Below are 114,451 nucleotides of genomic sequence, written 5' to 3' on the forward strand. Positions count from 1 at the left end.
TTTCAAGGTTTTGCGGCGGTCATGGCCCAGGGGAGACGCCCGGTCCCATTCCGAACCCGGAAGCTAAGACCTGGCACGGCGATGGTACTGCACCCGACAGGGTGTGGGAGAGTAGCACACCACCGCAATTTACTCTTATCAGGGAGGGAAACCCAACGGTTTCCCTCCTTTTTTATTTGTCTACGACTCTTTTTCTCGCATGGTTTTACACTGAAGATCATGACACGAGATATGAAGATCATTGATCTACTGATCGGCGGATACGGAGCGTTGCAGGGGTCGAACGGCAAAGGCATCGAACTCTGCACCTTGCATGCCAACGACGGCACACCTAACGACGGCACACTGCATCATAAGCGTCTGCTGTCCGATGTTCCGTCGCCCTCGTGGCTGGAATGGGACTGCAACTCCACAACCGACACCGTGTACGCGGTATTGGAAAACAGTCGCGGACTGGCGGCTCTCCACATCGACGGCGATCATGAAACCCGCCGCCTGACACCGATCTCACACGAAGACGTTCCCGGTGACGGTCCTACTCACGTGGCGGTAGCGGTGGACGACAACGGTCGGAAGCATGCCATCACTGCGAACTATGTCAGCGGATCAATCAGCGTATTTCCGATCAACGAGGATGGAACACTGGGCAGCGTATCCCAGACATTGCAAGGGAATCCTGAGGAAGGACACGGCCCGCTGCGGGCGCAGGAAGGACCGCACGCGCATTGGATCCTGCCGTTGCCGGATGGGCGATTACTTTCCACGGATCTTGGCGCCGATCGTATCTATATTCATCATTGGAACGATGGCGTACTGACGCGTACGGGCATGGTGCGACTGGATCCCGGCACCGGTCCGCGAGACATGCATCTGCTGCCGGCGGACGATGGCTCATGGCGCGTGTCCGTCGTCGACGAATGGGGATGCACGGTTACGTTGATGCAGCCCGGCGATGACTGCAATGGCGATCCCAATAGCGATGCCGACGACTTCCGTATTCTGCAGACGGTCGATCTTGCGGCCGCTCCCGCCGATCAGGCGGCATCGCTCGCGTTCATTCCCAAATCCGAATACGCGGAGCGGTCGGCATCTGCGGACAAGGACGGCACAGACAGTGCGGATTACGCCGGCATGGCCTACGTGGGATTGCGCGGATCTGATCGGATCGTTTCGCTGCGTTGGGACGGACGGACACTGACTCGCGTGGACAGCGTGTCCAGCGGCGGCGGGCGTCCTCGTCATCTGTGCGCGGTCGGACAGTATCTGATTGCCGCGAATGAGACTGAGAATCATTTGACGCTGTTCCGCGTGGGGGAGCGCGGAGTGTTGACTGCTGTTGATGATCTACCGATTGGGTCACCTACGGCGGTGCTGCCGCTGGAGTAGGTCTGGTCCGTGTGCTGAGTATGGTGTGGAGAGGCAATTTTGGATGAGTGACATGAGGATATGTGCGCATGGGGCAGGACACGAATCAGCGGAAGGGCTCCGACGGTAACGAGCGGCAGACGGATCCGACGACGTCTGCACAGGCAGCGAATACGACAGCAACGTCGAACACGACGACTGATATGACAGCACCAAAAGGAACGGATTGGAAACGCATCGGGTGGCTGGCTGCGGCAGTGATCGTGCTAGGCGCGGTGATCGGCGCGGGTGCGGGACTGCTGACTCTACTGCTGTACGGCGTGGAGCACGTGATGCTCGGCTACATCGAAGGCTCGTCCATGCCGGGCCCGTTCACCGTGCCGGGGTGGCGCCGCGCGGTATCCGTGACGGTCGGCCTGTCGCTCGCCGCCGTGGCCTGGTATCTGCTGCGCACCAAGACCACCAAGGTGCCGTCGGTCAAGAAGGCGGTGAACGGCGAACGCATGCCATGGTGGCAGACCGTGGTGCACGTCGTATTGCAGATCTTCATCGTCGGCTCGGGTGCGTCGATCGGCCGTGAGGTGGCGCCGCGTGAACTCGGCGCCATGCTCGCCCAACGGTTCTGCGATATCTTCCACCTGGACGGACTGGATCGTCGCATGGTCGTCGCCGTTGCGGCGGGCGCCGGTCTGGGTGGCGTCTATGACGCGCCGCTTGCCGGCATGTTCTTCGCCGTGGAGATCCTGCTCGCGGACATCACGATCGAGAAAGTCGCGTTCGGTCTGGGCACGTCGGCGGTGGCGGCGTTCGTTGCCACACTGATCAAGGGGCATCACACGTTCTATGACATCACGGCGATGCAGCCGGGGGAGACGCCCACGCTGATGCTGTTCGCACTGCTGTGCGGCGCGGTGTGCGGCGTGGCTGGCGCATTGTTTCGTCGTGGATCGCAGTGGGCCGAATCGCATAAGCCGTCCGGCAAGGCGCTGCTGTGGCAGATGCCGTTGGCCGGCGTGCTCACCGGCGTGGTCGCGCTGGTCGTGCCGCAGGTGATGGGTAATGGTCGTGCGGCCGCACAGCTGGGATTCAGCACGTTCGTCGGCAACGATTCGGGCGCAGTGCTGTCGGCAACGTCGGCCGGTGCCTCGCCGTGGAATCTGATTGGATCCGGCCTGATTGGTGGCGTTTTATCCGGTACCGACATGGGGGCGGGCGCTGATCTGCATCAGTATTTCTGGCCGATGCTGGGGCTGCTGGCAATATCGTTCGCGGTCAAGGCGGTCGTCACGCTGCTGACCATCCGTTCGGGCGCGTCCGGTGGCGTGCTGCAGCCGGGAATCGCGTTGGGGGCCACGTTGGGCGCGATGCTGTCGTTGCCGTGGTTGCTGGTCTGTCCGATCGACTCGGCCACGGCGTGCGCGCTGATCGGTGCGGCGGCGCTGCTGTCCGCGTCGCAGCAGGCGCCGCTCATGGCCATGTGTCTGGTCATGGAACTCACGGAGGCGCCGATCACGTTCTTCGTGCCGGTGGGTATGGCCGTCGCGGTATCAGCGTTCGTCTCCCACTGGCTGGTCGAACGGTGGAAGCGCACGCCGAAGCGGCAGCGGTAATCAACGGTCGGCACCTTGACGGAGTCGTTGATCTAGTAGCCGCTGTCGATGTACACCCAACCGTGGTCGGCGTCCGGCGAGGAGGGATCGTAGACGTAGGTGTCCATCCAGCCGGTGTACGGGTCGGAGCCGAGACTGCCGTCGCTACTTCCATAGGGGCACTGGAAATCGGTGCGGAATATGACCACGCGGTCCATGCCGTACTTATCGATGGCCGCTGATATGGAGGAACTCGAACCAGGGTTGTCGATCGTCATCTGATGCTCGGAGCGCAGATAATCGTCCGACCATGCCTCGTCGTAGGAGATTCGGGAGATCTCGCAACCCTTCCAGGAGGTCCATTTGCGGTCCAGCATCACGCCGATCGCGTCGTCGATCTGCCGATGCGTGAACTTGCTGCCGGTTGTGATCTCGTACTGCGTATGGCTGACGTCGACCGAACGGTTCGGCAGGTAGATCCAGAAATACGCCATCACGGCGAATCCGATCGCGCACAACGCCGCGACCGTGCCCTTCCAATGCCGTGCGATCCACGAACTGTCCGGCCGATCGCCGGGATCGCTGCGCCTGAAACGAGTGCCTGTCATACGTCGTAGTATATTCGCCCGAAATGAGCACCCGGATCAGACCGTCTTCGTCGGATCCTTTTGGAGGGTGAGGAAGATGAGGGCGACGACGAGGAGGATGGCGATGGAGAGGACGCCGAGCGACGCGTTGCCGGTAAGAGTCGTGGTGGTGGCGACCAGGAACGTGCCGAGGATCGAGGCGGTCTTGCCGAAGATGTCGTACAGGCCGTAGTACTCGTTGGCGTGCTCTTTGGGGATGATCTTGCCGTAGTACGAGCGGCTCAGCGCCTGAATGCCGCCCTGGAACATGCCGACCAGAATCGCGAGGATCCAGAATTCAACGGCCGACTTCAGGAAGAACGTGGCGAAGAACACGATGCACATGTACGCGACGACGGCCGCAACGATCATCGGCTTGCATCCGAAGCGTCCGGCCATGCGACCGTAGAGAATCGCGCACGGGAACGCGACGAACTGCGTGACCAGCAGCGCGACCACTAGCTGCGTCGAATCGATGCCCAACTGCGTGCCGTACGACGTGCTCATCGAGATCACCGTGTTCACCGCGTCGATGTAGAAGAAGAACGCGACCATGAACATCCACAGCGGTTTGTTGCGCACGAGCTTGTGCAACGTGGACGACAGTTCGGTGAACGTGCCGCGCACCGCCTCCCGCGTGTGCTCGCGCGTGGCACGGTAGTGCACCTGACGGTAGCTGGTCAGCAGCGGGATCGTGAACGCCGCCCACCAGACGGCGGTGATCACGAACGACGCGCGCGTGCACGCCACGGTCGACCAGCCGAACAGCGCCGGGCCGCCGAAGATCAACGCGATGCAGAAGATGAACGGAACCGTGGAGCCGATGTATCCCCAGCCGTAACCGTGGGACGACACCTTATCCATGCGAATGTTCGACGTCGTGTCGATCAGCATGGAATCGTAGAACGTGAGCGAGCCGTTCAGTCCGATCGTGGCGAGTACGTACACGATCAGGAACGGCAGCCAGGTGAGCGGCAACGCCATCGCCGTGCACATCACCACGCCCGTGCCGAAGAATCCGAGGAAGAACTTGATCTTCATACCCTGTACGTCGGCGATCGAACCGAGCAGCGGCATGAGCAGCGCGATCACCAGCGACGCGATCGTCTGCGCGTATCCCCACGCCGACACGATGTTGCCGTCGGCAGGCATGAGCGACTTCGCGTAGATCGGGATCACCGCGGTGCTCAGCAGCACGAACGCGGAATTGCCCACATCGTAGACGATCCACTTCTTCTCGCGGGCGGTGAGTATGCCGTTCGCGCTCGGTTTGGTGCCGGTCATGGGTGTCCTCCTGATCTTTCGCGCCCACGCAGGGCATGCGGCGGAAGCGGCATGCTGCGCGACAACCATCCTTCATGGTAAGGGGCGTTTGCAGGGGTGAGACACCGACGAACATGAACTCACGGTGAATTGATGGGCGATTCGAGGTACGGGTGTTACGGTGAAGGGAAAGACATCGTGGTTCATGGTCGTAGGGAAGGGGTGGCGATGAGCGACCCGCAGCATTCTCAATATTCTCAGCAGCCTCCGCAACGGTATTCTTCGCAGCCTTCGCAGTATCCGTCGCAGCAGACGTCGGGAAGATACCCGTATCAGTCCGGGTACGCGTCCGGTGGGTATGCGGCTAATCCTGTCGCCGGGTATGCGCCTCCTGCCGGACAGTCGTATCCTGCCGGAGGCTATGCGCCCGTCGGGCAGTCGTATCCGTCATACCCCGGAGGCGGCCGGCTCGCACCGCGCGGCGCCGTGCACTATCCCGAAGTGAATCTGCGTACGGCACGCAAGACGTTCTCCCGCATGGGATGGACGCTGCTGGTATGGATGCTGGGCACGGAGCTCGCGGCGATACTGCTGCGGTTCGTGGGCAACATCCTGGTGCAGGAGATCGATCCCGCCGCGCGCACCCTCGACAAGTTCCCTTGGCTGTCGTTGATGCTGTCGAACATCGCGCAATACGCCGTCGCGCTGCCGTTGTGTCTGATCGTCGTGTTCACGATCCCCAAATATCCGCCACAGCCGCGCAGGCCCGATCCGGGTGCACGATTCGGCGCGCGGGACTGGCTGACGATCCTGGTCATGGGTTTCCCGGTCATGTTCGTCGGCAGCATACTCGGATCGAGCCTGTCCAATCTGCTGTCAGACGGCAAGTTCGACAATCTCCTGAACTCCGTGACATCCGGCACCACCCCTCTTGACCATGTGGTGGAGGGCATCACGTTCGTGGTGTTCGCCCCGCTCGCCGAGGAGTTCATATTCCGCCGCTGCCTCATCGACCGCATGCGCGTCTACGGCGAAAAACTCGCCGTGTTCTCGTCGGCGCTGCTGTTCGGACTCATGCACGCCAACCTGTACCAGTTCTTCTACGCGTTCGGCTGGGGACTGCTCTGGGGATACGTGTACGTGCGCACCGGCAAACTGCGGTACACGATCGCACTGCACGCCACGGTCAACTTTATAGGCGGCGTTGTGGCACCGGCCGTCACCGACGTCGACGACAAAGCCATGAGCGATCTGATGTCCGGCGACGTGCAGCGCATCACCGCGGCATTCGGACGATCCGGCCCGCAGCTGATCGGATACATGCTCTACACGACGCTGATACTGGTACTGGTCATCGTCGGCGTGGTGCTCCTCGTCAATGTCATCCGTCGCAGACGCGCGTACTTCCAGCAGTCGCCGAAGGAACTGGTACCGCGCAACCGCGTCCGCGTGGCGCTCGCCAATCCAGGCATCATCGTGTTTGGCATACTGACGGTGCTGACGACGTTCGTCACGCCGCTGATGATGCGGTTCTCATGACCGGTGAACATGGTCGGCGAACGCGGTCCGTACACAATATCCACGGCATGATACCCGTGATATTTGCAATATCTCGTATTTCGCTGTAATATCGTGAAGTTGTGTGTTCAGGCCGGGTTGCTTCCCGACGGGGACACGGGAAAGACTTGAACAAGCAGTAAGTTAGAGGAGTCAAACATGGCAGCTCGTTGTGCAGTCTGCGGCAAGGGCCCGCAGGTCGGTTACACCGTTTCTCACTCGCATATCCGTAACAAGCGTCGCTTCCTGCCGAACCTGCAGTCGGTTCGCACCACCGTCGAGGGCGAGAACGTTCGCCTGCGCGTGTGCACCTCCTGCCTGAAGGCCGGCAAGGTCCAGCGCGCCGCCTGATTGCGGTACGCATCAAACGTATAAGGCTCCGGATATTCCGGAGCCTTTTTTGTTTGCACATGGCCCTCGTCGATACGGCTGGGTACAAATGGGGCGTATGACTATCGCTTTGGACTCCGCAGTATCGTCGCTGATGACGAACAGGCGGCGCGTCGGAGCGTTGAAATCACTGGGCGTGACCACCGTCCGCGACGCGCTCACCTACTATCCGTTCCGCGTGACCGACCCCGTGCCCGTCACGCCGATCCGCCGCATTACCGTCGGTGTGAAGGCCGCGTTCGTGGCCACCGTTCGACAGACCCGAGTGGTGCCGATGAACGGACGATCCGGCGGACGTGTCGAATCCATACTCGACGACGCCGCATTCTCCTACGACTACGGCAGCGCGCCGGGCACGGTACGACTGACGTTTTTCTCGCATAATCGCGGCTACGGCGACTGGATGGCGTCGCGGCTGAGTCCCGGCTCGGTGATCGTGGTTTCCGGAGACCCGAGCGTGTTCAACGACAATTTGCAGTTCACCCATCCCGACGTGGTCGTGGTGCGCACGCCGGACGGACTGCCCGCCGAAATCGATTCCGTGGAGGCGGCGCTAGGCAAAGTATCGCGCCCGCAGCCGGTGTATCACGCCAGTTCGCGTATATCCACTGACCATATTCATGAGTCGATTCTTGGATTCATGCGAATGCTGGCATCGGGAGGTGTGCCCGAGACGCCGGACGACCATGCCGACGCAGGCAAGGCCGGTGGACCCAAACCGGCCGGTGTGGAGGAATCGGCGCCGCCGATCGTGCCGGCCATGCTGGCCCACGCCATACCAGACGTTCTGCCCGAAACCGTGCGCGAACGCAACCGACTGATGTACCGGGCCGAAGCGTTCTGCGCCATTCACAACCCCGACTCCGTCAAACAGTTCCACGACGGCATCCGCACGCTGCGATTCGAGGAGGCGTTCGTCTCGCAGACCGCACTGCTCAAGGCGCGTCGGCAGAGCGACGGCATCGAGGCATACGCCTGCGAGGAGCCGCATGATCCCAACGAATCGTTCAAACAGCGGTTCATCGCATCGCTGCCGTTCTCGCTGACCGGTGGACAGCAGCAGGTGATCGACGACATTGCCGCCGACATGGCCAGACCGTCACCGATGCAACGACTGCTGCAGGGCGAGGTCGGCTCCGGCAAGACCGTGGTGGCCGTGGCCGCCATGCTGCAGGCCGTGGACGCCGGACATCAGGCCGTGCTGGTCGCACCCACGCAGGTGCTGGCCGAACAGCATTACGAGAGCATCGGCCGCATGGTGGGCAAGCAGGGCGTGCCCGTGCTGCTGCTCACCGGCGGCATGAAACTCGCGCAACGCCGACGCGTGCTGGCTCATGCCGCGAGCGGCGACCCGTGCATCGTGGTGGCCACGCACGCCGCGTTCTCCAAGAACTTCCAGGCGCCGAATCTGGCGCTCGCCGTGATCGACGAACAGCACCGGTTTGGTGTGGAACAGCGCGAGACGCTGCGACGCAAGTCGGAGAAGGCGCCGCATCTGCTGGTCATGACGGCCACGCCGATCCCACGCACCGCCGCCATGACTTGGTTCGGCGATCTTGACATCTCATGGCTGACGGAACTGCCCGGTGGTCGCAAGCCGATCCGTACGATCGTCGTTCCCGAGGCGGACGGCCGGACCATGGGACGTATGTTCGCGCATATTCGTGCGCGCGTGGATGCGGGGGAGCGGGCGTATATCGTCTGCCCGCGCATCGACGAGGACACCGATGACGAGACCGATGACGGCGGTGCGTCGATGAGGTCGGGTGGTCGGTCCGGCAAATCTGGCGACGTCAAGGGTAAGGGTGCGCGTGGCAGGCGTGGTTCCGGACGTGGTTCGCGTGACGAGGAGTACGCCACGTATATCGAGGATCCGTTTGAGGAGCTTGCCGACGACGAGGATGCCGTGGAGAAGCCGCCGCTGCACTCGGTCGAGGAGATCTCCCGGCGTCTGGCCGCCCTGCCGCAGTTTGCGGGCATTCGCATCGCCACGCTCACCGGTCGCGATGACGACGAGACTAAGCGTGAGGTGATGGAGGGGTTCTCGTCCGGCGAGACGCCGGTGCTGGTGGCGACCACGGTGATCGAGGTCGGCGTGGACGTGCCGCAGGCCAGCTGCATCGTGATCTTTGACGCCGACCGTTTCGGCTTGTCTCAGCTGCATCAGCTGCGTGGTCGTGTGGGCCGTGGCGGTACGCACAGCTGGGCGTTCCTGATCTCGCGCGCCGAACCGGATTCGATCGCCGCGCAGCGTCTTGAGGTAATTCGCACGTCCACCGATGGCGCCGACATCGCGCAGGCCGATCTGGAGCTGCGAGGCGCTGGCGATGTGCTCGGCGACGCGCAGTCGGGCGGCCGGTCGTCGCTGAAGCTGCTGCGCGTGGTCAAGGACGCGGACATGATCGGCGAGGCGCGTGAACAGGCGCGCGAACTGCTGACGGCCGACCCGACGCTTGCCGGAGCCACCGAACTCGCCGGCGCTGTGCTCGACTTCACCCGCGGCAACGAGCAGTTCATCACCAGCACGTGATCGCCGGGCTGCGCGGTACGGCCGTGCATAATGGTTGGTATGCGTATTATTGCTGGACGATTCAAGGGTTTTGAAATCACCGCGCCGAAGACCGGCACCCGCCCCACCACCGACCGTGCCAAGGAGGCGATCTTCTCGCATCTCACGGCGATTGGCGTACTCGACGACGCGCGCGTGCTCGACCTGTTCGCCGGCACCGGCGCGCTCGGCATCGAGGCGCTGTCCCGTGGCGCGAAATCATTGGTCGCGGTGGAGTCGGCCGGTCCTGCGTCGGCGATGCTGGGCAAGTCGTTCGGCCGGCTGAAGCAGTCGCGCGCGTGGGAGTCCGACATATCGGCGCGCGTGATCAAGGCGAAGGCCGAGAAGTTCGCCGCCGGTGCGGCTGGCGGGCCGTTCGATCTCGTGTTCATCGACCCGCCGTACGCGTTCGACACCGATGACTGCAATGCGCTGCTGCGTGATCTGACCGCGAACGGCATGGTCGATCCGCAAGGCGTGATCATGCTGGAGCGTTCCGCGCGATCCGACGATCCCACGGCTCCGGAGGGTTGGGAAATCACGCAGGAGCGCACGTACGGCGAGACCGCCGTGTTCTATTTCGAGACCGTGATCGAGGAATCCGTCGACAACATGGAGTGAGTGGCTAGCGGCGGGGGTGGGGGCCGGAGACGTTCCAGCCCAGGGCCATGAGGGTTTTGCGGTCGGCTTTGCTCATCGCCTTGCAGTCGAGCTCTTCCACCAGATCGGGGCGAATGCGCGTGGTGCGTTCCATGGCCTCGTCGCGACGGTAGCGGTCCACCTTGCCGTGATCTCCGCTGGTGAGCACGGGATCCACGGCGATGCCGCGCCACGTTGCCGGCTTGGTGAACTGGCGATGCTCGAGCAGCGGATCGCCGGTGTACGACTCCTCGACGATCGATTCGGGGTTGCCCATGAATCCGGGCACGAGCCGCACGATTGCCTCGATCATGGCGGACACGGCCACTTCGCCGCCGTTGAGCACGTAGTCGCCGATCGAATATTCGCGTACCTCCACGCCCTGTCGCGCATAGTATTCCGGCACGCGCGCATCGATGCCCTCATAGCGACCGCATCCGAACACCAGGTGATCGGCGCGTGACAGTTCGGTTGCGTCGGCCTGCGTGAACAGTGGTGCCGACGGGTTGGGGAAGATCAGGATCGGCTTGGGGGAGTCGGTCGTTGCCTCGGTTGACGCGGAATCCGCAATAGTGGAGTCATCGGTGGAAGCGGCGGAGTCGGCGTCAACATCACCGGAATCGTTGGAATCATCGACGCTTTCGGTATCGTCGGCACTGTCGTTGGCATTGTCGTCCGTGCCGATCAGACGGAAATCGCGCGACTGCACGGGCTGACCGTCGTCGTCGAACGACACGGGAACCAGACCCATGACGTCGTCGAGGCACTGCGCCCACACCTCGGGCTTCATCACCATGCCGGCGCCGCCGCCGACCGGGGTGTCGTCCACGGAATGATGCACGTCATGCGTCCAATCACGCAGATTATGGGCGGTCACGCTGAGCAGCCCCTTGTCCTGGGCCTTGCCGAGCAGACTGAGCTTCAGCACGTCGAAGTACTCGGGAAACACGGAAACGATGTCGATACGCATAATAGGCAAGCCTACCGTCTGCGCCCGAACTCCCATTCCTTCCCGCCTGGCACCCCTCTTCTCCGCCTTCTTGAAGAGAGAAGGCGGCCGTGCCCATCTCTCTTCCCCTTCCCCTTGAGGGGAAGGTGGCACGCGAAGCGTGACGGATGAGGTGACCGCGACGCAGTCGCGCACAACAGAACAAAACCCCACGCATCACGAATCGTCGTCCCGTGCCCATAAAACGTCGTGTTTTCGCCTTCCCAAAGCCTCGAATAGGGGCTATATTATCTTTCGTAAGCAACTTTAAAAAGTAAAAAACAAAAGTTGCGAACGCGGCGAGAAAGCACCCGGACGTCGGGCGGCCGACGAACCGGAACATAACAGCAAACCGATTACACGATCAACAACAACGGGAAACCTTCCCACAGAACAAAGGAGTTGCCATGGAAGGAATGATGAAGGCGGCCTACCTGCCCGGAAACAGCACGGTCGATCTGCGCGAGATCCCGATCCCGAAGCCCGGCTACGGCCAGGTGCTCGTCAAGATGAAGGCGTCCACCATCTGCGGCAGCGACATCCGTGCCATCTACCGCGAGCATACCGGCAAGGGTCCGGAGGGCTACCAGAACAAGGTCGCCGGTCACGAGCCGTGCGGTCAGGTCGTCGAGGAAGGCCCGGGTGTGCGCCGTTTCAAGGCCGGTTCCCGCGTGATCGTCTACCACATCTCCGGCTGCGGACTGTGCCACGACTGCCGCATGGGCTACCAGATTTCCTGCTCCTCCCCGCTGCGTGCCGCGTACGGCTGGCAGCGCGACGGCGGCATGGAGGAATACGTGGTGTGCGATGAGAAGGACCTCATCGAGCTGCCCGACGAACTGACCTACACCGACGGCGCTCAGGTCGCCTGCGGATTCGGCACCGTCTACGAAGGCATCGAGAAGATCGGCATCTCCGGCAACGATGCGGTGCTGGTCACCGGCCTCGGCCCGGTGGGTCTTGCCACCCTGATGCTGGCTCGCAAGCTCGGCGCGAACAAGCTCATCGGCGTGGAGAACAACCCCTACCGTCTCGAGCTCGCCCGCAAGATGGGCCTCGCGGACGTGGTCCTTGACTCCAACGAGAACACCGTCGACGAGATCCTCGACCTGACCGGCGGCCACGGCGTTGAGCGCGCCATCGACACCTCCGGCGCGGACCCGGCCCGCCAGATCGCCATTCGCGCCACCCGCGCCTGGGGACGCATCGCGCTCGTCGGCGAAGGCGGCACCGTGCACTTCAACCCGAGCCCGGATCTGCTGCACGGCCAGAAGACCATCTACGGCAGCTGGGTGACCAGCCTCGCCCGCATGGAGACCCTGGTCGAGGAACTGGTCCGCTGGAACCTGCACCCGGAGGATCTCGTCACCGACCGCTTCTCCATCGACGACGTGTCCAAGGCATACGAGCTGATGGACAAGGGCGAGTGCGGCAAGGTCGCCATCTGCTTCGACGAGGAACTCAAGTAGTCACCCGTCGCAAGGAAATCAGCCATGATTCTGCATAACGTACTCACCGAACCGGAGGCATTCGCGCCCTACGGACGTGTGCTGCCCGACGACTACGACTTCAGCCAGCTGATCGGCGTGCTCAACGAGAACACCGACGCGCCGGCCGACGGCGTGGTCTACGTGCCCAGCTTCGACAAACTCGAAGGCCTGCCCGTGTTCCTGGACCTGCGTGACCGCATCTTCGGCGGACTGACGATCCAGGCCGGCTACTGCAACGGAACCAACACCACGCTCAATGCGCTGGAATGCCACCGCGGCATCGAGGTGCTGGTGGCCGCCGACGACATCGTGCTCATGCTTGGCAAGAAGCAGAACATCGAGATGAACGACGGCGACTACACGCTCGACACCTCCACGATCGAAGCGTTCCTCGTGCCGGCGGGCACGGCCGTGCTCTACTACGAGACGACCATGCACTACGCGCCGGCCACCACCAGAGGATCGTTCCGCACGGCGATCGTCCTGGTGGGGGGCACCAACACCGACAAGCCGCTCATCCACCCCGGCAACGAGGAGGACCGCATCCTCTGGGCGCGCAACAAGTGGCTGCTCGCGCATCCGGACTCCCCGGAGGCGGCCGAAGGCGCTTACGTGGGGCTTAAGGGCAAGAACCTCGACCTCAACGAGGATCTGACCATCCCCGCGTGATCCCCGCGTGAGTGGTCGATCGATCGGTGGGTGATGGTGATGGCGTGGCTGGGTGGGGTGAATGCCGGGCTGAGTGGTGTCTGATCCCTCCCTCTGTCGTGGCTTCGCCCCGACATCTCCCTCCCTCGGAGGGAGAACGCGATAAGGACGGGTCGTGGCTGACTCTCACTGTTCCTCCCCTGGAGGGAGAACGTTCCTTTGGGTGTGCTCCCTCCTTGGGAGGGAGCTGTCCGGCAACGCCGGACTGAGGGAGGGGCCGCCCTCGTGCTTCGCGATCCCGCACCTCGCAACCGCCCCACATTCCGTCATCAATCATCATTCCGCCCCCCTCGCAATCTCTCCTGAAGCATCTCCTTTCCTCACGGCTGCGGGCGACAGCGCTCGCAGCCGTCTTTCCGTATCTCGTGCTCGACGGCGAGCCGGTGCGGTCCCTGTTCTTCGACGCAAAGAGGCATCATGACAGCACAGCCCACATCCGTATCCGTTCCCACATCCCCGACGAACCCGCCCGATCCGACCGCGACCGTCGAATCGGTCACCCCCACGTCGGCCGCGGCGTCGGCGCAATCGCAGGCGCAAACCCAATCCAAATCCAACACCCGCAACTTCGTCTTCTATCTGCTCGGTCTGATCGGCCACGACGTCTTCTACTTCGGCTTCTCCCTCTACCTCATCAAATTCATCACCGGACCGCTCTTCGCCAGCGGCAGCAAATCATACGACGACCATATGGTCGCACTGATCTCCGGCATCATCATCGTGGTGCGCATCGTGGAACTCGTCCTCGACCCGTTCCTCGGCACGCTGATCGACAACACACGCACGCCGATCGGCAAATTCAAGCCGTGGATCATCTCCGGCGGTCTGGTCGGATCGATCAGCTTCGTCATGCTGTTCACCACGTTCGGCGGTGCGAACATCAATAATCCCGTGCTCTACGTGGTGCTGTTCACCGTATTCTTCCTGCTCATGGACTGCTCGTACTCGCTGTACGACATCTCCATGTGGTCCATGATCCCCGCGCTTTCCGACACCGCCGAAGGCCGCGGAACCGCCACCGCGGTGGGCCGACTGGGCGCCGGCGTGGGCCAGATGATCGTCACCGCCATGGTCATCCCGTCCGTGCTGCTCGGCGAAGGCTGGTTCGGCAGCGAGCGCCACGGTTGGCTGTTCTTCGCCGTGCTCGTGTTCCTGTTCGTCGCCTCGTCGGTGCTGCTCACCAGCTTCGGCATCAAGGAGGTGGAGTCGCCGCTGCGCGCCCACGCGGAGAAGACCAAGTTCAAGGACGTGTTCCGCATCATCTTCCATAACGACCAGCTGGCCTGGCTGTCGGTGGCGAGCCTGTGCTACTACTTCGCGCTCGCGCTCACCGCAGCGCTGATGACCTACTACTTCCAGTACATCTACGGTGATGCGGCCAGCTATTCGATGATCTTCGGTCCGGCCACGCTGTCGGCCGTGGTGTCGATCGCGTTCTATCCGTGGCTGATCAGCAAGTTTGAACGCAAGCCGATCCTGTTCGGTGCGCTTGGCGTGATGCTCGTCTCGTTCGTCGTGTTCTTCCTGGCGCCTACGAGCGTGGTGGTGATCGTGGTCGCGTCGGTTCTGTTCCTCTTCCCGCAGCCGATCATCTGGGCGTCGCTGACCCTGGCCCTCACCGACACGATCGAATACGGGCAGTGGAAGACGGGGGAGCGGCACGAAAGCCTGACCCTGGCGCTGCGTCCGATGCTCGACAAGTTCTCTGGTGCGCTGTCGAACGGCATTGTCGGTCTGGTGGCCGTGGCGTGCGGTATGACCGGCGCCGCCACGTTCGCCGACATCACGCCCGGCGGCCGGTTCCTGTTCAAGGCGATCATGTGCGGCGTGCCGGTGGTGCTGGTGCTGCTCAGCATGCTGGTCTACCACTGCAAGTTCACACTGACCATGGCCCGGCACGAGCAGATCGTCAAGGAACTTACCGAGGGCCTGTCTCAGGACGAGGGGCAGTTGGACGGGTCATCGCGCTCCGATACTGCGCAGGTGTGATCTGCCTGACCGCACGGAACCGTCGGGTGAGCACATCCGCGCTGGCATAGCCGCAGCGCTGCGCCACGCGGGTCACGCTCATGGTGGTGCCGGCGAGCAGTCGTTCGGCCTGACGTATGCGCAGCGTGTCGATGTACTGCTTCACCGTCATGCCGGTGCACACGTGGAAGCGACGTGACAGGTGGCTACGGTCCACGTTGATTCGACGGGCCACCTCACCCACATCGATCCGCGACGCGTAGTTGCAGTCGATGAATCTGATTGCGCGACGCACGATGTGATCGACGGGACGATCGTCGGGCAGGTCGGCCTCGGCGGAGCGCGGCGTCTGCTCGGCGATGACGGTGATGCGTTCGACGAGCGAGGCGTCCACATGGGCGTCGAGGATGATTCCCTCGCCGTGTTCGCCGACGATCGTGAGACGGACGGTACGGGCAGCGTGGTCTGTCTGGGTGGAAGTCGTGTTCATGGTGGTGGTCATGGTCATGTCGTCCTCCTTGACGTTTTGTAATAAACTTTTAAAAGTAGTTTAGAAAAGAATATCACAAATCATCTGCAAAAGTGCCGGAACGTGGCAAAACCACTGTGCCGCTTCCGTACAATGAGAAATCAGCGAGTGACAAGGAGCGTTCGGCGATGAGCATGGCGATGAACAATCAGACGACATCAACACGACCGGCATCGCGAATACGAACGATGCCGTCACAAACCGGCCCGATGACGGCGTCGGCGTCGGCCGTGGCATCGACTGCCGCGGCATCGAAATCCGAGACCACCAAACTCGCCAAACGTCAGATGATCCTCGACTACCTCTACACGCACAAGAAGGGATCCCGACAGGACATCGCCTTGGCCGTGCCATGCAGTCTGCCCATCATCGCGCAGAATCTCGCCGTGCTCGAGGACGAAGGCCTGATCCAGCGCACCGGATTCCTCACCTCAACCGGCGGCCGCAAGCCGCAGAACTACGCGTTCATTCCCGAAGCCCGCATCGCAGTAGGCGTATCCGTGTTCTCCGACGGCATGGACCTGTGCGCGGCCGACCTCGACGGGCGACGACTCGCCTTCACCCACGTTCGACTTGCCTACGAAAACAGCGCGCGATTCTACGACGCCGCGTGCAACAAGATCGAGGACTTCATCAACGCGCTCGCCGGCAGGGAACGCGAGGCGCTTGCCGAACAGGCGCAGACCGACGGCGGCGACGTTGCCGCAGTGCCGTTCGATGCGCATCGTGTGCTCGGCGTCGCGTTCTCCGTACAGGGTCGCGTCTCGCCGGATGGCGAGCAGATCACGTTCGGTGGCATTCTAGGCAATACCGGTCTGTCCGTCGCGCCGTTCGCCGCACGGCTGCCCTATCCGTGCCAGTTCATCCACGATTCGTATTCGGCGGCCAGCACTGAGGTCTGGTTTGATCCCACGGTCAGCGACGCCTACTGCCTGTATCTCAACGAGCATGTGGGCAGTGCGGTGATCGTCGACGGGCGGGTTCGCCAGGGCACCGACCTGCGCAGCGGCAACTGCGAACATATGCGGCTCGTGCCCGGCGGGCGCGCCTGCTACTGCGGTCAGCGTGGATGCGTGGACGCGTACTGTTCGCGCGAGGCGTTGCTGGGGGAGAGTGGTACCGATCTTGACGAGTTCTTCGATCGTCTGCATGCCGGTGACGAGACGTGCGTGAGACTGTTCAACGACTATCTGGATGCGTTGGCGCAGACGATCACCAACATGCGTATGGTGTTCAGCGTAGACGTGATTCTCGGCGGCGAGATCGCCAGACGATTCTCGGAGGCGGACATGCGCAGGCTCGCCGAGCGGGTGCGGGCGCTCGACCCGTTCCCCGAAAGCACCGTGCAGCTGCGCAAGAGCGTGGACGAGGCCGAGCAGAGTACGCTCGGCGCTGCACTGCACTACATTCGCCGTTTCGTAGACGCCAACACCGGGCGATGATATCTGTGGCTCCCCTCCGTGGGAGGGGAGCTGGCCGCCGCAGGCGGACTGAGGGGAGGACTTGTGAGGGGATTAGCCTGACAGCTCCCCTCAGAGAGGGGAGCCTGGATACTAGCGGTCCTGGAGGAGGCCGTTGGGGGGAGTGAGGACGAGGTAGCCCTCCTCCAAATCCACCTCAGGCACGATCTCCTCGACGAAGGGGACCAGTGATTCAGCACCGCTGGGCTCGGTGATCTGCAGCAGATCCTGCGCGGGACCGTCGATCACATCGGTCACCTTGCCGGCCACCACATACGATCCAGCGGTGTCGGCATCGGCAGAGCTATCATCCGACTCGTAGATACGGGCCTCAAGACCAATAAGGTCCTCCATGTAGAACCCCCCATCCTCATCATCGTCGGAATACACGGGTTCCACATACAGATCGGTGCCGTTCAGCGCCTCCGACGCGTTACGGTCGGCAACGCCCTTGAACAACACGATCCAACGTTCCTTGAATTTGCGTGACTTCGCGACCGTGAACTCACGGCCATCGCGGGTCAGCAGCACGGAACCGGGGGCGAAACGCTCCTCCGGTTCGTCGGTGAAGACACGGACGTTCACTTCGCCCTTCAGTCCCTGAGCGCGTCCGATACGGCAGACCCTCAGCAGCTCGCGCTGCTGAGGGTCCTCGTTATGCTGTTCAGCCATCGCTCAGCGGACATCCATGATGTCGACACGAACCTTGTGATCGGACAGCGCCTGCACCACGGTGCGAATGGCGTTGGCGGTGCGACCGCCACGTCCGATGACGCGTCCGATGTCCTCCGGGTTCACCCGCACGCGAAGCAGTTCGCCGCGGTTGTTCTCGTGGGACTTCACGGAAACGTCGTCCGGGAAATCAACGATGTTCTTAATCAGGTGTTCGACGGCTTCGGCAAGCATGATTACTCAGCCTTCTCCTCGGCGGCTTCCTCAGCCGGGGCTTCCGCTTCTTCAGCGGCCTTGGCGGCTTCGGCCTCAGCCTTGGCCTTGGCCTCAGCTTCGGCCTTGGCGGCCTTCAGCTTCTGGGCCTCATCGGCGGCAGCGGCCACGCGGGCTTCGGCATCCGGGCCTTCCTCGGCCACCTTCAGCGTGCCCTCGGCACCCGGCAGACCCTTGAACTTCTGCCAGTCGCCGGTGATGTTCAGCAGCTTGAAGACGGCTTCGGTCGGCTGGGCGCCAACGCCGAGCCAGTACTGAGCGCGATCAGACTTGATCTGGATGAGCGAGGGCTGCTTGTTGGGATCGTAGATACCGATCTCTTCAATGGTCTTGCCATCACGGGCCTTGCGGGAATCCATGATCACAATACGGTAGAAGGCGTAGTGCTTCTTGCCCAGGCGCTTCAGACGAATCTTGGTTGCCAAAATGGCTCTCCTTATGTATTAGGGGTGTGCATCTTTGGTTTCGTGTGGGGCACGGAAACCGCGATCCACGTGTTCCTCATAAGAGACGGAGTTAGAGGGCGCCACCTCTTACGAATAACCTGAATATTTTAACCACAGCGCCCCGACATCTTCCGGCGTGTCGCGGCGTGCGGCTGAGGTTCGGTGTGCTATGCCACCTCGAGTTCCACGACAAGGGCCTTGTGGTCGGTTTTCGGCACGGTATAGGCGTGCGCGGATCGTGCACGAATGCCCTGCGTGTGCAGCACGTGGTCGATCTCGATGAGTGACGGGAACGTGGGCCAGCTGGCTGGGAACGTCGTGTTGAATCCGGCGTGCAGTTCGAACGACGAATCCGCCAGTCCCGATCCCTGACGCAGCGCATCGCGGAAACTTGGATGATAGATGCTCGAGTTCATATCGCCCATCACCACGGCCGCGTGATGCGGCACGGGACCGCGGTCCGGCTCGGAGAAGTCAGGCAGTTCGATGACGGCGGTCTCCGTGACATCGGGCGCCGGCTCGGCGTTCGACGAATCCTCGTCGGAGTCATCCCTCACGCCGCGCGTGATGATGTCGGCAAGCTCGGGCGGAAGACCGGCCAGCAGGTCGGCGTTGGGCGTTACGTCATTGCCGTTATCGGCAACGTTATCGCCGGTGCCAGCCATGTCGTCGTCGGCGCAGCAGTTGAACCCCTCCTCGTTACGGCTGTCGGCACGCAACGCGAACTGGCCGAGCGCACGCACGCCGTCGCTCCAATCCTTACCGCTGCGCGGCGGCGACTTGGGATGCACGGAACTGAACTCCACACACTGGTCGCCGATGCGAACGGTGGCCACCGGGGCGGCCGCGGCGCTGATGTTCACCGACGAATCGCCGAAGATCGCCGGCTTGAGCCGCATGAACAGGGCGTTCGACCCCGCGTTGTCGTCGTCGCGCACCGCACCGAGCACACGATACGGCAGTTCATCGCCGATATGCGAGATGTCGAGACGCTTGATGAACGCGGTGTTGACCTCCTGCACGGCGAGGATGTCGATGTTCTCCTGCTTGACCAGATGCATGATCGTGCCGGTGTCCGCACGGCCGTAGCGCGTATTGAGCGTCATCACGCGGATCGTGTGATGATCGTCGGCGGTGGCGGTTGATGTTACGTCAGCCGAATCGGTCGAGGACGCATCAGTATCCACAGGCTGTGGAAGAACGGAAGAAGTCTGGGGATAATCATCAGCCGACTTCGTGGAATCGTCCGACGATTCGGTTTCGGCGGCGAACGAACTGTCGGCATACTCGCCGTCTACCGGCAGAGTCTGTACCGGCACGCCGAGAATCGGAGCCAGCGCACTCGGAATCGGCATGACATAGCCGATCTGCCAGGCCGCCTGAACGAGCAGCAGCACAACGGTTACGCCGAACTGCGGCCAATTGCCAGTGAAACCGGTCGCCGGCAACAGCAGCACGAGCGGCACCACGAGCAGCGGAATCAAGGCGATCACCTCGGGCAGAGGGCGATACTGGTCCCAACCGGCGGGCAGGTATTTCAACGCCATCCAACACGTGATCAACACGATGATGACCCAAAAAAGCACGAGGCGTCTCCTTGCTGTAGTCGTTGCCATGATTGCTGTTTTCACCGTTCGTGGCTACCTGTTTTTGTCCGCCTTGCGATTATACGAACCGGTTTTGGAGGATTTGCGCATACGGGAGATACGGCATGAGGTTCCCGACCATGTCTTTACGAATCGTTCGAATGGAAAACCTCCGTAGGACATAAAAAATGCTTCCCCTTGAGGGGAAGCTGTCACGCGAACGCGTGACTGATGAGGTGATGTGCGAGCGGATCGTATGGATGATTGGAATCGTCTTCGACGATCAATTCTGCGCAGTCATTCCGACTGCGATTCACCTCATCAGTCAGCCTTGCGGCTGACAGCTTCCCCTCAAGGGGAAACCTGAGGGGCTGAGGGAGTTGGAGATCAGCGACCGAAGAGGCCTCCGATGCCGCCGCCGAGGTTCGGCGGGAGCTCGGGCTGGCCGTTGCCGCCGAGCGCGTTCTGCAGGCCCGCCGGAAGCGCCGGATTCTGCGGCTGCTTCTGGAACGCGGAGCCGCCGCTCTTGCCTGAACCGGAGCCCTTGCCGCTCAGGCGCTCGCGCAATGCCTTCTCCTCGGCCTCGCGCTTCATCGGGTTTCCGGACTTGCCGCCCTTCTTCTTGCCTTTCTTGCCCTTGCGCGCGCTCTTGCCGCCGGGGCCGCCGAAGCCACCCATGCCCGGCACGCCGCGCGAACCGTTGCTCATGCGCTTCATCATCTTGGACGCCTGCTCGAAGCGCTGCAGCAGCGCGTTCACCGCGGACACGGTATTGCCCGAACCGTAGGCGATACGCGCACGACGCGAACCATCGATGATCTTCGGATTGCGACGCTCCTCCGGAGTCATCGAACGGATAATGGCCTCGGTGCGGTCCACCTCCTTCTCATCGAACGCCTCAAGCTCCTTGCGATGCTGGGCCATGCCCGGAATCATGCCGAGCAGGTTCTTCATCGGGCCGAGCTGGCGCACCTGCTGCAGCTGCTCCAGGAAGTCGTCGAGGCCGAAGCTGCCGTCGGAGATCTTCTCGGCGGCCTTGCGGGCCTCCTCCTCGTCGAACTGCTTCTGCGCCTGCTCGATCAGGGTGAGGATATCGCCCATGTCGAGGATTCGCGAGGCCATACGATCGGGGTGGAACACCTCGAAGTCCTTCAGACCCTCGCCGTTGGACGCGAACAGGATCGGCTTGCCGGTCACGCTCGCCACGGACAGTGCGGCGCCGCCACGGGCGTCGCCATCGAGCTTGGAAAGCACCACGCCGGTGAAGTCCACGCCCTCGTCGAACGCCTTGGCCGTCTGCACCGCATCCTGACCGATCATCGCATCGATCACGAACAGGATCTCGTTCGGGTTCACGGCGTCACGGATGTCGCGCGCCTGCTTCATCAGCGCCTCATCCACGCCCAGACGACCGGCGGTATCGATGATTACCGTGTCATACAGCTTGGTCTTGGCCAGCTCGATCGAATCCTTGGCCACCTTCACCGGATCACCGGTGGTCAGGCCGGGAACGGTCACATCGTCGCCGCCATCGGACTGCACGCCCTTCTCCGGCGCGTACACGGGCACGCCCGCGCGCTCGCCCACCACCTGCAGCTGGGTCACGGCGTTCGGACGCTGAAGATCGGCCGCTACCAGCAGCGGCGTATGACCGGCGTCCTTGAGCCAGTAGCCGAGCTTGCCAGCGAGCGTGGTCTTACCGGCACCCTGCAGACCGGCGAGCATGATGATCGTCGGCGGGTTCTTGGCAAAGTTCAGCGGACGATCAACGCCGGCGCCCAGGATCTGCGTGAGCTCGTCGTTGACGATCTTCACCACCTGCTGGGCGGGGTTGAGCGCCTGCGAGACCTCCTCGCCGAGCGCGCGCTCGCGCACGTGGGCGGTGAAGGAACGCACCACGTCGAGCGCCACATCGGCGTCGAGCAGTGCTCGGCGGATTTCGCGGATCGTACCGTCGATGTCCGCGTCGGTCAGCTTGCCCTTGGAGCGCAGATGCTTGAACGCGCCCGAGAGCCTGTCAGTCAAAGAAGTAAAAGCAGCCATAATGACCCCAAGTCTACCGACTGTGCGGGAGAACGGGAATCAAGGCGTTCTGCCCGGCTGAAACCATCCTGGCGGGGTGGGCGGAGTGTGTTGGGATTGGATCCCTCCCATTTTGGAGTGCAGCGCGATCGTGGGTGGTGTTTTGGGGATTGAGTCCCTTCATATGCCGCATGGGCTGGGTGTGGGCATGGGGCGGATTGGAGCCCTCCCTCAGTCCGACCTGATGGTCGGACAGCTCCCTCCCCTGGAGGGAGCACAAAGAAGATAAGCTGAGTGCTCCCTCCAGGGGAGGGAGCTGGCGCGCGAAGCGCGACTGAGGGAGGGCGTGCGGCCGCATACCCGTCAGACCCCGGCCGGCCGGCTGCGCATATCCCCACTACTCCAGCTGCTCGCTGAGCTCCATCCATTCCATCTCGAGCTCGTCGTTCTCCTCGGAGATGGCCTGCAGCTGCTCGTTGAGCTTGTTCAGGCCCTCGAAATCGGTGGGATCGTGCGAGGCCATCTGCTCCTCGAGCTTGGCCTTCTGCTCCTCGAGCTTGGCGAGCTTGCGCTCGATCGCGTTCACGCGACGGGACGCCTCGTGGAACTCCTTGCCGCTGAGCTTCGGCTTGGCGGTGGAATCGGTGTCGGCGTCGCCGGCACCGGAATCGCCGCCCTCGGTCTCGGCGGTATCCGCAGCCCCAGCAGCGCTCGCAGTCGAACCGCCACGCTTCTTCCGCCCGGTCTCCGGCTCGGCCAGCACCGAGTCCCAGCCGTTCCTCTGCGCCTGCTCCACCATGTCCAGATAATCCTGCACGCCGCCGGGCAGATGACGAATCTTGCCGCCAAGCAGCGCGAACTGCTGATCGGTCACACGCTCAAGCAGATACCGGTCGTGCGAGACTACGATCAGCGTGCCGGGCCACGTGTCGAGCAGATCCTCCATCACGGCGAGCATGTCGGTGTCGAGATCGTTGCCGGGCTCGTCCATGATCAGCACGTTCGGCTCGTCAAGCAGAATCAGCAGCAGCTGCATACGGCGCTTCTGGCCGCCGGACAGGTCGCGGATCGGCGTCATCAGCTGCGCCGACTCGAAGCCGAGCCGTTCCATGAGCTGACCGGGCGTGACCTCCTTGCCGTCCACGATGTAGCTCGGCTTGTAGCGGGATAACACCTCCTTGATCTTGTATTTGCCCAGCTTCTCCAGTTCGTCGAGCCTTTGCGACAGCACGGCGAACTTCACGGTCTTGCCGATGTTCACGTGTCCCGCGGTGGGCGTGATCGTGCCGTCGAGGATCTTCAGCAGCGTGGACTTACCGGCACCGTTCGCGCCGACGATGCCGAAACGATCACCCGGACCGATCAGCCAGGTCACATCGTCGAGGATCTTACGGCCGGAGACGGTGATCTTCTGCGCGGCGGAAGTCACGTCGGTGGTGGCAGAAACGGTATCCTCATCCGCTGCGGCGGCACCCGTCGTATCGGCGTTCTCGGCAGCGGCGGTATGGGCCTCGGCAGCGGCAACGGCTTCGGGAACACCCGCGTCGACCAATCGGGGATCGTCGAGATCGGTCACGGCCACCTCGACCGAACCATGCACCTGCGGCTCGGCGTACGCGGACGGCACCACGTCCACACGTGACGTGGACTCCTCCAATGCGGCGGCATCCGGATCAAGGTCGGCCATGCCCTGCGGCTTGGTGTAGATCTGCGTCACGTCGATCAGATCCACCACCTGCTTGCCCAAGCGGGACGTGGCCATCTGCTTCAACTCAAGCGTATTGCGCACCGGTGGCACGTCGGCGATCAGCTCGCGCGCGGCCTTCACATGGAATTTCTGCTTGGTGGAACGGGCACGGGCGCCACGCGTCAGCCAGGCGAGCTCCTTGCGGGCGAGGTTGCGGCGCTTGGTCTCGCGCACGTCGGCCTGACGGTCGCGCTCCACACGCTGCAGCATATACGCGGAGTAGCCGCCCTCGAACGGTTCGATCACCCCGTCGTGCACCTCCCACATGGACTCGCACACCTCGTCGAGGAACCAACGATCGTGCGTCACCAGCAGCAGCGCGCCCTGCCCCTTGGCCCAACGGTTCTTCAGATGCTCGGCCAGCCAGTGAATCGTCACCACATCAAGATGGTTGGTGGGCTCGTCGAGCGCAAGAATATCCCAATCGTGCAGCAGCAGTCGGGCGAGATCGGCACGGCGACGCTGGCCGCCGGACAGTGACCCGATCTTCGCGTCCAGGGAAATACCGCCCAGCAGCGACTCCACGATCTCACGCGACGTATTATCCGACGCCCACTCGTAGTCCTCGCGGTTCTCCAGCGCGGCCTCGCGCACGGTGGCGTTGTCGTCGAGCGGATCACGCTGGTCGAGCATGCCGAACGTGAGTCCGCCGCGAATGGTCACGCGGCCCGAATCGGGCTCCTGCGTGCCATTGAACAGGTGCAGCAGCGTGGATTTTCCGTCGCCGTTACGGCCGACGATGCCGATGCGATCCCCTTCGAAAACGCCCTGCGTCACATCGGTGAAGATGGTTTTGGTGGCGAAGGCGAGCGATACGTGTTCAAGTCCCAAATCATAAACCGGCATGATTCACCAATGTACCGGCACCCGACGTCAGTGGTCGGGAAACGGGATCCAGAAGGGAGTCGAGGCTGATCTGGGTGGATCCGGGGCTGATCTGACGGGATCTGGGTAAAACCGGTACATAAGGAACGGGATTACGGGGCGTTCATGATACGGATATACCCAGAACGGTCCGTAATGATTCGGTTTGACCCAGAAATAGTGACCCGTTTGACCCAGATCCAGTCACCGACGACCCTAGATCCAGCTACCAGCGACCCAGATTCAACCGGTTGACCGCAAATATGGGCACCCCCGTTTTCTTATCCCACCCATTGATATAGGATGAGGGGGCTGTTGCGCCTTGACGAACATATGGCTTGCGGTTTGCAGTGTTTGACATATTCGCGTGAAGCGCGTGACATACGGTACCCCCTTGTGGGGTGACTGTGAGGACGAGAGCGTGTGTAAGAGAGGGCGGAGAGTGAGTCAGAGAACCGCAGTCGACATGAACGACACAACAGACGTGAACGATACGGCGAAGTCCGTCGCGGTCGACGACAACAAAGGCTCGGCCAACAAAGCCAACGAAACCAACGTCGCCAACGAGGAACATGAGCCTCTGAGCAGCACCGGAATCCGCCAGATGTCGAACGTGCTGTACTGGCGATTCTTCGTCAACCTGGTCCTCATGGTGCTCGACGGCACCATGCTCGTCATCGCAAACCTGATCATGTTCAACGTGGACCCGCTCGCCTACCTGCCGTACGGCGACAACTTCTGCACGCAACTGATGGCCGGCTTCCTGTTCGTCCTGCTCGGCGCCGTATACGTGGGTTGCCTGCACAGCGCCGGCATCTACCATCGTCACGTAATGGGCGACGGCTTCCAGGTGAACTACAAGATCATCGAAGGCGTGGTGAAACTGGTCATCATCCAGTGCGCCGTCAACTACATCTTCAAATACCCGCTGCCCGCCCATATTCTTTTTGAGGCGGCCGCGCTCACCCTCGTGTTCACCATGATCGAGCGCATCATCGCCCGCGTGGTCATCACCCGCCGTCGCAAAACCGGCAAATACTCGTACGCCACCATCGTCATGGGCTCGCCGAAGTGCATCGAACGCACGCTGCATCGACTGCACAAGCGCTCGCAGCTCAACTACCGCACCGTGGGCGTATGCCCGATCGGCGTGGACCCGAAGACCAAGAAGATCGTCTCCGTGCCGATCCCCGACGATGTGAACATCGACGAACACCTGACCGTACTGCCCTACAGCACCACGATCGGCGAAACCGCCGTGCAGGCCGGCGTGCAGACCATCCTCATCTGCGACGTGATCCGCCGCGACTCCGTGGAATTCAATGTGCTCTCGCTCGCCGTGGAATCGCTCGACGTGGAGATCGCGCTCGCCGCCGGCGCCGCCGACATGGGTGCGCACCGCATGTACTTCCGCAACATCCAGGGCATGCCGGTGCTGACCATGCACCTGCCGCAGTACGGCTACGCCACCCGTTTGATCAAGCGTGTGTTCGACATCGTGTGCTCGCTGCTGCTCATCATTCTGTCGTCGCCGATCACCATCATCACGGCCATCGCCATCAAGCTCGACGACCACGGTCCGGTGTTCTACACGCAGAAGCGCATCGGCCTGCGCGGCAAGCCGTTCCGCATGATCAAGTTCCGTTCCATGGTGACGAACGCCGACGAACTCAAAGCCAAGCTCGCCGCCGAAAACGGACAGTCCGACCGCTTCATCTTCAAGATGAAGAAGGATCCGCGCATCACCAAGGTGGGTCACGTGATCCGCAAGTGGAGCATCGACGAGCTGCCGCAGTTCTTCAACGTGCTCAAGGGCGACATGAGCCTGGTGGGTCCGCGCCCGCCGCTGCCCGAGGAATATGCCCGCTACAACCGCCTGTACGCCACCCGTATGTTCGTCAAGCCAGGCATCACCGGCCCGTGGCAGGTCTCCGGCCGTAGCGATCTAACCGCCGAGGAGTCGGAGCAGCTTGACGTCTCGTACGTGCAGGACTGGTCCATCACCGGCGACATCACGATCCTGTTCAAGACCGTGCAGGTGGTGCTCACGCACAAGGGTGCGTACTGATCGTGGCGGAGGATAAGGGGCAGCGTCGTATTGTACAGCCGGATTTATCCGACGTTACGCCAACCGATACCGGCCGGTCTGGAGCCGATGGCGACGGCAACGCCCCGCGTCGTGTGCGCCGACGCATGAGCCCGGAGCATATTCGCCGCATCAAACGCCGTCGCCGCAATCGGAGGATTCTCATCGCCGTGCTGGCGGTGCTGCTTGTCATTGTGGCGTGGGTGGGGGTGCTCGCATATTCTGCGTTCAAGACCAAGTCGGAGTTGGAACAGGCGGTGTCGGCCGCGTCCGTAGCGCAGAAGAAGCTGACGTCGGGTGATTCGGCGGCCGTGAAGAAGGGGCTGGCCGAGTTCAGTACACATGTGGATGCCGCATATCGTCAGACGAGCAGTTCGCTGTGGAAACCGGCCGAACTGATCCCGTACTACGGTTCAGACGTGAAGGCTGTGCGCGAGGCCGTCTCGATCATGGAGGACGTGTCGAACAACGCCGTGCCGAAACTCGCCGAGTCCGCCGATAGCCTCTCGCTCAAGGATATTGGCATGTCCAACGGTACGATCTCGTTGGGTTCGTTGGGCGCCGCCGCACAGAATCTCACCGACGCCAACAAGACGATCAACGATGCCGCAATCAATCTGGGCAACATCAACGGCACGCATATTCCGCAGCTGACGGATGCGCTGGATTCCGCGAAGAACAAGGTGACCACGCTTGCCGACGTCGTGGATCTGGCGCAACGTATTGCCAACGCCGCGCCATCCATGCTGGGTCTCGGTTCGGACGACGGCTCGGAACAGGCGGGCAAGCGGACGTATATCGTGCTGGCACAGAACAATGCGGAGCTGCGATCCACGGGCGGCATTGCCGGCTCATGGGGGAAGCTCACCATTGACCAGGGCAAGATCACACTGGAGGATTTCGCGCCATACGGTGGCCTGTCGCGGCAGGTGGATGCGTTCGAGATGACGGATTCCGAGAAGTCGTTCTTCGGTAGCGATTACCTGATGTATCCGCAGAATGTGACCGCCGATCCCGACTTCCCGCGTACAGGCGAGCTCGCCGCCGCCATGTGGAAGCAGGAGAAGGGCGAAGACGTTGATGGTGTGATCAGCATGGATCCGTATTTTCTGCAGGGATTGCTGAAGGTAACGGGCGGATTCCGATCGGTTTCCGGCGTGGACGTGACAGGAGACAACGCAGCTCAGCTGCTGCTGCATCAGGTATATCTTGATCTGCCTGATCAGGAGAGCCAGGATGCGTTCTTCGGCGTGGTGGCCGGTGAAGCGTTTCAGCACATTCTGGGATCTTTGGACGGCAAGAACTCGGCGCTGATGAAGACCGTGACCAAGTCAGTCAACGATGGTCATTTCATGGTGTGGTCGTCGCACGAGGACGATCAGCGGTATATCGACGGCACCCCCTTAGCCGGTGATCTGCAGAAGAACCCCTCCAAGCCCCAGATTGGCCTGTACTTCAATGACGGCACGATGGGCAAGGCCGACTGGTATCTCAAACGTGAAACGTCAGTGAAGGAATCCTCGGTCAATGCGGACGGTTCTCGCGTCTATACCGTGCATGTGAAGGTGACCAACACCATGACCGCGCAGGAGGCGGCTACGCTGCCTCCGCTCGTGCGCGGATATTCGGATCAGAAGACCGGCACCGAGCGCCATGGCGAGATCGTGACTGTGATGTATCTGTTCGCGCCGGCCGACGGGCGGCTCGTGGACTGGAAATTCATGGGGGCATCCGCTGGTGACGGTGATTTCGATACCGTCACGCTGTATGACGATCTCACGGCGGGGGTAAAGGGATTCACCCTTCAACCCGGCGAAAGCATTGAGATGACGGCGCGAGTTCAGACCTCGGCAACGGCCGCTGGAACGGCGGCGACATTGCGCCAGACCCCCCTTATAGAGCGGACCGATTGGTAGGGGCCCCCGTATAGGATGAGGGGGTTATAGGAACGGAAGAAATGGAGTGCGCCTCGTGACGATTCTCGGTCTTTTTAAGGCGATAAAAAGGCACATTATTCCCGCCGTAATTGTGTTTGCGGTAGTGGCGGCAGGCATGGGGGTGTATGCATTCACGCGAGTTCCAATGTATTCCGCCACCGCCACTGTATTTGCCAGCTATAAGAGTGATGCTGGTGCGGGTGGAGATGCTATGTCGCAGCGTTATTCTGCTACGTCATATATCGATACACAGTTGAAGTCATATCCGAATTTGGTAAAAACCGAGGCTATTTTGCAGCCGGTTATTGATGAACTTGGTTTGCATGTGACGGTTGATGAACTTGCCGCGAATGTTGAAGCGACGCAACCGGATGAAACATATATGGTGGATATCACGGCAACGGATCCCGATGCGCAACAGGCTGCCAAGATTGCAAATGCCGTGGCTAAGAGTCTTAAAGATCAGGTTTCCACCACTCTGTATAGTTCGGATTCAAGCGTGACTTCTCCAATCAATTTGTCCATTGTCCAAAGTGCCCAGGTTCCTAAGTGGCCAAGCTCTGCAGGAAAGAAGAATCTTATCGCTGCCGGCGCTGCTTTAGGTATTATCATGGGAGCTTTATGGGCTATAATACTTGATTTTCTGGATAAGAAAATTCGTCAGGCTTCTGATTTGCAGGAAATCATGGACGTCCCGATTCTGGGATCTCTTACACGAAACGATGTATATGCAGGTAAGGCTCCTGTAATCATTTCTCGTCCGGCTTCCCGTGAAGCCGAAGAGGTCCGTCGACTGCGTATGAATCTTACGTATGTTATGCCCGATAATGGAGAGCATCCTAATCTTATTGTCATTACTTCCGCTGGTGTTTCTGAAGGTAAGACCACCACGGCGGTAAATCTTGCAGCGGCGTATGCAGAGGCCGGTAAGAAGATCCTGCTTATTGATGCAGACCTCCGTAACCCTTCAGTTGCTAAGGCACTGTCCATGAACGGTGCTGTAGGTCTCAGTCAGTTGCTTACATATCAGGTGAAGTCTACCGACGCTATCCAGCAATATTGGAAGGAGAATTTCCACGTATTGCCAGCGGGTAAGCGTGCGCCGAATCCCGGTATTCTCTTTAATTCCAAAGCTATGAAATCATTGTTGGATCAGGTTTCCGGCCTCTATGATTACGTGATTATCGACACCGCACCACTTAAGGTGGCCAACGATGCTGCCGTCTTCGTGAAGGAAGGTGCGACCATGCTGTTCGTGTCCGGCCTTGGGCACGGGGAAAAGAATGACGTTCGTGCAGCGGTCGAAGAACTTGAAACCCTTGATGTAACTGTGGCTGGTGCCGTGTTGAACTTCTCTGAAGAGGAGAAACCGGACGATAACTATTACTACTATTACGGAGATAGTGAGGACGGAAAATCTCGCCGTAATAAGCGTAAATCTTCTCAGAAAAAACGAAAAAATACGCAGAAGTAGTTTATTTATTATCTAATTTTTCTTGTTTAAATGAGCTTAAAATGCGAGATTTTAATTCTTTGAAGATTGCTGTAGCTGGCACAGGATATGTTGGATTGTCATTAGCGACGCTACTGTCTCAGTGTCATCAGGTAACTGCAGTCGATATTGTCCCGGAGAAAGTCAATCTGATCAATCAGCGCAAGTCCCCTATTCAGGATGATTGCATTGAAGAGTTCTTCGCCAAGAAGGATTTGAATCTGACTGCAACGTTGGATGGTGAAAGCGCCTATGCCGATGCAGATTTTGTGATCATTGCCGCACCTACGAATTACGATAGCGTACGCAACTTCTTCGATACTTCCGCAGTGGAGTCCGTGATTGATCTGGTTATGAAAGTGAATCCAGATGCAATTATGGTGATCAAGTCCACTATCCCTGTGGGATATACGGAATCTATTCGTAGGAAGACTGGTTCTAAGAACATCATCTTTAGCCCTGAATTCCTCCGTGAGTCTAAGGCGCTGTACGATAACCTGTACCCGAGTCGTATCGTTGTGGGTACTGATCCTGAAGATGAGCATCTTGTGGAAGCCGCACATACATTCGCCAAGCTCCTGCAGGAAGGGGCCATCGAGGAGAATATCCATACGCTGTTCATGGGCTTTACTGAAGCGGAGGCCGTGAAGCTGTTCGCCAACACGTATCTGGCTTTGCGTGTTTCCTACTTCAATGAGCTGGACACGTATGCGGAGTCGAAGGGACTGAACACTCGCGAGATCATTGACGGCGTGTGCTTGGACCCGCGCATCGGTACGCACTATAACAACCCAAGCTTTGGTTACGGCGGCTATTGCCTTCCGAAGGATACCAAGCAGTTGCTTGCTAACTATCAGGATGTGCCGGAGGACCTTATCCGAGCAATCGTAGAATCCAACAGAACTCGTAAGGACTTTATCGCGGATAGCGCGCTTAAGAAGGCCGGCTGGTACGGGTACAGCGATAACAATGAATACGGAGCGGCCGATGAGACTCCGGTCACTGTTGGTGTGTATCGACTGACCATGAAGTCCAATTCAGACAATTTCCGCCAGTCCGCCATTCAGGGTGTGATGAAGCGTGTCAAGGCCAAGGGAGCCACTGTCATCATCTATGAACCGACGCTGGAGAACGGAACTACATTCTTCGGTAGCGAAGTTGTCAACGATCTTGCTGAGTTCAAGAAGCGCAGCGATTCCATTCTTGCCAATCGTTACGACTCCTGCCTCGATGATGTTGAGGATAAGGTGTATACCCGCGACCTGTTCCGTAGGGACTGATCGGAGTTTTTGCAAATGAGTGGAACGCCGAAAATTTGCTTTGCGGCCTCTTCAGGGGGGCATTATGAGCAGCTCATGATGCTGAAGCCTCTGATGCGGAAGTACGATAGTTTTGTTCTGACGGAGAAGACATCGTATAAGGCAAAGGCCAAAGACGAAAAGACCTATTATGTAGGTCAGATCAACCGTAAAGAAAGAACGGTACTGCTAAAGCTTATTGTCAACGCCTTTCACTGTTTGGGTATCTTCATCAAAGAACGTCCCGACGTGATTGTCTGCACTGGCGTTCTTGCTATGCTGCCGATGTGTCTTCTGATGAAATTATTCGGTAGGAAACTTATCTATATCGAATCATTCGCGAAGGTAACGTCCGCTACGGAATCGGGTAAGTTGCTGTATCGTTTTGCCGATCAGTTTTATGTGCAATGGGAGAGCATGAAGCAGATTTACCCAGATGCCATCTATCTCGGCAGCATCTACTGAGAGAGACGGACGGGAGAACCAACATGATTTTTATCACCTTGGGATCACAGAAGTTCCAGTTCGATCGTTTGCTTAAGGCGGTGGACGAACTGGTAGCCAATGGCGCTATTACCGAGCCGGTGTTTGCGCAGAGCGGATACAGTGATTATCGACCACAGCATTACGAGTTCAAGCAGTTTCTTGACCGTGATGAGTTCGCGAAGCAGATGGAGAAAGCTGATATCGTCATTACCCATGGCGGTACTGGCGCGATTATTGGCGCGGTAAAAAAAGGTAAAAAGGTTATTGCGGTTCCCCGTCTTGCTAAATACGGCGAGCATGTGGATGACCATCAGTTGCAGCTGATCAAGGAATTCAAGCAGATGGATATCATCTGTGCTTGTGATGACTGCTCTCAGTTGGCTGATGCATTGGATGAGGTGAAGCATACCGAGTATAAGCCGTTTGTCTCCAATACCCAGACGATTATTGATTCCATTGATGGATTCATTCGTGCCAGTGTGGCACATGAACGTAGTGCTGAGCATCGGCTTCGAATTTTGATGGTAGGGAATGATCCTTCTGTCAAAGGCGGAATTACCAGCGTGATAGACCAATTGCTGGATCATGACTGGAATGCGGACGGTGTAAGCATGACGTTTATTCCTACGTATATTGCATCGAACCCGATCAAGAAAGTCATTTTCTTTGGGAAAGCGTTGCGTCGTATTCGGCGATTGCTCTCGGATCCGCAGCGCCGTCCTGATGTGGTTCATATTCATATGTCATACCGCGGTAGCTTTGTACGTAAATACCAGATTCATAAGCTGTGCCGCAAGTATGGTGTGCCAGATGTGATCCATATGCATGGTTCCGAATTTGCCAAATGGTATGGAGAGTGCAAGTCATCCGAACGGGCGAAGGTTCGTACGTTATTGCGCGAAGCTAAGGCGATCATCGTATTGGGGCAGCAGTGGAACGACCGTGTCAAAGCGATCGAACCTGCCGCGAATACAGTGGTGGTCAGTAATACCGTGCATATTCCCGATACCAAGGTGCAGCAGCTGAATAATCAGCGTTTCCAGGTGCTGTTCATGGGCGTACTAATCCAGCGCAAGGGTGTATCCGACCTGTTGGATGCGGTGGCCAAGTTGAAGCGGGAAGGCCGCTTGGGGCACATTCGCGTGGTGGTTGCCGGTACCGGTGCGCAGGAAGCTGAACTGAAAACCAAGGCTGAACAGCTGGGCTTGCTAGGCGACCATAATTCGGATGATTTGGTCGTTGATTTCGCTGGATGGACTGCCGGAGAAAAGAAGCGTGAGCTTTTCGAACGAAGCCAGGCTTTGGTGTTGCCCTCGTACAATGAGGGGCTTCCCGTAGCGGTTCTGGAAGCCATCAGTTATGGCATGCCAGTGGTCGCCACGAACGTGGGAGACATCGCGTCGGCCGTGCACGATGGCGAAAATGGCTACCTGATCCAGCCCGGTGATGTAAATGCACTTGCTGATGCTCTGGAGAATATTACCGACCATGACCGTTATGATACGTTCTCTCGTAACTCTCGGGAATTGGCGGAACGTCAGTTCAGTGATGCGGAGTATTTCCGTACTTTGGTGGCGTTGTACCAGAGGGTTGCGAAGGAGGCGTGATGAAGAAGCTCAGTAAATATGTTGAATTCGCCACCACGCTTCTGCGTCAAACCGTTCAGGAGCGTAAGTTCCGGTATGGCGGAACCACGCTGAAATACATGTACCAGCCATGCAAGTCCTCGGATCGGTTGCTGGTAGTGTTCAGTGCATGCACCCGTCAGGGAATCCCGGCAAGATACAACTACATGCGCACACTTAAGGACGTGGCGATCAACAAGCTGTTTATTCTTGATGATTTCGGCGAGGATCATCGCGGCGGATATTATCTGGGTGCCTATCCCGATTTCGAGATGGAGCAAGCCACCAAGGTACTAATCGATAGGTTCCTGAGCCGTCCAGAGATCAACAAAATATGCTTTGGTGGCTCATCGAAGGGTGGCTGGTCCGCTTTGAATTTCGGCGTACAGTACGCGGGGAGGGGACTTGGTGCCGAGATCATTGCAGGGGCTCCGCAGTTCTGGCTGGGACGATATCTGATGGCTCCCGCCAATGAGATCACATTGAGGGGAATTTCAAACGGACATGATCGTAATAAAGTCGTAGCCGCTCTCGATCGACATCTTCGAGACAATATCGAAGCGAATGAGGATGCCTCCGAACAGAAGGTGTTTCTGCATTATTCAACGAAGGAACATACATACGCGGATCATATTCGTGATTTATTGGAAGTTCTTCGTAAAAGCGGATATGTGTTGATCGAGGACAAGCAAGCGTATACGGATCATGGCGATGTGAGTTTGTATTTTCCAAGTTTTTTTGTGAGCAGTCTAGCGGTCAGTTGAGGTACGAGTAAGGATTTTTGCATATGGATACGTTGATCAGCGTTATCGTTCCCGTATACAACGTAAAGCCCTATCTGCGCCAGTGCATCGAATCATTGACCCATCAGACATATCGCAATCTGGAGATCATTCTGGTGGACGATGGGTCCACTGACGGGTCCGGTGAACTATGTGAGAAGATTGCTCAGACCGATTCTCGCATAGTGGTGCTGCATAAGGAAAATGCGGGACTGGGCATGGCCCGCAATACGGGGCTAGATGCCGCCAAGGGCGAGTATGTGATGTTCATCGATTCCGATGACTTCACAGATACGCATATGGTGGAAAAACTGCATGAGCAATTGGCTCTCAACGATGCCGATACCAGTTACTGCGGATATGCCGAATACTTTGATGATGATCATACGGTCAACAAGCCCGCGATATATGATCATCGAGTTTTTCGCGGGGATACTATTATTCATAGCGTCCTGCTTAACATGATTGCCGGTGAACCGTCAGACAAAGAAGAAATTCCTTTGTCTGTTTCCGTATGGCATGCCTTGTACTCAATGCGGATCATTACCGATTATGGAATCCGATTTCCTTCAGAGCGACAGTATATTTCCGAAGATGTCATCTTTGATATCGCTTATTTGAGAAGAGCGCAGACGGTGTGCTATATTCGTGACTGTCTGTACTATTATCGACAGGCTCGCCCCGGTTCTCTGACGCAGAAGTATGACGAGGATGGCATCGTCAAACAAAAGATTCTCTTTGGCAAGATCATTTCCGATCTTGGTGAATTCCTCAATGAGAACCAGTATTTGTATCGCGTTCAGAGGATGTTTCTCGGCCGAGTCCGATATTGCATGACTTTGGCAGTGTCCTACAAGAAAACTCATGCTGGGTTTGACCTGTACGGAACCGTGCGAAAAGCGATCGAAGACGATGTGGTCCGTCAGGTGATCTCATCTTACCCATATGAAAAGAATCCGTTGCAGCTTCGTGTGATGAATTTCTGTATAGACAAGAAGTTGACTCATATCATTATTGCGCTTATTAAATTGAAGCAGACCGGTAAGCATAAAAGGTTTTAGACCTTTGATGGCCTAGCTCAAAGGATTGAGGTTTTTGAGATGAAGATTGACAGTAGAAAAGAACTGAAGAGAATCCTTATAGAAGAGAGGAAATTATATTTCGGTCATCGAGGAAGGTATCAGTTCCTGCTTCGCTTCCTGAAGCGACATCCTGATTACTTCTCTTGGAAATATGTCCGGCGTATGCGTATCACCTGTTTCTACTATGGGAAACGCAAAAGTAATCCGCTTTTTGGTTTACTGTATATGCTGAGCTCGTTGCGGATGAATATTCTCGGTAGAAAACTGGGCATTGAGACCGGAGAGAATACTTTCGATGAGGGACTGGTTATTTATCATACTCAGGGTATTGTGATTAATGGTAATGCTCGAGTAGGAAAGAATTGCCGTCTTTACGGCGACAACTGTATCGGGAATGACGGACGTCATCGTGAATGCCCCGTTCTGGGAGATGATGTTCGTGTTTGTGTGGGAGCGAAGATCATCGGTGACGTTCATATTGCTGATCATGTCGTCGTAGCCGCCGGTGCAGTCGTGGTTAAATCATGTGATACGGAATATGCGATCCTTGCTGGAGTACCTGCACGAGTGATCGCCGTTGCCGACCAACCTCTCGCATTTCTGGAGTGAGCACCATGGCTGGACGATTGGTATGGCGATTCCTCCAAGGGGATATCAATGAGTGGCTGAGGGCTCGATTTGCGCCTTCATCCTACGGTGCTGCGTGGTTGCTCTGTGCACAGGCATACTTCTTTTTCTCATATTCTGCTGTATATACGTTGCATCTTCCTCGTGTCCTGCTGTATGGTAACGATGCGTTGAACTGCTTTGTATTCATTCTGGCGTTATATGAGAGGAAGAAACTGTCGCGCTCGACCCATATGGTCATCGGTCTCATGGCTCTGTACTGTTTTACCAGTGCCATCGGTGGCATTATCTCTAGTGAACGATTGACTATTCTCCTATGGGGATATCGCAATATTGTGCGATATTTCATGTTCTTCTATTCATGTGTCGTTTTGCTGAAAAAGAACGATTTTGGAATAATTATTCGTTCCATACGAGTGATATTCTGGGCTTCTGTTCCGCTGTGCACGGTGGAACGTTTTCTGGTCACTTACTCTGAGGAAACCATTATTGGTGATATGATTGGTGGGTTTTTCTGGAATTTTTCCGGAAGTAATCTGCCTCTGAATCTGATCCTGTGCCTGTATCTCATTGATGTTTGTTCTCGATATTTTAACCGTAATGCTGGAGTAGGGCTCTTTGCTGCTGCGGCGATTGCCGCGATCTATATGGCTGCAACCGCGGAGCTGAAAGTATTCCTGGTGGAGCTGGTGGTAATTGTAATTTTTACCGCATTCGGCAAAGGAGTGTCATGGAGGACTGTACTGGCATTGCTTGTCGGTGGGGTTATGCTTTCCACGGCTTCTATGTATTTCATTGCGCTCAATGCCGGTAAGTCCACTACATATGCCGATAACTACAGTCTGCAGGGATATTTGGATTACGCCACCAGAGACACTGGGTATAATGGTACCGGTGATTTGAACAGATTCACTGGAATCGGTACGGTAGGCCATAATATTTTCCATGATGATCCATTGTCGATGCTGTTCGGCATAGGACTTGGTAACGCTGATTACACGAACTTCTTCGTCAGTGATTTTTATACGCGTTACTCATATCTCAACTATCAATGGTTTCATGCTATCTGGATGTTTATTGAAACTGGCTATGTAGGCATTGTCCTATACATGTTAATCATTGTCGTCGTTTTTCTTAAGGCTAGAAAGAAAGATATCGATGATCAATATGGTGTCCTTGTGCAAGCGACATGTATCATTATGATCGTTCTATTCTTCTATAACATCACGCTACGTTTGGAGCCATCTGCGTATCTGCTGATGCTCATAATGTCTATTCCATATGTGATGGAAGAGAATTCTGGAAAGAAAACAGTGAGGAGAAACATATGATTCCGAAAGTTATCCACTATTGTTGGTTCGGTGGTGCACCGTTGCCTGAAAAAGAGCAAAAGTGTATGGAAAGCTGGAAGAAGTTCGCTCCTGACTATGAGATCGTCAGGTGGGATGAGACCAACTACGACGTGCACAAGAACGCCTATATGGGTGAGGCCTATGACCGCAAAAAGTGGGGATTCGTCCCTGACTATGCACGTTTCGACATCATCTACGAGCATGGTGGTATCTATCTGGATACCGACGTTGAACTGGTGAAGCCGCTCGACGAATTGCTGTCTAATAAGGCCTACATGGGTTTTGAAAGCAATGAGTGGGTTAATGGCGGTATCGGATTCGGTGCAGAGAAAGGCAACTCTCTGATCAAAGGACTTCGTGATATGTATGACGCATTGTCTTTTGTTCGAGAGGATGGTGAGCTGAATACTACCCCCAGTCCCGCCTATATCACCGATTACTTGGTATCGCATGGATTGCGTCGCGACAATACGATGCAAATGCTCGAGGACAGCATGGTCATCTACCCAACTGAGTATTTTGCTGCCCGTGATTACAACACTAATAAGGTCACCATCACGGAGAACACCATCAGTATTCATCAGTATTCTGGTACATGGCAGTCTCCGAGGAAGAAAGTCGCCAGGAAGGTAAAAAGAATTCTTGGTGAGAAAATGTTTAATCGTGCTGTGGCCTTTAAAAAGGCTATACATTTGTAGGATCGATTTCATCGATGATATGAGGGATGATGTTTATAAAATCTTTTATACGCCGTATGGTGCTTGGAGCGAAAGCGAGTCCTGAGGCTTATGTGAAATTCCTCCGAGAGAAAGGCATTCGTATTGGAGAGCGTACAAGGTTTTTCTCTCCGACGACCAATACTATTGATTTGACCCGTCCATGGTTGATTTCCATTGGCGATGACGTACAAATTACCAATGGCGTAACCATATTGACGCATGGATATGATTGGTCAGTCATTAAAGGTAAATATCATGAAGTGCTTGGCTCATCCGGGAAAGTGACTATTGGCAACAATGTCTTTATTGGTATGCATAGCACGATTCTTAAGGGAGTGACTATTGGCAACAATGTTATTATTGGCGCCAACAGCTTAGTGAATGCTGACATCCCAGATAACTGTGTCGCTGCCGGTAACCCTGTGCGAGTGATTATGGATCTTGCTGAATATCGAGAAAAAAGAATTCGGGCTCAGTATGACGAAGCTGCCGAACTGGTTCGTGAGTATCGTCTTTGCTATGGTCGCGATCCCGGAGAAAAGGAGTTGCATGAGTTCTTCTGGCTGTTCACCGATGATTCTGCAACGCTTCCTGAATCATGGAAGACTGTAATGCAGCTTGTAGGGAATGAGAAGGAAGCCAATAAGAAGCTACGTCAGCATTCTCCTATGTTTAAGGATATGCAGTCGTTTCTCGAATCTGTGAAATGAGCTTAGTGTGGCAAGAGTTTGTTTTCTAGGTGGCGTGATCGCCAATTCCGGTGGTACGGAGCGTGTTGGGACAATGATTGCCAATGCGCTTGCCGAGCGTGGCCATGAAGTGACTATGCTGAGTTTTTGGGATCATGGCAAGCCGTTTTTCCCGGTGAATGAGCATGTCACCGTGGATTATCTGATGCGATCCGGTCTGGACGGGAAGCTCTACCGCACCTATATCTATCCGATTCTCAAACTGCGGAGCTATGTGAAGAAGCACCGATTCGATGTGCTTATCGACATTGATTCGGTGCTTGCTTACTGGTCTGTACCGGCATTGCGTGGACTTCCCTGCAAGCACATCGTGTGGGATCACTTCAATTACCGTCATATTCAGACTGAGCCTAGGCGAGTCAAGGCCTATGAACTGACCCGTGACCATGCCGACAAGCTGGTGCTGCTGACGCAGCAGGACTGTGACATGTACGTTCAGGCAGGATTTCCGCCCAGCAAACTTCATGTCATCAACAATCCGACCCCGTTTGAGGGTGTTCGACGTTCTCCTCGCGAGGGGCATATTGTGCTGTCCGTGGGCAGGCTGACGGATCAGAAGGGATACGATCGTCTCATTGCGGTATGGTCCCGAATCAGTGATCAAGTTGGTGACTGGAAGTTGGTCATCGTCGGATCCGGAGAACTGGAATCCTCACTCAAGCGCCAGGTGATGGATGCGAATATTGACAATATCTTGTTCGTTCCTGCGACAAAGGATGTCGAGCATTGGTATGATCGGGCGTCCATTTATGCGATGACATCCCGGTTTGAGGGATTCCCCATGGTGCTGTTAGAAGCCATGGCCAAGGGGCTGCCTATCATCGCTTATGATTGTCTTACCGGACCACGAGAGATGGTGCATGATGGTGAGACCGGATATTTGGTTCCCGATGGAGATGCGAATCAATTTGCTCAAAAACTATTGAAGATGTTGAGCAATAGGAGTTTGCAGGATCAGTACTCTCAAGCTGCCTTACATGCTGTGAATCGGTTCTATCTCAGATCTATTGCTGATCAATGGGAAAGTCTGATAAAAGATATTTTAGAGTAAATACAAAAGGTCATATTAGTTTTAGTAATCAGAGTTCCTAGAGTGATAGGCTATTGAAGATAGAGGAGAAATATGGTCAAGGCTTCGCGGAAACAAGTGGCAATCAATATGATTGCCAACGTTGTCGCCTTTGGCGTACAGTTCGGAATTAATTTCTTTTTAACTCCATATGTCATTCAGCAGTTAGGAAGCGAAGCCTATGGTTTTGTTACGCTTTCATTTAATATTGCTGGATTTTCCAGCATTATCACCGTTGCCTTTGACTCAATGGTTATGAGATTTATTCTCATGGAAGAAGCCAAGGGGAATGTAGAGGAAGAAAGTCGATATTTTAATTCTGCGCTTGTTGCGGATACTGTTTTGGCGGTGATATTGGCGGTTCCGTTTGGATTAACAGTTCTTTTCGCAAATGATCTGTTGGATATACCGTTGCGTCTTATTGTTGATGTCCAGCTTGCCTTTGCCTTTGCTTTTTTGGCTACTTTGGTTAATCTTGTTCTTGCGTCTTTTGGTTGTGTCTATTATGTAAAAAATAGACTTGATATTGAAGCTAGAAAGAATATTGAGGGAAACGTAATACGAGGTCTTCTTCTTGTTGTTCTCTTTGTTTTTCTGCCTGCGAAGATCTATTTTATTACTGGAACTTTCTTGGTTGTTGTTGCGTATAACTGTGCCGCAAATATTTACTATAAAAAGAAACTGATGCCAGAAATCAAGGTACGGCCGAATAGCTTTAGTTTTTCGGCTATTAAAAAATTGGTTTCGGCCGGCGCTTGGAATTCTGTTAACAATTTAAGTACATCTCTTCTTAATACACTTGATGTGCTTCTTATGAATATTTTTCTTGGTGCGACCTTCAGCGGTATTTACGCCATCGTAAAAACTGTGCCAAATTTTATAAATCAGCTAATCGCTGTCCTCATTAAAGTTTTTGTTCCCAATATCAATATTTTGTATGCACAAGGAAAGCAGGATGAACTACTGAAAGAGGTTCTGTTCTCGGTGCGAATTATGGGATATTTATCTACTATCCCTATCGGATTTCTTATGGTGTTTGGTGATGCGTTCTTTGGAGCTTGGGTGCCTACTCAGAATGCGCAGCTTTTACAGTCTTTGTCGTTACTCACCTTGTTCCCCCTGATCGTATCGAGTATTGTCACTGTTCTCACCAACGTGTACATCACCACGAATAAGCTGCGTGTTCCCGCGCTCGTGCTTCTTGGTGTGGGCGTCGTTAACCTCTTAGCGGTGCTGATCTGTCTGAAGTTCACTAATCTGGGAATCTGGACGGTGCCCATGGTCGGCATGATCACCCAGCTGGCGTATTACACGCTGTTCCAGCCCATGTACGCCGCCCGATGCTTGGACCTGCCGTGGGCCACCTTCTACAAGACGATCTTTTTGAGTGCCGCATGCACCATTTCGATGGTCGCAATCTGCCTCGCTTACAAGACGATGATCGATGTTCATGGGTGGATCCCCTTGATCATTGCCGGAGTCGTGTGTTCGATTATCACGCTCGGTATTAACTTCTTCATCATCTTCAACCGTTCGGAACGGAGAAGCGTGCTGGCCAAGATCGGCGTGAAGAAGGTTCCCCGTGGACGGCATGAGGCATGATAAAACCATACTGCTATCTCCGGTCGAGGAACCGGGAGATTCGGATGCATGCTTACTTACTGCTGCGTTGGATACAAGACCATGCGGACTGGGTTCTGTATGTAGCCGTGGTCATGCTGCCAGTCGATGGCACCGTCATCGGCGGATATATGCCGTATTGGACGCCAGTGTCTCCTTGGCTGTTCATGGCGTATGCAGTATTAAATGCTCGATACTGGCAACTACTTGACCGGCGCATCCGACTCGTCGTGGTGATGCCGGTTGCGTTGCTGGTTGTTTCCGTGTTCGGATGGGTAACCATCGGTTTTCGTTGGGGAACCGTTTTTCTGACATGTGCTGGGCTATTCGGTGCTTCAGCCTGCGTGTTCTCGTTGTGCATTGCCAAATATAGGGGACTGGACTTCGATCGTATCTTGACGGTAATGCTGTCGACGTATTGGCTTGCCTTCGCAGTGGGGGTAGTGCAGTTTGTTGCCATCGCCTTCCGGGTGGATTTTCTGATCCGATTCTTTGAATGGTTCATGGTCCGTTCGTATATTGGCGGTCCTCAAGGCAGTGCCCTTGCCCGCCCGCAGTTCCTGTTCGCAGAGCCGTCCTATATCGGCATGCACCTGTATGGGGTTCTACTGCCGCTGTTCTGGATTACTCGTAAGCGCAGGATTCTTGCTCTCATCGTGACTTTTGCAGGTGGCGCGATGCTTATGGGATCAGGAGTGAGGATCATATTAGATTCCGCCGTTGCCGTGGTGCTGTCGCTCGTAGCACTCGTGAACTGGAAGCGCATGAGGAATCGTATCGTGGCAACCGTCTCCCTCGTGCCGGCTGTGGTCTTTTTCGTGTTTTTTCTTGTGGGTAATCAGCGAGTGCAGACATTGCTGAGTAAGGGCCTTATTTCGGGCGACGAGTCCGTGGCGGCTAGGCTCCTGCGATTCCTGATTCTCCTTGAGGCTGGTCTACATGACATTCCCCACCTCATCTTCGGTTATGGTGCGGGCAATATATATGATTCATTCGGTGCCGGTATGAGGCGAGGGCTTGACCTGTATGCACGGCTGAATGGCGGTCGTGCATACTATGCTTCCGATCAGTGGACCGATGTGCAACATCTCTCTACCCCCCGCAATATGTTTACGATGAGTGCGTACAGCAGTTTGCTAGCAGAGTTTGGAATAATGGGGATCGGGATCATATGTATTACAGTATTTCTGTTTGTTCATGTTAAACATGCATGGTCCCTAATGACAGTGTCGTGGGTTATTTTGATCACATATCTATATTTTCAATTTGAAGGCTACGCTTTTTATGCCTTGCCATTGTTTATCTGGTATGTGGAGACAGTCAACAAAGTGAAATCCATGCAATTACAGAATGAATAAAAAATATGTATATAACAATTTGTGAATCCTGAAAAATCAGTAGTGAGATTTAAAGTATTTAATTATATATCAATATATGAGAATATGTTATCGTCAGATCTTGCCGGCATAATTCTTGATTCACTAATCTGGGAACTAGATGTTCATCCTTGGTGAAGTGTTAGGTGTTGTTGATTTTTATCAATCATTGCAGGGGGTGTTTCTCGGCGTTTCCTCTAATAGATAAACGCCGAGAAACACAATGTTTTATATTTTGCTAGTTATTCTTTGTAAATGATGTTATTACTTATGTGAATATGCGTTAGCTCTCCTGCTCAAAATCAAGGTGTATATTCCATAGATCTATTGCTTGGTTTATTATGAGAAGACCCGAGATTGTTTCCTGAAATACATCAATTATATTATTTGAATTTTCTGGAAGGATTAGAGAAACAATGCTGAAAAAAAGAAATATGACTGGATATACTTGCAGACGTCTAATATGTATGTGGGTGTCCTTGTCTATTGGGTCATAGTGGCAGGCCTTCTTAATTATATAGGAAGCGTAGCACCCCAGGAAAAAGAGAATAACATACTCTATTGCTAGTGCGCTATATGCTGTTTTGTAGTAAAAATAATCAAATGCGACAATAATGAGGATGGCAAATGTGAAAATTATCTGTAATAGGTAGAAAAACATTGTGAACTGAATTTTTTGATTATGATTTGTCATGGTTTCCCCTCGAAAATTGATGATTGGTTAAATATGGAAGATTAGATATCGTTTGAGGTGTTGCTCCAATCGTCCGCCGCTGATCCTGTCATGGATGTCGATAATTTGTTTAGGATGTTATTTTCGAACCATGTCATGATTTTGGATTTCATTACTGCTTTGAACCTGATTAGTGCATATCCCGAATCCTTGTCCGCTGTACCTATGGTTCCGTCTAGCTTGTCATAGCCTAGCGGTGTGCCGATTCTTGAAAATAGATCGTTGCCGAGTTTAAAGCCTCCATCTTTTTCTGTGCTAAAATTGGTGTAGTATTGAGCAGAAATGATGGCAACGTGAAAGCGTTGATCGCTCTTTAGAACAATGTTGTCCCAGATTTTTGATGGGGTTATATTGCTGCCTGTGAGATAAGCGTTGACCTCAGCTTCGGTTACGTATGCATTTTCTCGATTTGGCATATTGATGGATAGACGTATATCCTTGGCGCTAAGATTTAGGTTATCCGCTGAGCTATTATGGATGATAACGCGTGCCTCGTATTCTTTATTTGGCTCTAGTTTTATAATGTCTTTCCATTCGGTGTCTCCTGTTTGACGAACTCGGAAGAAATTTCGTTCATCCCCTAAATCGGGATTATTCGTAATTGAATTAAGAGTTGGATATGTGGCCGGTTGTTCCATTGTGAATGTATTTCGAGAAGGTCCATAAGCCGATGCCTGAGGTATTATGCTGAATGATATTCCTAATATCAGGAATATAGTTGTTAGAATAATGATATTCCTTTGGAATGTCATAAATGGTGATCTCATCTTTACTCCTTTCCTGACTTCATTGTCACTAGATAGGATAGCACATTTTATGTCATTAGATGGGTGCCTTGTCTTGGCTTTGTAATATAATAGTGATTTTTCTTTATTTCTTCATACTTTGTTTGGTGAAACGTTAAAATTATACAGATGGGTATTTTCCCAAAAATTGCGATGATCTGTTGATGAGGCATGCGAAAAAATGCTAGTTGTGTGCGGTCATATGAGAAGTCTACTAAACGTTCGAAGAGCTTGCATATGCCTAACAAAAAATTCTGATATGGCCACTTGTCTCGAATGAGGCTACGTACAAGCGTAATACGCGATACTCGTTGAACTTAGGCGGGGTATGGTATTCAGGGTTTGGATTTGAGCGTCACAACGTAGGTCCTTAATCCGGTGGGGCGTACTGATGTCTTGTGCGTCGAGTGTGATTAATGGTTCGGATACTAATCCGTATGGTGTTTACTTGTGTCCGCAGACGATTGCGACTGATCGATTAAGTAGCCGTGGGAATTTATGAAGACAAGGACGATCTACTGCGATTGTTTCATGGGATGAAAGGTATGGGCCGAGAATGCGAGGTGGTAGCTGCAAGACCTGGCGAAGGAGCTCGCCGTGCAGCATTGCTTTGTATATGTCCTGAGCAACACGCGCGTTGATCCGACTGACAATCCCAGAACTAGGGCGGATGCTTGAACTGGCCGGTGCCGCATTGACAATACGCCCGAAAGACTGCCGTGTTTTCTTTGTTTTTCTTTACTGAACCTTCGAATGATCTACGAACGTGTCAATGTCTCCGGTTGAGACCACGTTCTACCCTTAACCTAGGCAATGAACAACCACTTGTCCTACTGCGACGAATGTAACGTTGATATACGACACCCCTTACCGCGGTGACGCGCGACAAGGGGTGAAGAAATTATTACAAACGATAAGCTAGCATGTTTTTATGTGTTTAGCAAATTTTACCGTGTTGTCGACCGTGCTACCGCCGGAGAGGCTGAGACCGTATGAGAGGGAGGCGGCTAATCATCCTAATGTCACGGCTCTTGACTTATATCGTTGGAACTGTGTGTTTTCCGGTATAGCCCTGTCTCAGATCTCGTTTGTTGAGATGTCTGTGCGCAATGCCGTAGATCATGCTCTAAGGGAATGGGCAGAGCAACATGGATATGAAGATTGGCTTGGCTACTGTCCTTCTCGTCAATGGTTTGATGGTGATGAAGACGCCTCGATAACGGGAGTGCCGGATTTGGTGCGCAGGCTGATTGGGGTACATAAGATCCGGGAAGCTTGGCGCAACTGTCGATCGACATATCGAAAGTGGTCCGCCGATTCAAGTCATCCACGGCATGGGCAGTACCCTACGCGGGATGATATTTTTGCTCAGCTGACATTTGGCACGTGGATTCGACTGTTTGGGCCAACGCTTGCTCAGACAAATCGCCAGAATGAGCCATTTGCTCGCGAATTGTGGAAGCAGGCATTATATCGAGCATTCCCGTCGCTGACTAAGCTGAGGGTCAATGACCGTCATCGGATGAAGATCATGATGGAAATCAATCGAATCAAGACGCTTCGTAATCGAGTGTCACACGGGGAGAATGTGCTCAGCGTCAAGACGGATTCCTACCTTGATAAAATGCTTGCGATTCTTGCTTATATTGATCCTGAACTTAGTCGATGGGTGATGTCTCAGACGGGAAAGTCCTATCGCACTGTAGCCAAGTTGAAGTATTGGCCTCGAGAGCTGACTGCCTATCAGAACTATGATCCAATGCCGCTGGAGAAGGAAATTGTTTGCTACAAACTTACTCATAGTGGCGAATACTCAGGTGCGGAAGTCATCGATTGCCATCTGCGTAATTCGGAAGCGAACGGTGGTAAAACATTGATTACGTTTGGGAAAACTCCGCGTCATGAATATGAAGGCACGATACAGAGCATTCTGTTAGTTGACGCTACCGGTACGAAGGCTGCCATAGGTCAAATTCATAAGTATGGCCGTGATGACATCGAACAGTTAGATGGCTACAGGATTCCCGACTACCAGAAGAGTTATGAGAAGAGAAAAGGGTGGTTTGCGATTGATGATCTTCATGAAGTAGATTGCCAAGGCGGGCGCGTCATTGGATATACCGTCAATGGGAAATTTTTACCTGAAGCGTTTGGCTCAGGACAGTTCACGATGATGTACGTGGATCATCAGTAGCGACTGTCGGCAGTGGTGATTTGATCAGTGTGTCTGATATATCTGCCGTTCCCTAGGTTGATTGGAGGGTCTGCAGAGAGCTATCTGCCGTTTAGTAGGTTCTTTGCAAAGTAGACAGCGCGCAATCTTCGGCTTTTATTCGCTGTTTCCCATCGTTATTGGGTATTAACTGCCGATACTTGCTGTCCCTGACTGGCGGGCTACTTTGCAAAGGACCTACTAATCGAGGGTTAGGTATCTGCGGAGTTCAAAAAGAACCCAGGGAAGCGGAGATAGGTGCAAAATCCTGCCTCGTCTACTCCACAATGCCGGTGGTCATGCGGATGTACGCGGCATGCTCTCGCAGATACTCACGAAGATACGGAATGGCGAAATCGACTTTTCCGTATCCGCGCTCTTCGATCACTTGCGCTTCGATGAGTCGCATGCGGTACATGCTGGCGTATCGCGCGTCCTTTCCCATACGTTCGGCGATCGTCGAGGTGGAGGATGGACCGTCATCCTGGGCCATCGCCAACAGATAGGTCTTATCAATGGGGGAGAGCCCGTCCAATTCCGGTCCGTGCACGGTGTCTCCCAGTCTGCTGAGTGCATCGCGCACTCCGGCCTCGGCGTCCTCGACCGTTACGGTAATGGAAGCATCCTGCGGATGATGTCGTTTGGCCACTCTCCAAATGTGATAGCCAACCAGCTGAATCATGAACGGATATCCTGCGGTCGCTTGGGTGGCGAGATCCAGAGGCGTATCTTTAAGAACCATTCCGGTACCGGCAAAAGTATCCGTGAATGCCTGTGATACCTCCGCCAGAGGAACGTCTCCCAGCCGTTCCGGCTGAGCCCGACGCAAAAAGGTCATCACATCGTCATTCAGCCATTTTGAGGTCATCGAGGGAAGCCCGGCAAATACGAAAGCGATGTTGCGGTCTTCACTGGTCAGATGTTGTATGGTCGTGGCGATGGCGACCATGTCATCTCGGTCCGCAGCTTGGGCTTCGTCTATGGTCACCAACAATCCGGTGTCGTGCTTCTCCAACGCGTCCAGGCGTTCGCTCATGGCGTCTCGCAAAGTCAGCGGCATACGTGATTTTTCGTAATGTACGCCGCCCAGACTGCCGCCCATGCTCATTACGCTAATGGACGGCTCAAAGGAGAAACTGAGGTTTCCCTTCTTGGGCTGCAGCTTTTCAAGCAAACGCTGAGCCATGCCGGCGGATGCGGTCTCGCTGATGGTCTGCCAGCCCTGCTGCTCGGCCATACGGCGGAACTCTGCGAGCATGACGGTTTTTCCCGTTCCTCTGGCTCCGGTAATGCGCATGAGACGCCCTGGAGCGCCGGAACCATTATCGAGTCCCTCCTGGAAATCATCAAGGATAATGTCGCGGCCGATCAGAACAGGAGGAAGGTGCCCGGCGCTTGGCTTGAAGGGATTGGTGATCCTGGTCTTCGTCATGGCCGCCTCACAATCTAAAAGAATCTAAAAGTTTCTAAAAGAATCTAAAACTATCTAACAGTCTAGTGTGCTTTCGGCGATTCCGAGTCGGCAGAGAGTCCTTGATCGTTGGTTACGGTGACGATATTGGTATTGATGCCGGTCTGTATGTAGGTTCCCCACACGAACAACGGCAGGGCATAGAAGGCGTAGCCCTCGAACTGGGTGTAGAGGTAGACGACGAGGAGAAACCAGCAGACCGTGGTCTTACTCCAGGCATGGGCGTCGGTGACGTGGCTGATGATCAGTGATATGAGCACAGCAAAACCGATCAGGCCGAATTCACCGAGGAAGCTCGTGTAGGCGCTCATCGTGAACATGTTGGCGGGTGTGACGTTGGCATACCATTGTTCGGCCTTGAAAACATTGTTCGCGCTGAATCCCAATGCTTGCAGCGCATGGACCGCGGTTTCGGAGCCGAGATGCGTGGCGTCGGACAGATTGCCGGCACCGAACCCAAACAGCAAATGCACGGGATGCTTCGCCAAACCACATAGCACTCCCAACGATTGCCAGATACGGGCGAAGAACGAGCCATCGCCCTCTGCGCCATTCTCGGCGATCGACGACAGACGACTGTTGACGGCAAAGGCGGCCACGCTCAGCACGGCCACGCCGATCAGTTGCAGCAGACCGCGGCGTCGGGACTTCGTCTGCCTCCATGCGGTCGCAACGGCAATGACCATAGCCATCGCCACCAGTGAATCCAGAATGATGCGGGTCCCCGCGCCCATGAGCACGGCACCGGTTGCGAACGTGATGATCAGCGCGGCGAGATTATAGGCAAGATCAGGCGCTTTCCGGCGGAGCATCCAATGCAACGGCAACAGCACACCGAACAGATGCATGCCGATGTAGCTCGGTTCGGCAAACAGGAACTGCGGTCGGTTGCCACCCCACTTCGAGCCGGCAGTGATGTATTCGCGGCTCATCAGATGGGCGAAATACTCGCGGATGCAGGTGATGTCGAACGATACCGCCACGCGTTGCAGAACGCCTACGGCAAAGGCGAGCCAATAGACGGCAAGCAGAATATTGACCATCGGCCGCCATGGGAGACGTTTTTCCCGGATGGCAATATGAAGCGAGAACAAGCAGGCCGCGGCGCTGATAACCGCCAGCAGGGAATTCACCGCCTGTACCGGGTGGAACGCCGTGGCAAGCCATCCGAATACGGACAATGCGATCAGGACGAGCGGGAAAAAGATAAACGGCGTGAGGGATGTGCTGCCGTTGCAGTGCGCGCCGGGTTTGATGAGATCTATTACGGCTCGCCAATTCGCTGCCGTATACAGCAGAAAAAGCCACGGGCTGATCGGTGTCCAAAACGGCATATAGAAGCCGATTACCGTGCCATCTACAGGCAATAAAGCAAGTGCAAGATAGAACAGGTAATCAGATCTGTCCTGAATGCGAATGCCGAACGGCATGGTATCCGTGCCGGATTGTAATTGAGATGGCATGAAAAAATAAAGCCCCCGTATGCGCATTGCTTGCTATTGCTGCAATTCGATACTGCGAGTATAGCGAAGGGTGCGGTCTACGGGGGTTGGGGGTGGTGCCCTGGATCAGGCGGCCTTCTTGCGGCCGCGGCGCTTCATCACGCCGGCGGTGGCCTTGGCGGCGTCGAAGATCACGACCTTGTCGTTCGGGTGGGACTCGCCCGGCACGGACTGGTAGGCGACCTGACCCTCCGGGGCCTCGGCGATGTCGAAGAACTGCTTGACGGCCTCCAGCACGGCGGCGTCCTTCACGCTGATCGACGCGGCCTGCTTGCCCTCGCCCTTGCTGAACTTGATGCCGTTGTCCGCCTTGGCGGTGGTGGGGGTGACGGCGATCTGCTTGGTCTTCTCGTTGACGAGCACCTTCACGTATGCCGGGTGGCCGAGCACAATAGCAGTGGCCTTGTTGAACTTCACGGCATTATCCGTCACGGTCATCACGATCTTGCCGACCGGCTTGACCAGACGAACCTCCTCAAAACCCTGCAGCAGCGATGCCATAATTGACTCCTTATTAATCGAAATATCATGCAATTCCTTTATCAGTATATGGGAATAACGCTGTATTTCGTTATATTTTTCGGAATTTAATTTGTTATGACTTTTCGCTTTGGCTATCGGTCGCTATATGCCATGAATATAGGGGGCATTTTTACGAAGCAAGTGCCTGTAAATTATGCTACCAGAGCGGAGACAATCGAATCGACCGACCGCTTGATCATGGCATGAGCGCGTTCATAATCCTCGGGATCCAACTGATACGGATCGTCGATCTCCTCGGGTTCGGGCAGCATCGGGCGCAGCAGGGGCGCGTTCATACGGATCGTGGACAGGCTCTCCTCCGGCGTGGCTTTAGGCAGATCGCCACGGTTACGCAGCATATTGCAGATATTCGCAAAATCAGCGATCAGGAACGTCTTACGCGATGCGGTAGGCGCATCCATCGTCAGACGCTCGATATGACGTTCCTCAAAACACAGGAACAGATCGGCCTGATCGGCAATGTCGGGCGTCAGGGGCGTGGAGCGGTGCATGGAGGCGTCGATGCCATCCTTGGCGAGCAGTGTACGGCACTGCGGGTCGATCGGTCGGGAATCTAAGCGCAGCGTGCCGGCACTGGCCAAACGGATCGTGTCGTCGCCGACGCCGCGCTGATGCAGCTCATGCCTCATCAGATACTCCGCCATGGGAGAACGGCAGATATTGCCAGTACAGAACGTGACGATGAACATGAAATGCCCCCTATAGGATTTCCAATACGGTTTGGCGTTGGGCATTCTACGCATCGGGGGTAGACGATTGGGGGTTATTGGAGGGTGTCGTGCCGTATGCAAAAAGAGCATGAAAAAAGGGACGGGGCGTAAAGCCCGCGTCCCTTCTAGGGTGAAACCTTAGTGGTCCTCGCTATGTGTTGCTCAGCGGTTCATGGAGCGGCGCACGGCGAACACGGCGCCACCGGCCACGGCGAGAACGGCCACAGCGGTCAGGTACGGCAGCAGCACGGTGCCGGTCTTGGCCAGCTTGTTGGAGTCGGAGGAAGTGGAGCCGGCAGTGGTGGAGGAGCTCGTCGAGGAGGAGCCCTCGCCGGTGGCCGGGGCCTTCACCGTGGCGGAGCCGATGGACTGGGTGGCGCCGGTGGACGGGTTCTCAGCGTAGGCGCTGAACGTGGTGGAGGTCACGCCGGACTTGAAGATGTACTTCAGCGTGGCGGTGTGCGGGGAGGTGGCGGACAGGGTGAACGGGCCCCAGGTCTTGTTGGCGACCTGAACGATGTTCTCGACGAGCGTGTCGTCGGCGGTCACATACGCCTGGGTGTAGCCCTGGTTGTACAGGTCGTCGGTCACGGTGATGGTCACGGTGGCGGTGTTGCCGGAAACGGACGGAACGACGGTGCCGTAGTCAGCGGCGGAAGCGGCCGGAGCCAGCACGAACGCGGCGAACACTGCCACGACGGCGGCAAACGCAGCGGCCACACGAGTCTTGATCGAAGTCATGATTAACCCTTCTTCTTGCCGTCCCAGCGTGCGTTATGTACTTGCTGCATGCGCCATATTGGGGCGACATGGTTATTGTCTGTGTACAGAACGTGAGTATATACCCCCGTTGTGACGGGCTCAAGGGAAATTGGTATATACGGGGGCTATATGACGTTGATGGGGTTTGAGAATGCAAGGGATTGCAAGGGTTGCGCCCCCTCGTAAATAGTTGATGAACTGTTGCTGGCATCCACCATGCGATCGCTATGCGGACCGTTACTCGGGAGGTCGTTGAGGGCGGTCGATTCGCTTGGATATCCGTTCCGGGCAAGGCGGACATCCAAGCGGGGGCGCAATGGAGCGCGACAGCGCTGGATCAATTCGGGTCATTGGGGTTGCGAACATCAAGGGATCCCGTCCGTGGCGCAGGTGCACGAGCGGGATCCCTTGATGATCGTTGGAATGTTTGGCAGGGGATCGCGGGACGCGATAGGGGGCATGTGATCGACTGCTCGTCTGTTGTGGTCGAACGGACGGAGGCGGCTGAGGTTTTCGCAGGCCGTCCGGCTATCGCTTCGCCGGCTGATCCGCCGACTTACCCTACTGCTCCAGGGTCTTGGCGTAGGTGGCGCAGCGGGCGGCGAAGCCGGAGAACACCGACTCGGCCATGGGATGCAGGCGGGGGTTGTACTCGGCGAAATCGTCGCGCATCTTCGAGATTTCGGACTTCTTGAGGTCCTTGGTCATCTCGGGGGTGCTCAGCCATTCCTCGAACAGTGCCGAACCCACCTCCAGATGGAACTGCATGCCCAGCGCACTGCCCACGCGATACGCCTGATTCTTGGTCAGCGGGGAGCGGGCCAGCAGCTGCGCGCCCTCAGGCAACGACACCACATCATTGTGCCAGTGCAGCACCGTAAGCTCCTTCGACCACATCGAGAAATAATCATGACGGTCGATGCGCGTGATCGGCGCGAAACCGATCTCCGGGGCCTTGCCCGGCTTGAGCTTGGCGCCCAGCGCCGTGGCGATGATCTGATGGCCCAGGCACACGCCCAGCACCGGCTTGCCCACGGCGATCGCGGCCTTGGCGAGCTTGCCCTCCGCCTTGAGGCCCGGATACTTGTCGTAATCCGTGGCGCCCATCGGGCCGCCCATGATCACCACGCCGGCGACCTCGCTGAAATCGGGCAGATCCGGTTTCTTCTTCTTGGCGATGTTCAGAATCTGGGACTGCACGCCCAGCTCATCGAGATTATCGAGGATTCGACCTGGCTTCTCCCAGTCGACGTGCTGAAAAATCAATACCTGCGGCTTCGACATATTCACTATTCTTACACTTTGTCCGTAACTTGCCGAATCGGGTCGGTCATGTGGCGGACGGGCCGTGTCGGAATGTGTGTCGGGCCGTGTCGGCGCACGTGTCGGCGCACGCGGGCACGCGCATCGGAACGCGCGCCGGAGCGTACGTCGGCACGCAGATCGGCCTTATGGACAAGGCCTTGTGGATGTCTCCAATCGCGAATACCCTCGGGAATATGACAAGTACTCCAAAACCGCTTGATTTCAACGATTCCGTGGCAAAAGGCCTGCGCCTGTACGACACCGCCACGCACAGCATCGCACCGTTCGAATCCATCCGACCCGGGGAAGTCGGAATCTACGTGTGCGGCGCCACCGTGCAGAGCTCGCCGCACGTAGGCCACATCCGTGCCGCCGTGGCGTTCGACGTGGTGCGCCGCTGGCTGCTGCGCCTCGGATACAAGGTCACCTTCGTGCGCAACGTGACCGACATCGACGACAAGATCCTCGACAAGGCCCGCGCCGCCGGCCAGCGCTGGTGGGAGCGCGCCTACATCTACGAGCGCGAATTCACCGAGGCGTACGACACGCTCGGCGTGCTGCCGCCCACCTACGAGCCGCGCGCCACCGGGCACATCCAGGACATGGTCGACCTGATCCAGCGCATCATCGACAACGGACACGGCTACGTGGTGCTCGATGCCGACGGCAAGCCCACCGGCAACGTGTACTTCGACGTGGCCAGCTGGCCGCGCTACGGCGAACTCACCCACCAGGAATCCGGCACCAAGCCCGCAGCTGACGAGGCCGCCGCCGTGGCCGACCGCATGGGTCCGAGCGTGGACGCCGCCGGCGAAGACAAGTACAACCCCGTGGACGCGGCCGACGCCTCGCCCGACAAGCATGATCCGCGCGACTTCGCCCTGTGGAAGGCCCCCAAGGACACCGATCCCGAGGACGCGCGCTGGAAGACGCCCTTCGGCGTGGGACGCCCGGGCTGGCACATCGAATGCTCCGCCATGAGCCACCGCTACCTCGGCGATGACTTCGACATCCACGGCGGTGGCCTCGATCTGCGCTTCCCGCACCACGAGAACGAGACCGCGCAGTCCCGCGCCGCCGGCTGGGGATTCGCACACCACTGGATGCACTCCGCGTGGGTCACCCAGAAGGGCGAGAAGATGAGCAAGTCCCTCGGCAACGGCTTGTCCGTGCCGAGCGTGCTCGCCGAGCATAGCGCCTGGGTGGTGCGCTATGCGCTCGCCTCCGTGCAGTACCGCTCCATGCTCGAATGGGGCGATCAGACGCTCAACGAGGCCCAGGCCGCGTATGATCGCGTCTCCAACTTCATCGAACGTGCGGGAGCCGCCATCGGCGAGCAGCCGTCCCGCGACGAGATCCAGTCCGTGGGCGCGGGCGATCTGCCCGAGGACTTCGTGAACGCCATGAATGACGACATCAACGTCGCCGGAGGCGTGGGCGCCATCTTCAGCGCCGTGCGCGCCGGCAACACGCTGCTGTCCAAGCTCGAGGACGCCGCCGACAGCGCGGCCGCTCGCGCCGAGGTGCGTGGCGTGCTGGTGTCCGTGCGTGCCATGCTCGACACCCTGGGACTCGATCCGCTCGCCGCGGAGTGGGCTGCCGGCGGTGATGGTGGCGACGGCAAGGAGCATGAGGCGCTTGACGCCCTGATCTCCGAGCAGCTGCAGGCCCGCGCCGAAGCTCGCAAGGCCAAGGACTACGCTCGCGCCGACGCCATCCGCGACGCGCTCGCCGAGGCCGGCGTGGTGATCGAGGATTCCCCGACCGGCTCCACCTGGTCGCTGAAGTAGGTTGCGACCTTCGATTAGTTGAAATGCCCGCGGGACAAAATTCGGTCCCGCGGGCATTTCTGTGCCATTGCGCACTGGTCGAGCATGGAGGCATGCCCGCTATACTCGCTCGCCGAGCGTAATTCCTCCTCCCTAGGTGGTTTCCTGATGCTGTCAAGGGATACCCTTGCTTCGCTAGGTGCTTGGCAAAATAGCCTGTGCGTGTGTAGGCGTGCTTAATGGCATTGTGGGATAACTCTTGCCCGAGAGCTATGAAAATTTGCCGGTGACGGGCTTTGGGATATAAGCGCAGACAACCTAGCGAAGCGTGGTTAGACCGGTGCAGGTCGCCAGAATCCACCTAGCGAAGGCATGTTAGCCTCAGCTAGGCGGGTTTCCGGGGACAGAGGTTTGACATTGACGTGTCACGCTGGCCGTTCGGCACTCTGCCAGAAAGCCTCGGAACGCATCATGGCGTCATATTCGTTGAGATCGGTATGGATTTTCGTGGTGTCGCCGTCACTGGAAAGGGAAGAACCGCATTGCAGCGTATTATGCCGCCATCGCCTTCCGTCACTCAAACGTTCCAGTGTCTGCCGAGAGGTCAGAGGGAAGGGCTTTCCGGTGACCTGCTCGATGGCCTGCGCGACTCTGAGCGCGGCGCGTTCCTCCGAATTGTCATCGGCAAGATCCTCGGCAAAGAGCTTGATGATTACCCATCCTTTGCGCTCCAGTTGCTCTCGCCTCCTGTTGTCATCCTTCCATTGGGCGGCATGATGACGTCCGTCGTATTCAATGCAGATTCGCCATATCGGATAGGCCATATCGAGTAGTGCGGTGACGTTGGCCAACTTGACCGGATAATTGACTTCCGGGCAAGGGAGCCCATACTGCATAAGGGCCAAACGGCCTCGCGTCTCATAAGAGGAATCGGTGTTCTCCTTGGCGAGGCGCAGCGCCTGCAGACATTTTCGCCTGCCTTGGAACCTTCCCGCTTTCTTCAGAGACTCATGCAGGTATTCCAGAGTGGTTCTCTTCAGCCTCCGATCCCTCCGGGTCAGGTTGTCGATCAGCACGACCAGCTCCTTGAGTGACAGGAAGCGGGCGTAGTGCATCCAGACATCGGCTATCGCCACGCATTGGAAGCGACGGGCGACGGTAACCGTGTCGAAGTCGTTGCCGTAACAATGGGGCGCTGTCTGAGTGATCTGGCGTTTTTCGGCAAGATCACGAAAGGCCATGTGACATTTGGTCTTGTCGAGGATCCTTTCACGTGGAAGTTCCACGGATTGCAATTCCAGTGAGGTGCAGAGATCGTACACGGGGATTGTGGTGCGGAGCCGCTTCTGCAGGGTCTCGCATACGAGCATGCGGTCCTGCTTGATGGCGGTAAGTTGCTTAAGCGTAATCGAGTCGTCGTTGATCATGTTGGCAGCATAAAGGGCTGTTATGAGATCTGGCAAGGGTTTCCGGCCAATGTGGTCGAATGTGAATTGGAGGGGGCGTATGTCGATACCGTTCGAATTGGAACGATGTGAATTGCTTTGAGTGGGAGTTCTCGCCGTATGCTGGTTTTAGGTCGGTGGTTGTCGGCCCTCAATCGGTATGCATGGTGTCGGGGCATTGGATGTCGGGACACCATCGGATCAGGAGACCTTTATGAAGATCTATAACTTCCTGGATAACGACGACGTGCAGGTGGTGGCCCGGCAGGGCGTATTTCAGGTGATCGAATGGAAGCGCGATCTTTCGGTGAGCTACGGCGGCGCGACCGCCGCGTACTTCGCCTCCGAGATGAACGTGCGCCGGCGTCAGGTGGTGTGCACGCTTGACGGCCGCATGGGCGTGACCCTGCAGGCGGGGGCCATGCAGTGGACCGTCGGTCATATCGAATCCACCACCGGAGTGAAGGGCGTGGGTGATCTCATCGGCAAGATGGCTCGCGGCGCAGTGACCAAGGAGTCAGCGATCAAGCCCGAATATGTGGGGGCCGGCGTGGTGGTGCTCGAGCCGACATACCGGCATATTCTGCTGCTCGACCCCATGCATCTGGGCGGATCCATGACGGTAAACGATGGTTTGTTCTACGCGTGCGAGTCATCGATCCAGCAGAAGGCGGTGATGGTGTCGCGTCCGAGCGCCATGGTGGCCGGCGGCGAGGGGCTGTTCAACTTGGCGCTGAGCGGCCAGGGCGCGGTGGCGTTGGAGTCCCCGGTCCCGGCGGGCGAACTGGTGACCATTGATCTGGAGAACGAAGAACTGAAGGTGGATGGCAACTTTGCCATCGCCTGGACCACCAGCCTGCAGTTCACCGTGGAGCGCAGTGGCAAGACTCTGATCGGCTCCGCGGTCAATGGCGAGGGGCTGGTGAACGTGTATCGGGGCTCCGGCCGCGTGCTGCTCGCCCCGGTGGCGGCTCCCACATTCAACGTCAATGCTGGCACCGGTTCGGTGTGACGGTGTTGATGGCGATGACGGCATGGCTCATGTAGGGCGGAGTTGCGATACATACGGAGCTATATCCGCTTCGGTAGGTGGATATTGGCGTTCTGCATTGGTCTAATTGCGCTTCCCTAGGTCTTGCGAATAATAGCCATGCCGGGGATACGCGCGGATAGATGACAATTTTGCAGTGTTTTTGGCATCTGGCTATGTTGTCTTGCTGCTTTGGGTATCCGGCTATTTGAGGAAGAACCTAGCGAAATGAGGTTAGGACTGTGCAATTGGAACGAGCCACCTAGGGAAGGGACGATAGATGTCTTAGCATGGAGCTCGTCCGGAATTTCTGGTGACTCCATCCGGTGACTCCGATCCGACGTGTCCGGGACAAGACATGAGGGATCTCTGGCAGAGACCGAACTGATAGTGGTGAGGGTAAGTTCCTTGACTCCAAGAGAAGACGGTGCAAACGTTAGAGCACCAGCACCACGACGATGGCCAGAGCGCAGATGAGGGTGCTGCAGGCGGCGATGAGACGGACCTTCGGCTCGTGAAGCACGGTGGCGGAAAGACAGTCGACCAGTCCCAGCACTGCGCCGCCGATCGCGGCGAACAGGGCATAAGTCAGAGACACGCCGGGGATGAAGCAGGCGATCATGGCACCGATGCCAAGCACAATGGACACCACGCTCAGCTGGTACACGGCCTTGGTACTGGTGCTTTCCGCGTCATCGCCGGACTCGTCCTCCGGTTCGTGGTCTGCCGATGCGACGGGCTCGATTGGCTCGTCGGGCTCGACAGGCGTGGACGTGAAATTGCTTCCGGAGCGTGAACCGGATTGTTCGGTTGGAATTGCCATGGTGGTTCCTCCGCGTGCAAGAAGTCCATTGATATTCGCTGATATCCGCTGAACAGGGCAATGTGGCTGGGCCCATATGACAGCGCTCGTCCGTCCGGCCATATTCTAGCGGCTGAAGATTGCCAAGCGGGGCAAAATCTTGAGAATCATGCAACGTCACTTCGCCCGAATGTGTTGAAACTTTCACCATCCTATGGAAAAACCGGGGTGAATATGCCAAGGCAGGACGGATAATAATGGGCGGTAGGAAGACATGACGCTATTGATGAACGAGGCGATGGAATATGAGGAGAAACTGGGGTAGGCGACTGGCCGGCATGGCGATTGCCGCAGCGCTGGGGTTGACGATGATGGCGCCGAGCGCGGCATTCGCAGCGAGCACGAACGGGGAAGTGTCCGGACAGAGCTCCCAGTCGGCCTCCGCCATAAGCGGCCAGCCCAAGTCGGGAGGCTCGGGTTCTGAGACCGCCGACGAGTCCGCCACGGCTGGCAACGGCGCAAATGGTGCAACCGGCACGAATAACGGCGCTGCGACCAACGGCAATGCCTCCACTGGAGACGGCGACCAGCAGACCTCGACCGGTCAGAACGGGACCTCCGGCACCGGCGAAGCCGACGGATCGAGCGACGGCAGTAACACCACCGGCACCACCGGTGACTCCGCCAATGCGGGCGTAAGCCACGAATACCAGACCAAGATCACGTTCAAGGTGGGTGACCACACCACCACCGTGACCAAGAAGTACACGAACTCGCTCGACGTGACCGTGCCCGACGATTCCCAGCTCGGCGTACCCACGGGTCAGGTGATCGTCGGATGGACCTCGTCGCTTGGCGTCGAATACTCGGCTGATCTGGCCGGCGCGCAGCTCACCGGACAGAAGACGATCACCTTCACCGCAATCCTCGCGATGCAGCTCCCCGACCAGTCCGACTCCTCCGCCAAGCAGGTGCAGGTACGGTTCGTACTGCCCGGCAGCCTCGGCACCGTCGTCACCGCCAAGGTGGACCGCGGATCGAGCTTCGCCGACGCCTACGCGGCCAAGAAGGACGAGATCCAGTCACGCATGCCCAAGAACCTGACCATTACCGGCTGGTACGCCCTGCTGCACACCTACAAGGCCGACCTGTCCGACGCCGGCACGGTCAGCCACGACACCACACTGTTCGCCGTCTCCGACCTGCAGGCCACGCAAACCCAGATCGTCTTCACCGTCGGCAAGCTGTCGGTGTTCGAACGTGTGAACACCGGTTCCGCGCTCGCCGACGCATACGCCGCCAAGCAGGGGGCGATCGAGGCGATCGTGCCGTACGGCTACAAGATCACCGGATGGACCGATGAGAACGGCACCACATATGACGCCACGCTTTCACAGGGAACGGCCACCGGCTTCGGCATGCATCTGACCGCCACGCTCGAGCAGACCGACGACACCCCGAGCACCGGCATCTTCGCCACCGTGACGTTCAAATGGACGGACACGAACGGCAACGACCAGCAGCGCAGCAGCCGCGTGATCAAGGGCCTGTGGCTGCTCAGCAGCGACATCCCCTCGCCCAAGGCCCCGGACGGATATCGTCTTGACGGCTGGTACACCGACGCCGGTGTGCGGTTCAACCGCTTCCTTCCTGTGCATGAGGACGCCACGTACACGGCCCGCTGGTCGAAGATCGACACCACGACCGGCGGTACCGGAACCAACGGGACCGGCAGCAACGGCACTGCCACGGTGCAGCCGTCCGGCACGTCCACGAATGGCGCCAATTCGCGCAACACCGCCCAGCAGTGGCTGGCCTCCTCGCAGGGCAAGACTCCGGTGAAGGAGCAGAACAAGGCGCTCGCGACCACGGGCACCGCGGTGGCGGGGCTGGCTGGTGTTGCGGCCGTATTGCTGCTTGCGGGTACGGTGTTCTCGATGATGCGTGGCCGCGGGAAACATAAGGAGTAGCGGGGTAGCGCTTGAGACGGGTGGGGTGTTCTTGGACCTTTCCGGCGGCACCTCATCCGTCACGCTTTGCGTGACACCTTCCCCTCGAGGGGAAGGATGAAGGGTAAGATCCGAATGCTTCGGATATGCAAGAAGTCCCCGGCTCCGGAAGGAGTCGGGGACTTCGTATGCTGTGAAAGATCAGCGGCCCTTGATCTCGGAGCCGAGGACCTTCTCGCTCAGGGCCTTGGGGCCACGGGTCAGGGCCACGGCGCCGGAGCGCACGAGCTCGATGATGCCGTAGTCGTCGAGCAGCGCGAGCAGCGAGTCAAGCTTCTCGCTCGAACCGGTGGCCTCGATGACCAGCGACTCCGGATGCATGTCGACCACGCGCACGCGGAACGTCTGTACGATCTCCAGCACGTCGGAACGGGTCTTGGCATCCGCCGCCACCTTGACGAGCACGATCTCACGGTTCACCGTGTTGGCTGAATCCAGCTCCACGATCTTAAGCACGTGAAGCAGCTTGTTGAGCTGCTTGATGATCTGCTCGAGCGGCACCTCCTCCACGTCGGCCGTCACGGTGACGCGGGAGATGTCCGGACGCTCGGTGGGGGACACGGACAGCGAGTTGATGTTGAACGCACGGCGGGCGAACAGACCGGCGATGCGGGCGAGCACGCCGGGACGGTTCTCCACCAGCACCGACAGCGTGTGACGCTGCGACGTGGGCTGCGAAGCGGGATAGTTTGCCATGATGATTACCTGTCCTTCCCTGCTCAGTTCTGCGAGCCCTTGAGCGGCTGCACGCCGGGCTTGTACGTCACGTTCGAGTTGGAGTCGCCTGCCGCGACCATCGGCCACACCATGGCGTCCTTCCACACGCGGAAGTCGATGAGCACCGGACGATCATTGATCTCGTTCGCCTTGGAGATGGCCTCGGTGGCCTGCTCCTTGGTGAACGCGCGCATGCCCACGCAGCCGTACGCCTCGGCCAGACGAACGAAGTCGGGCACGTCGACGATGTCGTCGGGGCCCACGCCCACGGTCTGACCCTCACGGGCCTCGCCGTCGAGCAGGTTCGTCGCCGAATAGTGGTTCTTGTAGAACAGCGTCTGCCACTGACGAACCATGCCATACACCGAATTGTTGAGGATGGCGATCTTCACCGGCAGATGGTCGATGAACGCGGCCGCCAGTTCCTCGCTGGTCATCTGGAAGCTGCCGTCACCCGCGATGAGCCACACGGGCTTGTCGAAGCCCACGCGCGCACCCATGGCGGCAGGCAGGCCGAAGCCCATGGTGCCCAGACCGCCGGAGGAGATCCACGAATTCGGGTTCTTGAAGTCGATGAACTGGCTCGCCCACATCTGATGCTGACCGACGTCGGACACCCAGATGGTGTTGGGATCGGCCTGATCGCTCAGCTGCTGGACCACCCACTGCGGGGCGAGCGAACCATCGGTTGGCTCGTCGTAGAACATCGGGTACTTGTCGCGCAACTCGTTGATGGTGGCCCACCACGGATCCAGATCGGGCTTGCCATTGATGGCCTGATCGCGCACGATCTCGGGGATGAGATCGGTGAGCACGGTGGCCACGTCGCCCACGATCGGCACGTCGACGGCACGGTTCTTGCCGATCTCCGCCGGGTCGATGTCAATGTGGATCACGCGGGCCGCCGGCGCGAAGTCGGGCAGCGAGCCGGTGACACGGTCGTCGAAACGAGCGCCGATCGCGACGAGCAGATCGCACTGCTGCACCGCGCCGGTGGCCGCCACCGTACCGTGCATGCCCAGCATGCCGAGCACGTTGTCGTCGGATTCGGGCACGATGCCACGCGCCGGCAGCGTGGTGACGATCGGCGCGCCGGTGATCTCGGCGAGCTTGCGCACCTGCTCGGTGGCCTTGGAACGCACCGCGCCGCCGCCCACGTACAGCACCGGGCGGTAGGACTGGCCGAACAGCTTGGCGGCGTTCGCCAGCACACGGCCGTGCGCCTTGGTGGTGGGGTTGTAGCCGGGCAGAATCATACGCTGCGGCCACGTGTAGTACAGGGTCTCGGTCTGCGCGGTCTTGGTAAGATCCACGACTACCGGACCGGGACGGCCGGAATTGGCCACGTAATAGGCTTCGGACAGCACGCGCGGAATGTCCTCGGCGCGGGTGACCAGATACGAATGCTTGACCACTGGGTAGGTGATGCCGACCATGTCGGCCTCCTGGAACGCGTCGGTGCCGATCGCGCCCACGCCCACCTGGCCGGTGATGACCACCAGCGGCACGGAATCCATGTTCGCGTCCGCGATGGCGGTGACGGTGTTGGTGGCGCCCGGGCCGGACGTCACGATGCACACGCCCACCTTGCCGGTGGAGACCGCGTAACCTTCCGCGGCATGACCCACGGCCTGCTCGTGACGCATGAGCACGAAGCGGAACTTCGTGTTCTCATTGATCGCGTCGTACACGGGCAGAATGGCGCCGCCGGGCAGACCGAAGACATCCTCGACGCCCAGATCCTCCAGTGCGCGGATCACCGCCTGCGCGCCGGTCATTTTTTCCCCGTTGACGATGTGCTTGTCTGCCGTCAGCTTCTCGACAGGGCCTTTGGGTACTGCACTGAATGCCTGCAGAGGTGTGGGCAATGCCATGTCTTCCTCTCAATCCTTGCATGTCCGCAACCGACATGCTTCGATTCATATAACTGGAATAGAGTAAACGTCCCGCGTCGATACGTATGGTGGGGTGCCCGAAGTACGGACGCCGGGAGTAGCCATCAGGCGTTTGTGACGCCGATGTGCCGTTTGAGGCCAGTGTAGTGCGGCCCCGACCCTATTCCAAAACGGATCGGCCGGCGCCGCGTGTGCGATATGACGCGAATGCGTGTGCGATCAGCGACGATGATCGAGCTCGTGCCAGGCGATCTCCGCGGCGGCGAGCTGCGCCTTGCGCTTGGACGAGCCGGTGGCCACGGCGATTTCGCTGCCGTCGGGCAGGATCACGTGAGCGGTGAACTCCGGACGGAATTCCGGACCGCCGACCTCCATGCGGTACTGCGGTTCGCCCAGACCCTTCTTGTGCGCCTTCACGGTGAGCGACGTCTTCCAGTCCAGGGCAGGGCCCTCCTGCGTGACCTCGGCGAGCGTTTCATCGATCAGGCCGTGCACCACCGGACGGGCGCCCTCGATGCCATGCTCCACGAACACGGCGCCGATCAGCGACTCGACGGTGTCGCACAGGATCGAGTCCTTGTCGGCGCCACCGGAATCGGCCTCGCCGCGGCCGAGCAGAATGTACTGGCCCAGGTTGAGCTTGGTGCGGGCGATCGCGGACAGCGACTCCTCGGATACGGCCTTGGCGCGCATCTTGGCCATCTGACCTTCGGAGAAGTCGGGGTGCTTGGAGAACAGGGTCTCGGTGGTGACCAGTTCCAGGACGGCGTCGCCGAGGAACTCCAGACGTTCGTTGTTGGGCATGCCTTCGTGTTCGTGTGCGAAGGAACGATGAGTGAGTGCATGGATCAGCAGCTCGGGGCTGATCTCGGCGCCCAGCGCCTTGAGCAGGCGGGCGGAAGCGTCGTTGTGATTGTGATTCTCGGACATAATGAATCCCAGCTTAGTCGCGGGGTGGAATTGCCGAGGGGAATGGTGGGGAAATACAAAAGGACCCTGCCACCCGTCGATGGCAGGGTCCTTTATCGCTTGTTGCGTTAGACGCTACGAAGCCGGTTCAGCTCACTTGCTGAAGGCGGGCTTGATGGCGTCGCGGTAGACGCGGCCGCGGAACTGGCCGCAGCTCGGGCAGGCCATGTGCGGCAGAGCGGGCTCGCCACAGTTCGGGCAGGCCACGGTCTGAGCGGCGGAAGTCTTCCAGTTGGCGCGGCGCGAATGCGTGTTGGCGCGCGACGTCTTGTACTTAGGCAGTGCCATTTCGGATCCTCTATTTCGATGTATAACTAGTTATTGAGCTTAAGCCTTCGGTATTCTAGCGCACTTCGTGGATTTTGTCATCTTGCGGGGGACGACCTCCCGCTTTTCCTTCCCCTCGAGGGGAAGGAAAACAGTTGCGGCTCCCCTTGAGGGGAAGAGGAGATGAGGAGGCTACTGCTCGTTTTGTTCGAGTTGGGCCTTGAGATCCTCGAGGGCGGACCAGCGCAGATCGTGCGTCTCGTGGTGGTGATCGGGATCCTCATTGAGATCCACGCCGCACTGCGGGCACAGGCCGAGGCAGTCCGGGCGGCACAGCGGCTGCACGGGCAGGGACTCCACCAGATTGTCGCGCAGCAGCGCCTCCAGATCCATCACCGTGTTGTTGCCGGCCAGCGGATAGGTGTCCTCCGACTCCTCCTCACCGGCGATGATGTCCACCTCCTCATCGTTGCGACGGGAATCATGGTCGGGGGCGTACGGGAAGAACGCGGTCACCTGCAGCGTGCGGTCGCCGTCCAGCGACTTGAGGCAGCGGGAGCACTCACCGGTGACCGGAGCGGTCACGGACGCGGTGAGGATAAGGCCGTCGATGATCGAATCGATCGAACCGCTGACGTGCACGGGCGCGCCCTCGGCGATGCTGATCACCTCATCGCCGATGCCGCTGGGTGCGGGGAAGTCCTGATCGACCTCCTTGCTCTGGCCGGGACGGCTGGCGATCTGCGCCACCGGAATCGCCCACGGGGAAGTTTCGGGATGCTTGTCATTCGTCATGATGTCTCGCTTCATTAGATGTCATTGAATAACGGAAGATGCCGTACGGTCGCTGAACGACCGCCCGGCATCAGGCGTGCGGATAGTCGTCGTCGGTGAGATGATCGAGATCCTGCGCGGCCTCACGCTGACGTTCGGCCAGCACGTCAAGACCGCTCTGCACGCCATGCGACGCCTTGGCCAGCTGCTCGCTCAGCTCGGTGAGCACCGCGGTGGAATAGTTGTCCGCGCCGCGTACCAGCTTGTCGGCCTTGGCCTGGGCGGTGTTGAGGATCGTGCGGGCCTTTTCGGTGGCCATCGCCGTCACGTTCTCCTGACTCGTGAGGAACTGCGCGCGTTCGTTCGCCTCGCGAATGATGGTGCTGGAACGGCTTTGCGCGGCCGCCACGATGGCGCTGGCCTGCGACTGGGCGTTCTCCAGGCGGCGTTCGGATTCGCGCATCAGGGCCGACGCGCGCTCGAGCTGCACCGGCAGCTTGGCCTTGAGCTCGCGCAGCAGCGATACCAGTTCGTCACGATCCACGCGCACCTGGGACGTGAAGAACGTGGTCTTGGACTCCTCGACCAGCGACTCGATCTGGTCGAGGAGATCGTACACCGTGGTGAACTGGTCCTTGGTGCTGTTGAACTCCTCGTCCTCATCGTCGTCCATGAGCATGGACTGATAGTCCTTGGGCAGCGGAACGTCATCGCCGTAGGCGTTGTCTGCAGCGTCATTCGAAGCGTCGTTCGTGGAATCAGCGGGCGTGGAATCGGCGTACGACGTGTCCGCGTATGCGGCGTCGGATGCCTGAACCGTCTGGGATGCGGCCGCATAGGAATCCTGACCATAATCCTGCCCGTACGTCGGCTGTGCATACGAAGTCTGCTGGTCATACTGATCGTACTGTTGCTGATCGTACGACTGCTGGCCATATGACTGCTGATCGTACGAGGTCTGCCCGTACGACGCATATCCGGAGCCGGCATAACTCTCCGTATAACTGGGCAGGGGACTCGCCGCCATCTGCGTGGAATCGTCGATCACCGTGGCGTCGGCGTCCGCCCCCAGATCAACCGTGGGCTGCGACTGCGGCTGCGTGGACTGCACGGACTGGTCCGACTGTTCCGCCACGGCGGGCTGTGCAACGTCGGTTTGTGCGACGTCGGTCTGCGCGGCCGGCTGCTCGACGGGAGTCTGCCGCACCGGCTGATGCGCCACCGACGCCCGCGACCAGATGGAGGGCTGACCGGTGGGATGCCTGCCCGCGGAACGCGTCGAGGCGTCCGACCCTACACGATTGGCCACTTCGGATTCACCGGTGTCGTCGAAATCGTCATTGTCGCTCATGGTCATCTCTTTCCGTTATTTCTTCAGCACCTCGATAAGTCGCGGGGCCACGCTGCGCGGCACCAGCTCCGACACGTCGCCGCCATGCCGGGCCACGTCCTTCACAATAGAGCTGGAAATGTGTTCCTTCAACGGGTTCGCCGGCAGGAACATCGTTTCCACGCCGCCCAGCTGCTTGTTCACCAGCGCCATGCCCAGCTCGGCCTCATAGTCGCCGTTCTGGCGCAGACCCTTGACGATCACCTTGGCGCCAACCCTGGCGCAGTAGTCGGTGATCAGTCCGTCGGTGCTGCTCACCACGACGTTCGGGTAGCCGTCCTCGCTCAACGCGGCTCGGATCATGCTCACCCGTTCGTCTTCGGTGAACATCGGCTTCTTCGCGGCGTTCACAGCCACGACAACATGAACCTGATCGAACAGAAGCGCACATCGCTCGATCACATCGATGTGGCCGGAAGTGACCGGATCAAAGGATCCGGGGCATACAGCTATCGTCATGAATTCCAGACTACCGCGCACGGTGGAAACGCCATGACAACGCCATGACGCGGTGGAAACGCTCCGAAATCACGGAACATGCAACGTAATAAGATGAATGGCGACAACGACGATGTGAGAAAGGGACTGACATGATGCATGCGATGACCGAGCCGAACGCGATGACCGAGTCGATCCTGCTCGACGACGCGGTTTCCCCTCTGTCCACTCCCGACACGGGCAGTGGCACTGCCGTGCTGGAACGCCCTGAAACCAAGACCGAAGGCCAGCGCACCGACGACGGCGACGCCGATCGTTTCGCGCACTACGTATCGAAGGAGCGCATGGCCGAGTCGAGGCTCACCGGACGACCGGTGGTGGCCTTGTGTGGCAAGGTGTGGGTGCCCAAGCACAACCCCTCCGATTACCCGGTGTGCCCGGACTGCAAGCGCATCTACGACGAGATGAAGTAGGAGTGTGCGGTGGCTCCCCTCAGTCAGCTGCGCTGACAGCTTCCCCTCAAGGGGAAGCCGGGTTGTGATGAGTCGAGCTTCCCGGTCATGTTTTTCTTCTCCGGGGATGATGCGGGTATGTCCTGTGGTTCCCCTCTGGAGGGGAGCCACAGGCGTAGGACTTAGAGGGTGATGATTTCGGTGGGGATGGCCTGCTCGCCGTTCATCAGGGACAGGGCGGTCACCGGCAGCTCATCGAGCGCCTTGCGATGGTAGTCGCGGGCTGCGAGCAGCGCCTCCTTGCTAGCCAGGGACTCGTCGATGTCGCCATGGTCCACGGCGGTGATCAGCAGATCGCGCGTATCGCCGTACTCGGCGGGAGCCTGCCAGTCGGCCAGCTGATCCTGCGGGCCGCACACCACCAGCTCGCCCTGCGCCAGACCGTAACGGTACGAACGCAGCGCGCGCTTGCGCCAGCCGTCGGTCTTCTTGCCGAACGACTTCTTCGCAACCGGATGCATCTGACCGTCGGCGCCTTCGCGCTCCACCAGCTTGTACACCATCGCGCACGTCGGATGACCGGAGCCGGTCACCAGCATCGTGCCCACACCATACGAATCGACCGGCGCGGTGGCCAGCGCGGCCAGCGCATACTCGTCAAGATCGTTCGTCACCGTGATCTTCGTGTTCGTGGCGCCCAGCGAATCCAACTGCTTGCGCGCCTGCTGGGCGAGCGACGCCAGGTCGCCCGAATCGATGCGGATGCCGCCCAGCTCGGGGCCGGCCACCTCGACGGCGGTGGTGATCGCCTGCTCGATGTTGTACGTGTCGGTCAGCAGCGTGGTGCCCGGACCCAGCGCATTGACCTGGGAGACGAAGGCGCTGCGCTCGTCGTCGTGCAACAGCGTGAACGCGTGTGCGGCGGTGCCGATGCACACCAGATCGTACTTCTTGGCCGCAGCCAGATTCGCGGTGCCGGCGAAGCCGCCCACGATCGCGGCGCGCGCGGCGGCAACCGCGGCACTCTCGTTCGTGCGACGTCCGCCCATGTCCATGCACGGACGGTCGCCCGCCGCCGACGTCATGCGGGACGCGGCCGACGCGATCGCCGAATCATAATTCAACACCGACAGCACCAGCGTCTCCAGCAGCGTGCACTCGGCGAACGTGCCCTCGATCTGCAGGATCGGCGAATTCGCGAAGAACGCCTCGCCCTCGCGGTAGGCACGAATCGTGCCCGAGAAGCGGAAGTTCTCCAGCCACTTGGCCGTCTTCTCGCTCACCACATGACGATCGCGCAGGAACTTCAGATCGGACTCGCTCGGACGGAAGTCCTTCAGCATGTCCACAATGCGTCCCAGACCGGCCGCGATGCCATAGCGTCGTCCCGTCGGCAGATGACGGGTGAACACCTCGAACACGCAACGGCGATCCGCGGTGCCGTCAAGCATGGCGGCGTCAAGCATCGTGTACTCGTACATATCGGTCATCATCGCGGCCGAATAATCAGTGTTCGTCATGACTACCTCTTCGTTCGTAACATCATCGGGTGCGCCAGAACGCACGATACATCAGGATGAATCAGGATGCGACCAGCACCTTCTGCGGCAGCGCCCTGTCAATGATTATCAGTATTAGTCCCAATGCCAAAAACACGCCACCGTATTCCACTATATTGATGCCCAAACGAGTCCAACCCAACACCGGAAGATTCAGAAAATCATACGGATACGGCGTGCCATCGGCCAGCGGACCGGAATGCGGCCAGATCGCCGCGCGAATCAGAACGCCCGCCACATATACCGGCAGATACGCCATCCACCACAACGCGTACGGCCATTTGAACCGCCGATGCGGATCGAACAGCAGCCAATCCAACAGCGCGCCCACCGGCACCACGCGATGCGCCCACGTGACCGTGAGCAGACCGAACACGCGCGGCGTGATCGCCGGATCCGCGGCCGGCAGCACGAACAGGGCCACCAGACCGGCGATCACGCTGTACAGCGTCAGACAGCCCTTGAGCCAGGCCGGCGGCTGAATGCCCTTGAGCAACGTGGCCGCACCCGTCCACAGCATCACCACGCCAAGCAGCAGCGTGGTCTGGAACGTGAAATACACCAGCGAAGAATAGTGACGCAAATGCCACACCTCATAGGTGCCGGCGAAGCAGCAGGCCGCCATGGCGAAGCGATACAACGCAGCCAGAAATCTCATACCACCAAGTGTAGGGGCCGCCGGTGGGGTGGACGGGCAACGAGCGTACGGGCGGCCGGGCAATGTCGGTGAAGACCGATACGGTCTTTCATGCACGAATGTTCGTGCATGGAGGCTACGGAGGCTACCAATGGTTCAGATCAAAGACATGCTTGACGCCACCCAGACGATCCGTCCCGACGGACGCGCGGTGGACGAACTGCGTCCGGTGAAGATCACCCGACACTGGACCGACGTTCCGGAGGGTTCCGTGCTCATCGAATGCGGCAACACGCGCGTGATGTGCACCGCCACGTTCACGCAGGGCGTACCCCGCTGGCGCAAGGACTCCGGCCTCGGCTGGGTCACCGCCGAATACTCCATGCTTCCCCGCGCCACCACCGAACGCACCGACCGCGAATCCGTGCGTGGCAAGATCGGCGGCCGCACCCACGAGATCAGCCGACTTATCGGCCGCTGCCTGCGCGGCGTGGTCGACATGAAGGCCCTCGGCGAGAACCAGATCCAGATCGACTGTGACGTGCTGCAGGCCGACGGCGGCACCCGCACCGCATCCATCACCGGCGCCTACGTGGCGCTCGCCGACGCAGTGGCCTGGGCCAAGGAGCACAAGATGATCCGCGCGAACCGCACCGTGCTGCGCGATCAGGTGTCCGCCGTGTCCGTGGGGGTGATCGACGGCAAGCCGATGCTGGACCTGCCTTACGTGGAGGACAGCAACGCCATGACCGACATGAACGTGGCCATGACCGGCGCCGGTGCGTTCATCGAGATCCAGGGCACCGCCGAGCATCGTCCCTTCACCCGCAAGGAGCTGGGCGAGCTGCTCGACCTGGCCGAGAAGGGCAACAAGGAGCTTCAGGCGGCGCAGAGGGCGGCGCTGCAGCAGGACTGAACGGCTGACATGACCGGTCCGGTGAGCAACCGATGATGGTGCCGCCGGACCGGTGTAACGGTCGCCACCGCCCGTCTTGCATAATGATTTGCATAGTTTTGTCGTGTCTGGTTTGTCGTATTGGGCAGGCGCGGTATGGGCTCATAAAGCCCGATATTTCAGTGGATTCAATGAGGAGGAGTCGCTATGAGCGATACGATCAGAATGGTGGTCGCCACCCATAATGAAGGCAAGCTGGCCGAAATCAAGCGCATTCTCGTGGAGGATCTGGGCGAGGACGCCGAGCGGATCGAACTGGTGACCGCCGGCTCGCTGAACCTGCCCGACCCGGTGGAGGACGGCGTCTCGTTCGAACAGAACGCGCTGCTCAAGGCGCGTGACGTGGTGCGACGGACCGGTCTGCCCGCCGTGGCCGACGATTCCGGGCTGATCGTGGACGTGCTGGGCGCCGCACCCGGCATTCTGTCCGCTCGCTGGGCCGGCGTGCATGGCGACGACGCCGCCAACAACCGACTGCTGCTCGCCCAGATCGAAGACATCCCCGACGCCAACCGCACCGCACGATTCCGCTGCGCGGCGGCGCTCGTGGTGCCGGAAACCGACGACGGCCGTACCGAACCGCCGTACGACATCCACAACGAGAACGTGGAGCTCGGCGACATGCAGGGCGTGATCATCCGTGCGCCGCGCGGAGAGCATGGATTTGGCTACGATCCGATCTTCGTGCCCGACGACCAGCCGGCGCGTGCCGCCGAAGCCGGCCATCCGCTCACCTCGGCCGAAATGATGCCGGAGGAGAAGAACGCGATCTCGCACCGTTCCAAGGCCATCCGTCGTCTGGTGCCCAGCATCCGCCGCCTCGTGCTGCACAACTACGTGCAGTGAGTGGTCGCCCCTCTTCTCCCTCTGATGAGGAAGGTGTCACGCAAGGCGCGACAGAGGTGGGGCTGCGAAGAGCAGATAAAAAAAAATCCTCGGAATCGTTGAAACCACAACGATTCCGAGGATTTCCTATCGGTGCGCGAGATGGGACTTGAACCCACACGTCAAAGACACAGGAACCTAAATCCTGCGCGTCTACCAATTCCGCCACTCGCGCGTTGTTCCCATATGATCGCATCCCATGCGTCTGTTCATGCGTTCGCTGCGATCAATGAGTCACGGTAAACAAAAACCCTAGGCGAAGTGCCTAGGGTTTCCCGTGGAGCCACTTGACAGAATCGAACTGTCGACCTGCTCATTACGAGTGAGCCGCTCTACCGACTGAGCTAAAGTGGCACATGGCACATTGCTGCGCACACAAGTAAAGGATATTACCGGACGATTCGGAAAAATCCAAATCGATGGTGGATGGAGCGCGGTTTGCGCGTGTCGCAGGGGTTGTGGGGCGCGGACGCCTCTGGTTTTGAACGCCTCCCGTGTTCTCTCTCCCAAGGAGGGAGATGTCGTGACGAATGTCGCGACAGAGGGAGGGACGCGAAGATGAATCGTGAAGGTTCGGCCCCTTGCTCTTCATGGAGGAGGGGTCATTTTTCGTTCTCCCTCCCGGGGAGGGAGATGTCGTGACGAACGTCGCGACAGAGGGAGGGGTGCGAAGGCGGAAGGTTGCTGTTCCCTCCCTCAGTCATGCTGTCGCATGACAGCTCCCTCCCTTGGAGGGAGCACGCGGGTTTTGGCTTTCGGGGGTGGCTGATCATGATTGATGATGGGAATAGACCTGCGGTCAGGGGCGTTGTATCGGGCGGCTGGGGATAATGGGTGCATGGATAACGCACGTATGGATGCCGCGAACATGGACGACTCCACAAGCAAGAACGGGAACACGGCCGATGCCGAGGGCGCGATGCTGGATTTCTATCCGCTGATTCCCGCCGGGGGAGTGGGATCGCGGCTCTGGCCGATCAGTCGCGGCGGACGGCCCAAATTCCTCTACGACTTCCTCGGCTCCGGACGCACCATGATCCAGGCCACGTTCGATCGTCTGGCCGCACTCGCCGGCGCCGAACGCGTGTCCGTGATCTCCGGCGTGACGCATGAGGCCGCTATCCGCGCGCAGCTGCCGGAACTCGACGCACGCAATCTGTTCACCGAGCCGGTCGGACGCGACTCCACGGCCGCCATCGCACTATCCGTGGCGATACTGGCGAAACGATATGGCGACGACATCGTCGTCGGATCATTCGCCGCCGATCACGTGATTCGCGATGACGAGGCCTTCGCGTCATGCGTGGGACAGGCCGTGGCCGCGGCCCGCGCCGGATACGTGGTCACGATCGGCATCGCCGCCACCCGTCCGTCCACCGCGTTCGGATATATCCGCCACGGCGAACCGTTGGGATCGCATATTCCCGGCGCTCCGGACGCGCGCCGTGTGCGGTCGTTCGTAGAAAAGCCCGACGCCGCCACCGCACAGGCATATCTGATGACCGGCGAATACCGGTGGAACGCCGGCATGTTCGTCATGCGGGCCGACGTGCTGCTCGATGCGCTGCGCCGACTCAAACCGGATATCCACCGCGTGGTCACCGCGCTCGCCGACGTGTGGGATGCGGACGATGGCGGTGAGACCCGCGCCGAGATGATGGAACGGTTGTGGCCGGGCGTGGAGAAGATCGCCTTCGACTATGCGCTTGCCGAACCGTTGGCGGCCGAGGGTGGCGTGGCCGTGGTGCCCGGCGGATTCGGCTGGGACGACATCGGCGACTTCAATTCGGTGGCGGCGCTGATTCCGAGCGTGGACGTGCGCAACAACAAGATCGTCGGTGATGCCGGGCATGTGGTGTGCCTGGATTCGGCGGGAAACGTGGTGGTGCCGTCGAGTGGACGCATGGTGGCGTTGCTCGGCGCGGACGATATGGTCGTCGTCGACACGCCGGACGCGCTGCTGGTCGCGCCGCGTGCGCGCAGCCAGGAGGTCAAGCGCATGGTGGCCGAACTCACGGCTCGTGGTCATGCCGAAATCCTGTAGAGGGGCGTGGGGGAATTTGGTAGTTGGGACGCGATGTTCGAGGTTTGGTAGTCGAAACGTGACGCTTTTGCGCGGTGTTTACGCTCACAACGTCGCGATTTGACTACCAAACCGTGGAATGTCGCGTTTCAACTACCGAAATGTTGCGTTCGGACTACCGAGTCGCGGAATGTCGCGATCTGACTATCGAGTTGTCGCGGGGTGTGTCATGGCGGGCGGAGGGGATCGGCCTCGGTGTGTGCGAATGTTCGATATTGAACGGGTTCGATGGTGAACGGCAGGTAACGCGGCGATAGGTTCTGTCTATTGCACGTTCTAACGCACAAATGACAACATTTCTGTTCGTTTTTTACTGTCCGTGAAGGCCGGTATTGTGAAACGCGGAACAGGCGCTCAATACCACCGAGACGCCTCAAGTGATGAAAGGACCTCACATGGCCATTAATCCTCCCATTGACGCCACCCAGACTCCCGCTTGGGCTGCGCTGCAGAAGCACTATGACGAGCTGCAGGCCGAAGGCATCGACCTCAAGAAGTGGTTCGCCGAAGACGCCGACCGCGTGGAGAAGCTCAGCTTCGAAGCCGGCGACCTGCACTTCGACCTTTCCAAGAACCTCATCAAGCCCGAAACCCTCAAGCTGTTCGCCGACCTCGCCAAGGACGTGAAGCTCGACGAGCGCATCAAGCAGCAGTACACCGGCGTGCACATCAACAACACCGAGGACCGTGCCGTGCTGCACACCGCCCTGCGTCGCCCGGTCGAGGATGAGGGCAAGTACATCGTCGACGGCCAGGACGTGGTCAAGGACGTGCGCGACACCCTCGAGCGCATCTACGCGTTCGCCGAGAAGGTCCGCTCCGGCGAATGGCGCGGCGTGACCGGCAAGAAGATCGACACCGTGGTCAACATCGGCATCGGCGGCTCCGACCTGGGTCCCGTCATGGCGTACGAGGCCCTCAAGCCCTACGCCGACGCCGGCATCTCCGCCCGCTACATCTCCAACATCGACCCCAACGACCTGGCCGAGAAGACCAAGGGCCTCGATCCGGAGACCACGCTGTTCATCATCGTCTCCAAGACCTTCACCACGCTGGAGACCCTGACCAACGCCCGTGAGGCCCGTACCTGGCTGCTCGAGGAGCTCAAGGCCTCCGGCGCCATCGACGGTTCCGACGAGAAGAACGCCGAAGCCATCAAGAAGCACTTCGTGGCCGTCTCCACCAACCTGGAGAAGGTCGAGGAGTTCGGCATCGACCCGGAGAACGCCTTCGGCTTCTGGAACTGGGTCGGCGGCCGCTACTCCGTGGATTCCGCCGTCGGCACCTCGCTCGCCGTGGTCTACGGCCCGGCCCAGTTCGAGGAGTTCCTGCACGGCTTCCATGAGATCGACGAGTACTTCGCCAACACCCCGTTCGAGAAGAACGTGGTGGCTCTGCTCGGCCTGCTCAACGTGTGGTACCGCAACTTCTTCAAGGTGGCCTCCCACGCCGTGCTGCCGTACGACCAGTACCTGCACCGCTTCCCGGCCTACCTGCAGCAGCTGACCATGGAGTCCAACGGCAAGTCCGTGCGCTGGGACGGCACCCCGGTGACCACCGAGACCGGCGAGATCTTCTGGGGCGAGCCCGGCACCAACGGCCAGCACGCCTTCTACCAGCTGATCCACCAGGGCACCCAGCTCATCCCGGCCGACTTCATCGCCTTCGCCAACACCCCGAACCCGGTGAAGGACGGCGACCAGGACGTGCACGAGCTGTTCCTCGGCAACTACCTGGCCCAGACCAAGGCCCTCGCCTTCGGCAAGACCGCCGACGAGGTGCGCGCCGAGGGAACGCCGGAGGCCATCGTGCCGGCCCGCGTGTTCAAGGGCAACCGTCCGACCACGTCCATCCTCGGCGTGGCCCTGACCCCGTTCTCGCTCGGCGAGCTCATCGCCCTGTACGAGCACATCACCCTCGTCGAGGGCACCGTGTGGGGTCTGGACTCCTACGATCAGTGGGGTGTGGAGCTCGGCAAGCAGCTCGCCAAGCAGATCACCCCGGCCATCTCCAAGGATGACGACGCCCTGGCCGCCCAGGACGCCTCCACCCAGAGCCTGATCAAGTTCTACCGCGAGCACCGCGAGTTCTGATTCCTCCCTGTGAGGGACTAGAACCCGGCATCTCATCCGTCACGCTTTGCATGTCGCCCCCCCCCTCGAGGGGCGGGCGACGGTGCGGTCTGACTTGCATGGATGAATTAAGGTGGCCTCCCGTTTCGGCGGGAGGCCACCTTGTCGTTTTCTGGGGCAATTCGTGTGTATCGTCTTGGCCTTATGGGCTATCTGCGGTTCGCTAGGTGGATTATGGATGGCGTGAAGGTCTATCTGCCGTTCGCTAGGTTCTCAGGAAAATAGAGAAGATCGTGTATGGGGTAGTTCCAGATAGTTCGGTGATCAGATATAGCGTTTCTTGCAAGTGAGGATGTGCCGGCTATATTGGCAAGCACCTAGCGAATGGTGGATATGTCTCTGCAATCTCGTGTGAGCACCTAGCGAAGCGTAGATAGGCTTGGAAGCGCCATAGATCTGGATCGGGTTCAGGAACATTTGATTCGCTGTGCAGTAGGATGGCGGGAAGAAACAACGTAGTTAAGACCGACGCGAGCGAATGAACACATGTCGGAGAGGAAATGCGATGAAGGATTCCGGGGGATGGGTGCCGCCGTGGGGCGGTGAGGACACCGGCAAGCGTGTCGGCTTCGATGAGTTTCTCAACAATGATCGTGATGCCGGTCCGTCTAGGGACAACGACGCCAGCGGTACCAACGACGTCCCCGATTACGGCAGTGGCATCGCCAATCGCGGCTTCGCATGGAACAACGGAAACGCTGGAGCCGATGCCCGGCGGAAGAAACCCCGGGGCTCCCGCCTCGTCTCCCTGCTCGTGCTGCTGGCGATGGTCGCGGCGGCCGCAGGCGGATTCGCATGGCATCGCAGCCGACTCCCCGGCGGCTCTGCGCTCAACTGCTCCAACCAAACCAGCGCCAAAGACTCCAAAGACTACTGCTACGGCGGATTCGTGCCGCTCGAACCCAACGGCCCCCGACTGTCCGAAGCGAAGGCCGGCCCATATTTCAGTACGGCCGTGGCCGACGTCTACCCGGCCGACGACGCCCTCCGCCTCGCCGTGGCTGGCGGAGACCTCAACGCCATACATTCCGCCGCCACAACGGCAAAGAGCGCCGCCGATCATGCCGCCGCAACGCTCGCGGCCCGCACCTGGCCCAATTCCCTGGACAAACCCATCCGACGGGTGATCCTCGAATATCAGGAACGATCGGCGATCTACGCCAACCTGACCACGAACACCAATCCCGAGGCCATCGACTGGATGACCTACAGCGAATTCAAACCATCCGGCGCGCAATCCATCGTCCGCACGGCACTGGAACTTGACTCCGAACCCACCCCGGCCGCGCCGATCGAGGTCACCGGACTCACCGACGCCGGCTTGTGCACCGGATTCGCGCTCATCGGCGACGACGGACAGGAGGTCCCACGCCGCTGCGTGACCGTGCACGCCGTCAGCCACATACCGTCTGACGTGGCGTCCATCGGCGTGGCCTTCAACCTGCTCGACGCCGACGGCACCATCCGCGCCACCGAGGTCAAGGCACTGTACAGTTCCTACGACGATGACGGCAAACCGGTGCGCATCCACAACAACGACACCGTGACCATGACCTTGGAGATCAACCCCGACCTGCCCCAGACCGGCTGGAGACTCGCGCTCGTCGGATGGTCCGTACACGTGAACGACGGCGCCGACCTATCTCAGGACCCCGAGATTCATCAGGACGACTACACCGCACAGCAGATCGCGTCCGCCGCGGTCGTCAACGATTTCCGATTCGCATAGGAGACGCCATGAGACCGTTTCGCCAACCTGATGCGGATTATGTGCCGATCGACGCGGCCGGCGAGTCGAATGAGAAGACCCACCCGACCGGGCGGCGGAAGTCGTCCGGTGGAAAGACCGCCGGTAGGAAAATCGCCGACCGTGCGACCGCCGACCGTGCGACCGCCGACCGTGCGACCGCCGACCGTGCGACTGGCGACCGTGCGACTGGCGACCGTGCGACCGCCGACCCCGCCGACTGTGCGACCGCTGACCGTAAGACCAACACGGTAGATGCCGCCGCCCGTCCCCGCAGCTCCCGCACCGCCGCGATCGTCCTGATCCTGGCCCTCGCCCTGACCATCGTCGGATCCGTCACGATCGGCACGACCACGCTGATCACAACCGACGACAACCCTCCCTCCGGATATCTGCCCGTCAGCGAATACTCGCTGGTCAATACCGCATCCGGCAGTATCGTCACCAAGGCATACGTCCGCGACTACCCGGGCCAATTCACCAGCGTGGGCGAGGATGGCAACAGCTGCCGCATTGATCACGAGGACTGCGATTTCACGCTTGCCACCCAACGAGGCATCAGACCGGGCGACGGCTGGAATGCGTTCGTGAGACAATACGGCAACATGACCGCCGACGAGATCATCGTCTCCGATAATGACGGCGGGTATGTCAAGTCATACATGTCGGACGAGGACCGCGCCGCCGAGCGCAATCTGCGCGAGCATTACAACATCACCGTGGCTGAATTCGACCGCAAATACATCCAGGCCGGCAAAATCGACCTCGCCCAACGCGCCGTCACCGTGACGTTCCAAGCCAAGTACAAGCTCGGTCGCACCTACTACACCGCAGCCGAACAGTGGGAGGCGGAATACGGCGGCGGACTGCTCAACGTCGGACCGCTCCGCCGATACAACGGGCTACTGGACTTCGATCCGCAAACCTACATCATGGAATTCGACTTCGGCAACAACGCCATGCGCCCGTATCTCGACGACGGTGATCTGATATCGATCTCGGTGAGGCTGAGCAAATGACCTGCGAATGGCGGAGGTCGGTAAGCGGCAGTGAATGACCTGCGAATGACAGTGAATGGTCGGGTGAGTGACGAATGACAACGAGCAACCACGCGAAAGAGAGACACATGGGACGAAACGGCAATCGTCATGGCAGAGGCGACCACGACGGCACGGACGATGAGCCCCGGGCCGCGCTCGCGGCCGAACTGACCGAACAGGCGGCACGCAAACGTCTCCGACGACGCATCATCGGCTTACTGCTCGCGATCGTCATGGCCGGCGCGGCCGGATGGTTCGTCGGCGGCATGAGCGTTCTGTCGACGGCCAGCGGCGAAGTCTGCCCCAATGACGCCGAATACGATCTGGAAGGGGCCACTCCGTCGAAAACGACCAACGATCTGAACTTCACCGGACCGGAACTCACCGAAGCGGAAGCCGGCGACTACTATCTCAACGCCGTGGCCGCATCATGGCAGACCGTGGACGACGCCATGACCACCTCCATCGGAGACGATCTCAACGCCACAAGAGCCGCCGCGGCACAGGCGGCCACAGCCCTCGACCAAACCGTGAAACTGCTCACTGCGCGCACCTGGCCGGACGATGTGAGCAACGCGGTGTACGACATCGCCAACGACTACGCCGACCAAACCGCCGAAGCGCGCTACGTCGCGAACGCCACCAGCCTGCGCTACACGGACGCCATCACGGGCGTGGACGCGTACACGGTCTCCGAAGCCGACGCCTATCTGCGCAATAAGCTCAACCTGCCCGCCGCGCAGCCGCACAGTATGCCATTCGACATTCTTGACATCACCGATCGCGGCGTCTTCCACTCCGACGCGGCCGGTGGCGACGACCGTGTGGACGACGGCAAACGCATGGTGGACGTGACCGTGCGCAGCCGTGTGCCCGGCAACGTCACCGACGTGATGCTGCACTTCGACCTGCTGGACACGTCCGGCAAAACCATGGATCGCGTCTGGGCGCAGGCCGATCGCATCTCGCTCGCCGAAGGTCAGGCCGTGGTGCTGCGTCTGCCCATCGATGCGGACAAGGTGACCACCGGCATGGGATTGCGATTCACCGGCTGGTCGGTGAGTGGCGGTTCCAGCAGCGCCGCCAGCGTGAACCATAATGCGAGCGTTGATGCCCAGTATGCGAAAACGCTGTCGGTCGTTACGGATTTTCGATTGCGATGACGGGCGTGCAAGGTGCATGCGCGAGACGTGCATGGCGCTCGCGTGCGGTACCTTCGCGCACGAATATTCGAACGAACATCATCGTGAACAACCGTTCGATTTTCGGGCGTGGCAAAATTGCGTCGGTCGGTGACTCGTCGTATAGTAAGGGCAGTCCGGAACCGTTCTCAATTCGGACTTTTCGATGACGAGATAGCGCTCGGATGAGATAGTTCTCATCGGAACGGCGCTCTCATCGCGTCAGAACACCCTTATGATTGCGGCCTTGGGTCTTTGAGATTCATGGTTGGGTCATATACGGTCAGACGAAAGGCAATACACGTGGCAGAAAGCCAGAATCTTGCAAGTATGAAGCTGCCCGAGCTCAAGGAGCTCGCCAAGCAGATGGGTTTGCGTGGTACCTCCACCATGCGTAAGGGCGAGCTGGTCAGCACCATCGAAGCCGCCCGAAACGGCGGCGAAGCGCCCGCCGGTGTGACCGTGCGTGTGCCGAAGACGACCAAGCGCACCGTCAAGAAGGCCGACAAGCCGGAAGAAGCCGCCGAAGCCGTGGCCGACGTTCCGTCCGATTCCGCTGCCGCTCCTGTCGCGGAGCCCTCCAAGCCGGCCGAATCCAATGTTTCCGCTCCCGTGGAGCAGACGTCCGCGCAGCCGACCATCATCGAGCTGCCCGAACCGAAGAAGACCGTCGAGCCGGCCGATCACATCGATCACGTGGAGAAGTCCGCCGCCAAGCTCGCCGCCATCGAGCTGCCCGAGCCCAAGGCCGGCAAGCGTGCGCCGCGTCGTCGTGCCACGCTGTCGTCCGCTCCGGCGATCGACAACGAACGCGCTGATCGTGCGGACCGTGCCGGCCGTGATCGCGATCACGATCACGAGAACGTTGGCAAGCTTGACCTTGATCTCGATCTTCCGCGCGTGCGCCGCCGCAAGGACAGCGGTGCCGCTGCCGACGAGCCTGCCCGTCAGGGTCGCGTGCGCGATCTGGGTGACATCCTCGCCGCACTGCCCGACCGTTCCGACCGTCCCGAACCGCGTAAGGGCGGCAAGAACCGTCGTGACGATCACGCCGACCGTCGAGTGCGTGACGATCGCGGCCACGGTGCCGATCGCGCCGACCGCTACGAGCAGGACGATGACCGCGACTACCGCCGCAACCGCGCCGATCGTGATGCCCGTCGTGGCGTTCGCGACGATCGCAACGACCGTCGCAACGGTGCCGATCGTAACGATCGCCGCAATCGTCGTGACGATGTCGTGCGTGCCGATCGCGCCGATCGTGCGGAGCGCAACGACTACCAGCAGCAGGACGATCTGGTGCCCGTCGCCGGCATCGTCGACGTGCTCGAATCCTACGCATTCGTGCGCACCTCCGGCTACCTGCCCGGACCGAACGACGTGTACGTGTCGATGGGCCAGGTGAAGAAGTACGGTCTGCGCAAGGGCGACGCCGTGCAGGGTACCACCCGTCCTCCGCGCGACGGCCGCAACCAGCGTCAGAAGTTCGTGCCGCTGCAGTCGATCGAAACGATCAACGGCATGAGCGTGGAGGAGGCGCAGTCCCGCCCGCACTTCAGCAAGCTCACGCCGCTCTACCCGCAGGAGCGTCTGCGCATGGAGACCCAGCCGACCAAGCTCACCGGCCGACTGATCGACATCGTGGCGCCGATCGGCAAGGGCCAGCGTGGTCTGATCGTCTCCCCGCCGAAGGCCGGCAAGACCATCACGCTGCAGCAGATCGCCAACTCGATCACCACGAACAACCCCGAAGTGCACCTCATGGTCGTGCTCGTGGACGAACGCCCCGAGGAAGTCACCGACATGGAGCGCACCGTGCAGGGCGAGGTCATCTCCTCCACGTTCGACCGCCCGGCGAGCGACCACACGATCGTGGCCGAACTGGCCATCGAACGCGCCAAGCGACTGGTGGAGCTCGGCAAGGACGTGGTCGTGCTGCTCGACTCCATGACCCGTCTGGCCCGCGCGTACAACATCGCCCAGCCGGCGTCTGGCCGCATCCTGTCCGGTGGCGTGGACGCGCAGGCGCTGTACCCGCCGAAGAAGTTCTTCGGCGCGGCCCGCAACATCGAAAACGGCGGCTCGCTCACCATCATCTCCTCCGCGCTGGTGGAGACCGGTTCCAAGATGGACGAGGTGATCTTCGAGGAGTTCAAGGGCACCGGCAACATGGAGCTGCGTCTGAGCCGCGAGCTGTCCGAGAAGCGACTGTTCCCGGCCATCGACATCAACGCGTCCGGCACCCGCCGCGAGGAGCTCATCACGCCGCCCGCCGAGCTGGCCGTCATCTACCGTCTGCGTCGCCTCTTCGGCGGCATGGAGCCGGAGCAGGCGTACCAGACGCTGGTGCCGCGCCTCAAGAAGACCGCCACGAACCGCGAGTTCCTGGCGGCGATCAACTCCACGATCCCGCAGGCCCAGGCCAAGTAGTCGGTTCGGAACGGTTCGGTTCGAGTTGAACTGAGACGATCATCCAAGCGCCGTACGATTACGATTCGCTGCATATATGCAACCGAACGTAACCGTACGGCGCTTTTGCGTTACGTTGCGTCATCGGTCGGCTACGAAACGTACTCGTAGGGTGGCGTTCGGTTACGTTCGGTTGATGATCCATGACGGAACGTAACCGAACGTACGATATGCGGACCGGTCTTGCATAGTGATCATACGCGTGGCATGCCGGCCGCAGGGGAGCGGTTCGGGATAATCTGGTAGGCATGAGTGCAGATATCAGTGGTTGGCGAAAGCCTGTACGAACCATCACCGAAGACAACGATCAGACCGGATCCGCCGATGCGAACAATGTAGTGACCGACACTGCGGAAACGGACGAAACCCAGCTGAAGTCGGCGAACGGCATCGATGCGAACGGCATCGAACGCTCGTCCACGATCGACGCGCAGGCCGCCAAGGAACATCCCGAAGTGGCCGATGCCGTGGCCAAGATCAAGGGACTGCGCCAGACGATCGACAACATCGACGGTGCGGTGATCCACCTGCTCGCCGAACGGTTCAAGGCTACCTCGCAGGTGGGCGTGCTCAAGGCCGGCGCCGGATTCGCGCCCGCCGATTACAAACGTGAGGACTACCAGATCGAGCGTCTGCAACGCATCGCCAAGGACGCCGGACTCGACCCGAACATCGCCGAAATGTACCGCGAATTCGTAGTGACCGAGGCGAAGAAACGCCACAAGCGCATCGCTGACGCCGGCGGCGACCCCGGCGTGCTCGACGTATTCGCCTAATACCGTTTGCAATAAGCGCGGCCGGCTACACGCACGTTTGGTGATCATTCTTATAATGCCATCGATGTCGCGTATCCTGACTCTATAATTACATGCTTGGCGCCCCCTATTTTCGGGGGGAGTAATGTGTTTTGCGGGGTTTGACGATTGACTGCAAAGAATGATATGAAGACGGGGCGTATGCCGGCACGGAGTGCAAGACGACATCATCCCGGCCGGTGGATTGCGGCAATACTACTGGTATTGCTGGCGCTCGCTGTTGCCGCAGGCGCGTGCGGCATGAAACTGTACTCGGATGCCAAGAAGGTGCAGGCTCACGAACAGCAGGCATTGTCAACGGTGTCCGCAGTAGTGAATCTTGCCAATTCGTCTGATTCTAGCGCAGGTGGATCCGGTGTCGCATCCGCCGATCTGCAGCAGCAGCTTGACGCGGCGAAGCAGGAGACTACGGCTGCGAACGATATCACCCACGGCGCGCTATGGAACATCACATCGCATATTCCGGTGATCGGTGACGACGTCACTACCGTGCAGGGCATGACCTCGGTGACGAATGAACTGGTTGGTGATTCTTTGCCCAAATTCGTCGACGTGCTGACCTCACTGCAGAACAGTCAGTTGAGCACCGACGACGGTCGATTCAATCTGCAGCCGATCCTTGACAAGAGAACGGATATCGCCGCCGCCGACAAGGCTCTGCAAAAGCAGGTGCGTGTTTATAGGAATCTGCCGGGCGGGCACGTCGGCATCGTGAACGACGCCTATGAGGCCAGCGGCAGGCAATTGACATCACTGGCCGATACGGTCGATCGCATGTCCAACGCCTTCCAGATGCTGCCGGACTTCCTCGGTTCGGACCAGCCTCGCACATATGCGCTCATGGCGATGACCACGTCGGAGGCGCGTTCGTCCGGCGGGCTGGTCGGCTCGGTCGGCGTGGTCACCACGGACAACGGCAGCATCAGCATCGGCGATTTCCATTCCGACGCGGACTATCTCGCCTACGGCACGAGTACGCCGACCGACGACGAACGGCGAATCTTCCAGGAATGGGGTCCGCTGCAGATGTCGTTCGACATCCGTGATCTGGCCGTCTACCCGGATGCGTCACGCAACGCCGAGAGCATGCGCGAGATCTGGCAACGCACCCCGTGGGGCGCCGACACGAATCTGGACGGCGTGATCATGGTCGATCCGGTGCTTCTGCAGGAACTGATCGGCATCACCGGCAACGTCACACTGTCCGACGGCACCGTGCTCACTGGAGACAACACCGCGGAATTCCTACTCAACACGGTGTACACGAAGTATCCGCAGGAACAGCAGGACGCGTTCTTCGCGCAGGTGGCCGAACAGGCCGTGGGCAGCATGTTCTCCAAGATGACCACGGGCAAACTGGTCAAGGTGTCGCAGATCATGGGCGACATGGCGCAGAACCGGCACTTCTCGCTGTACTCGTTCGACGAGAATGCGGAGAAGACGATCGCCGATGCCGGATTCACCGCGTCCACGCCGGACAGCGAGGAACATCCGCAGGTGGGCGTGTACGTGACGCAGCAGAACTCGTCGAAGATGGACTGGTACATCCACCGCACGTCCGCAGTGACATTGGCGTCGAAAAATGGCGACGGATCGAGCACCTACCATGTGACGTACACGCTCACCAATACATTGGATTCCAATGCCGCCGCATCGCTGCCCGACTACATCATCGGCATCAGCCAGGCCGGGCAGCCCAAGACGTACGGCATTGAGAAGATGCTGTTCTACGCTCCGGCTGGCGGCAGCATGACCGAGCCTACGGCGTCAACGGATTCCACAGGTACCGTGACGGACGCGCGACAGGAAACGCTGAACGGCACAAAGATCTACGCCAACGTGGCAAGCCTCGCACCCGGCCAAACCGTGACGTACGAGTTTGACGTGACTACGTCCGCTAAGGCCGTCTCCGACCTGACCGTGGACCAGACTCCGCTCGGCTGGGTGGAGAAGTCGGAGTAGGTAGGGTCGGCCGGATCAGCCGTATTGGGCATGCGTGATCCGGCCGGGGCTGGTGATTGGTTTTGGTCGATTGGTGTGGAAGGGCCGGCTCAGGCTACTTCTTCGGTGTCCAGAACAGCAAATAGCACCAGATGATGGCGGTTACCGCGCTCGCGATGGAAAACGGCAGCGTATTGGGTACAAACAGTGCCAGTATGGTGTCCACGATGATGCATGCCCACGGAATAGTCTTCCAAACCGTAGAATAGGGGTCGCCGCGTTTGGTTTTCACCCCGATCTGCACTCCGGTGATGGGTATTGAGATGAGCAATCCGCCGAGTACTATGATCAGATCCATCACGTGGACCGGGCCGGCCATGACGTCCCTAAACTCCGGGTGTGTGATCCCATACAGCAGCACCGACAGCACGATGAGCACGCCGCAGATCGGAATTCCCCATCGAATAATCCACTTCATTGTCGTATTCCTTTTTTCGCAGGGCATTGATGGTCTGCAGAATGTAGTGAAGTGTAAACTTCCATGCGACTCTGCATGGCACCACTATTTGTCTGATGAGTTTTTGCTACGTAATTTGTTGCCAAGGATTGCAGCGGGGGGCTTGGCTTGTGGTGCGGTGAGGGTGATTGGGGGGGCGTGTGTGAAAGCTGGTTTTTCCGGGTTGGTGTCCAAAACGGATTGGCTCCCCTCTCTGAGGGGAGCTGTCTGCCGAAGGCAGACTGAGGGGAGAATTCAGGCACAGACTATGTACCCGTTCACTCCCCTCAGTCACCTGTCGGTGACAGCTCCCCTCAGAGAGGGGAGCCAGACGTATGGCCTGAAGAAGTTACTTCTTCTTGGGCTTCTTGGCCGGCTGAGGCGTGAAGCGGACAGTCCAGTGGACTGTCCGTAGCCGAAGGGAGCAGCCGCCAAGGCTGCGATGGCCCCCGGCCTTGCCTTCTGTGCCTCACGCCATGAAGGTTACTTCTTCTTGGGCTTCTTGGCCGGGGGCTCGCCGAGCTCGCTGGCGGCGATGATCACGGTCTCGTCGGAGCCGTCATCGGAGGCGGAGGCCTCTTCGGCGTGCTTCTCGACCAGATCGAACTTGCCGACCACGCGACCGGCCTGCGCGATGTCGTCGATGGCGGAACGGATCGCGTTCACACCGTCGGCGGCCGCGGACAGCGCCACGGACAGGATCGGGGTCTTCATGGAGACCTTGGCCTCGGACTTGATCTTGCGCAGCTGCTCCACGGCGCGACCGGCCCAGGCCAGCGTCTCGGGGGAAACGCCGGAGGCGGCGATTACGTACGGTTCCGGCGTCGGCCATGCGGCGCGGTGCACGGAGCCCTCACCGTCGTGCATCCAATGCCACACCTCTTCCGTGGCGTACGGCAGATACGGGGCAAGCAGGCGGGCGAACGCGTCCAGACCCAGACCCAGCGCGGTGCGCGCGGACAGCACGGCGGCCTCGCTCGGGGTGCGGCCGTGCTCGTCGGGCGTGCCGTAGGCGCGGTTCTTCACCAGCTCGATGTAGTCGTCGCAGAACTGCCAGAAGTAGCTCTCGATGATCTCCAGCGCCTTGGAGTGCTCGTAGGATTCGAGCGCCTCGGTGGCGGTGCGCACCACGAACGCCATCTTGGCCATGGCGGCGCGGTCCAGCGGCTCGGTCACGTCGGTCGGGTTCCACGTGGCCTCGGCGGCCGAACCCACGTGATGGTTCTCGTCCTCACGACCGATGGCCAGCGCGAACTTGGTGGCGTTGAGCAGCTTGATCGCCAGACGGCGGCCGATCTTCATCTGGCCCTCGTCGTACGTGGCGTCCAGACCGAGACGGGCGGCCGCGGCCCAGTAGCGCACGGCGTCGGCGCCGAACTTCTTCAGCGGCTCGTTGGGCACCACCACGTTGCCCTTGGACTTCGACATCTTCTTGTGATCGGGGTCCAGGATCCAGCCGGAGAGCGTGGCGTGGGCCCACGGCAGGCAGCGGTTCTCCAGGTGGGCGCGGTCCACGGTGCTGAACAGCCAGGTACGGATGATGTCCTGACCCTGCGGACGCAGATCCATCGGGAACGTGGCCGCGTGGATCGCCTGGTTCTCCTCGCCGGGCTCCTCCCAACGGGTCACGATCTGCGGGGTGAGCGAGGAGGTCGCCCACGTGTCCATGATGTCGTTCTCGGCGGTGAAGCCACCGGGCACGTCACGCTGGTCCTCGGTGTATCCGGCCGGCACGTCGGTGGTCGGATCGATCGGCAGGATGTCCTCACTCGGCGTGATCGGATGATCGTAGTCGGCGGAACCGTCCTCCTTCACCGGGTACCACAGCGGGAACGGCACGCCGAAGAAGCGCTGGCGGGAGATCAGCCAGTCGCCGTTCAGGCCGTGCACCCAGTTCTCGTAGCGCACGCGCATGAAGTCGGGGTGGAAGTTGAGCTCCTTGCCGCGTTCGATCAGCTCGGCGTTCAGCTTCTCGTCGGTGCCGCCGTTCTTCAGGTACCACTGACGGGAGGTGACGATCTCGAGCGGCTTGTCGCCCTTCTCGTAGAAGTTCGTCATACGCTTGGTGGGCTTCGGCTCGCCGTCCATGTCGCCGGACTCACGCAGGTGGTCGACGATGATCTTGCGGGCGGAGAACGTGGTCTTGCCCTCGGTCTCCTCGAAGATGGCCTTGCCGCCCTCGTCGGTGATCCAGTCCGGCACGTTCATGATGATGCGACCGTTGCGCTGGATGATCGAACGGGTGGGCAGGTTCAGGTCGCGCCACCACTCGACGTCGGTGACATCACCGAACGTGCAGCACATGGCGATGCCGGCGCCCTTGTCCATTTCGGCGGCCTTGTGCGCCAGGATCGGCACCTTGACCTTGAACAGCGGGGAGTACACGTACTGGCCGAAGTACTTCTTGTAGCGCTCGTCGTCCGGGTGCGCGATCAGCGCGCCGCAGGCGGCCAGCAGCTCGGGGCGGGTGGTCTCGATGTAGATCGGGGTGCCGTCCTCGAAGCGGAAGGCGATCTTGTGGTAGAAGCCGTCGTATTCGCGGCTCTCAAGCTCGGCCTGGGCCACGGCGGTCTGGAAGGTCACGTCCCACAGGCCGGGGGCGTCCTTCTGATAGGCCTCGCCGCGGGCGAGGTTGCGCAGGAACGCCTTCTGGGCCACGCGGCGCGGATGCTCGCCGATGGTGTGGTAGGTCTGCGACCAGTCGATCGACAGGCCGAGTTCGCGCCACAGCGCCTCGAACTGCTTCTCGTCCTGGGCGGTGAGCTTCTCGCACAGCTCGATGAAGTTCTGACGGGAGCAGGGCACCTGATCCTTGGCCTGGATCTTCTTGCCTTCGGTGCCTTCGAACGGCGGCTTGAAGTCGGGATCGTACTTCAGGGACGTATCCACGCGCACGCCGTAGTAGTTCTGCACACGACGCTCGGTGGGCAGACCATTGTCGTCCCAGCCCATCGGGTAGAACACGTCGAAGCCGCGCATGCGCTTGTAACGGGCGATGACGTCGGTGTGGGTGTAGGAGAACACATGGCCCACATGCAGATGGCCGGAGACGGTGGGCGGCGGGGTGTCGATGGAGTAGACGGCCTTGCGGTCGCGGGTGTTACCGAACTTGTAGGTCTGGGCGTCGTTCCACGCCTTCGTCCACTTGTCTTCGAGACCGTCCACGCCCACACGGTCGGGCAGGGCGGTGAGATGCGCGCTGATGGCGCCTTCAGCATTATCAGTCATACGCGCCAGTTTAGAAACGCTGTGTGACAAGGAATGATCGACGATGATCGCGCTTGTTGATGTTGTTGGTTGTTGCTGTTGTTGGTCGGACACCTCATCCGTCACGCTTCGCGTGCCACCTTCCCCTCGAGGGGAAGGAAAAGAATTTACAAGGATAATATTATTTCCTTCCCCTCGAGGGGAAGGTGGCGGCCGTAGGCCGACGGATGAGGTGCCCGACCAACGAGGCCCAGCCGCTCAACTATCCGACGGTGACGTTGGCGAGGGGGAGGTAGCAGTCGACCATGGCGGTGGGCAGGCCCTTCACGGTGGACTTGTACGCCACCCACGGGCGTTCCACGTACAGCCAGTCGGCGGGGGAGTCCTCGCTGAGCTTGTGCGCGTACTCCCTGAGCCGGTTCGCGTAGTCGTCGCTGGTCGTGGCGCCCTGCGCCTGTGCGTACAGGCTTTCCACCTCGGCGTTCGTGTACTGCAGGAAGTTGTCGCGCGCCACGAAATCGCCCGCGTCGTGACTGGAGTCCATGGTGTAGATCGTCAGGTCGAACTGCTTGTCCTGCACCACGGTCTGCTGCCAGGTGGCGTCGTCGACCATGCTCACCTCGACGGGAATGCCTGCGGCGGCGAGATCGTTCTTGATCGTCTGGCCGATCTGCTCGCCCAGCGACGACGGGTAGACGAGCTTCATCGTGCGCAGACGGAAGTAGCTGACCAGACTCTTGGCCTTGGCCTGGTCGAGCGGATACAGGCCGGTCAGATCCTCGTAGCCCGGATCGAGCTTGGGGATCGGTCCGCCCAGCGTCTCCGCGGCGCCGTTGGCCTGCACGATCGCGTTCTTGTCGATGGCCATGCGCGCGCTCTGGCGTACGCGGGCGTCGGAGAACAGGGAGTCGGCGGAGCTGTTGAAGCCGAGCACCACCTTGCGGGTGCTTTCGGTCTGCGCCACCGTGATGCCGTCCTGTGTCTTCAGATCGTTCGCGTTCGTGGCGTCGGTGGGCATGAGCGCCTGGATGTCGCCGGACTTCAGTTCGCTGGCGGCGGCCGTGGCGTCGTCGAAGTACTTCAATGTGACCGTGCCGATCTTCGCCTTGGTGCCCCAGTACGACGTGTTGGCCTTGAGCGTGATCGGTTCGCCCTTCTTCCATGATTCCACGGTGAACGGTCCGGAGCCGACCGCGTTGGTGGTGTAGTTGACCTTCGCGGTCTCGTCGTAGATGATGCCGGCGCGGCCGGAGAGCACCCACGGCAGCTGCGGCATGGGCTGGGAGAGTTTGATGACCACGGTGGAGCTGCCCGTCGCCTTGACCGACGACAGATTGGTCAGATCACTGGCGCCCACATACTGTTTCTGCAGGATCTGCTGCAGTGAGTAGACCACGTCGTCCGCGTTGAGCTGGTCGCCGTTGGAGAACGTCACGCCGTCGGCCAGATGGAACGTGTACGACAGTCCGTCGTCCGACACGTCCCACGATTTGGCGATGCCGGGCTGGGCGGTGTTGTCCTCGCCGCGCTGGACGAGCGTTTCGTACACGTTGCCGAGCAGCGCCTGCGCCACGGCGTCGCCGTCCTGCTTGCGGATGTCGAGCGATTCGGGAGCGGTGGTCAGACCGATCGTGATCGAACCGCCGGGAGCGGCGCCGGGAATCGGCAGACTGGGCGCGGAACGGTTCACGATCATCGAGTACGCGGCGTATCCGCCGCAGCCGAACACCAGCAGCGCCACGAGGAAGACGACCACGGACTTGATGCCGCCGGTCGCCAGCGCATGTTCGGACTGACGGCGAGCGCGGCGGGAGAGCGGCTGCTGGCTGGGATCCGGGAGGCCCGACGACGGACTTCCGACCGGCGGGACGCCTGGGTCGCTGACCGGGGGGAATGCCTGGGGTGCCGTGCTGTGTTGATCCGACTGTGCTCTGCGCATGTCTACCACCATACTCGGTGACGGTCCGCGGGGGTTGGTTTTTGATCGGCCGGACGCTCGGACCGGCCTTTCAGACCGCGAAGGATGGGCAGGTGTCGGCGAGCGGACAGTTGCCGCAGTCGGGTTTGCGTGCGTGGCAGGTGGCGCGGCCGAACAGGATGAGCCGGTGGCTCAGGTTCGTCCATTCCTCGGGTGGGAAGCAGGCACAGATTTCCTTTTCGATCTTCACCGGGTCGGGGTGTTTGGCGTTCCAGTCGGTGCGCCAGCGCAGCCGGCCGGTCACGCGTGTCACGTGCGTGTCCACGGGGAATCCGGGGATGCCGAACGCGTTGCCGAGTACCACGTTGGCGGTTTTGCGCCCTACACCGGGAAGGGTGACGAGTTCTTCCATGGTGTGCGGCACTTCGGAGTCGAATCGTTCGGCGAGCGCCTGGCCGAGTCCGATCAGATGTTTGGCTTTGGAGTGGTAGAAGCCGAGTGGTCGGATGATGCGTTCGATGTCTTCGATGTTCGCGTTGGCGTAGTCCTCGGCGTCGGGGTAGGCGGCGAACAGTTCTCCGGTGACGGAGTTGACGCGCTTGTCGGTGGTTTGCGCGCTGAGCACGGTGGCGACGATCAGTTCCAGTGGGTTGGAGAAGTGCAGGGCGCATACGGCTTCGGGGATCTCGTCGCAGAGGATCCGGTATTCGGCGTGCATGCGTTGGATGCGTGCGGTTTTCGTCTCTCGTGCCATGCGTTCCGGTTTATCCGAACGCCCTGACCTCTTCCTGCATGGCAAGTTAGTGTGATCACACTAAGCATGGGGATGCTGAGCGTGGAGGACGCATGGCGGGATAGGACTGGAATGTGCGAGACAGCTTGGTGTGATCACACCAAGCGTTGCGTGCGGGGAGCAGGTCCGGTCAGTCGTTGACGGGCTTGGCTGCGGCTGCCGCGGCCTTGGCGTTCTCGTCCTGCTCGTCGTCCTCCGGCGGGTCGAAACGGTAGCCCACGTTGCGTACGGTGCCGATCAGATGCTCGTATTCGCCGCCGAGCTTGGCGCGCAGCCTACGGATGTGCACGTCGACGGTGCGGGTGCCGCCGTAGTAGTCGTATCCCCATACCTCCTGCAGCAGCTGGGCGCGGGTGAACACGCGACCGGGATGCTGCACCAGATATTTGAGCAGTTCGAATTCCTTGTAGGCCAGATCGATGGGGTGGCCGTGCAGCGATGCCGTGTAACCGTTGGTGTCCACCACCAGATCGCCGGAGCGGATCTGTCCTTCCTGCGGCTGATCGTTGTTTTGCCGTGTCGGTGAGGAGGACGAGAACGAGTTGCCGCGTTCGGAGACGAGCCGTAGACGGGCCTCCACCTCGGCCGGGGACGCGGTGGCGACCACCACATCGGAGATGCCCCACTGCGAGGTGACCACGGTGAATCCGCCTTCGGTGAGCACCAGCACGATCGGCGTGGACAGTCCGGAGGCGTGGATCAGACGGCACAGCGTCTTGGCGGTGGCGAGATCGTCGCGCGCATCAAGAAAAAGAATCGTGTTCTCGGGCATTTTCACGAGCGAGGCGGCATCCATGGGTAGCACGCGCACGCGATGGGACAGCAGGGCAAGGGACGGCAGTACGGACGCGGGATTTTCCGCCATTGTCATCAATGTCAAATCCGTCACTGTTATCTCCCCGATTCCTAGCCCCGACGGGCCTTCACAACAATATCCTTCATTGTACAAAGTGGATGTTATCGTGCACGACCGCGATTCCGTAACTTTTCATCACATCATGTGTTCGATTATTTTCTTATTTCTCTCTTTATAAGGCAGACAACCGTGTATGGGAAACACGGTTCAACATTTGGGACGGTCGTGTCGCATCCATAGGACAATATCGCCGGCAACAACAATCGGCATTGCCTTTCACTTGGGATCAGACCTGTACGCCGTCAACGAAACGAGACCATATACGTCGCGGACCGCACGCCGAGCGTGCACCGAACAGGCGTCGAGCGTGCACCCGCCGCGACGGTACGGATAAGCTGTGGATAGACATAGTGAGAACATGTTCCACAGTGAAGTGTGAATCATCGATGCGGGAGGATGCGACCATGGCCAGCCAGGACAGCCGGAAGCACGAGATCGACGAAGAGGACGGCACGCGCGTGCACGGCACGGAATCGGACGTGACCCGACGCGGACAGCTCGCCGTCGCCGTCACCCAGATCGCCGCCTACGCGCTACTGATCGGCCTCGTCGGCGGCCTCGGCGCACTGACCCAGGCCGGCGCCATCGCATCCGGCGTGCTGGCCGCACTCGCCGTGGCCATCATGATCGTGGCATGGCCGTTCGCCAACGGCGTCACCCAGACGGTGTTCGCCCGCGCGCTCGCCGTGATCGTGTTCGTCGCCGCGGTGGCGTTCATCGCACCGGGCGGCATTCCCGACAACGACGCCACGTTCACGCGTTGGTCGTGGTTCATGATCGTCGCGTTTCTGGTGATCGTCGTCGTATCGTTCGGCCATCAGATGTGGCGCAAGGACCGCAGTCATCTGATCGTGTCGATGTCCACCGGGCTGATCGTGTCGGCGTGCGCGCTCGGAGCGGCGTGCTGGCTGTTTCTGCCGTCGCTGATGCACGGCCTGCTGTCCGCGCCCGACGGTTCGTGGATCGCGCTGGCGCTGATGGTCGTGGTCATCGCGCTCGGCGTGCTGCTGCTCGTCGCATCCGGCTCCTGGTGGAACGAGATCGACGGCCCGTCCGCATACTCATGGTTGGGCATGGGCGTGATGCCGGTCATGCTGCTCGGCTACGCGGTGTATGTGGCCGCGCTCGTCGCGCATCTGACGTTGTGATCACGCCGTTTCGGACCAATGGAAAAGCCCCGCCGAAGCGGGGCTTTTTTCGTGCAATCAGACCGGAACGATCACCACGGCAGCATGCCAAGATGCTCAAGCAGCACCTTCAGGCCGATCAGAATCAGCACCAGACCGCCGGCGATCTGCGCCGGCTTCTGCCAACGCGAACCGAACACGTTGCCGATGCTCAGACCGGCGGCCGAGAACAGACCGGTGGTCACGCCGATTACGATCACCGCGAACACGATGTTGATCGGCATGAACGCGAAGCTCACGCCGACGGCGAACGCGTCGATGCTCGTGGCGATGGCAAGCGGCAGCATGTGACGCCAGTCGAACGCCGCGTTCTCGTGCTCGTTCTCCTCGTCCTCGCCGAACGCCTCGCGCACCATGTTGCCGCCGATCAACGCCAGCAGCAGGAAGATGATCCAATGGTCCACCGCCGTCACATACTTGCTGAACGTGGACGCGGCGAAATAGCCGAGCAGCGGGAACAACGCCTGGAAACCACCGAACCACAAGCCCACGGTGGCGCGCTGACGGGCGGTGACATGCTTGACGGTCAGACCCTTGCCGATGGCGACGGCGAACGCGTCCATGGACACGGAAACGGCAATAAGAAGAATCTCAACGATCACTGATGATCCTTTGAAGGTTCATTCCGACGTGCATTGGCATGCGCGACCGCTCGGAATACGGCCGATCGTCGGAATGGGCCTCGACACCGCCTCTGGGGCTGGCCTACGCCTTGACGAAACGATGACACAGCAAACTGCCAGATGCCGCGGCCCCGAAAGGCGGGCCATCGGATGGCTTTGAATTCAAATGAATGCCGTTCGTCTGTCTCTCGCGAATTACAAAACGCGATAATAGCAGAGGGCGCACCCCGCATTCGGGATGCGCCCTCGTGTTGATGATGCCCTGTCGTGCGAGCCGTTCACTTAGTGTGATCACACTAAGAACACAGATGCCGATGGGCTGATGCCGCGTGATGCGGCCCGGATCACTTCTCCTCGGAAGCGGCCAGGCGCTCGCGAGCGGCCTTGATCTCGGCCTCGGCCTTGTCCACACCGGTCCAGTAGTCGCCGGGCAGAACTTCCTTGCCGGGCTCCAGGGCCTTGTACTGCTCGAAGAAGTGCTTGATCTCGGCCTTGTGGAACTCGGAGACGTCGTCGATGTCCTTGATGTTGTCGTAACGCACGTCGGCGGGCACGCACAGCACCTTGTCGTCGCCACCGGCCTCGTCGACCATGTGGTACAGGCCGACGGCGCGGCACTCGACCACGCAGCCCGGGAACACGGAGTTCGGGATCATCACCAGGGCGTCGAGCGGATCGCCGTCCTCGCCCAGGGTGCCGTCGATGTAGCCGTAGTCATCCGGGTAGCCCATGGCCGTGAACAGCTCACGATCCAGGAACACGCGACCGGTCTCGTGATCCACTTCGTACTTGTTCTTGGATCCGCGCGGGATCTCGACGACGACGTTGAACGTCTCTGCCATGTCTGTCTCCTTCAACGAGTTGACATTATTGTGTTACCGCAACCAAGGATACCGCAGAATGGCATGGATGGGGGTACCGGTTGCATGATGGATATCTCGAGTGTTCTCCCCTCCGAGTGAGGGAGATGTCTCCACACCTGTGTTCTCCCTCCGGGGAGGGAGATGTCATGACGGATGTCATGACAGAGGGAGGGATCCGCACGCTGGATGGTGGAATCCCTCCCTCAGTCCGCCTAACGGCGGCCAGCTCCCTCCCACGGAGGGAGCACAATACTGATTATCAGTACTGGACGCTGAGCACGTGCGCCACGTCGGCCCACGGGGCGAGCGAGACGAAGTTGTCCCAGCCCCAGGTGAATTCGCGGCCGGTCAGCTCGTCCTTCAGCGCCACACCCTGATCGGTGGGCAGGCCGAAGTCGCCCAGCTCGAGGTGGATGAGCGACTGGTGGGCGTTGTGGCCGTCCAGGTTCACCACCACGATCAGCGTGTCCGGCTTGCCGGTGCCGGTGAATTCGGCCGGCGTGTGGCGGGCGAACGCGAGGATGTTCGGGTCAGAGCTGCGCAGCACCGTGAGGTTGTGGTAGCTGCGCGTGGCCGGGTGCTCGCGGCGGATGCGGTTGAGGCTGGTGAGCATTTCGGCGATGCCGTACTCGTCGGCCTTGGACCAGTCGCGAACCTTGATCTCGTACTTCTCGTTGTCGATCTGCTCCTCGAAACCGGGGCGCTGACGGTTCTCGATCAGCTCGAAGCCGTTGTAGATGCCCCAGCTCGGGCTGCCCATGGCGGCCAGCACGGCGCGCACGGCGTGACCGGCGATGCCGTTGTCACGCACGTAGGCGGTGAGGATGTCCGGCGTGGTGGGCCAGAACGTGTTGTGCTGGTAGAAGGCGTCGTCGCTGTTGGTCTCGCCCAGATACTCCTCGAGCTCCTCCTTGGTGTTGCGCCAGGGGAAGTAGCAGTGGGACTGGGTGAATCCGGCGTAGCTCAGCGCGCGCATCATGCCCGGGCGGGTGAACGCCTCGGCCAGGAACAGCACCTCGGGGTGCTTCTTGGTGATCGTGGCGATCACGTCCTGCCAGAAGCGGACCGGCTTGGTGTGCGGGTTGTCCACGCGGAACACCGTCACACCGGCGTCGATCCACAGGTTCATCAGGCGCACGACTTCCTTTTCGATGCCTTCCATGTCGGCGTTGAAGTCGATCGGGTAGATGTCCTGATACTTCTTCGGCGGGTTCTCGGCGAAGGCGATGGTGCCGTCCGGCTTGTGGCGGAACCAGTTCGGGTGCTCCTTGACCCACGGGTGGTCAGGTGAGCACTGCAGGGCGAAGTCGAGGGCGATCTCCAGACCCAGCTCGTGGGCCTTGGCGACGAGCGCCTTGAAGTCGTCCATGGTGCCGAGCAGCGGGTCCACGGTGTCGTGGCCGCCCTCGGCGGAGCCGATGCCGAACGGCGAACCCGGATCGTCGGGGCCGGCCACCAGGGTGTTGTTGCGGCCCTTGCGGTTGGTCACGCCGATCGGGAAGATCGGGGGCAGGTACACGATGTCGAAGCCCTCGGCCTTGGCGCGTTCCAGTCCGGAGACGGAGGTCTTGAGCGTGCCCTGCACGATCTTGCCGGTCTCCTGATCCACGTAGGCGCCTTCGGAGCGCAGGAAGAACTGGTACCAGGCAGCGAAGCTCGACTTGGGGCGCTGCACAAGCAGCTTCACCGGGCGGGACGGGCTCACGCCATCGCGCAGCGGGTTGGAGTCGTGCAGTGCGGCGATCTCGTCGTTGTCGGCGGCGGCCAGACGCTCAACGGGGGTGAGCTCCTTGTTCGCCAGCGTCTCGGACGCGGTCTGCAGCACCTTCTTCTGATCGGCGTTCAGGCCGGCATCGCGGGTCTTGGCCCAGCGTCCGAGCAGTTCGGCGCCCTCGTCGAGCGCGTTCTCCACGTCGGAGTCATGGACCTTCACCTTGATCTTGGCATCGTGCAGCCAGGTGGCGAACGAGTCCTCCCAGCCTTCCACGACGAGCGACCAGTTGCCCAGCTGACGCTTGACGGCGGCGAAGCCATCCTCCCACGGCAGCACGTCGGAGTGCTCGCCGACCTGCATCTCACAGGTCCAGCGGTCGAGGCCGGGGTTCGCGCAGGTCATGGTGCGGCTGGCGGCGGCACGGCCACGAGGCGTGTGCAGCACGGCGGTGGCACCCACCTTGGCGCGGCCCTCAATGAAGACCTGCGCGGTGACGGTGAACTGCTCGCCGAGCTCAATGCGGGCGGGGTAGACGCCGCATTCCTCGTTCGGAGTGACGTCGAGCACGTTGATGCGGCCGAACTGGCTCGGATCGGTGATCTCGAGCACGGGAGCCGGGATCAGTGCATCAGGGGTGTCGGCCGGAATGGCCTTGGTGCTACGGCGCTTACGGGTGCCGGCGGCCTTCCTGGTCGTCGTTGACGCGGACTTGGCCCTGCGGCGGGTCGCACCCTTGCGGGTGGTGGAGGAGTTCTTCTCTGCTTCCTCGGCTGCAGTCTCTGCTGCGGCTGAGGTGACTTGGGTACTACTTGTTTCAGTCATACCGCCATTGTAAGTGGTGTGCCGCCATGCAGCGTTGCAATTTCACGGTTTTTGGGCAACGGTCGTCGTTTCGTAGCATGTGGGTAACCGTTTCATAACTTTGAACATCGAAAATGAACATGAAAAATGTTCGATTTGGAATTAGAACGTGCGCGTCATTCATTAGAACGTGCGCTGTTACGAGATGGGAAATAAAACGTTGCAACTCCATGAAACGACTGGATAATCGCGGTTGTATGGGCGTACTGTATGTCATGTGCGAATCTTCGGTAAACGATGATGCGTGCGATGAAAAAATCACAATGGGTGTGACATTTTTTGTTACATCTAACGTGGATGCGACATGTATGTGCCTCACTGGGGAGCATGCATACAGAAAGGATGACTTATGGCGGACAACAAGCAGATTGTCGTCGATACTTCGCTGTACGGCGCCTATGCCGACCGCAAGACCGCGGCCGCGAACGAGGTGGCGCGCTCCTTCGGCATCTCCGACGAGGCGCTGGCCAAGGTGGAGGACTACAAGGCCGCGCTCACCGAGCACGATGCATGGGAGCTGCCCTTTCTCGGCTACGTGAACGAGGACGGCTACGGCTATGCCTTCGTGTCCGATCAGGCCGTTGCCGCCGATGGCTGGGATGCCTACAAGGCGTTCCGCGCCCTGCCGGCCGACGTGCAGACCGCGTTCGCCATCCGCATGCTGTTCACCCACCGCGACGTGGACCGCTACGGCGCCAACATGTTCCTGCACTACGAGCGCGGCTTCAACGTGAAGTTCGAAGGCCCCGGTGCCAACCACTGGTGATCGGCCGCCCCGGATCGTCCGGGTCGCGGCGCGCGGCTCCACGACGGTGTGGCGTTGCGTGTTCGCGACGGATCCAGGGTGTGACGCGCATTCGTACGCGTGATGATATGGCGGGTGTCTGCGGGCGTCCGCCATTATTCATTACTACTCGTTATTGCTGTATTGTTTGGCCGATATTGGCATCTGCTGTCGCCTTGTCGTCGCTGGTGTTATGCGCGCCCCTCTCGCCATGTGTTTGTCATGCGTTCGCGGTTGGCGACTATGACTTCACGAGCCGCGCGATGGCCGCGCTGGCTTCCTGCAGCTTCTCGTCGGCCACCTGATCGCCCTGTGCGCTGGCCTGCTTGACGCAATGGCTGAGATGATCGTCGAGCAGCAGCAGCGCCACGGACCTCAGTGCGCTGTTCGCCGCCGAAATCTGCGTAAGAATATCGATGCAGTAGTCGCCGTTCTGTGCCATCTGCTTGATGCCGCGCACCTGCCCCTCGATGCGGCTGAGCCGGGCGACGATCCTTTTCTGATCCTGAATATAGCCGTGCGTGGCGTGGTCGGATTCGTGGTGGCCTGTCTGGTCGGCGTCGGCTGGGTTGGTGTCGGTTGGAATGTCGTCGGTCATGTTTGCTCCGGGTGAATAGCTGACAATGTTCTTGCGATTATACCCCCATGGGGTATATGGTTATGGCGTTGCGCATTGCAATGACGTGTGTGATGAACAATGCGGCCGCATATGTCGGCGGCGTTCGCGCCACGCCAACGACGACATGCGCACCAACGGATATTCCGCCAACGAAAGGAAGACCAATGACCATCGTGATCGCGCTCGGCGTCGCGGCGCTCGTCAGCGCGGGCGTGCTCTGGTTCTTCCTTGCCCCGCGCAAGGCCGCCCGCGCCGTTATGAACAACGGCGTGCAGGAGATCGTCGTCGCCGTCAAAGGCGGCTACGAGCCGGCCGTGATCGAAGCCGAGGCCGGAACGCCGCTGCGACTCGTCTTCGATCGGCAGGAGGGCGGCGAATGCTCGTCGCACGTCGTGTTCCCCGACTTCGGCGTGGATCAGGCACTGCCCGCGTTCCGTACCACCACACTGACGATCACGCCGAACGAACCGGGCGAATACGGATTCGCCTGCGGCATGAACATGCTGCACGGCACGCTGCACGTGCTGCCGGGAAAGCACGGCGGAGCGTCGGCAGCGACTTCGGCGGTGTCGTCGCCGTCGTCGGAGCATACGGTATCGGCTTTGGCGGAGTCCGTTGGACATGCGGCAACGCCGGTAAATACAACAACGGCAAATGCGGCAACGGTCGACGAGGGCTCGTCGGCTGGCATAACGACTGGTATGGCGGATGACGATGGCTCCGCCCGTCCCGACGCGTCGACGCCGTCATCCGAATCGGCGCTGACCGTCGAAGAGGAGAACGCGGCCCGTGAAATCCGCACCCTGCGCATACGACTCATCGTGGCCGCCGTCTTCACGCTGCCCGTGTTCCTCTCGGCCATGTTTCACCTCTACCGTCTGGCACCCATCTGGCAGCTGCTGCTCATCCTGCCCGTGATCATCTACTCCGGACGGCCGATCTACGCCACCGGATGGTCGGCCATCATCCACCGAGCGCCGGAAATGAACGCCCTCGTATCCGTGGGCACCGCCGCCGCATTCCTCTATTCGCTCGTCGTCACCGTGGCACCGGACCTACTGCCACAAGGAGTACGCGAACCCTACTACGAAGCCGTCGGCACCATCATCACCCTCATGCTCGTCGGACAGCTCCTCGAAGCGCACGCCAGAGCCGGCACCGGCGAAGCCGTCCGCGCGCTCATCGGACTCAAACCCAAAACCGCACACGTGGAACGCGACGGTGTGATCACCGAAATCCCCGTCGACGACGTACTCGTAGGAGATATCGTGGTGATCCGCCCCGGTGACAAACTCCCCGTGGACGGCGAAGTCATCTCCGGCAACTCCTCCGTGGACGAATCCATGGTCACCGGCGAATCCATGCCCGTCGAGAAGACCGCCGGTAGTCAGGTCACCGGCGCCACCGTCAACGGCACCGGAACCCTCCGCTACCGCGCCACACGCATCGGCGCCGACACCGTACTCGCCCAGATCGTCAACCTCGTCAAAGCCGCCCAAAGCTCCAAAGCCCCCGTGCAACGACTCGCTGACCGCGTCTCCGCCATATTCGTACCCGCCGTCGTGCTCATCGCCATCTGGGCATGCGCATTCTGGTGGGCGTTCGGCCCCGAACCCAAGATCGTGCACGCCCTCGTCTCCGCCGTGTCCGTGCTCGTCATCGCATGCCCATGCGCACTCGGACTCGCCACGCCGCTGTCCATCACCATCGCCACCGGCAAGGCCGCCACACTCGGCATCCTCGTCCGCTCCGCGCAAGCGCTCGAAACCGCCGCCGACGTGGACGCCGTCGTACTCGACAAAACCGGAACCATCACCCAAGGCACACCGCAACTCGTCGGATTCGACGTGTTCGGCGCATGGCACGGACGGGAACGGGAACTGCTCGCGCTCGCGGCGGATGCAGAACGTAGCTCCGAGCATCCGCTGGCTGCAGCGATCGTGCGTGCGGCGGATGAGGGGGCGCCTGTTGTGGGGATTGCCGCCGGGAATTTCGGTGTCGGTGATGCCGACGGTGCTTCTGACGCCGGCGCCGAATTCACCGCGATTCCGGGTCGCGGCATCGTTGCGACCGTGCGTGGCCATGTCGTGATCGTCGGCAACGCCGAACTCGTGGACGACCATGACGTAGGCATGCCGGAGTCGGCGGGGGAGTCCGTCGACGACGTGTTTGCGGCGATCGACCATCATGCGGCGCTCGGACATACGCCCATGCTCATGGCCGTGGACGGACTGCTTGCCGCCGTGATCGCCGTGGCTGACACCGTCAAGCCCGACTCGAAGCAGGCCATCGCAGCGCTGCGTTCGCGGGGTATTGACGTGGTCATGCTCACCGGCGACAATCAGGACACTGCGCGGGCCATCGCACACGACGTGGGCGTCGATCATGTGATCGCCGAGGTTCGTCCCGATGCCAAGGCCGACGAAATCGCCCGACTGCAGGCCGACGGTCACGTTGTGGCCATGGTCGGCGACGGCATCAACGATGCGCCGGCACTGGCGCGCGCGAACGTCGGGTTCGCGATCGGCGGCGGCACCGACGTGGCCATCGAATCCGCCGACATCACACTGATGAACGGCAGTCTGACCGGCGTGGTCACGGCCATCGACCTGGCGCACGCCACCATGCGCAACATCAGTCAGAATCTGGGATTCGCGTTCGGATACAACGGTATCGGCATTCCGGTGGCGGCCGGCGTGCTCTATCCGTTCACCGGCATGCTGCTCAATCCGATGATCGCGGGCGCGGCCATGGCATTCTCGTCGCTGTCCGTGGTGACCAACGCCAATCGTCTGCGCGCGTTCAGTCCGGAGCGCGTGCGGCCGTACAGGATTTCCGCAAGGAAAACGAAAGCCAATACAAGGAAAGGAACCATCATGGGACTCTTCAGCAGGAAGAACGATGCGCAGGACGCCGGTACGGGAGCCGGTATGCACGATATGCACGGCATGGATATGCATGCGCACGGCATGCATCATGCGGGCGCGGGTGCGGCCGGCGGTAGCGAGACCGATCCGATCTGCGGCATGAGCGTGAACCCGGCCGCCGCCGCAGCCAAGCGCGAGTACAACGGCAAGACCTACTACTTCTGCGGTGCCGGATGCGCCGCCACGTTCGACAAGGCTCCCGAGCAGTACGCGAAGTAGTCGATTCGGCGCACGTCGCCCTCGGATTCTGCTTTTACAGCGCCAAATGGACGAAAATCGAGCCGAAAACGTTCATTTGGTGCTGTAAAGAGCAGATGTTTCCGCATGGTGGGACGGATTCGACGTCTGATTCCATAATGCGGGAGTGCTTGGGGTGCGATGTGCATGCGGAAAACAAAAAGACCGGAAACCTTGCGATTTCCGGTCTTCATTTGGTAGCGGGGCATGGATTTGAACCATGGACCTCTGGGTTATGCGACACGACAATCATGGATGAGGAAAACGACGATGATGAAGGCCGTCGAGGAGGCGTCGTGATCACGAGAGTGGCATGACCTCACGCCCTGCATGATTGGGCATGGCAAAACAAACACAGATAAACGCGCCGGAGCCATGGCGCGAGTCCATCAAACAGTATCTCTCCTACCTCCGCGCCGCCGGCCAGTCCGACGACACCAGATCCACACGACGATGCCAGCTATCCAAGCTGGCACGCGACCTCGGCGGAGATCCCATGACCGTCAGCGCAGCGGAGCTGCTGCGCTGGTACGCCGACCAGGACTGGCGGGAGGAAACCCGCAAATCCGCTCGCGCCGCCGTGCGCAAATACTTCGAGTGGCTGCAGACTCATCAGGGTCGGACTGATAATCCCGCGGACGGACTGCCGTCCATCAGGCCGCCGAAGCCTCATCCCAGACCCTGCCCCGAGGAATACATCGCGGCCGCCAAGGCCAGGGCCAACGACATCGACCGGCTTATGATCCGACTCATGGCGGAGGTCGGTCTGAGACGCCAGGAAGTCTGCAGGATCCACAGCAACGACATCATCGACCCACCCGCAAGCTCGGACGGCATCGAGCACATGCCCAGACTGGTAGTCCACGGCAAGGGCAGCAAGCAGCGAATACTGCCCATCCCGCTCGACATCGCCGAGCGGATCAAGGAAAGCAACGGCTACCTGTTCCCCGGACGCTTCGGAGGCCACGCCAGCTCAAGCTACATCGGCAAGCACGTATCCAGACTCCTGCCCGACGGCTGGAGCGGACACAAGCTCCGCACCCGCTGGGCTACCCGCGGATACGAGGCCACGCACGACATCTACCTGGTGTCCGCAGGCCTGGGCCACGCCAGCATCGAAACCACCATGGCCTACGTGCCCATGCCCGACAGTCGCCTTGAAGAGCTGATCGAAGCCGCCCGATAGACCGCGATACCCCAATACCGCAATAAGGAAAGAACCAAAAAAGGAGGGACCGCAGGGCCCCTCCCATTCCTCACTCCTCTGCGGATCAGTCGGAGTAATGATCCCGCGCCGACAGGATGACAAGCCGGTCACGGTCGACGGTGTACACGATGCGGTTGGCCGCGTCGATCCGCCTCGACCATGCGCCCGACAGGCCCCACTTCAACGGTTCGGGCTTGCCGATCCCCTCGAACGGCGACCTCATCATGTCGCGGACGAGAGTATTGATCCGCTTCAACGTACGACGATCCTGCCCCTGCCAGTACAAATAGTCGTTCCAAGCATCCTCGGTCCAGCACAACAGCATCGATCACTCCCCATCGTCGACGAGACCATGCTCCTCGACGCGGCCGGAACGCACCTGCTCCAGACCGCGGAGGATCTTGCCGCGCAGGTACGGATTCTCGTAGATGCGCAGCGTCTCCATCAGCGCGTCATAGTCGTCGACGCCCATGACCACGACATTGTCGTCCGGGTTCGTGTTCGTGACCAGCAGAGTGTCCGAATCCTCGTTCACTCGCCGCATGTACGCCTTGAGGTTCTGCCGGAACGTGCTGTACGCCACCGCCTGCACCATGATGACCTCCCACAATCCATATTGTACAACTTCCTGTACAAGAATATCATATGGCTTCCGGCGGCGTCAACCGTCGCCCCGTCAGTTCTCCGCACCGGCGGGGTACTCGTAGTCGACGCTGAACCCCTTCGCGTTCAGCTCGTCACCGGCCCTGGCCGACGCCGCGTTCGCCAAGCGGAACCATCCCAGAGGGGCGCCGACGCTCTCGTACTCCATCTGATGACGGAAATAGGGCAGCGAGACCACCGGATCGGCCTGTCCGGCCTCGCGCGCCTCCCGCCGACGCTCCTCGGCGTCCGCGACCGTCCTGGCCACGCTGCGCCACATGTCCATCTCCAGGCCCTGCAGCCAGTCCCAGGCCTCGCGCGGCGGCCCGTAGTGAAACCTTGGATCCTCCCATGCCTTCACCGTCCGCACGTCCCGATGCAGGCGCTTCGCCAGCAGCGGCTGCGTCACGCCCAGCTTCTCCCTGAGCGCCCGGAAATCCGCCTTCCCGCGCATCCTCAACGGCATCGTCGATCCCATCATCGTTTCCACTCCTTTCCGCGATCCAATACACCACCACTAGTGGTGCTCCTGCATCCAGTCTACACCACCACTGGTGGTGAGCGCAATCGTTCAGGGGAGCCTGGCTTCGCTTTTTGTCGCGCGCCGTGGAGCCATCCCCGTGAGGGGATGGCCCAGGGCCCATGCCGCTCGTACCGTCGCGGCCCGGGCGCGCGAGAACCCGCATGAAAGGGAACGACCGGGCGCGGGGGTGCCGGCCGACGCCCAGCATCGCGCACGCCCGCCCGCATGGCAAGGATGCGCGTGTCCCCTCCGGGCGGCTCCGGGCTCCCCCCGTCTCCGGGGCAGTATCGCACGGGCCGGCCGACGGCCCGTGCAAGCCCCTCCGACTCCTCCTCCCTCCACCGCCGCACCCCTGCCGTGGTGCGGTCCACGCGCCTTGCCATGCGAACTGGCGCACGCGCCGCCGGTCATCGTCCGGCACGGAAAGCGATACGAAGGAGCGAACACCATGACCGACACCGAGAACACCACCGTCATCTGCGACTCATGCGGCACCCCATGGCCACCCGACACCATGCGCACCTGCGACTGCTGTGGAGGCGGCTGCTGTGAGGACTGCATGAGACGGTGCGACCGATGCGACGACGTCCTATGCCCCGACTGCATCGAGGCATGCGAGCGATGCGGCGGAGAGTGCTGCGACAACTGCCAGCGGATATGCGAACGCTGCCTCACCCACCTGTGTGCCGACTGCGTCGAGGTGTGCGACCGATGCGGCGACATCTACTGTCCCGACTGCGTCGAATGGGACGACATCGAGGGGCACTGCGTCTGCGAGAACTGTTGGAACACCGAACCCGACTACCGCGACCCCTACGAGGGAGTGCCCCACGCCGAACACGCCTACACGCACGGTCTCGAAATCGAGATCGACGGACACCACGACGCGGAGCCGTTGCGAGACAGCCGGCTCATCGCGGGATGGAAGCCCGACCGGAGCCTATGCGAGGGCGGCATGGAATACCAGACCCAGCCCCTCCCATGGGACGCGGAGACCATGGACGAGCTCGAAACCCTCATCGCGGGCATCGAACCGGGCGGATGCGGCGAATGCGCCGGAGGCCACATCCACATCCGACGCACCGAACGCCAGACCCCGGCCCGCTGGTACCACGCCCTGACCGGCATCGACCACGCCCAGACCCTCGCCCTCAACATGCGCCACGACACCGATGACGACCGATGGTGCGCCTTGCGCCACGACGCCTACCACGGCAAATGCACCGCCGTCAACGACGACCACCCCGAAACCATCGAACTACGCACCTTCGGCGCATGGAACTCCTACTCCGCGCACCAGCTCAAACCCGCCCTGACATGGGTGCACGCCATGTGGCGATTCTTCCAGCATCACCCCCTGCACAGTCTCAAGGAGACCGACATCCGACGCATGGCGTACGTGCAGGCCCGACAGGCCATCGGTCTGCCCCACGCCATCCAACACCTCGTAGACGCCGCGAACGGAAGGGAGAACCACTGACATGTGCGTCATCGTCACCGCCCGACCCGGCCACATGCCCGACCCCGTCAGCCTCGCCCTCATGAGCGACGCCAACCCGGACGGCGCCGGCATCGCATGGCACGACGGACACCGCCTCCACGTCCACCGGCACCCGGACAACCACCAGCTGCTCGCCTACATCCACGCCAACTGGCAATCCATCGAAAACGGCGCCGCGCTCATCCACTTCCGACTCGCCACACACGGCGCCGTATGCCTCGAAAACACCCACCCGTTCCCCTACCGGCTACCGAACGGAGAAACCGGATGGATGGCCCACAACGGCATCGCCCACGCCTACACGCACGGCCCATATGACTCCGACAGCCGCAACGCCATCGACGCATGGCAGAACGGCGAAACCGACCTCGCCGATGGCGTGAACGGCAAATTCGCGCTCATCACCAGCCAAGGCGAGATCCGATGGCTCACCGGCGAACAGGCCCTCACCGACGGCGTCAGCGTATCCAACACATGGTGGATGGACCCCGCCGAATGGACCCTCCCATACGAACTCGGCTACCAGACCGCCCTCGAAGACCTCGAAGCCAACGGATACGACCACGACGACCTGTACGCCCAGACCGGCATCCCCGACTGGCGGCCATGACGACCGGCCCCCGGCGCGCATCCAACGTGCCCGGGACCGCACCCACCCACCATCCCACCGCCGGCACGCACACGGCCGGCGGAAAAGGACCCGTCCCTGACGGGCCGGGACAGTGTCTCCATCGGTGCTGCGTCGCGGGGATGAGGACGCGGCCGAGCGCGTCAAACCGGGAGACGCCTGACGGCGCCGCCACGGTTTGACACGCCGTCCTCATCCCCGCGACACAACACCGACAGGAGGGAAATGGACCGCCGCGGGGCGGCGGGCATCCATTCCCGTGTGGAGTCGGACTGCGTCCGACGCTGTTCCGGCCTCACGCCCTTCGGGCGTGGGGCCCTTTTGTTTCTTGGTGACCTGCCGGCATGGCCAGCAGAGCATACCCGGCGGTCGGAACCCGTCAACGCGAGCACGCGGGGGAGCGGCTGCGCCGCCCCTCGCGCGTCGCCTATGACGGAACCCGCTGCGCCGGGTAACGCTCTCGCTGACCAGCAGGTCACCAAGAAAAAACACACGGCCTGATACCAAGGCCCGACCCCGAAAGGAACACCACCATGCAGACCCTCACCATCAACGGAAAAGCCGTCACAGTCACCATCGACTGGTACGTGTTCGACCGCGCACTGGGAGCCATGTCCCACGAGGACAGGAACGAACTGGACGCCACCCGCGGCGCGACATGGCACGGCGACCCCGACAAGGGAGGCATCCCGAACGGACTCGACGCCTACCACATCGAAATCACCCGCTACAAGGCCGGCAACGGACTCGCCGTCCGCATCATCAACACCGACCCCGAACAGGACGACATCTCACCGATCAGCCAGAACATCGGACAGGCCACGGCCGACGAACTGACCTTCTGGGAAAACCACAACAACCTCTACGCGACCAGCGAGATGGAACGCGCCGGCATCATCGAACCCACCGGCATCGAAACCACCTTCGGCCCCCACAACACCACAAGCCGCCTCATGCGATTCACCGCACCATACCGGACCCCGGCACTCGAAGCCCTCGCCCGCCACGACGCGGAAACCCGCTGACCACCACACCGAAAACACCGCCGGCCCCACACGGGGCCGGCACCCCAAGGAAAGGAACACACCATGACCACCGCAACCCTCACCCCGGAAAACGCCACCAAGGCCATCAACGACATCCGACGCGACATCACCGGCCGACTGCTGTCCATCATCCGCCGAGCACAACAGGGCGAGCCCATCGCCATGGACGAACTCGCATGGGCCGCCGACCTCATCACCGCCAGCCCCTCTAACCGCGACATGACCATCCTCGCCGCCATACACCCCGACACCAGCGACCATGACCTGACCCACATCGGCACCCACACCGACGAACGGTCCAGAACCATCGTCGACCGCCTCATGACCCAAGCCCCCGAACACACCGACGCACTCACCCGCACCCGCCGCCTCGCCGAATCCATGGCCGAAGCCACAAAAGACACCAAAACCAGCGCCGGCCCCCTCGCCACCGCCGCCTACCTCGCGTGGACGGACGACGACACCACGAACGCCGTCCGACGCGCGCTCGAAGCCCTCATCATCGACCAGACCGAGACACTGCCCGCGATCATCCTCGCCATGATCGACCAGCACATCACCGCCGGCCAGCTCGAACGCTAAACCACAACCGGCCGCGCCCCACAGGGGGCGCGGCACCCCACGGAAAGGAGCGCGCCATGCCCGCCCCCATCATCACCAGGCGTAACGAACCCGACAGCGGCCCGGACGCTGACTGGACCACATGGACCGACGCCGGCATAGAACAAATGCTCGCCGACATCGGATACCGCACCGCACGAGTCACCGCCGCCATCGCATGGCACCAGCACAACAAAAACGACCGCATCGAAACCATCGAACAATCACGCCGTATCGCACTCGACTACATCGACGACCTACGCGGACTGCTCAACCGCGACGCCACCCGATAAAACCCAGCCAGACAAAGGAGAACCCCATGAAAACCATCAACGCCATCATCGTCGAACCCGGCCGGCCACCCCGCGCCGCCGAGATCCCCGACACCCTCGAAGCCAAACAGCACATCGTCGACGGATACATCGAAAGCGTCCCCATCGCCGACGACGTATCCCTCTACTGCAACGAGGAAGGCAAACTCAACGGACTGCCCCTCAACCGCGCCCTACACGACAGAAACGGCGACATCTACGAGATCATCGCCGGAACCTTCCTCATCACCGGATACAACCCTTCAACCGGCGAGGACGAGAGCCTGAACGACGAACAGACCGAACACTACACCCGCATGTTCACCCACTCCGAAACCTTCGCCCTGACCGACACCCACATCATCGTCCAATGACACTAGGCCGCGCCGACGGGGCGCTCCTCCGGCGTGGCTCGGGCGCGGGAAGGGGCCGTCGTTCCCGGAACCCCAGGTGGGGTTCGCGGTCGCGACGGCCGTGAGGGAAACCACCCGCGGTTTCCCTCAAACTCCCTTTCCCGTCGAAACATCGGACCGCCGCGAAGCGGCGGGCATCCATCCCCGTGTGGAGTCGGACTGCGTCCGACGCTGTTCCGGCCTCACGCCCTTCGGGCGTGGGGCCCTTTTGTTTCTTGGTGACCTGCCGGCATGGCCAGCAGAGCATACCCGGCGGTCGGAACCCGTCAACACGAGCACGCGGGGGAGCGGCTGCGCCGCCCCTCGCGCGTCGCCTATGACGGAACCCGCTGCGTCGGGTAACGCTCTCGCTGACCAACAGGTCACCAAGAAAAAACACACGGCCTTCAATCAAGGCCCGACCGAAAGGAACACCACCATGACTACCATCCACCACATGCCGACCGGCCCCCGACCCCTCAACCAGCTCGCCGCCGAGGTCATCGGCTACATCACCGCCTACTGGCAGGAATGCTCAAACGGCCACAACTACCTCGCCATCAACCACGACGGCCGCACCGCCCGCGACATGGCATACGATTACATGACCGAACGCTACGAGGACTACCTCTCCACCATCGACGACGAACAGGGCGAAGGGACCCTCGACGAGCTCGCCAGCCAATCACCCGTGCCCGTCGACGGCGGCGCCGCGCCCATCGAACAGGCCATGGCCGCATTCGACGCCATGTTCGACCACCTCTGGCCGGTCGCCAAGTAAACCGCGCCAACGTTCCGGTCCGGGACATCACACCCCTAGACCGGAACACGATTCTCGACACACCATACATCTAAAATGATTACAATAGTAATCACAATATTATCCATTTATGGAATGGAGGAGACCATCATGGCAGGAATATCGCTGGACAACCTCGTATCCGTGTCCGAGCTCAGCCACGGCGGGGTCAGCCGCACCCTCTCCCGCGTCACGGACGACAACCCCGTCGTCGTCATGCGCAACAACAAACCAGCCGCCGTGGTCATCACTCCCGACGACTACCGGCGATACACCGAGGCGCTGGAGGACATCAACCTGTACGCCGAAGCCGAGGAACGCACGCGCGAGGACGATGGCACCCGTCTGACCATGGACGACGTGTTCGGCGCCGACTACCAGCCCGTCGACGACGGATTCGAGCCGGAGTTCGAATAATGGCATGGAGCATCGAATTCACCAAGGCCGCGACCAAGGACGTGAGCCGACTACGGGAACCCGCCAGAAGCCACGTGCACGCCATGCTCGCCCGAGTTGCCGAAAATCCGCTGCCATCCACCGAGGGCGGATACGGCAAACCGTTGGGACACAAGCAGGGCGGCAACCTCACCGGCTACTTCAAGGTCAAGCTCAGAGGCGACGGATTGCGCGTCGTCTACCGGCTTGAACGCACCGAACGCGCCATGATCGTCATCATCGTGTCCATCCGCGACGATGGCGCCGTCTACAAGGAAGCCGTCCGTAGAATCCAGTGACCATGGCGTCGTTCCCGGAACCCCAGGTGGGGTTCGCGGTCGCGACGGCCGTGAGGGAAACCACCCGCGGTTTCCCTCAAACTCCCTTTCCCGTCGAAACATCGGACCGCCGCGAAGCGGCGGGCATCCATCCCCGTGTGGAGTCGGACTGCGTCCGACGCTGTTCCGGCCTCACGCCCTTCGGGCGTGGGGCCCTTTTGTTTCTTGGTGACCTGCCGGCATGGCCAGCAGAGCATACCCGACGGTCGGAACCCGTCAACGCGAGCACGCGGGGGAGCGGCTGCGCCGCCCCTCGCGCGTCGCCTATGACGGAACCCGCTGCGTCGGGTAACGCTCTCGCTGACCAGCAGGTCACCAAGAAAAAACACACGGCCTTCAATCAAGGCCCGACCGAAAGGAACACCACCATGGACTCCATCACCACGGCAAAGACGCTGATCGATCAGGACTACGTACGATGGAACCCGGGAGAGGAGGACTTCACCCCGTCCGACGCGACGCTCGAGGCCGCGTTCAGCATCCTCGCCCCATGCGAATTCGACCGCGCGGCACTGGACCGTTGGGCACGCGACCGCGCCGACACCGCCGGATACGCCACGTTCTTCGGCTCGGCCGAGAACGCGATCGACGAATCGAACATCAAGACATGCGAGGCCATCCTCGACGATCTCGGCGAGAACTGCCGTGAGGTCCGCGACGGGCTCGAGGTCGAGATCTTCTACGAGATGCCCATGTACCACGGCTGGGAGCAGACCCCCACCATCGCCGCCGCGTTCATGTACGGCGCGGAACGATTCATCGAGGACGAATACGCCATCCTCGACGAGGACGACTATATCGAACGCGAGGAGAAGTGGCTTTGGGAGACGTTCACCTGGACCGTCGGCGACCGCATCCCCGAGGACGTGGACCCGGAGTACGTGTACCTCGCATGGCGCGACGACGCCGAACCCTACAGCGGAGGCCCCGGACCCGAGACCGACAAACTCCCCGCCTACATCGCCAAGGCCCGCATCATGACCGCCAACGCATGACCCGACCCCCAACCGCGCCGGCAGGGCACCCCTCCGGCGCGGCCCCGAACGCGGGAAGGGGCCGTCCCTCCCGGAACCCCGCAGGGGGTTCGCGGTCGCGACGGCCGTGAGGGAAACCACCCGCGGTTTCCCTCAAACTCCCTTTCCCGTCGAAACATCGGACCGCCGCGAAGCGGCGGGCATCCATCCCCGTGTGGAGTCGGACTGCGTCCGACGCTGTTCCGGCCTCACGCCCTTCGGGCGTGGGGCCCTTTTGTTTCTTGGTGACCTGCCGGCATGGCCAGCAGAGCATACCCGACGGTCGGAACCCGTCAACACGAGCACGCGGGGGAGCGGCTGCGCCGCCCCTCGCGCGTCGCCTATGACGGAACCCGCTGCGCCGGGTAACGCTCTCGCTGACCAGCAGGTCACCAAGAAAAAACACACGGCCTTCAATCAAGGCCCGACCGAAAGGAACACCACCATGAACCCGCTCATCCAGCTCGAATCCACCGCCCGCGACGAGGAGACCGAACCCCAGCTCTCCGACATCATCAACGCCATCCGCAACGAATACGACAAGGACACCGCCAAGGACAAGTACCACGAGGCCGCCACCGCATGGTTCCGCGCCGCCTGCTACCACTGGATCCGCGTCATGGACGGGGAAAACGACTGCCGCGCCGTCGCCGTCGTCGCCGTCGCCCTCGAAAAGCAGGGATGGGACATGATCCCCGCGATCCTCGCCAGCCTACTGCCCGACACCACCATCGACGCCATGCGCGACACCAGCGACGTCGATCTACAGCTCTGCTACGTCGACGACTACTTCGACGGTCTCGACCACGTCATGCCCGACGACGACACCATCGCCGACGCCATGCGGCACATCGACGGCATCATCCAGTCCAGCGGCGACGACGCGACCGCCAACGCCCAAACCCTCATGGCCATCCTCGCCACCGCGGCCGGACAGGCCGACACGGCACGCGAGGCCGCATGGCAGGCCAACCGCATCGACCCGGACCACCCGTTCGCCGCATGGCTGACCGACCTCGCCCGATAAGCCCACGAACGCCTCCCGCAACCCCGCGGGAGGCCCCATCCCCGCTCGAAAGGAGCCCCATCATGTACGACAACTATTTCAGCCTCTTCACCGTCGACAGCCAGCTCGCCGACGCCTACACCGTCACCGCGGATCACGTCGCCCACTACCACGGGATCAACGTCCGCCTCGACACCGCCGACACGTTCACGCTGCTGCGCGACGGCCAGCCCGTCGGCCGAGGCTACGACAACGGCGTGGCCATCGTCGCCACCCTCGACGGACACGACATGCGCGCCGACGGCATCGACCAGATCATCGACGCCAACCGCCGATAAAAGCCCAAAAGGGTCCGGCCGGCCATCGAGGCCGGTCGGACCCCGACCAAAGGAACACCATCATGAACGACATCATCGCCAACCTCACCACCGCGATCTTCCTCGCCACCGCCATCACAGGACCGTTCCTCATCGACACGATCATCAACCGCCGCGACGGAGACGACCGCCAACATCTCTCATAACCCACCACGGAAAAAAGGGGAGGCCGCGCCCACACCACGGCCTCCTGCCACGAAAGGACCACATCATGACCGACGCCAAACCCACCATGTGCCTCACCCTCGTCATCGACCAGCCACTCGGCGACAACGACGAATGCAACTGGGAGATCCAGAGCCGCCGGCAGATCCGCCGCCCCCTCACCAGAACGCAGGCGCGACAGCTGCGCGACACCCTCGACCAGCGACTCGACCCCGCCGACAGCGTCCGACTGCACAACCGCGACGCCATCATGTGGCAGACCCGCGCCGCCGACACCCGCATCATCCCGGCGCTGCTCACCGCCGCCGGCATCGCCCCCGACCTCACCATCCCCGCACTGCACTGGATACTCATCACCATCATCATCAACCCCCACGCCAACTGGTAACCAGACCGAAAGGACCACACAGACCATGCAGGACATCGCCATCGAAACCATCGACGAGACCACCCACCTCGTCTGCCCGTTCAACCCACGACTGCCACGCCTCGCCCGCCGCCACGGCGGCGTCCACCAGCGCACGACCGACACCTGGACCTGGCCCGCCAGCCAAATCGACAAGGCCATCCTCGTCGCCGACCTGCTCTACGGCTACGATCCCAACGACCACAGGACCGTGACCATCAACATCAATCCCAACGACCATCGTCAAGGACCCAGAGTCGTCATCGCCGGCCGCAAGATCATCGACACCCTGCCCGGCCAGCCGCCACGCATCCACCCCAGCGCTCGACCGCAACCCGACGGCACCATCACCATCAGCCTGCCCGCAAGCAGCCTCAAACGCATCACCGGCCCCTACCGGATCATCGAAGGAGCCACGGCATGAGCACGGACCACGCCCGCGCATGGCGCATACGCCGAGGCATCCTGCGCGACCTCGCCCGCCGCAGCCGCACCGGAACATCACGAACCGAACGAGCCCGCTGCGCACGAGCCCACAGACTCGCACGACACCTCATCGCCGACCCCGCATTCTGGCTCTCCATCACCAGCCGCGACCTCGAACGCATCGCATAGACCCATAGCCCCGGCAGCGAACGGACGGGGACGGACAGGAAGCGTTCCCTTCCCGCCCATGCGACCCGCCGACCGTGCCACGGAACCCGCCGACCGCGCAAACCACGTCGCACACGAAATCCCTCCGGGACTTCGGAGCGCCGCGGCCTGCACGCCCGACGGAACCCGAGGCCCGTACGACATGTCGCACAGGCAACAAGGAAAGGAACCACACCATGACCACCACGACCATCACCGAAACCACCGGCTACGACTATCGCGCGACCGTCATCCAGGACATCGAGGACTGGATCGGCGAGAACCACGCGAACTACGACAGCATGGACGCCATGCGGGAGGCCTGCGAGCCCATCGTCACCGGCCTCGACACCGGCTCCTACGTCTACAGCGCCTGGCAGGCCAGGGACTACATCACCCGCTCCGGATTCATCTTCGGCGGCGACTGGGAGGAATTCCTTCTCTGGCTCGACACCATGAGCCTCGACATCGCCGAGATCATCAGGGACCCGACGGACATGGACACCATCATCCGACTCTTCCACTTCGACGAATGGTGCTGGGACGAAGCCTCGACCGGCATCGAGGACAAGGACTGAACCACACAGGGGCGGGGAAAACGATCTCCGCCCCGCCGGAACCCGCAAGGGAGGACAAGGACGACGACACGACGCAGCGGAACGGAAGGGCGGCGCCGGGCGTGAGAGGTGGTCAGAGGGCGATATCGGTGGTGACGATGTCGCGGATCTCGTCGATGCTGCGGGGCGTGCCGTCGTCGTTGACCGCGATGAGGTGGATGAGGGTGGCGAACCTGTCGATGTCGGTCTCGTTGAAGAGGTCCGTGGCCGCCG

At 59.9% G+C, this 114,451-nt stretch carries 100 protein-coding genes, 2 tRNA genes, 1 rRNA gene and 2 pseudogenes; 62 read left to right on the forward strand and 43 right to left on the reverse strand.

Translation table 11 applies throughout. From position 1 onward, the window contains the following. Positions 1–11 precede the first annotated feature (11 nt). From rrf to D2E23_RS08695, 3 genes are all read left to right on the forward strand, one after another. A 5S ribosomal RNA gene (gene rrf / locus D2E23_RS08685) occupies positions 12–128 on the forward strand. Positions 129–231: 103 nt separating this feature from the next. Next, positions 232–1,386 carry a lactonase family protein gene (locus D2E23_RS12035; RefSeq protein WP_164520755.1) on the forward strand — a complete coding sequence of 385 codons (1,155 nt, stop codon included), beginning with the start codon at positions 232–234 and terminating at the stop codon, positions 1,384–1,386. A gap of 182 nt (positions 1,387–1,568) precedes the next feature. Next, complete coding sequence (locus D2E23_RS08695; RefSeq protein WP_126030532.1) at positions 1,569–2,975, forward strand: chloride channel protein; 1,407 nt, start codon at positions 1,569–1,571, stop codon at positions 2,973–2,975. A 32-nt stretch (positions 2,976–3,007) separates the two neighbouring features. Here D2E23_RS08695 and D2E23_RS08700 read toward each other — a convergent pair whose 3' ends face one another. Both D2E23_RS08700 and D2E23_RS08705 read right to left on the reverse strand, forming a co-directional pair. After that, positions 3,008–3,562 (reverse strand): hypothetical protein, encoded by a 555-nt coding sequence (locus D2E23_RS08700; RefSeq protein ID WP_126030533.1) that lies wholly within the window; start codon positions 3,560–3,562, stop codon positions 3,008–3,010. A gap of 36 nt (positions 3,563–3,598) precedes the next feature. Beyond that, positions 3,599–4,864, reverse strand: coding sequence for an MFS transporter (locus tag D2E23_RS08705; protein ID WP_126030534.1), 1,266 nt, complete (start codon positions 4,862–4,864; stop codon positions 3,599–3,601). 207 nt (positions 4,865–5,071) lie between these two features. On the opposite strand from D2E23_RS08705, the gene D2E23_RS08710 reads away from it, so the two are divergent. The 4 genes from D2E23_RS08710 to rsmD all read left to right on the forward strand — a co-directional run bounded on the left by D2E23_RS08710 (position 5,072) and on the right by rsmD (position 9,959). Continuing rightward, on the forward strand, positions 5,072–6,382 hold the full coding sequence (locus D2E23_RS08710) for a CPBP family glutamic-type intramembrane protease (RefSeq protein ID WP_164520756.1): 1,311 nt from the start codon (positions 5,072–5,074) through the stop codon (positions 6,380–6,382). A 177-nt stretch (positions 6,383–6,559) separates the two neighbouring features. Then, positions 6,560–6,751 (forward strand): 50S ribosomal protein L28, encoded by a 192-nt coding sequence (gene rpmB / locus D2E23_RS08715; protein WP_093960881.1) that lies wholly within the window; start codon positions 6,560–6,562, stop codon positions 6,749–6,751. 97 nt (positions 6,752–6,848) lie between these two features. Continuing rightward, positions 6,849–9,320: an ATP-dependent DNA helicase RecG gene (locus D2E23_RS08720; protein ID WP_126030536.1), complete on the forward strand. Its 2,472-nt coding sequence runs from the start codon at positions 6,849–6,851 to the stop codon at positions 9,318–9,320. A gap of 39 nt (positions 9,321–9,359) precedes the next feature. Further along, entirely contained in the window at positions 9,360–9,959 is a 600-nt protein-coding gene (rsmD, locus tag D2E23_RS08725; RefSeq protein WP_126030537.1) for a 16S rRNA (guanine(966)-N(2))-methyltransferase RsmD, read from the forward strand. Between the two features lie 4 nt (positions 9,960–9,963). On the opposite strand, the gene trmD is transcribed toward rsmD, so the two are convergent. Then, entirely contained in the window at positions 9,964–10,947 is a 984-nt protein-coding gene (gene trmD, locus D2E23_RS08730) for a tRNA (guanosine(37)-N1)-methyltransferase TrmD (protein ID WP_126030538.1), read from the reverse strand. A gap of 425 nt (positions 10,948–11,372) precedes the next feature. On the opposite strand from trmD, the gene D2E23_RS08735 reads away from it, so the two are divergent. The 3 genes from D2E23_RS08735 to D2E23_RS08745 all read left to right on the forward strand — a co-directional run bounded on the left by D2E23_RS08735 (position 11,373) and on the right by D2E23_RS08745 (position 15,152). Further along, positions 11,373–12,434 (forward strand): zinc-dependent alcohol dehydrogenase family protein, encoded by a 1,062-nt coding sequence (locus D2E23_RS08735; RefSeq protein WP_126030539.1) that lies wholly within the window; start codon positions 11,373–11,375, stop codon positions 12,432–12,434. Positions 12,435–12,458: 24 nt separating this feature from the next. Further along, a complete protein-coding gene (locus D2E23_RS08740; RefSeq protein ID WP_126030540.1) occupies positions 12,459–13,124 on the forward strand; it encodes a DUF4867 family protein in 666 nt (221 codons plus the stop codon). A 456-nt stretch (positions 13,125–13,580) separates the two neighbouring features. Next, the gene (locus D2E23_RS08745; RefSeq protein ID WP_126030541.1) at positions 13,581–15,152 is read left to right on the forward strand and encodes a glycoside-pentoside-hexuronide (GPH):cation symporter; all 1,572 of its coding nucleotides are present in this window, start codon (positions 13,581–13,583) and stop codon (positions 15,150–15,152) included. On the opposite strand, the gene D2E23_RS08750 is transcribed toward D2E23_RS08745, so the two are convergent. Continuing rightward, on the reverse strand, positions 15,082–15,639 hold the full coding sequence (locus D2E23_RS08750) for a helix-turn-helix domain-containing protein (RefSeq protein ID WP_126030542.1): 558 nt from the start codon (positions 15,637–15,639) through the stop codon (positions 15,082–15,084). The genes D2E23_RS08745 and D2E23_RS08750 overlap by 71 nt on opposite strands. A 209-nt stretch (positions 15,640–15,848) precedes the next feature. Between D2E23_RS08750 and D2E23_RS08755 the strand changes: the two genes are divergently transcribed. After that, the gene (locus D2E23_RS08755; protein ID WP_164520757.1) at positions 15,849–17,102 is read left to right on the forward strand and encodes an ROK family protein; all 1,254 of its coding nucleotides are present in this window, start codon (positions 15,849–15,851) and stop codon (positions 17,100–17,102) included. 111 nt (positions 17,103–17,213) lie between these two features. On the opposite strand, the gene rimM is transcribed toward D2E23_RS08755, so the two are convergent. The 7 genes and pseudogenes from rimM to D2E23_RS08785 form a co-directional block, all read right to left on the reverse strand. Then, the gene (gene rimM, locus D2E23_RS08760) at positions 17,214–17,792 is read right to left on the reverse strand and encodes a ribosome maturation factor RimM (protein WP_126030544.1); all 579 of its coding nucleotides are present in this window, start codon (positions 17,790–17,792) and stop codon (positions 17,214–17,216) included. 3 nt (positions 17,793–17,795) lie between these two features. After that, a complete protein-coding gene (locus D2E23_RS08765; RefSeq protein ID WP_093960891.1) occupies positions 17,796–18,026 on the reverse strand; it encodes an RNA-binding protein in 231 nt (76 codons plus the stop codon). Positions 18,027–18,028: 2 nt separating this feature from the next. After that, positions 18,029–18,490 (reverse strand): 30S ribosomal protein S16, encoded by a 462-nt coding sequence (gene rpsP / locus D2E23_RS08770; RefSeq protein WP_093960892.1) that lies wholly within the window; start codon positions 18,488–18,490, stop codon positions 18,029–18,031. Between the two features lie 188 nt (positions 18,491–18,678). Next, positions 18,679–20,097, reverse strand: coding sequence for an endonuclease/exonuclease/phosphatase family protein (locus D2E23_RS08775; RefSeq protein WP_164520758.1), 1,419 nt, complete (start codon positions 20,095–20,097; stop codon positions 18,679–18,681). Positions 20,098–20,484: 387 nt separating this feature from the next. Continuing rightward, positions 20,485–22,140, reverse strand: coding sequence for a signal recognition particle protein (gene ffh / locus D2E23_RS08780; protein ID WP_126030546.1), 1,656 nt, complete (start codon positions 22,138–22,140; stop codon positions 20,485–20,487). 376 nt (positions 22,141–22,516) lie between these two features. Then, positions 22,517–22,762, reverse strand: a pseudogene (locus D2E23_RS12040) (ABC transporter C-terminal domain-containing protein); the annotation flags it as partial. A 147-nt stretch (positions 22,763–22,909) separates the two neighbouring features. Continuing rightward, positions 22,910–24,712: pseudogene (locus D2E23_RS08785) on the reverse strand (ABC-F family ATP-binding cassette domain-containing protein); the annotation flags it as partial. Between the two features lie 484 nt (positions 24,713–25,196). Between D2E23_RS08785 and D2E23_RS08790 the strand changes: the two are divergent. From D2E23_RS08790 to D2E23_RS08860, 15 genes are all read left to right on the forward strand, one after another. Beyond that, positions 25,197–26,798, forward strand: coding sequence for a sugar transferase (locus tag D2E23_RS08790; protein WP_126030548.1), 1,602 nt, complete (start codon positions 25,197–25,199; stop codon positions 26,796–26,798). A 2-nt stretch (positions 26,799–26,800) separates the two neighbouring features. Further along, positions 26,801–28,732 carry a DUF4012 domain-containing protein gene (locus D2E23_RS08795; RefSeq protein WP_126030549.1) on the forward strand — a complete coding sequence of 644 codons (1,932 nt, stop codon included), beginning with the start codon at positions 26,801–26,803 and terminating at the stop codon, positions 28,730–28,732. 55 nt (positions 28,733–28,787) lie between these two features. Continuing rightward, positions 28,788–30,227 (forward strand): tyrosine-protein kinase domain-containing protein, encoded by a 1,440-nt coding sequence (locus tag D2E23_RS08800; protein ID WP_241227266.1) that lies wholly within the window; start codon positions 28,788–28,790, stop codon positions 30,225–30,227. Between the two features lie 59 nt (positions 30,228–30,286). Further along, a complete protein-coding gene (locus tag D2E23_RS08805) occupies positions 30,287–31,525 on the forward strand; it encodes a nucleotide sugar dehydrogenase (protein WP_164520767.1) in 1,239 nt (412 codons plus the stop codon). A 15-nt stretch (positions 31,526–31,540) separates the two neighbouring features. Further along, on the forward strand, positions 31,541–32,008 hold the full coding sequence (gene pssD / locus D2E23_RS08810; RefSeq protein ID WP_126030551.1) for a PssD/Cps14F family polysaccharide biosynthesis glycosyltransferase: 468 nt from the start codon (positions 31,541–31,543) through the stop codon (positions 32,006–32,008). A 23-nt stretch (positions 32,009–32,031) separates the two neighbouring features. After that, positions 32,032–33,636 (forward strand): PssE/Cps14G family polysaccharide biosynthesis glycosyltransferase, encoded by a 1,605-nt coding sequence (gene pssE / locus D2E23_RS08815; protein ID WP_126030552.1) that lies wholly within the window; start codon positions 32,032–32,034, stop codon positions 33,634–33,636. Next, positions 33,636–34,418 (forward strand): Two component regulator three Y domain-containing protein, encoded by a 783-nt coding sequence (locus D2E23_RS08820; RefSeq protein ID WP_126030553.1) that lies wholly within the window; start codon positions 33,636–33,638, stop codon positions 34,416–34,418. Before pssE ends, D2E23_RS08820 begins: the two co-directional genes overlap by 1 nt. 23 nt (positions 34,419–34,441) lie before the next feature. Continuing rightward, the gene (locus D2E23_RS08825; protein WP_126030554.1) at positions 34,442–35,497 is read left to right on the forward strand and encodes a glycosyltransferase family 2 protein; all 1,056 of its coding nucleotides are present in this window, start codon (positions 34,442–34,444) and stop codon (positions 35,495–35,497) included. 39 nt (positions 35,498–35,536) lie between these two features. Then, positions 35,537–36,127, forward strand: coding sequence for an LbetaH domain-containing protein (locus tag D2E23_RS08830; protein ID WP_126030555.1), 591 nt, complete (start codon positions 35,537–35,539; stop codon positions 36,125–36,127). A 5-nt stretch (positions 36,128–36,132) separates the two neighbouring features. Next, positions 36,133–37,476, forward strand: coding sequence for a 3-phosphoshikimate 1-carboxyvinyltransferase (locus D2E23_RS08835; protein WP_126030556.1), 1,344 nt, complete (start codon positions 36,133–36,135; stop codon positions 37,474–37,476). Then, complete coding sequence (locus D2E23_RS08840) at positions 37,473–38,195, forward strand: glycosyltransferase family 32 protein (RefSeq protein WP_126030557.1); 723 nt, start codon at positions 37,473–37,475, stop codon at positions 38,193–38,195. Before D2E23_RS08835 ends, D2E23_RS08840 begins: the two co-directional genes overlap by 4 nt. A 26-nt stretch (positions 38,196–38,221) precedes the next feature. Continuing rightward, positions 38,222–38,926, forward strand: a complete 705-nt coding sequence (locus tag D2E23_RS08845; protein ID WP_126030558.1) for an acyltransferase — start codon at positions 38,222–38,224, stop codon at positions 38,924–38,926. Between the two features lie 7 nt (positions 38,927–38,933). Continuing rightward, entirely contained in the window at positions 38,934–40,016 is a 1,083-nt protein-coding gene (locus tag D2E23_RS08850) for a glycosyltransferase family 4 protein (protein WP_126030559.1), read from the forward strand. Between the two features lie 72 nt (positions 40,017–40,088). After that, positions 40,089–41,636 (forward strand): lipopolysaccharide biosynthesis protein, encoded by a 1,548-nt coding sequence (locus D2E23_RS08855; protein WP_126030560.1) that lies wholly within the window; start codon positions 40,089–40,091, stop codon positions 41,634–41,636. A 44-nt stretch (positions 41,637–41,680) separates the two neighbouring features. Then, positions 41,681–43,012 (forward strand): hypothetical protein, encoded by a 1,332-nt coding sequence (locus tag D2E23_RS08860; protein ID WP_126030561.1) that lies wholly within the window; start codon positions 41,681–41,683, stop codon positions 43,010–43,012. Positions 43,013–43,765: 753 nt separating this feature from the next. On the opposite strand, the gene D2E23_RS08865 is transcribed toward D2E23_RS08860, so the two are convergent. Beyond that, on the reverse strand, positions 43,766–44,530 hold the full coding sequence (locus tag D2E23_RS08865; RefSeq protein ID WP_126030562.1) for a hypothetical protein: 765 nt from the start codon (positions 44,528–44,530) through the stop codon (positions 43,766–43,768). Between the two features lie 1,072 nt (positions 44,531–45,602). Between D2E23_RS08865 and D2E23_RS08870 the strand changes: the two genes are divergently transcribed. Continuing rightward, positions 45,603–46,742 (forward strand): hypothetical protein, encoded by a 1,140-nt coding sequence (locus D2E23_RS08870; RefSeq protein ID WP_164520759.1) that lies wholly within the window; start codon positions 45,603–45,605, stop codon positions 46,740–46,742. Positions 46,743–47,037: 295 nt separating this feature from the next. Here D2E23_RS08870 and D2E23_RS08875 read toward each other — a convergent pair whose 3' ends face one another. The 6 genes from D2E23_RS08875 to D2E23_RS08900 all read right to left on the reverse strand — a co-directional run bounded on the left by D2E23_RS08875 (position 47,038) and on the right by D2E23_RS08900 (position 53,032). Beyond that, positions 47,038–48,192 carry an ATP-binding protein gene (locus tag D2E23_RS08875; RefSeq protein WP_126030564.1) on the reverse strand — a complete coding sequence of 385 codons (1,155 nt, stop codon included), beginning with the start codon at positions 48,190–48,192 and terminating at the stop codon, positions 47,038–47,040. Positions 48,193–48,254: 62 nt separating this feature from the next. Continuing rightward, positions 48,255–49,661: a hypothetical protein gene (locus tag D2E23_RS08880; RefSeq protein WP_126030565.1), complete on the reverse strand. Its 1,407-nt coding sequence runs from the start codon at positions 49,659–49,661 to the stop codon at positions 48,255–48,257. A gap of 138 nt (positions 49,662–49,799) precedes the next feature. Next, positions 49,800–50,234 carry a hypothetical protein gene (locus D2E23_RS08885; protein WP_093960233.1) on the reverse strand — a complete coding sequence of 145 codons (435 nt, stop codon included), beginning with the start codon at positions 50,232–50,234 and terminating at the stop codon, positions 49,800–49,802. 173 nt (positions 50,235–50,407) lie between these two features. Next, on the reverse strand, positions 50,408–50,965 hold the full coding sequence (locus D2E23_RS08890; protein WP_164520760.1) for an arsenate reductase/protein-tyrosine-phosphatase family protein: 558 nt from the start codon (positions 50,963–50,965) through the stop codon (positions 50,408–50,410). A gap of 183 nt (positions 50,966–51,148) precedes the next feature. Beyond that, positions 51,149–51,727, reverse strand: a complete 579-nt coding sequence (locus tag D2E23_RS08895; protein ID WP_126030567.1) for a hypothetical protein — start codon at positions 51,725–51,727, stop codon at positions 51,149–51,151. Between the two features lie 582 nt (positions 51,728–52,309). Further along, positions 52,310–53,032 carry a type 1 glutamine amidotransferase gene (locus D2E23_RS08900; RefSeq protein ID WP_126030568.1) on the reverse strand — a complete coding sequence of 241 codons (723 nt, stop codon included), beginning with the start codon at positions 53,030–53,032 and terminating at the stop codon, positions 52,310–52,312. A gap of 215 nt (positions 53,033–53,247) precedes the next feature. Between D2E23_RS08900 and cysS the strand changes: the two genes are divergently transcribed. Beyond that, a complete protein-coding gene (gene cysS / locus D2E23_RS08905) occupies positions 53,248–54,843 on the forward strand; it encodes a cysteine--tRNA ligase (protein ID WP_126030569.1) in 1,596 nt (531 codons plus the stop codon). A gap of 404 nt (positions 54,844–55,247) precedes the next feature. Here the strand turns inward: cysS and D2E23_RS08910 are convergent, their stop codons facing one another. Next, entirely contained in the window at positions 55,248–56,249 is a 1,002-nt protein-coding gene (locus D2E23_RS08910; protein ID WP_126030570.1) for a DUF559 domain-containing protein, read from the reverse strand. 232 nt (positions 56,250–56,481) lie between these two features. Here D2E23_RS08910 and D2E23_RS08915 point away from each other — a divergent pair, with 232 nt between their 5' ends. Then, positions 56,482–57,279 (forward strand): AIM24 family protein, encoded by a 798-nt coding sequence (locus tag D2E23_RS08915; RefSeq protein ID WP_126030571.1) that lies wholly within the window; start codon positions 56,482–56,484, stop codon positions 57,277–57,279. A gap of 454 nt (positions 57,280–57,733) precedes the next feature. Here D2E23_RS08915 and D2E23_RS08920 read toward each other — a convergent pair whose 3' ends face one another. Beyond that, the gene (locus D2E23_RS08920) at positions 57,734–58,120 is read right to left on the reverse strand and encodes a hypothetical protein (RefSeq protein ID WP_126030572.1); all 387 of its coding nucleotides are present in this window, start codon (positions 58,118–58,120) and stop codon (positions 57,734–57,736) included. A 284-nt stretch (positions 58,121–58,404) separates the two neighbouring features. Here D2E23_RS08920 and D2E23_RS08925 point away from each other — a divergent pair, with 284 nt between their 5' ends. Next, positions 58,405–60,069, forward strand: coding sequence for a hypothetical protein (locus D2E23_RS08925; protein ID WP_126030573.1), 1,665 nt, complete (start codon positions 58,405–58,407; stop codon positions 60,067–60,069). Positions 60,070–60,249: 180 nt separating this feature from the next. Here D2E23_RS08925 and ilvN read toward each other — a convergent pair whose 3' ends face one another. From ilvN to coaD, 7 genes are all read right to left on the reverse strand, one after another. Continuing rightward, the gene (gene ilvN, locus D2E23_RS08930) at positions 60,250–60,804 is read right to left on the reverse strand and encodes an acetolactate synthase small subunit (RefSeq protein ID WP_093960224.1); all 555 of its coding nucleotides are present in this window, start codon (positions 60,802–60,804) and stop codon (positions 60,250–60,252) included. Positions 60,805–60,827: 23 nt separating this feature from the next. Next, positions 60,828–62,699 carry an acetolactate synthase large subunit gene (locus D2E23_RS08935; RefSeq protein WP_126030574.1) on the reverse strand — a complete coding sequence of 624 codons (1,872 nt, stop codon included), beginning with the start codon at positions 62,697–62,699 and terminating at the stop codon, positions 60,828–60,830. 240 nt (positions 62,700–62,939) lie between these two features. After that, a complete protein-coding gene (gene rnc / locus D2E23_RS08940) occupies positions 62,940–63,650 on the reverse strand; it encodes a ribonuclease III (RefSeq protein ID WP_126030575.1) in 711 nt (236 codons plus the stop codon). Positions 63,651–63,782: 132 nt separating this feature from the next. Beyond that, positions 63,783–63,977 carry a 50S ribosomal protein L32 gene (gene rpmF, locus D2E23_RS08945; protein ID WP_126030576.1) on the reverse strand — a complete coding sequence of 65 codons (195 nt, stop codon included), beginning with the start codon at positions 63,975–63,977 and terminating at the stop codon, positions 63,783–63,785. 171 nt (positions 63,978–64,148) lie between these two features. After that, on the reverse strand, positions 64,149–64,751 hold the full coding sequence (locus tag D2E23_RS08950) for a YceD family protein (RefSeq protein ID WP_126030577.1): 603 nt from the start codon (positions 64,749–64,751) through the stop codon (positions 64,149–64,151). A gap of 70 nt (positions 64,752–64,821) precedes the next feature. Then, positions 64,822–66,081: an ATP synthase subunit B family protein gene (locus tag D2E23_RS08955; protein ID WP_126030578.1), complete on the reverse strand. Its 1,260-nt coding sequence runs from the start codon at positions 66,079–66,081 to the stop codon at positions 64,822–64,824. Between the two features lie 15 nt (positions 66,082–66,096). After that, positions 66,097–66,579, reverse strand: a complete 483-nt coding sequence (coaD, locus tag D2E23_RS08960; RefSeq protein WP_126030579.1) for a pantetheine-phosphate adenylyltransferase — start codon at positions 66,577–66,579, stop codon at positions 66,097–66,099. Between the two features lie 161 nt (positions 66,580–66,740). Here coaD and D2E23_RS08965 point away from each other — a divergent pair, with 161 nt between their 5' ends. Beyond that, on the forward strand, positions 66,741–67,031 hold the full coding sequence (locus tag D2E23_RS08965) for a DUF3039 domain-containing protein (protein ID WP_206432029.1): 291 nt from the start codon (positions 66,741–66,743) through the stop codon (positions 67,029–67,031). 161 nt (positions 67,032–67,192) lie between these two features. Here D2E23_RS08965 and D2E23_RS08970 read toward each other — a convergent pair whose 3' ends face one another. Both D2E23_RS08970 and D2E23_RS08975 read right to left on the reverse strand, forming a co-directional pair. Next, complete coding sequence (locus tag D2E23_RS08970) at positions 67,193–68,530, reverse strand: nicotinate phosphoribosyltransferase (RefSeq protein WP_126030581.1); 1,338 nt, start codon at positions 68,528–68,530, stop codon at positions 67,193–67,195. 61 nt (positions 68,531–68,591) lie between these two features. Further along, positions 68,592–69,227: a Pr6Pr family membrane protein gene (locus D2E23_RS08975; RefSeq protein WP_126030582.1), complete on the reverse strand. Its 636-nt coding sequence runs from the start codon at positions 69,225–69,227 to the stop codon at positions 68,592–68,594. A 130-nt stretch (positions 69,228–69,357) separates the two neighbouring features. Here D2E23_RS08975 and rph point away from each other — a divergent pair, with 130 nt between their 5' ends. Both rph and D2E23_RS08985 read left to right on the forward strand, forming a co-directional pair. After that, positions 69,358–70,122, forward strand: coding sequence for a ribonuclease PH (gene rph, locus D2E23_RS08980; RefSeq protein ID WP_093960214.1), 765 nt, complete (start codon positions 69,358–69,360; stop codon positions 70,120–70,122). A 198-nt stretch (positions 70,123–70,320) separates the two neighbouring features. Beyond that, positions 70,321–71,007, forward strand: coding sequence for a non-canonical purine NTP pyrophosphatase (locus D2E23_RS08985; RefSeq protein WP_126030619.1), 687 nt, complete (start codon positions 70,321–70,323; stop codon positions 71,005–71,007). Positions 71,008–71,140: 133 nt separating this feature from the next. Here the strand turns inward: D2E23_RS08985 and D2E23_RS08990 are convergent. Next, a tRNA-Leu gene (locus tag D2E23_RS08990) sits at positions 71,141–71,221 on the reverse strand. A 103-nt stretch (positions 71,222–71,324) separates the two neighbouring features. Continuing rightward, positions 71,325–71,400: transfer RNA gene (locus D2E23_RS08995), tRNA-Thr, on the reverse strand. A 565-nt stretch (positions 71,401–71,965) separates the two neighbouring features. Here D2E23_RS08995 and D2E23_RS09000 point away from each other — a divergent pair. The 8 genes from D2E23_RS09000 to D2E23_RS09035 all read left to right on the forward strand — a co-directional run bounded on the left by D2E23_RS09000 (position 71,966) and on the right by D2E23_RS09035 (position 84,475). After that, on the forward strand, positions 71,966–73,090 hold the full coding sequence (locus D2E23_RS09000) for a mannose-1-phosphate guanylyltransferase (protein ID WP_126030620.1): 1,125 nt from the start codon (positions 71,966–71,968) through the stop codon (positions 73,088–73,090). A gap of 434 nt (positions 73,091–73,524) precedes the next feature. Further along, complete coding sequence (gene pgi / locus D2E23_RS09005; protein ID WP_126030583.1) at positions 73,525–75,222, forward strand: glucose-6-phosphate isomerase; 1,698 nt, start codon at positions 73,525–73,527, stop codon at positions 75,220–75,222. 544 nt (positions 75,223–75,766) lie between these two features. Beyond that, a complete protein-coding gene (locus D2E23_RS09010; RefSeq protein WP_126030584.1) occupies positions 75,767–76,990 on the forward strand; it encodes a hypothetical protein in 1,224 nt (407 codons plus the stop codon). An 8-nt stretch (positions 76,991–76,998) separates the two neighbouring features. Next, entirely contained in the window at positions 76,999–78,027 is a 1,029-nt protein-coding gene (locus D2E23_RS09015; protein WP_126030585.1) for a hypothetical protein, read from the forward strand. Positions 78,028–78,134: 107 nt separating this feature from the next. Next, positions 78,135–79,211 (forward strand): hypothetical protein, encoded by a 1,077-nt coding sequence (locus D2E23_RS09020; protein WP_126030586.1) that lies wholly within the window; start codon positions 78,135–78,137, stop codon positions 79,209–79,211. Positions 79,212–79,532: 321 nt separating this feature from the next. Further along, positions 79,533–81,659, forward strand: coding sequence for a transcription termination factor Rho (rho, locus tag D2E23_RS09025; RefSeq protein ID WP_126030587.1), 2,127 nt, complete (start codon positions 79,533–79,535; stop codon positions 81,657–81,659). A gap of 443 nt (positions 81,660–82,102) precedes the next feature. After that, positions 82,103–82,474 (forward strand): chorismate mutase, encoded by a 372-nt coding sequence (locus tag D2E23_RS09030; RefSeq protein ID WP_233133606.1) that lies wholly within the window; start codon positions 82,103–82,105, stop codon positions 82,472–82,474. A 279-nt stretch (positions 82,475–82,753) separates the two neighbouring features. Then, complete coding sequence (locus tag D2E23_RS09035) at positions 82,754–84,475, forward strand: DUF4012 domain-containing protein (protein WP_240541628.1); 1,722 nt, start codon at positions 82,754–82,756, stop codon at positions 84,473–84,475. Between the two features lie 94 nt (positions 84,476–84,569). Here the strand turns inward: D2E23_RS09035 and D2E23_RS09040 are convergent, their stop codons facing one another. The 5 genes from D2E23_RS09040 to D2E23_RS09060 all read right to left on the reverse strand — a co-directional run bounded on the left by D2E23_RS09040 (position 84,570) and on the right by D2E23_RS09060 (position 91,757). Beyond that, complete coding sequence (locus tag D2E23_RS09040; RefSeq protein ID WP_126030590.1) at positions 84,570–84,932, reverse strand: hypothetical protein; 363 nt, start codon at positions 84,930–84,932, stop codon at positions 84,570–84,572. A 501-nt stretch (positions 84,933–85,433) separates the two neighbouring features. Further along, positions 85,434–88,178, reverse strand: a complete 2,745-nt coding sequence (gene valS, locus D2E23_RS09045; protein ID WP_126030591.1) for a valine--tRNA ligase — start codon at positions 88,176–88,178, stop codon at positions 85,434–85,436. Between the two features lie 241 nt (positions 88,179–88,419). Next, positions 88,420–90,096, reverse strand: a complete 1,677-nt coding sequence (locus D2E23_RS09050; protein WP_164520761.1) for an ABC transporter substrate-binding protein — start codon at positions 90,094–90,096, stop codon at positions 88,420–88,422. 70 nt (positions 90,097–90,166) lie between these two features. After that, on the reverse strand, positions 90,167–90,829 hold the full coding sequence (nth, locus tag D2E23_RS09055) for an endonuclease III (protein ID WP_164520762.1): 663 nt from the start codon (positions 90,827–90,829) through the stop codon (positions 90,167–90,169). Between the two features lie 169 nt (positions 90,830–90,998). Further along, positions 90,999–91,757 (reverse strand): winged helix-turn-helix transcriptional regulator, encoded by a 759-nt coding sequence (locus tag D2E23_RS09060; protein ID WP_126030593.1) that lies wholly within the window; start codon positions 91,755–91,757, stop codon positions 90,999–91,001. 431 nt (positions 91,758–92,188) lie between these two features. On the opposite strand from D2E23_RS09060, the gene D2E23_RS09065 reads away from it, so the two are divergent. Further along, positions 92,189–92,932, forward strand: a complete 744-nt coding sequence (locus D2E23_RS09065) for a hypothetical protein (protein ID WP_126030594.1) — start codon at positions 92,189–92,191, stop codon at positions 92,930–92,932. Between the two features lie 71 nt (positions 92,933–93,003). Here D2E23_RS09065 and D2E23_RS09070 read toward each other — a convergent pair whose 3' ends face one another. The 3 genes from D2E23_RS09070 to D2E23_RS09080 all read right to left on the reverse strand — a co-directional run bounded on the left by D2E23_RS09070 (position 93,004) and on the right by D2E23_RS09080 (position 96,993). Then, positions 93,004–93,573, reverse strand: coding sequence for a manganese efflux pump MntP (locus tag D2E23_RS09070; RefSeq protein WP_164520763.1), 570 nt, complete (start codon positions 93,571–93,573; stop codon positions 93,004–93,006). A 365-nt stretch (positions 93,574–93,938) separates the two neighbouring features. Continuing rightward, entirely contained in the window at positions 93,939–94,436 is a 498-nt protein-coding gene (locus D2E23_RS09075; protein ID WP_093960837.1) for an inorganic diphosphatase, read from the reverse strand. Between the two features lie 280 nt (positions 94,437–94,716). Beyond that, positions 94,717–96,993 carry an alpha-1,4-glucan--maltose-1-phosphate maltosyltransferase gene (locus tag D2E23_RS09080; RefSeq protein ID WP_126030595.1) on the reverse strand — a complete coding sequence of 759 codons (2,277 nt, stop codon included), beginning with the start codon at positions 96,991–96,993 and terminating at the stop codon, positions 94,717–94,719. A 388-nt stretch (positions 96,994–97,381) separates the two neighbouring features. Between D2E23_RS09080 and D2E23_RS09085 the strand changes: the two genes are divergently transcribed. Continuing rightward, positions 97,382–97,798 (forward strand): glycerophosphodiester phosphodiesterase, encoded by a 417-nt coding sequence (locus D2E23_RS09085; RefSeq protein WP_126030596.1) that lies wholly within the window; start codon positions 97,382–97,384, stop codon positions 97,796–97,798. Between the two features lie 259 nt (positions 97,799–98,057). Here the strand turns inward: D2E23_RS09085 and D2E23_RS09090 are convergent, their stop codons facing one another. Then, entirely contained in the window at positions 98,058–98,327 is a 270-nt protein-coding gene (locus D2E23_RS09090) for a metal-sensitive transcriptional regulator (protein WP_241227270.1), read from the reverse strand. Between the two features lie 272 nt (positions 98,328–98,599). Here D2E23_RS09090 and D2E23_RS09095 point away from each other — a divergent pair, with 272 nt between their 5' ends. Together D2E23_RS09095 and D2E23_RS09100 are read left to right on the forward strand one after the other, a co-directional pair. Further along, entirely contained in the window at positions 98,600–101,581 is a 2,982-nt protein-coding gene (locus tag D2E23_RS09095; protein WP_126030598.1) for a heavy metal translocating P-type ATPase, read from the forward strand. Between the two features lie 514 nt (positions 101,582–102,095). Further along, on the forward strand, positions 102,096–102,785 hold the full coding sequence (locus D2E23_RS09100) for a tyrosine-type recombinase/integrase (RefSeq protein WP_241227267.1): 690 nt from the start codon (positions 102,096–102,098) through the stop codon (positions 102,783–102,785). Between the two features lie 85 nt (positions 102,786–102,870). Here the strand turns inward: D2E23_RS09100 and D2E23_RS09105 are convergent, their stop codons facing one another. From D2E23_RS09105 to D2E23_RS09115, 3 genes are all read right to left on the reverse strand, one after another. Continuing rightward, positions 102,871–103,131 (reverse strand): Txe/YoeB family addiction module toxin, encoded by a 261-nt coding sequence (locus D2E23_RS09105; protein WP_093960830.1) that lies wholly within the window; start codon positions 103,129–103,131, stop codon positions 102,871–102,873. 3 nt (positions 103,132–103,134) lie between these two features. Beyond that, entirely contained in the window at positions 103,135–103,401 is a 267-nt protein-coding gene (locus D2E23_RS09110; protein ID WP_093960829.1) for a type II toxin-antitoxin system Phd/YefM family antitoxin, read from the reverse strand. 81 nt (positions 103,402–103,482) lie between these two features. Continuing rightward, positions 103,483–103,929, reverse strand: a complete 447-nt coding sequence (locus D2E23_RS09115; protein ID WP_126030600.1) for a helix-turn-helix domain-containing protein — start codon at positions 103,927–103,929, stop codon at positions 103,483–103,485. A gap of 490 nt (positions 103,930–104,419) precedes the next feature. On the opposite strand from D2E23_RS09115, the gene D2E23_RS09120 reads away from it, so the two are divergent. The 17 genes from D2E23_RS09120 to D2E23_RS09210 all read left to right on the forward strand — a co-directional run bounded on the left by D2E23_RS09120 (position 104,420) and on the right by D2E23_RS09210 (position 114,199). Next, complete coding sequence (locus D2E23_RS09120; RefSeq protein ID WP_241227268.1) at positions 104,420–105,451, forward strand: hypothetical protein; 1,032 nt, start codon at positions 104,420–104,422, stop codon at positions 105,449–105,451. Position 105,452: 1 nt separating this feature from the next. Continuing rightward, on the forward strand, positions 105,453–106,082 hold the full coding sequence (locus tag D2E23_RS09125; RefSeq protein WP_126030601.1) for a class II glutamine amidotransferase: 630 nt from the start codon (positions 105,453–105,455) through the stop codon (positions 106,080–106,082). A gap of 551 nt (positions 106,083–106,633) precedes the next feature. Then, positions 106,634–107,125: a hypothetical protein gene (locus tag D2E23_RS09135; RefSeq protein ID WP_126030603.1), complete on the forward strand. Its 492-nt coding sequence runs from the start codon at positions 106,634–106,636 to the stop codon at positions 107,123–107,125. A gap of 63 nt (positions 107,126–107,188) precedes the next feature. Then, on the forward strand, positions 107,189–107,728 hold the full coding sequence (locus D2E23_RS09140; protein ID WP_126030604.1) for a hypothetical protein: 540 nt from the start codon (positions 107,189–107,191) through the stop codon (positions 107,726–107,728). Between the two features lie 56 nt (positions 107,729–107,784). Continuing rightward, the gene (locus D2E23_RS11630) at positions 107,785–108,039 is read left to right on the forward strand and encodes a hypothetical protein (RefSeq protein WP_164520764.1); all 255 of its coding nucleotides are present in this window, start codon (positions 107,785–107,787) and stop codon (positions 108,037–108,039) included. Positions 108,040–108,065: 26 nt separating this feature from the next. Then, positions 108,066–108,431, forward strand: coding sequence for a DUF3846 domain-containing protein (locus tag D2E23_RS11635; protein WP_164520765.1), 366 nt, complete (start codon positions 108,066–108,068; stop codon positions 108,429–108,431). 457 nt (positions 108,432–108,888) lie between these two features. Further along, positions 108,889–109,230 carry a hypothetical protein gene (locus tag D2E23_RS09155; RefSeq protein ID WP_126030607.1) on the forward strand — a complete coding sequence of 114 codons (342 nt, stop codon included), beginning with the start codon at positions 108,889–108,891 and terminating at the stop codon, positions 109,228–109,230. 129 nt (positions 109,231–109,359) lie between these two features. After that, entirely contained in the window at positions 109,360–109,665 is a 306-nt protein-coding gene (locus tag D2E23_RS09160; RefSeq protein ID WP_206432026.1) for a type II toxin-antitoxin system prevent-host-death family antitoxin, read from the forward strand. Then, a complete protein-coding gene (locus D2E23_RS09165) occupies positions 109,665–109,982 on the forward strand; it encodes a type II toxin-antitoxin system RelE family toxin (protein WP_241227269.1) in 318 nt (105 codons plus the stop codon). The genes D2E23_RS09160 and D2E23_RS09165 overlap by 1 nt, the downstream gene beginning before the upstream one ends. A gap of 407 nt (positions 109,983–110,389) precedes the next feature. After that, a complete protein-coding gene (locus tag D2E23_RS09175) occupies positions 110,390–111,016 on the forward strand; it encodes a hypothetical protein (RefSeq protein WP_126030611.1) in 627 nt (208 codons plus the stop codon). 463 nt (positions 111,017–111,479) lie between these two features. After that, positions 111,480–112,061 (forward strand): hypothetical protein, encoded by a 582-nt coding sequence (locus D2E23_RS09185; RefSeq protein WP_126030613.1) that lies wholly within the window; start codon positions 111,480–111,482, stop codon positions 112,059–112,061. 62 nt (positions 112,062–112,123) lie between these two features. Further along, the gene (locus tag D2E23_RS09190) at positions 112,124–112,378 is read left to right on the forward strand and encodes a hypothetical protein (protein ID WP_126030614.1); all 255 of its coding nucleotides are present in this window, start codon (positions 112,124–112,126) and stop codon (positions 112,376–112,378) included. Between the two features lie 62 nt (positions 112,379–112,440). Further along, positions 112,441–112,563 (forward strand): hypothetical protein, encoded by a 123-nt coding sequence (locus tag D2E23_RS11965; RefSeq protein WP_277596711.1) that lies wholly within the window; start codon positions 112,441–112,443, stop codon positions 112,561–112,563. Between the two features lie 65 nt (positions 112,564–112,628). Further along, a complete protein-coding gene (locus tag D2E23_RS09195) occupies positions 112,629–112,970 on the forward strand; it encodes a hypothetical protein (RefSeq protein WP_126030615.1) in 342 nt (113 codons plus the stop codon). A 25-nt stretch (positions 112,971–112,995) separates the two neighbouring features. Continuing rightward, complete coding sequence (locus D2E23_RS09200) at positions 112,996–113,412, forward strand: hypothetical protein (RefSeq protein WP_126030616.1); 417 nt, start codon at positions 112,996–112,998, stop codon at positions 113,410–113,412. After that, on the forward strand, positions 113,409–113,603 hold the full coding sequence (locus D2E23_RS09205) for a hypothetical protein (protein WP_126030617.1): 195 nt from the start codon (positions 113,409–113,411) through the stop codon (positions 113,601–113,603). Before D2E23_RS09200 ends, D2E23_RS09205 begins: the two co-directional genes overlap by 4 nt. 215 nt (positions 113,604–113,818) lie before the next feature. Next, a complete protein-coding gene (locus tag D2E23_RS09210; RefSeq protein WP_126030618.1) occupies positions 113,819–114,199 on the forward strand; it encodes a hypothetical protein in 381 nt (126 codons plus the stop codon). Positions 114,200–114,451: the final 252 nt, after the last annotated feature.

It is taken from the genome of Bifidobacterium callimiconis, assembly GCF_003952005.1.
GTDB lineage: Bacteria > Actinomycetota > Actinomycetes > Actinomycetales > Bifidobacteriaceae > Galliscardovia > Galliscardovia callimiconis.

Bases quoted from the DNA above. Each gene is read 5' to 3' on its own strand.
- D2E23_RS12035 (WP_164520755.1), top strand. From the start codon at position 232: ATGAAGATCATTGATCTACTGATCGGCGGATACGGAGCGTTGCAGGGG.
- D2E23_RS08695 (WP_126030532.1), top strand. From the start codon at position 1,569: ATGACAGCACCAAAAGGAACGGATTGGAAACGCATCGGGTGGCTGGCT.
- D2E23_RS08700 (WP_126030533.1), bottom strand. From the start codon at position 3,562: ATGACAGGCACTCGTTTCAGGCGCAGCGATCCCGGCGATCGGCCGGAC.
- D2E23_RS08705 (WP_126030534.1), bottom strand. From the start codon at position 4,864: ATGACCGGCACCAAACCGAGCGCGAACGGCATACTCACCGCCCGCGAG.
- D2E23_RS08710 (WP_164520756.1), top strand. From the start codon at position 5,072: ATGAGCGACCCGCAGCATTCTCAATATTCTCAGCAGCCTCCGCAACGG.
- rpmB (WP_093960881.1), top strand. From the start codon at position 6,560: ATGGCAGCTCGTTGTGCAGTCTGCGGCAAGGGCCCGCAGGTCGGTTAC.
- D2E23_RS08720 (WP_126030536.1), top strand. From the start codon at position 6,849: ATGACTATCGCTTTGGACTCCGCAGTATCGTCGCTGATGACGAACAGG.
- rsmD (WP_126030537.1), top strand. From the start codon at position 9,360: ATGCGTATTATTGCTGGACGATTCAAGGGTTTTGAAATCACCGCGCCG.
- trmD (WP_126030538.1), bottom strand. From the start codon at position 10,947: ATGCGTATCGACATCGTTTCCGTGTTTCCCGAGTACTTCGACGTGCTG.
- D2E23_RS08735 (WP_126030539.1), top strand. From the start codon at position 11,373: ATGGAAGGAATGATGAAGGCGGCCTACCTGCCCGGAAACAGCACGGTC.
- D2E23_RS08740 (WP_126030540.1), top strand. From the start codon at position 12,459: ATGATTCTGCATAACGTACTCACCGAACCGGAGGCATTCGCGCCCTAC.
- D2E23_RS08745 (WP_126030541.1), top strand. From the start codon at position 13,581: ATGACAGCACAGCCCACATCCGTATCCGTTCCCACATCCCCGACGAAC.
- D2E23_RS08750 (WP_126030542.1), bottom strand. From the start codon at position 15,639: ATGACCATGACCACCACCATGAACACGACTTCCACCCAGACAGACCAC.
- D2E23_RS08755 (WP_164520757.1), top strand. From the start codon at position 15,849: ATGCCGTCACAAACCGGCCCGATGACGGCGTCGGCGTCGGCCGTGGCA.
- rimM (WP_126030544.1), bottom strand. From the start codon at position 17,792: ATGGCTGAACAGCATAACGAGGACCCTCAGCAGCGCGAGCTGCTGAGG.
- D2E23_RS08765 (WP_093960891.1), bottom strand. From the start codon at position 18,026: ATGCTTGCCGAAGCCGTCGAACACCTGATTAAGAACATCGTTGATTTC.
- ffh (WP_126030546.1), bottom strand. From the start codon at position 22,140: ATGGCTGCTTTTACTTCTTTGACTGACAGGCTCTCGGGCGCGTTCAAG.
- D2E23_RS08790 (WP_126030548.1), top strand. From the start codon at position 25,197: ATGAACGACACAACAGACGTGAACGATACGGCGAAGTCCGTCGCGGTC.
- pssD (WP_126030551.1), top strand. From the start codon at position 31,541: ATGAGTGGAACGCCGAAAATTTGCTTTGCGGCCTCTTCAGGGGGGCAT.
- pssE (WP_126030552.1), top strand. From the start codon at position 32,032: ATGATTTTTATCACCTTGGGATCACAGAAGTTCCAGTTCGATCGTTTG.
- D2E23_RS08820 (WP_126030553.1), top strand. From the start codon at position 33,636: ATGAAGAAGCTCAGTAAATATGTTGAATTCGCCACCACGCTTCTGCGT.
- D2E23_RS08825 (WP_126030554.1), top strand. From the start codon at position 34,442: ATGGATACGTTGATCAGCGTTATCGTTCCCGTATACAACGTAAAGCCC.
- D2E23_RS08830 (WP_126030555.1), top strand. From the start codon at position 35,537: ATGAAGATTGACAGTAGAAAAGAACTGAAGAGAATCCTTATAGAAGAG.
- D2E23_RS08835 (WP_126030556.1), top strand. From the start codon at position 36,133: ATGGCTGGACGATTGGTATGGCGATTCCTCCAAGGGGATATCAATGAG.
- D2E23_RS08840 (WP_126030557.1), top strand. From the start codon at position 37,473: ATGATTCCGAAAGTTATCCACTATTGTTGGTTCGGTGGTGCACCGTTG.
- D2E23_RS08845 (WP_126030558.1), top strand. From the start codon at position 38,222: ATGATGTTTATAAAATCTTTTATACGCCGTATGGTGCTTGGAGCGAAA.
- D2E23_RS08855 (WP_126030560.1), top strand. From the start codon at position 40,089: ATGGTCAAGGCTTCGCGGAAACAAGTGGCAATCAATATGATTGCCAAC.
- D2E23_RS08860 (WP_126030561.1), top strand. From the start codon at position 41,681: ATGCATGCTTACTTACTGCTGCGTTGGATACAAGACCATGCGGACTGG.
- D2E23_RS08865 (WP_126030562.1), bottom strand. From the start codon at position 44,530: ATGAGATCACCATTTATGACATTCCAAAGGAATATCATTATTCTAACA.
- D2E23_RS08875 (WP_126030564.1), bottom strand. From the start codon at position 48,192: ATGACGAAGACCAGGATCACCAATCCCTTCAAGCCAAGCGCCGGGCAC.
- D2E23_RS08880 (WP_126030565.1), bottom strand. From the start codon at position 49,661: ATGCCGTTCGGCATTCGCATTCAGGACAGATCTGATTACCTGTTCTAT.
- D2E23_RS08885 (WP_093960233.1), bottom strand. From the start codon at position 50,234: ATGGCATCGCTGCTGCAGGGTTTTGAGGAGGTTCGTCTGGTCAAGCCG.
- D2E23_RS08890 (WP_164520760.1), bottom strand. From the start codon at position 50,965: ATGTTCATCGTCACGTTCTGTACTGGCAATATCTGCCGTTCTCCCATG.
- D2E23_RS08895 (WP_126030567.1), bottom strand. From the start codon at position 51,727: ATGACTTCGATCAAGACTCGTGTGGCCGCTGCGTTTGCCGCCGTCGTG.
- D2E23_RS08900 (WP_126030568.1), bottom strand. From the start codon at position 53,032: ATGTCGAAGCCGCAGGTATTGATTTTTCAGCACGTCGACTGGGAGAAG.
- cysS (WP_126030569.1), top strand. From the start codon at position 53,248: ATGACAAGTACTCCAAAACCGCTTGATTTCAACGATTCCGTGGCAAAA.
- D2E23_RS08910 (WP_126030570.1), bottom strand. From the start codon at position 56,249: ATGATCAACGACGACTCGATTACGCTTAAGCAACTTACCGCCATCAAG.
- D2E23_RS08915 (WP_126030571.1), top strand. From the start codon at position 56,482: ATGAAGATCTATAACTTCCTGGATAACGACGACGTGCAGGTGGTGGCC.
- D2E23_RS08920 (WP_126030572.1), bottom strand. From the start codon at position 58,120: ATGGCAATTCCAACCGAACAATCCGGTTCACGCTCCGGAAGCAATTTC.
- D2E23_RS08925 (WP_126030573.1), top strand. From the start codon at position 58,405: ATGAGGAGAAACTGGGGTAGGCGACTGGCCGGCATGGCGATTGCCGCA.
- ilvN (WP_093960224.1), bottom strand. From the start codon at position 60,804: ATGGCAAACTATCCCGCTTCGCAGCCCACGTCGCAGCGTCACACGCTG.
- D2E23_RS08935 (WP_126030574.1), bottom strand. From the start codon at position 62,699: ATGGCATTGCCCACACCTCTGCAGGCATTCAGTGCAGTACCCAAAGGC.
- rnc (WP_126030575.1), bottom strand. From the start codon at position 63,650: ATGTCCGAGAATCACAATCACAACGACGCTTCCGCCCGCCTGCTCAAG.
- rpmF (WP_126030576.1), bottom strand. From the start codon at position 63,977: ATGGCACTGCCTAAGTACAAGACGTCGCGCGCCAACACGCATTCGCGC.
- D2E23_RS08950 (WP_126030577.1), bottom strand. From the start codon at position 64,751: ATGACGAATGACAAGCATCCCGAAACTTCCCCGTGGGCGATTCCGGTG.
- D2E23_RS08955 (WP_126030578.1), bottom strand. From the start codon at position 66,081: ATGAGCGACAATGACGATTTCGACGACACCGGTGAATCCGAAGTGGCC.
- coaD (WP_126030579.1), bottom strand. From the start codon at position 66,579: ATGACGATAGCTGTATGCCCCGGATCCTTTGATCCGGTCACTTCCGGC.
- D2E23_RS08965 (WP_206432029.1), top strand. From the start codon at position 66,741: ATGACCGAGTCGATCCTGCTCGACGACGCGGTTTCCCCTCTGTCCACT.
- D2E23_RS08970 (WP_126030581.1), bottom strand. From the start codon at position 68,530: ATGACGAACACTGATTATTCGGCCGCGATGATGACCGATATGTACGAG.
- D2E23_RS08975 (WP_126030582.1), bottom strand. From the start codon at position 69,227: ATGAGATTTCTGGCTGCGTTGTATCGCTTCGCCATGGCGGCCTGCTGC.
- rph (WP_093960214.1), top strand. From the start codon at position 69,358: ATGGTTCAGATCAAAGACATGCTTGACGCCACCCAGACGATCCGTCCC.
- D2E23_RS09000 (WP_126030620.1), top strand. From the start codon at position 71,966: ATGCTGGATTTCTATCCGCTGATTCCCGCCGGGGGAGTGGGATCGCGG.
- pgi (WP_126030583.1), top strand. From the start codon at position 73,525: ATGGCCATTAATCCTCCCATTGACGCCACCCAGACTCCCGCTTGGGCT.
- D2E23_RS09010 (WP_126030584.1), top strand. From the start codon at position 75,767: ATGAAGGATTCCGGGGGATGGGTGCCGCCGTGGGGCGGTGAGGACACC.
- D2E23_RS09015 (WP_126030585.1), top strand. From the start codon at position 76,999: ATGAGACCGTTTCGCCAACCTGATGCGGATTATGTGCCGATCGACGCG.
- D2E23_RS09020 (WP_126030586.1), top strand. From the start codon at position 78,135: ATGGGACGAAACGGCAATCGTCATGGCAGAGGCGACCACGACGGCACG.
- D2E23_RS09035 (WP_240541628.1), top strand. From the start codon at position 82,754: ATGAAACTGTACTCGGATGCCAAGAAGGTGCAGGCTCACGAACAGCAG.
- D2E23_RS09040 (WP_126030590.1), bottom strand. From the start codon at position 84,932: ATGAAGTGGATTATTCGATGGGGAATTCCGATCTGCGGCGTGCTCATC.
- valS (WP_126030591.1), bottom strand. From the start codon at position 88,178: ATGACTGATAATGCTGAAGGCGCCATCAGCGCGCATCTCACCGCCCTG.
- D2E23_RS09050 (WP_164520761.1), bottom strand. From the start codon at position 90,096: ATGCGCAGAGCACAGTCGGATCAACACAGCACGGCACCCCAGGCATTC.
- nth (WP_164520762.1), bottom strand. From the start codon at position 90,829: ATGGCACGAGAGACGAAAACCGCACGCATCCAACGCATGCACGCCGAA.
- D2E23_RS09065 (WP_126030594.1), top strand. From the start codon at position 92,189: ATGGCCAGCCAGGACAGCCGGAAGCACGAGATCGACGAAGAGGACGGC.
- D2E23_RS09075 (WP_093960837.1), bottom strand. From the start codon at position 94,436: ATGGCAGAGACGTTCAACGTCGTCGTCGAGATCCCGCGCGGATCCAAG.
- D2E23_RS09080 (WP_126030595.1), bottom strand. From the start codon at position 96,993: ATGACTGAAACAAGTAGTACCCAAGTCACCTCAGCCGCAGCAGAGACT.
- D2E23_RS09085 (WP_126030596.1), top strand. From the start codon at position 97,382: ATGGCGGACAACAAGCAGATTGTCGTCGATACTTCGCTGTACGGCGCC.
- D2E23_RS09095 (WP_126030598.1), top strand. From the start codon at position 98,600: ATGACCATCGTGATCGCGCTCGGCGTCGCGGCGCTCGTCAGCGCGGGC.
- D2E23_RS09100 (WP_241227267.1), top strand. From the start codon at position 102,096: ATGACCGTCAGCGCAGCGGAGCTGCTGCGCTGGTACGCCGACCAGGAC.
- D2E23_RS09105 (WP_093960830.1), bottom strand. From the start codon at position 103,131: ATGCTGTTGTGCTGGACCGAGGATGCTTGGAACGACTATTTGTACTGG.
- D2E23_RS09110 (WP_093960829.1), bottom strand. From the start codon at position 103,401: ATGGTGCAGGCGGTGGCGTACAGCACGTTCCGGCAGAACCTCAAGGCG.
- D2E23_RS09115 (WP_126030600.1), bottom strand. From the start codon at position 103,929: ATGATGGGATCGACGATGCCGTTGAGGATGCGCGGGAAGGCGGATTTC.
- D2E23_RS09120 (WP_241227268.1), top strand. From the start codon at position 104,420: ATGACCGACACCGAGAACACCACCGTCATCTGCGACTCATGCGGCACC.
- D2E23_RS09125 (WP_126030601.1), top strand. From the start codon at position 105,453: ATGTGCGTCATCGTCACCGCCCGACCCGGCCACATGCCCGACCCCGTC.
- D2E23_RS09135 (WP_126030603.1), top strand. From the start codon at position 106,634: ATGCAGACCCTCACCATCAACGGAAAAGCCGTCACAGTCACCATCGAC.
- D2E23_RS09140 (WP_126030604.1), top strand. From the start codon at position 107,189: ATGACCACCGCAACCCTCACCCCGGAAAACGCCACCAAGGCCATCAAC.
- D2E23_RS11630 (WP_164520764.1), top strand. From the start codon at position 107,785: ATGCCCGCCCCCATCATCACCAGGCGTAACGAACCCGACAGCGGCCCG.
- D2E23_RS11635 (WP_164520765.1), top strand. From the start codon at position 108,066: ATGAAAACCATCAACGCCATCATCGTCGAACCCGGCCGGCCACCCCGC.
- D2E23_RS09155 (WP_126030607.1), top strand. From the start codon at position 108,889: ATGACTACCATCCACCACATGCCGACCGGCCCCCGACCCCTCAACCAG.
- D2E23_RS09160 (WP_206432026.1), top strand. From the start codon at position 109,360: ATGGCAGGAATATCGCTGGACAACCTCGTATCCGTGTCCGAGCTCAGC.
- D2E23_RS09165 (WP_241227269.1), top strand. From the start codon at position 109,665: ATGGCATGGAGCATCGAATTCACCAAGGCCGCGACCAAGGACGTGAGC.
- D2E23_RS09175 (WP_126030611.1), top strand. From the start codon at position 110,390: ATGGACTCCATCACCACGGCAAAGACGCTGATCGATCAGGACTACGTA.
- D2E23_RS09185 (WP_126030613.1), top strand. From the start codon at position 111,480: ATGAACCCGCTCATCCAGCTCGAATCCACCGCCCGCGACGAGGAGACC.
- D2E23_RS09190 (WP_126030614.1), top strand. From the start codon at position 112,124: ATGTACGACAACTATTTCAGCCTCTTCACCGTCGACAGCCAGCTCGCC.
- D2E23_RS11965 (WP_277596711.1), top strand. From the start codon at position 112,441: ATGAACGACATCATCGCCAACCTCACCACCGCGATCTTCCTCGCCACC.
- D2E23_RS09195 (WP_126030615.1), top strand. From the start codon at position 112,629: ATGACCGACGCCAAACCCACCATGTGCCTCACCCTCGTCATCGACCAG.
- D2E23_RS09200 (WP_126030616.1), top strand. From the start codon at position 112,996: ATGCAGGACATCGCCATCGAAACCATCGACGAGACCACCCACCTCGTC.
- D2E23_RS09205 (WP_126030617.1), top strand. From the start codon at position 113,409: ATGAGCACGGACCACGCCCGCGCATGGCGCATACGCCGAGGCATCCTG.
- D2E23_RS09210 (WP_126030618.1), top strand. From the start codon at position 113,819: ATGACCACCACGACCATCACCGAAACCACCGGCTACGACTATCGCGCG.